This window comes from Streptomyces sp. NPDC000941 (assembly GCF_053599555.1).
Genome location: NZ_JBSFMM010000018.1, coordinates 1 through 81,497 on the forward strand (window position 1 = coordinate 1; position 81,497 = coordinate 81,497).

At 71.5% G+C, this 81,497-nt stretch carries 32 protein-coding genes and 2 pseudogenes; 27 read left to right on the top strand and 7 right to left on the bottom strand.

Annotation, left to right across the window (positions count from 1 at the left end):
- The 8 genes and pseudogenes from ACWDSL_RS08995 to ACWDSL_RS09030 all read left to right on the top strand — a co-directional run.
- A partial coding sequence (locus ACWDSL_RS08995) for an SCO3242 family prenyltransferase (RefSeq protein WP_450483215.1) occupies positions 1-675 on the top strand: 675 nt, incomplete at its 5' end.
- Positions 672-1,061 (top strand): annotated as a pseudogene (locus ACWDSL_RS09000) (TIM barrel protein); the annotation flags it as partial. The gene ACWDSL_RS08995 and the pseudogene ACWDSL_RS09000, both read left to right, overlap by 4 nt.
- Positions 1,062-1,529: 468 nt before the next feature.
- Positions 1,530-2,006, top strand: a pseudogene (locus ACWDSL_RS09005) (sugar phosphate isomerase/epimerase family protein); the annotation flags it as partial.
- Positions 2,003-2,710 carry an EboA domain-containing protein gene (locus tag ACWDSL_RS09010; protein WP_450483217.1) on the top strand — a complete coding sequence of 236 codons (708 nt, stop codon included), beginning with the start codon at positions 2,003-2,005 and terminating at the stop codon, positions 2,708-2,710. The pseudogene ACWDSL_RS09005 and the gene ACWDSL_RS09010, both read left to right, overlap by 4 nt.
- Entirely contained in the window at positions 2,710-3,558 is an 849-nt protein-coding gene (locus ACWDSL_RS09015; protein WP_450483219.1) for a TatD family hydrolase, read from the top strand. The genes ACWDSL_RS09010 and ACWDSL_RS09015 overlap by 1 nt, the downstream gene beginning before the upstream one ends.
- Positions 3,559-3,561: 3 nt before the next feature.
- Positions 3,562-4,731 (top strand): metabolite traffic protein EboE, encoded by a 1,170-nt coding sequence (gene eboE, locus ACWDSL_RS09020; protein WP_450483221.1) that lies wholly within the window; start codon positions 3,562-3,564, stop codon positions 4,729-4,731.
- The gene (locus ACWDSL_RS09025) at positions 4,728-6,167 is read left to right on the top strand and encodes an alkaline phosphatase family protein (RefSeq protein ID WP_450483223.1); all 1,440 of its coding nucleotides are present in this window, start codon (positions 4,728-4,730) and stop codon (positions 6,165-6,167) included. The genes eboE and ACWDSL_RS09025 overlap by 4 nt, the downstream gene beginning before the upstream one ends.
- Positions 6,164-7,303 (top strand): sugar phosphate isomerase/epimerase family protein, encoded by a 1,140-nt coding sequence (locus tag ACWDSL_RS09030; RefSeq protein ID WP_450483225.1) that lies wholly within the window; start codon positions 6,164-6,166, stop codon positions 7,301-7,303. The genes ACWDSL_RS09025 and ACWDSL_RS09030 overlap by 4 nt, the downstream gene beginning before the upstream one ends.
- 141 nt (positions 7,304-7,444) lie before the next feature.
- Here ACWDSL_RS09030 and ACWDSL_RS09035 read toward each other — a convergent pair whose 3' ends face one another.
- The gene (locus ACWDSL_RS09035; RefSeq protein ID WP_450483227.1) at positions 7,445-10,759 is read right to left on the bottom strand and encodes a right-handed parallel beta-helix repeat-containing protein; all 3,315 of its coding nucleotides are present in this window, start codon (positions 10,757-10,759) and stop codon (positions 7,445-7,447) included.
- Positions 10,760-10,832: 73 nt separating this feature from the next.
- Between ACWDSL_RS09035 and ACWDSL_RS09040 the strand changes: the two genes are divergently transcribed.
- The gene (locus ACWDSL_RS09040) at positions 10,833-12,014 is read left to right on the top strand and encodes a S8 family serine peptidase (protein WP_450483229.1); all 1,182 of its coding nucleotides are present in this window, start codon (positions 10,833-10,835) and stop codon (positions 12,012-12,014) included.
- Between the two features lie 68 nt (positions 12,015-12,082).
- On the opposite strand, the gene eccCa is transcribed toward ACWDSL_RS09040, so the two are convergent.
- The gene (eccCa, locus tag ACWDSL_RS09045; protein ID WP_450483231.1) at positions 12,083-16,081 is read right to left on the bottom strand and encodes a type VII secretion protein EccCa; all 3,999 of its coding nucleotides are present in this window, start codon (positions 16,079-16,081) and stop codon (positions 12,083-12,085) included.
- Between the two features lie 337 nt (positions 16,082-16,418).
- Between eccCa and eccD the strand changes: the two genes are divergently transcribed.
- The 11 genes from eccD (at position 16,419) to ACWDSL_RS09100 (ending at position 64,267) form a co-directional block, all read left to right on the top strand.
- Positions 16,419-17,819 carry a type VII secretion integral membrane protein EccD gene (gene eccD / locus ACWDSL_RS09050; RefSeq protein ID WP_450483233.1) on the top strand — a complete coding sequence of 467 codons (1,401 nt, stop codon included), beginning with the start codon at positions 16,419-16,421 and terminating at the stop codon, positions 17,817-17,819.
- A gap of 20 nt (positions 17,820-17,839) precedes the next feature.
- Positions 17,840-19,318 carry a type VII secretion protein EccB gene (gene eccB, locus ACWDSL_RS09055; protein WP_450483235.1) on the top strand — a complete coding sequence of 493 codons (1,479 nt, stop codon included), beginning with the start codon at positions 17,840-17,842 and terminating at the stop codon, positions 19,316-19,318.
- A 90-nt stretch (positions 19,319-19,408) separates the two neighbouring features.
- A complete protein-coding gene (locus ACWDSL_RS09060; protein WP_450483237.1) occupies positions 19,409-19,750 on the top strand; it encodes a hypothetical protein in 342 nt (113 codons plus the stop codon).
- Positions 19,751-19,805: 55 nt separating this feature from the next.
- Positions 19,806-20,126 carry a WXG100 family type VII secretion target gene (locus ACWDSL_RS09065; protein WP_358632840.1) on the top strand — a complete coding sequence of 107 codons (321 nt, stop codon included), beginning with the start codon at positions 19,806-19,808 and terminating at the stop codon, positions 20,124-20,126.
- A 69-nt stretch (positions 20,127-20,195) separates the two neighbouring features.
- Complete coding sequence (locus ACWDSL_RS09070; RefSeq protein WP_450483239.1) at positions 20,196-20,699, top strand: type VII secretion system-associated protein; 504 nt, start codon at positions 20,196-20,198, stop codon at positions 20,697-20,699.
- Positions 20,700-20,760: 61 nt separating this feature from the next.
- Positions 20,761-24,036, top strand: a complete 3,276-nt coding sequence (locus tag ACWDSL_RS09075) for an AAWKG family protein (protein WP_450483241.1) — start codon at positions 20,761-20,763, stop codon at positions 24,034-24,036.
- Between the two features lie 41 nt (positions 24,037-24,077).
- Positions 24,078-24,533: a YbaB/EbfC family nucleoid-associated protein gene (locus ACWDSL_RS09080; protein ID WP_450483243.1), complete on the top strand. Its 456-nt coding sequence runs from the start codon at positions 24,078-24,080 to the stop codon at positions 24,531-24,533.
- A 63-nt stretch (positions 24,534-24,596) separates the two neighbouring features.
- Positions 24,597-24,926, top strand: coding sequence for a hypothetical protein (locus ACWDSL_RS09085; RefSeq protein ID WP_450483245.1), 330 nt, complete (start codon positions 24,597-24,599; stop codon positions 24,924-24,926).
- Positions 24,927-24,928: 2 nt separating this feature from the next.
- Positions 24,929-62,452, top strand: coding sequence for a lonely Cys domain-containing protein (locus ACWDSL_RS09090; protein ID WP_450483247.1), 37,524 nt, complete (start codon positions 24,929-24,931; stop codon positions 62,450-62,452).
- 18 nt (positions 62,453-62,470) lie between these two features.
- Entirely contained in the window at positions 62,471-63,271 is an 801-nt protein-coding gene (locus ACWDSL_RS09095) for a type VII secretion system-associated protein (RefSeq protein ID WP_450483249.1), read from the top strand.
- A 63-nt stretch (positions 63,272-63,334) separates the two neighbouring features.
- Positions 63,335-64,267, top strand: a complete 933-nt coding sequence (locus ACWDSL_RS09100; protein WP_450483250.1) for a type VII secretion system-associated protein — start codon at positions 63,335-63,337, stop codon at positions 64,265-64,267.
- 54 nt (positions 64,268-64,321) lie between these two features.
- Here the strand turns inward: ACWDSL_RS09100 and ACWDSL_RS09105 are convergent, their stop codons facing one another.
- Both ACWDSL_RS09105 and ACWDSL_RS09110 read right to left on the bottom strand, forming a co-directional pair.
- A complete protein-coding gene (locus ACWDSL_RS09105) occupies positions 64,322-65,776 on the bottom strand; it encodes a ricin-type beta-trefoil lectin domain protein (protein WP_450483252.1) in 1,455 nt (484 codons plus the stop codon).
- Between the two features lie 73 nt (positions 65,777-65,849).
- Entirely contained in the window at positions 65,850-67,817 is a 1,968-nt protein-coding gene (locus ACWDSL_RS09110) for a BTAD domain-containing putative transcriptional regulator (RefSeq protein WP_450483254.1), read from the bottom strand.
- Positions 67,818-68,165: 348 nt separating this feature from the next.
- Between ACWDSL_RS09110 and ACWDSL_RS09115 the strand changes: the two genes are divergently transcribed.
- The 3 genes from ACWDSL_RS09115 to ACWDSL_RS09125 all read left to right on the top strand — a co-directional run bounded on the left by ACWDSL_RS09115 (position 68,166) and on the right by ACWDSL_RS09125 (position 71,614).
- Entirely contained in the window at positions 68,166-68,639 is a 474-nt protein-coding gene (locus tag ACWDSL_RS09115) for a MarR family winged helix-turn-helix transcriptional regulator (RefSeq protein ID WP_450483255.1), read from the top strand.
- Positions 68,640-68,873: 234 nt separating this feature from the next.
- Positions 68,874-69,971, top strand: a complete 1,098-nt coding sequence (gene rsgA / locus ACWDSL_RS09120; protein WP_450483257.1) for a ribosome small subunit-dependent GTPase A — start codon at positions 68,874-68,876, stop codon at positions 69,969-69,971.
- A 176-nt stretch (positions 69,972-70,147) separates the two neighbouring features.
- The gene (locus ACWDSL_RS09125; protein ID WP_450483259.1) at positions 70,148-71,614 is read left to right on the top strand and encodes a dihydrolipoyl dehydrogenase family protein; all 1,467 of its coding nucleotides are present in this window, start codon (positions 70,148-70,150) and stop codon (positions 71,612-71,614) included.
- Between the two features lie 777 nt (positions 71,615-72,391).
- On the opposite strand, the gene ACWDSL_RS09130 is transcribed toward ACWDSL_RS09125, so the two are convergent.
- Positions 72,392-72,559 (bottom strand): hypothetical protein, encoded by a 168-nt coding sequence (locus ACWDSL_RS09130; protein WP_450483261.1) that lies wholly within the window; start codon positions 72,557-72,559, stop codon positions 72,392-72,394.
- 3 nt (positions 72,560-72,562) lie between these two features.
- On the opposite strand from ACWDSL_RS09130, the gene ACWDSL_RS09135 reads away from it, so the two are divergent.
- Together ACWDSL_RS09135 and ACWDSL_RS09140 are read left to right on the top strand one after the other, a co-directional pair.
- Positions 72,563-73,489: a protein phosphatase 2C domain-containing protein gene (locus tag ACWDSL_RS09135; RefSeq protein ID WP_450483263.1), complete on the top strand. Its 927-nt coding sequence runs from the start codon at positions 72,563-72,565 to the stop codon at positions 73,487-73,489.
- Positions 73,490-73,587: 98 nt separating this feature from the next.
- Positions 73,588-75,330 (top strand): pyruvate dehydrogenase, encoded by a 1,743-nt coding sequence (locus tag ACWDSL_RS09140; RefSeq protein WP_450483265.1) that lies wholly within the window; start codon positions 73,588-73,590, stop codon positions 75,328-75,330.
- Between the two features lie 23 nt (positions 75,331-75,353).
- Here ACWDSL_RS09140 and ACWDSL_RS09145 read toward each other — a convergent pair whose 3' ends face one another.
- Positions 75,354-78,542 carry an alpha-mannosidase gene (locus ACWDSL_RS09145; RefSeq protein WP_450483267.1) on the bottom strand — a complete coding sequence of 1,063 codons (3,189 nt, stop codon included), beginning with the start codon at positions 78,540-78,542 and terminating at the stop codon, positions 75,354-75,356.
- Between the two features lie 211 nt (positions 78,543-78,753).
- Here ACWDSL_RS09145 and ACWDSL_RS09150 point away from each other — a divergent pair, with 211 nt between their 5' ends.
- Positions 78,754-79,215, top strand: a complete 462-nt coding sequence (locus tag ACWDSL_RS09150) for an ATP-binding protein (RefSeq protein ID WP_450483269.1) — start codon at positions 78,754-78,756, stop codon at positions 79,213-79,215.
- 71 nt (positions 79,216-79,286) lie between these two features.
- Here ACWDSL_RS09150 and ACWDSL_RS09155 read toward each other — a convergent pair whose 3' ends face one another.
- Positions 79,287-80,384: a DUF2637 domain-containing protein gene (locus ACWDSL_RS09155; RefSeq protein ID WP_450483271.1), complete on the bottom strand. Its 1,098-nt coding sequence runs from the start codon at positions 80,382-80,384 to the stop codon at positions 79,287-79,289.
- A gap of 356 nt (positions 80,385-80,740) precedes the next feature.
- On the opposite strand from ACWDSL_RS09155, the gene ACWDSL_RS09160 reads away from it, so the two are divergent.
- The gene (locus ACWDSL_RS09160) at positions 80,741-81,445 is read left to right on the top strand and encodes a GntR family transcriptional regulator (RefSeq protein ID WP_450483273.1); all 705 of its coding nucleotides are present in this window, start codon (positions 80,741-80,743) and stop codon (positions 81,443-81,445) included.
- Positions 81,446-81,497: the final 52 nt, after the last annotated feature.

Sequence of the window (81,497 nt, forward strand, 5' to 3'; positions counted from 1 at the left end):
CTCGCCCTGGCCGCCCGCGCGGGGCGCCCGGCGCTGGCGGTCGCGGTGCCCCTGGCGGCCACCGTCTGGTCGTACGACCTGGTCCTGAAGCGCACACCCGCCGGGCCCGGCGCCATGGCCGCCGCCCGCGGCCTCGACCTGCTCCTCGGCGCCGCGGCCACCGCCGGCACCGTCCGCCCGGCCCTGCACTCGGCGGCCCTGCTCTCCACCCATACGCTCGCCGTCACCGCCGTCTCCCGCCAGGAGACCCGCGACGGCACCCCGCTCGCCCCACTCGCGGCGCTGGCCGCCACGGCCACCCTGACCCGGCTGCTGCCGGGCGACCTGGGGCGCGAGAGAGACCGGCCGCGCCGACATCCCCTCGTAGCCGCGATGCGAAGGGATGCCGGCGCCTCGCCTACTCCCTCGCGCAGCACAGGTCGTCATCGGCCGGCCGGCTTCCTCACCACCGCCCTCGCCCTCAGCTACGCCGCCGCCACGGCCCGCCCGTACCTGAACGCCGCCCTCAACCCCTCGCCGCCGCTCACCCAGCGCGCCGTGGGCGCCGGGATCCGCGCCACCATCCCGCTCCAGGCGGCCCTCGCCGCCCGCGCCGGAGCCGGGGCCACCGCGCTGGGCACGGTCGCTCTCACCGCACTGGCACGGCGCTTCTCGAAGCGGGTGAGTGTCACATGACCTCCCAGGGGACAGCCCTCCGGTTCGGCTACGGCACCAACGGCCTCGCCGACCTCCGCCTGGACGACGCACTCGCCCTCCTGGCCGACCTCGGCTACGACGGTGTCGGCCTGACCCTCGACCATATGCACCTCGACCCGCTCGCCCCCGACCTCGCCGCCCGCACCCGGCGGGTCGGCCGGCGCCTGGCCGCGCTTGGACTCGACGTCGCCGTGGAGACCGGCGCCCGCTATGTCCTCGACCCCCGCCGCAAACACGGCCCCTCGCTCCTCGACCCGGACCCGGAGGCCCGCGCCCGCCGCGTGGACCTCCTGCTACGCGCGGTCCGGGTGGCCGCCGACCTCGGCGCGCACGCGGTGCACTGCTTCAGCGGAGTCGTTCCGCCGACGGATGGTGCGGGTAGGGGTGGCGCGGCTGCCGGTGGTGCGGCTGCCGGTGGTGCGGCTGCTGGTGGCGCGGCGGCTGGTGGTGTGCCTGCCGGTGGCGCGCTCGCTGGTGATGCGCTCACCGGTGGTGTGCCTGGCAGTGTTGCGGCGGCTGGTGGTGTGCCTGCCAGGGGTGCGGCGGCTGGTGGCGCGACCGCTGGTGGCGCGACCGCTGGTGGTGTGCCTGTCGGTGGCGCGCTCGCTGGTGTTGCGCTCACCGGTGGTGTGCCTGCCGGTGATGCGCCCGCTGGTGTTGCGCCTGCCGGTGGCGCGCTCGCTGGTGTTGCGCTCACCGGTGGTGCGCCTGCTGGTGGTGTGCCTGCCGGTGTTGCGCCCGCTGGTGGCGCGACCGCTGGTGTTGCGCCTGCCGTTGGCGCGGTCACCGGTGACCCGGCCACCAGTGACGCCGTCACCGACGACGCCGCCGCCACCGCCTGGCAGCGGCTCGCCGCCGCCCTCACCCCCGTCCTGGAAGCCGCCGACGCGGCCGGGGTGCCGCTCGCCATCGAGCCCGAACCCGGCCATCTCCTCGCCACCCTCGCCGACTTCCACCACCTACGCCGCCTCCTCGGCGATCCGCCCGCGCTGGGCCTCACCCTGGACCTCGGCCACTGCCAGTGCCTGGAACCCCTGCCGCCCGCCGACTGCGTACGCGCCGCCGCGCCCTGGCTGCGGCACGTCCAGATCGAGGACATGCGGCGCGGTGTCCATGACCACCTCCCGTTCGGGGAGGGGGAGATGGACTTCCCGCCCGTCCTCGCGGCGCTCGCCGCGACCGGCTACCAGGGCCTGACCGTCGTCGAGCTGCCCCGCCACTCCCACGCCGGCCCCCACTACGCCGAGACCTCCCTGCCGTTCCTGCGGCGCGCGGCTGCCACCGCCGTGCCGGAAGGGAGCACGCCATGACCCACTCGCCCGCCACGGGCACCGGCCCGGACCCCGCCCCCGACGCACTCCCCGACGCACTCCGCGACCACCTCGACGCACACCTCCACCCGGCCGCCCGTGCCTGGCTCCGGCAGGCCTTGGACGAGGCCGCCGCCAACTCCGTCGGGCCCAGGCCCGCGTGGGAGCTGCGCGTGGCCGAGGCCGGGCGCCGCTGTGGCAGCCGGCACGCCGACGCCGCCCGCGTCCTGATCCTGTACGCGGCCCACGCCGACCCCGCCACCCTGGCCCGCCTCTACCACCAGGGCTCGGCCGCCGAACGCCGCGCCGTGCTGTGCGCCCTGCCGCACCTCGTGCCCGGCCCCGACGCGGTCCCCCTGGTCGAGGACGCCCTGCGCACCAACGACACCCGTCTCCTCGCCGCCGCGCTCGGCCCCTACGCGGCCCGCCACCTCGACGCCCACAGCTGGCGGCACGCCGTACTGAAGTGTCTGTTCACCGGCGTCCCGGTGGACGCGGTGGCCGGCCTCGCGGCGCGCGGGCGCGGGGACGCCGAACTGGCGCGCATGCTCGCCGACTACGCGGCCGAGCGCACCGCCGCCGACCGGCCCGTGCCCGCCGACCTGTACCGCGTTCTGGACCTGGCCGCCGAAGACCTGGCCGCCGAAGACCTGGCTGCCGACGACCCCGAGGCGGACCACCCCCACGGCAAGGAGGAGTCCTGATGCGCCTGTTCGACCCGCACATCCATATGACCTCCCGCACCACCGACGACTACGAGGCGATGCGCGCCGCCGGGATCCGCGCCGTGGTCGAGCCCTCGTTCTGGCTCGGCCAGCCCCGTACCTCGCCCGCCTCCTTCCTCGACTACTTCGACTCACTCCTCGGCTGGGAGCCCTTCCGCGCCGCCCAGCACGGCATCGCCCACCACTGCACGCTCGCCCTCAACCCCAAGGAGGCGAACGACCCCCGCTGCGTGCCCGTCCTCGACGAGTTGCCCCGCTATCTCGTCAAGGACCAGGTCGTGGCCGTGGGGGAGATCGGCTACGACTCGATGACCCCCGCCGAGGACACCGCCCTCGCCGCACAGCTCCAGCTCGCCGCCGACCACGGCCTGCCCGCGCTCGTGCACACCCCGCACCGCGACAAGCTCGCCGGGCTGCGCCGCACCCTCGACGCCGTCCGCGAGTCCGCGCTGCCCGTGGACCGGGTACTGGTGGACCACCTCAACGAGACGACGGTCAAGGAGGCCAAGGACAGCGGCTGCTGGCTGGGATTCTCCGTCTACCCCGTCACCAAGATGGACGAGCGGCGGATGGTGGCGATCCTGCGCGCGTACGGGCCCGAGAAGGTGCTGGTGAACTCCGCCGCCGACTGGGGCAGAAGCGATCCGCTGAAGACCCGCCGGGTGGCCGACCTGATGCTGGCCGAAGGGTTCACCGAGGACGACGTCGACCGGGTGCTGTGGCGCAACCCCGTCGCCTTCTACGGGCTCAGCGGCCGGCTGGAACTCGAGGTCACCCCGCCGAAGGCCACCCACGAGGGCAACTCCCTGCTGCGCGGAGGGGAGTGAGCGATGCGCTTCCGCCACCCGGACGGCACCACCGTCCACCTCGCCTACTGCACCAATGTGCACCCCGCCGAAACCCTCGACGGCGTCATGGCCCAGCTACGCGACCACTGCGCGCCCGTCCGCCGCCGCCTCGGCCGCGACCGCCTCGGCATCGGCCTGTGGCTGGCCCGCGACGCCGCCCGTACCCTCGACACCGACCCGGCCGCGCTGCGCGCCCTGCGCCGCGAACTCGACCGCGGCGGCCTGGAGGTCGTCACCCTCAACGGCTTCCCGTACGAGGGCTTCGGCGCCGCCGAGGTGAAGTACCGCGTGTACAAGCCGGACTGGGCCGACCCCGAGCGTCTGGAGTACACCACCGCACTGGCCCGGATCCTCACCGGTCTGCTGCCCGACGATGTCACCGAGGGCAGCGTCTCCACCCTGCCGCTCGGCTGGCGCACCACCTGGAGCGCCGACCGCGCCCGCGCCGGGCAGCGGGCGCTGTCGACCCTCGCCGAGCGCCTGGACGCCTTGGCGGAGCTGACCGGCCGGAGCGTCCGGGTGGGCCTGGAGCCGGAGCCCGGCTGCACCGTGGAGACCACCGGCGACGCCATCGCCCCGCTCACCGCCGTCGGCCACCCCCGTATCGGCGTCTGCGTCGACACCTGCCATCTCGCCACGTCCTTCGAGGATCCGACGGCGGCCCTGGACGCGCTCGCCGCCGCCCGCGTCCCCGTCGTCAAGTCCCAGCTGTCGGCCGCCCTGCACGCCGAACACCCCGACCGGCCGGAGGTCCGCGCGGCCCTCGCCGCCTTCGCCGAACCCCGCTTCCTGCACCAGACCCGCACGGTCACCACGACCGGCCTGTCCGGCACCGACGACCTCGACGAGGCCGTCGGCGGTTCGGCCCTGCCCGCCACCGCCCCCTGGCGGTCCCACTTCCACGTCCCGCTGCACGCCGCCCCCGCCGCGCCCCTGACCTCCACACTCCCGGTCCTGCGGACGGCCCTGAACCGCCTCGTCGGCGGCCCGCAGCCGCTGACCCGCCATCTGGAGGTCGAGACGTACACCTGGCAGGCGCTCCCGCCCGAGCTGCGGCCCCGCAGCCGGGACCGGCTCGCCGACGGCATCGCCGCCGAACTCGCCCTCGCCCGCGACGAGCTGACCGGCCTCGGGCTGAAGGAGCTGCCATGACCACTGCCATGACCGGGCCCGCACCCCGCCCCACCCCGCTCCTCGTCCTCGACGTGGTCGGCCTCACCCCCCGGCTCCTCGCCCATATGCCCCGTCTCAAGGCCCTCGCCGCCGCCGGCTCCCGGGCCCATCTCGGCACCGTACTGCCCGCCGTCACCTGCGCCGCCCAGTCCACCTTCCTCACCGGCACGATGCCCTCCGAACACGGCATCGTCGCCAACGGCTGGTACTTCCGCGAGCTCGGCGACGTCCTGCTGTGGCGCCAGCACAACGGCCTGGTCGCCGGGGACAAGGTGTGGGACGCGGCCCGCCGCGCCCACCCCGGCTATACGGTCGCCAACATCTGCTGGTGGTACGCCATGGGCGCCGACACCGACCTCACCGTCACCCCGCGCCCCGTCTACTACGCCGACGGCCGCAAGGAGCCGGACTGCTACACCCGGCCGCCCGCCCTGCACGACGAACTCACCGAGAAGCTGGGCACGTTCCCGCTGTTCCACTTCTGGGGACCCGGAGCCGATCTGCTCTCCAGCCAGTGGATCATCGACGCCACCCGCCATATCCTCCGCACCCGCCACCCCGACCTGGCGCTCTGCTACCTCCCGCACCTCGACTACGACCTCCAGCGCTACGGCCCCGACGACCCCCGCTCCCACAAGGCGGCCGCCGACCTGGACGCGGCCATGGCCCCGCTGCTGGACGACGCCCGCGCCGAGGGCCGTACGGTCGTCGCACTGTCCGAGTACGGCATCACCCGCGTCAGCCGGCCCGTCGACATCAACCGCGCCCTGCGCCGCGCCGGGCTGCTGGAGGTGCACACCCAGGACGGTATGGAATACCTCGACCCGATGGCCTCCCGCGCCTTCGCCGTCGCCGACCACCAGATCGCCCATGTGTACGTCCGCCGCCCCGAGGACATGGCCGCCACCCGCGCCGCCCTCGACGGGCTGCCCGGAATCGAGCAACTACTCGACGACGAGGGCAAGAAAGCCCACCACCTCGACCACGCACGCTCCGGCGAACTGGTCGCCATCGCCGAACCGGACGCCTGGTTCACGTACTACTACTGGCTCGACGACGCCCGCGCGCCCGACTTCGCGCAACTCGTCGAGATCCACCGCAAGCCCGGCTACGACCCGGTCGAGCTGTTCATGGACCCGCTCGACCCCTATGTGAAGGTCAAGGCCGCCACCGCGCTCGCCCGCAAGAAGCTCGGGATGCGCTACCGGATGGCGGTCGTCCCCCTCGACCCCACCCCGATCCGCGGCAGCCACGGCCGCCTGCCCACGAGCGACGACGACGGTCCGCTCCTCCTGTGCTCCACCCCCCGCGCCGTCGGCGACCGCATCGCGGCCACCGACGTGAAGTCCCTGCTGCTCCACCTCGCCGGTCTCGATACCGACGCCCCAGAGGAAACGAAGGAAGGCACCCCGTGAACAACACGCCTGACACCGACGACCAGCTGCGCCGCAGCCTCGGCATCGGCCGCCGCCGCTTCCTGAGCACCTGCACCGCCGTCGCGGCCGGGGCGATCGCAGCCCCCGTCCTCGGCGCGAGCCCCGTACAGGCCGCACCCCGGTCGGCCGGCACCGGCAGAGGGCACGCACTCGTCCCCGCGGACAAGCGCGGCATCATCCTCTACACGGTCCGCGACGCCATCGGCCGCGACCCGCTCACCACCTCCCTCCCGTCCGGCTTCCGCGCCGTCTTCGAACAGCTCGCCCGCTTCGGCTACCGCCAGGTCGAGTTCGCCGGCTACGGCCAGCACGCCAACGCCCCCGGCGGCGCGAGCCTGGAGTCCGTCGAGGGCGCCAAGCTGCTGCGCCGCTGGCTGGACGACAACGGGCTGCGCGCCCAGGGCAACCACGGCTTCATCCCTGGCTCCTGGCCCCTGACCAGCGCCGACCTGGACACCTTCAAGAAGCACCTGGAGATCGCGAACATCCTCGGCCTGCCCCACATGGGCACCGGTGGCGACCCCACCGGAAGTGCCTACAAGGCCGACTGGGACGTGGCCGCCGACAAGTGGAACGCCCTCGGCGCGATCGCCCGCCGCGCGGGCCTCAAGCTCTACACCCACAACCACGACGCGGCCTACGGCTTCCTCCTCGACGGCGGTCCGCTGGACGCCCAGGGGAAGCCCACCCGCAGCTCCGGCATCCGCAAGCTGGAGTACTTCCTGTCCATCACCGACCCCAAGGTGGTCTGGCTGGAGATGGACGTCTTCTGGGCACACGTCGCCCAGTACAAGTTCCGCACCTACACCGCCCACGACGGCTCCACGCAGACGAACGTCTTCGACCCGGCCGGCCTCGTCACCCGTAACAACAAGCGCTACCCGCTGTTCCACGCCAAGGACGGCGTCGTCAACGCCACCAACGGGATGGGCTACGACATGGTCCCGTTCGGCACCGGAGTCATCGACTACACCACGTTCTTCTCCCGCGTGGGAGACCGCAACTACCACAACCCGATGGTCGAGCAGGACAACGCGCCCAGCACCACCAACCCGGGCCAGTCCCTGGAACACGCGGCGATCGGCTACCGCAACCTGGCCGCGCTGCGCCGCTAGAAACAGGCACGGGCGGAGGGCCTCCCGGGCAACCCGGCCGCCCTCTGCCCGTGCCGAGCGAAATTCCGTGGCGCCCGCGGGCATTCTGACCATGGATCGGCGCCACGGCGGTCGGACCGCGCCCCTGACACCCCCACCCGCTCACCCGAATACACCGAGTCCTGCGGCCGGCAGATCCTCCGGTAGCAGCGTCCGCAGATCGTCCACGCTGGGTGCGCGCACTGCGGTGAGCCGCCGGGCCTGGTGGGTGATCATCGTTTCCAGGAGCTGCCGTGCCAGGCGCCCGTTACCGAAGGAGCGGTCGCGGGGGATGGCGTCGATATGGGTGTGCAGCGCGTCGAGGGTGTCCGCCGTGCAGGTGTAGCCGGACTCCTCGGCGTGCCGCTCCAGGATGGTGAGGAGCTCGTCGGTGGAGTAGTTCTCGAACTCCACGAACCGCGAGAAGCGGGAGGCCAGGCCTGGGTTGGAGGCCAGGAAGCGCCGCATCTCCGCGGTGTAGCCGGCGACGATGACCACGACCTGGTCCCGGTGGTCCTCCATCAGCTTCAGCAGCGTGTCCACGGCCTCGCGGCCGAAGTCGGAACCGCTCCCTTCGGGGGTGAGGGTGTAGGCCTCGTCGATGAACAGCACCCCGCCCATGGCGCTTTCGAAGACCTCCTTGGTGAGCTGCGCGGTGTGGCCCACATAGCGGCCCACCAGATCGGCGCGGGCGACCTCGACGAGCTGGCCGCGGGGCAGGACGCCCAGGGAGTGCAGCAGCCCGGCGTAGAGGCGGGCGACGGTGGTCTTGCCGGTGCCGGGCGGGCCGGAGAAGACCAGATGCTGGCTGATGCGCGGGGCCGGCAGCCCGGCGGCCTCGCGCTGCTTGGCCGTGGTGAGCAGCGAGACCAAGTCGGTGACCTCGCGTTTGACCGCGCTGAGGCCGACCATGGCCTCGAGCCTGGCGAGCATCGCCTCCCGGTCCTCTTCGGTCTGCTGGTGTGCGCCGCTCTCGTCGCTGACGTCCTCGGGGAGCAGCAGGGTGAGGTCCCGTTCGGCGGGTTCGGCCATGGTGGCGAGGCGGAAGGCCTGGCGGTCGACCATCTCCTCGAAGACCCGGCGGGCCGCGCGGCCGTTGCCGAAGCTGGCGCCCCGGTCCATCCCCTCGAAGTGCGCCGCGAGCGTCTCCGTGGTCCCCGGGCCCAGTTCGTACTGGTGGGAGGCGCACATGCTCTCCGTGATGGTCACCAGGTCCGTCACGGAGTAGTTGGCGAACTCGATGGTGCGGGTGAAGCGGGAGGCCAGGCCGGGGTTGGACTCCAGGAAGGACGTCATCTCGGCGGAGTAGCCCGCCGCGATGACCACCACGTCCTCGCGGTGGTCCTCCATCAGTTTCAGCAGGGTGTCCACGGCCTCGCGGCCGAAGTCGTTGGAGCTGCCGCCGTCGGGGGTGAGGGTGTAGGCCTCGTCGATGAACAGCACCCCGCCGATCGCCTGGTTGAACGCCTCGGTGGTCTTGATGGCCGTACCGCCGATGACCTGGGCGACGAGGTCGGCGCGGGAGACTTCGACCAGGTGGCCTTCGGGGAGGACGCCGAGCTGGGCGAGGATGGAGCCGTAGAGCCGGGCGACGGTGGTCTTACCCGTACCCGGGGGGCCGGCGAAGACCAGATGGCGGCTCATGGAGGGCACCGGCATGCCCAGCCGCTGCCGCCGCTGGGCGAGCTGGTTGAGGTTGACCAGGGTCCGTACCTGGTGCTTGACCCCCTCCAGACCGATCAGGGCGTCCAGTTCCTCCAGCGGATCCGCCGGCTCACCGCGGCCGGAGTCCTTGCCGGAAGCGGCGCGCCCACCGGCACCAGCGGCCACCGCGTCACCCCACACGTCGGGCGTCCCGTTGTCCGCGCTGGTCAGCTCCGTGATGTCCAGGCGCTCGCTGGGCCGGGTCTGGGCAAGTCCGGCGCCGCGGTTGTCGCGGACGGTGCAGCCGGTGACGGTGACCGGCTCGGCGGTGTCGATGCGGATGCCGTCGCCGACGCTGCCGCTGATCTGGCAGGTACGCAGTTCGGCGCGCGAGCCCGCCGTGAGCAGGACGCCATGCGCCTGGGCACCGGTGATCCGCGCCCGGGTGAGGGTGAGTTCGGCGCCGTCGTCGACGGCTATGCCGGAGGCGCCGCTGCCGTCGATCTCGATGTCGCGGACGGTGGCGATGCCCTCGCGGCCGATGGAGACGGCGGCTTCGCCGGAGGCGCGCAGTACGCAGTCGTCCAGTTGGGTGTTGCCGCCGTCGGCGATGCGTATCCCGGCGTCGGTGGCGCGCTCGATGGTGCAGAACTCCAGTCGGCCGCGGCCCTCTTCGCCCACCTCGACGCCGAACCGGCCGGGTGCGGTGATGAGGGCATGGCGGACGAGCGGGTTGGCGTGGGTGCGGATGGAGATGGCGCTGCCCTGGGCGTCCGACACCTCCAGCCGGTCGAACTCCGCGGTCGACTCATCGACGAGCTGCACCGCGGCCGCGGGGTCGGCGCAGTCACGCACCACCGCGCGGAAGAACGACGGCGAACTGGAGTCGGCCACCCGGATCGCCGAACCGCCTGCCGAGGTGAACTCACAGTCCTCGAAGGTGCCGCGCGAACGCTCCGAGACCACCAGCCCAGGACCCTTCGTCCGGGTCGTGGTACACCGCCGCAACAGGGGGTCGGCGCCGGCTGACAATGCGATCCCCGGCCCGGTCGTACCGGACACCGACACCTGCTCCAGTGTGGGACGCGAGGAGCTGGTCAGGTAGACGCCGACGGAGGTGTCGCGCACGGTGGTGTGCATGACTCGCGTCGTGCTGTTGCCCTCCAGCGCGATCGCGGGCTTGTCCGTCGCGGTGATGTCACACGACTCGATCGAACCCTGGGCTTCGCCGTTGGCGAGGACGCCGTTGCCGCGTGCGTCGCGCATGCGGCAGTTGCGAATCGTGGACCGGGCGTTCTCGCTGAGCACGATGGCCGAGGTGCCGAGGTTCTCCAGTACACAGTCCTCGATGACGCTGCCGGTCTCGGATGTGTCGACGATTCCGGCGCCCTCGCGGTTGGTGACCCGGCAGCCGCGCATGGCCAGCGAACCCGTCTGCCGCGCCAGCACCGCCGTCCACCCTGACCCGACGATGGTGCAACTGTCCATGGCCACCTGACCGCGCGGCGCGTCCACCACGGCCACATCCTCAGCTCCGCCGCGCAGCACCAGATCGGTCAGCATCACCGCATCCGCCACCAGCGTCAACGCCGTACCCCGCCGCGGACAGATCTCCACACTCCCCGGCTCACCCTCGGCCACGATCGTCACCCGGGTCCGGACCGTGAGGTTTTCGGCGTACCGGCCGGGACGGACGTGGATGACCGCGCCCGTGCGTGCCGTGGCCAGCGCCTCACCAATCGTCCGGAAACCCTCCGGCTGCTCCGGACCGACCGTAAGTACCTGCCGTGACACGCTACGACCTCCTGGTTTCGTGGGGGGCCGGGCCCGGCCCGGTCCCCATATCCAATCCCATACCATGTGCCGTATGCCATCCGACCGTTACCGTCGGGCTGCGGCCCTCGCGGCGGCAGCCGCACTTCCCGTTCTGGTGATGTCCCCGCCCGCCCATGCCGATGACGGCGATCCGGTGAGGCTGCCCCCGCTGCGGCTGCGGATGGCTGCCGACGATTCGTGTGCCACCGCCTCGGTCAAGACGGCCGAAGCCCGGCCCTGGACGCACCAGGCGCTCCAACTGTCCCGCTCCTGGCAGCTGTCGCAGGGCGTCGGCGTGACCGTGGCCGTGGTGGACACCGGGGTCGGACAGCAGAGCCCCGCGCTGTCCGGCCGCGTCACGGCCGAGGGCACGGCGGGTCAGGACTGCGTGGGCCACGGCAGTTTCGCCGCGGGGCTGATCGCGGCCGCCCCCACCGGGAAGGGCGCCGTCACGGGTGTCGCGCCCGCCGCGCGCATCCTCGCCGTACGAGGTACGGACACCCGGGGCAATCCCTCCGCCCAGCTGGTGGCGGACGGCATCAGGTCCGCCGTGGACAACGGGGCGGACGTGGTGTACGTCGGCCAGGCCCTGGCCACCGGCGGCAAGGAGCTGACCGAATCCGTCGCCTACGCCGGCAGCAAGGACGTGCTGATCGTCGCCCCCGTGGCCCCCGACGTCGCTCCCGAGGGCGCCGACGGGAAGCCCGACACCCGGGCCAGGGCGTACTGGCCGGCGCGTATCCCCCAGGTGCTGTCGGTCGTCGACTACGGCCCGGCCGGAACCCGCCCCAAGGGAGCGCCCCCGGCGCTCGACCCCGACCTGGCCGCGCCCGGTGACGCCGTGGTGGGCATCGGGCCCAAGGGCGGTGGCCACTACATCGGTTCGGGCTCGTCGCTGGCGGCCGCACACGTGGCGGGAGCGGCGGCGCTGATCCGTTCCTACCAGCCCGACCTCTCCGCGGCCCAGGTCTCGCGCAGGCTGCTGGAGGCCGCCTACCCCGACGTCGTACCCAAACTGGATGCCTACGCCGGGCTGACGGCCGTTCTCCCGACCGACGGGCCCGCCGCCGAGGCCGAGGCCGCCCCGGCGCAGATCCCCCCGGCCGCCTCGGACACGCCCCGTGTGCGGGCGCTGATGATCGGCGGCGGTGCCCTGGTGGTGGTGCTGCTGGTGGGCGCCGCGATGGTGATCGTGCCGCTGGGCAAGGCCCGCGGCTGGCGCCCGGCGCCCTAGGGCGCTTCTCTCGCGCCGGGTGCGGGGGACTCGTTCCCCCGCACCCGTGGCGTATCCGGTCCCCGGCATCAGGACCCCGGCCGTACCGGCTCCGGGCCTGCGGAGTCCGGGGCGAGGAGGGCGGTTTGGACCTCCACCTTCTTGCGGCGGGTGATGTGGGTGCCGCGTCCTGGTATGAGGTTGCGGCCCTTGACGTTGCTGAAGAGATAGCCCTCGGTGGGCGGGCAGGAGAGCAGGATGCCGGGGGCGTTGACTTCCTGCAGGCGTCGCATGAGGGGGTCGTTGAGTCCGCGTCCGGCTCCGGCGGCGGCGCGGGCGACGATGAGGTGCATGCCGACTTCGTAGCCGAGGGCGAGGTGGTCCATGAGGGGTGAGAAGGGCTGGTTGAGGGGTCCGCCGCCGCCGACCATGTCGTAGTCGTCGACCAGGACGAACAGCCGCGGTCCGGTCCACCAGTCGCACAGCCGCATCCGCGCGGGTGCGATCTCGGGGCCGGGGAGTCGGGTGCGTACGGCCCGGGCCGCTCCGTCGACCAGCTCCTTGAGGGCGTCGATGGAGACGGCGTGGCCGAGGCGGTAGTCGTCGGGGATGGCCTCGACGAGTTCGCGGCGGTAGTCGACGACCATGATGCGGGCTTCGGCGGGGGTGTAGCGGTCGGTGATGGCTTTGGCCATCAGACGCAGGAGGTTCGTTTTGCCGCTTTCGGTGTCGCCGACGACGATCAGGTGGGGGTTGGTGGTGAAGTCGTGCCAGAGGGTGTCCATCCGCTCTTCCCCCATGCCCAGCGGTACCCGCAAGTCGCCCTCGGGTGCGGGCAGTTCTGCGGCCGGGAGCAGAGTGGGCAGCATCCTCACGGGCGGGGCCGACGGGCCGGTCCAGTGTTCGCGCACCCTCGCCACGAGGTCGGCGACGCCGTCGGAGAGGTCGTCGGCGTCCGGCTTCCCGTCCACGCGCGGCAGCGCGGCGAGGTAATCCAGCTTGGAGTCGTGGGTGAGGCCGCGGCCGGGGATGCGGGGGACTTTGGCGGCTTTGCGGATGTCGATGCCGGAGTCCATGGGGTCGCCCATGCGCAGTTCGAGGCGGGTGCCGGACTGGTCGCGGATGGCGGAGGACAGTTCGACCCAGCGGGCGGTGGTGGTGATGAGGTGGATTCCGTAGTTGAGGCCGCGGCTGGCGATGGCGTTGAAGGTCTGGATGTGCTGGTCGTAGTCCTGGCGGACGGTGGACCAGCCGTCGATGACCAGGAAGGCGTCGCCGTGCGCCTCGTTGGGGAACTCGCCCGCTGCCCGGCGGCGGCGGAGGGTGGGCATGGAGTCGATGCCGTGGTCGAGGAAGAACTTCTCCCGGTGCGCGAGGAGCGAGGTGATTTCGGAGATGACCCGCCCGACCCGCTCCTTGTCCATGCGGGCGGCCACACCGCCGACGTGGGGGAGCCGAGCGAGTCCGGCCAGGGTGCCGCCGCCGAAGTCGAGGCAGTAGAACTGCACTTCGCGGGGGGTGTGGGTGAGGGCGAGTGAGGTGATGAGGGTGCGGAGCAGGGTGGATTTGCCGCTCTGCGGGCCGCCGGCGATGGCGACGTGGCCACCGGCGCCGGACACGTCCACCAGCAGCTCGTCCCGGCGCTGGTCGAAGGGACGGTCGATGATGCCCACCGGTGCGGTGAGCCGTCCCCGCCGCGCGCGGTCGCAGGTCAGGCCGTACTCGGTGTCGGGCGCCAGCGGCGCCAGCAGCTCATCCAGGGGGGACGGTTTGTTGAGCGGGGGCAGCCAGACCTGGTGGGCGGGCGGGCCGGCGTGGCGCATGCGGTCCACGGCGACCGACAGCAGCGAGTCACCGTCCTCTTCCTCGTCGGGCTTCTCGGGCTCGTTCTCGGGCAGGTCGGGCAGCTGCCGGGGCACCACCCAGCCCGCCGTCCACGGCACCACCTGACTGGCCACCCGGGCCTGATGCGCGCTGCCGCTCCGGCGGCGGTAAGGACCGGAGACATAGGCGGCGCGGAACCGGGTCAGCGCTTCCACACCGGTCTTGATGAAACCACTACCCGGACGCGACGGCAGTTCGTAGGCGTCGGGTACGCCGAGGACGCCGCGGCTCTCCATCGCGGAGAAGGTACGCAGACCGATGCGGTAGGACAAGTGGGATTCCAATTGGTGCATGCGGCCTTCGTCCAGCCGCTGCGAGGCGAGCAGCAGATGGACGCCGAGGCTGCGCCCGAGGCGTCCGATCATGACGAAGAGTTCCATGAACTCCCGGTGCGCAGCGAGGAGTTCGCTGAACTCGTCGACGACGACGAACAGGCTCGGCAACGGGTTCAGCGGTGTTCCGTCGGCCCGGGCTTTTTCGTATTCCAGTGCCGAGGTGTAGTTACCGGCCGCCCGCAGGAGTTCCTGGCGGCGGATGAGTTCACCGTGCAGGGCGTCCTGCATACGGGAAACCAGCGCCACCTCATCGGCGAGGTTGGTGATGACCGCTGAGGTGTGCGGCAATTCGTCCAGGCCCAGGAATGTCGCGCCACCCTTGAAGTCCACCAGGATGAAATTGAGGGTCTCGGACGAGTTGGTGAGCGCGAGCGAGAGTACCAGGGTGCGCAGCAGCTCACTTTTACCCGAGCCGGTCGCGCCGATCAGCATTCCGTGCGGGCCCGTACCGCCCTGCGCGGACTCCTTGATGTCCAGCTCCACCGGCGCTCCGTCCGGGCCCACCGCGATCGGCACCCGCAGCCGCTCCGACCCCGTACGCCGCTCCCACAGCGAGGGCGGCTCATGACGGTGCAGGTCGGGGATGCCCAGCAGCGAGGTCAGCTCGACGTCGGCGGCCAGGGGTTCGGAGGAATCCTGGGCTATGCCCATCCGGTAGGGGGCGAGCCGCTTGGCCAGTGAGGTCGCGGTGGCCATGCTCATCCGGTCCGGCCGCCCCAGCGGAGTGTGCTGCTCCTTGCGCTCACGGTCGGTGCGCACCAGGCGCATGATCTCTTCGGCCAGGTCGAGCCGGAGCGTGGACCGGCCGGGCCGCCAGGTGAGCGAGGTGTCCAGGTCGAGGACGACCGCGTTGCGGAAGCCGGGACCCTCCATCCGATGTCCGCCCGGGACCGTGACCCCGTCCAGGACGACTACGGTGTAGGGCTCCTCACGCCCGGCCATGGCGTCGGGCTCGAACGGGGGACGCTCGGTGAACTCGGCGCCGAGGAGATCGTCGAGCTCGTTGACGGAGGAGACGACCATCCGTACCGAACCGGCGCCGTCGGACTCCTGCTGGTGGAGGTTGTGGGGAAGCCACTTCACCCACTCCCACTCGCCGCGCCGCTCATCGGCCGCGCAGACCGCGATCCACAAGTCCTCGGGGGAGTGGACCACGGCCAGCTGCGCCACCATCGCCCGCGCCAGCGCGTGGATGCGCTCCTCGTCGCCGCGGAACAGCACCCGGGCCCAGGTGCGCAGATAGACCGCGATGGGCTGCTCGGGCACGGTGGAGTACGCGCGGATGAAGCTGCGCAGGGCGTGTGCGCTGAGCGGTTCCAGGTCCTCGACCGGCTTGGTGGACAGCGGGGCGAGCCGCAGCCCCAGTTTCTGATCGCCGACCGCGACCCGTACTTCGCCGAAGTCGTCATCGGCCGGACGGCGTTCCCACAGCCGGCTGGTGCCGACCAGCGACCACAGGGCATCGGGTGCGGGGTGGCGCCAGGCCAGGGCGCGCTGCTGGTCGGCCACGGCGCCGCGGACCTTGCGCCGGGTCTGGCGCAGATAGCGCAGGTAGTCCCGCCGTTCGCCCTTGAGTTTCTGTTTGCGTTCGCTGCTGCGGCGGACGAGCTGGCCCAGGATCATGGCGCCCGCGGAGACGACCATCATGCCCAGGGCGAGGTAGATGAAGGCGCCGCTCCTGGAGCCGCCGGGCCTCATGTACATGAGCATCATGGACACCGACATCAGTGCCATGGGGAGGTAGTTCCAGATGGCGGAGGAGTCGGGGGTGACCTCGGGGAGAGTGGGCGGCTCCTGGAGGCTCAGTTCCCCTTCGGGCATGTCCGGTCCGCGCCGACGCGCGGGCCTGCGGAACAGGACGGTACTCAAGCGGGTGGTCTCCTTCGGAGGGTGCTGTCCTTCCGGCCGTACCCGACAGCAACTCGGGGACGGGACGGAGGTATGGACGCTGACCTGGGCAACAGGACAGCCGGGACGGGGGAGACAAGCGTGCAGGTGCGAGAGACGGCACGTGCCATCGCGGCCGGTCCGGGGGCAGGAACCCCGACCGGACGGGAAGAGTCTACGATCCGTTTCTACGGTTCACTCAGACGGACGCACACGACCAGGCGTTCAGCAAAGTAGTGTGCAGCTCAACCGCGCACACGTCCAACGAACGGCCCTCCCCGGAGACTCGAAAGTCTCCCGACGAAGCGTGAGTTTTCCCATGCCTGAGAGCGCAACGGCAGGTCTGTGCCGTGTCACGGTGCACGCGCCGGCCAAATCCATCGATCTGGCGGTTCCCGCCGACGTACCCGTGGCTGATCTGCTGCCCACCCTGGTGAGTTACGCCGGTGACGATCTCGCCGAAAAGGGGCTGGAACACGGCGGCTGGATCCTCCAGCGGCTGGGCGGGCAGCCGCTGGAAGAGGACCGCAGCCTGGAGTCCATCGGGCTGCGCGACGGTGAGACCCTCTACCTGCGGCCGCGCACCGACTCCCTCCCCGAGGTCGTGCTGGACGACCTGGTGGACGGCATCGCCACCACCATGCAGGACCGCCCCTTCGGGTGGGCGCCGAAAATCAGCCGCAGAACGCTCCTGAGCATGCTGATGCTCACCCTCGCCGCCGGTCTGGCCGCGCTCGCCGTGCCGGGGTCCTCCGGTGAGCTGCGTGCGCTGGCCGCGGCCGCCGCGGGGATGCTGCTGCTCGGGGGCGCCGGTTCGGCCAGCCGTGCCGTCGGCGACGCGGAGGCCGGTGCCGCGCTGGGCTTCGCGGCCGTGCCGTACTTCGGCCTGGCCGGCTGGCTGCTGCCCGGCGGGGCTCTGAGCGGGCCGAACTACTACGAGATGCTGGGCTCCCGGATCCTGGCCGCCGGTGCCGCGGCGGCGGGCGGCGCGATGCTCGCGGTCGCCGTCGCGGCCGCCTTCGCCTCGCTGTTCCTGGCCCTGGTCGCGGTCGCGGTGGCCGCTGTGCTGGCGGGGGCGCTGATGATGACCGCTGATCTCGGCCCAGGTCACACGGCCGGAGTGCTCGCCCTCGTCGCGGTCATCTTCGGGGCGTTCGTGCCCTCGATGTCCTTCCGGCTCTCCGGGATGCGCATGCCACCACTGCCCACCAACGCCCATCAGTTGCAGGAGGGGATCGAGCCGCACTCACCCTCCGCCGTGGCCGCCCGCACCGTGGTCGCCGACGGCTGGATGACCGGTCTGTACGGCGCCACCGCCGCCATCTGCGCGGCCTGCCAGTACGGCCTGGCCCACCGCCTCACCCTCCCCACCACCCTCACCATCGTGGCCCTCTCCCTGCTCCTGCTGCTGCACAGCCGCGGCCTGGGCAACACCCTCCAGCGCCTGTCACTGGTCGCCGCAGGCGTATGGGGCGCCGGACTCCTGGCCTACGACGCCGCCGTCTCCACCACCCCGGGTGGGCGGTTGCTGCTGGCGGCGGGGCTGCTGGCGGTCGCCGCCGCCATCGCCATCGCATCGTGGACCGTGCCCGGCCGCCGGCTGGTCCCGTACTGGGGCCGGGCGGCCGAAATCCTGCACTCCGCCATGGCCATCAGCCTGCTGCCCCTGTCGCTGTGGGTGCTCGGCGTCTACGGCTGGCTCCGCGCCCTCAACGGATAGCTGCGAAAGGCCCTTTACCGATGCAGAACAAACGCGACCAGGTCCAGGCCCACATGTTCCTCATGGGCCGTCTGACCTCCAGCATGCTGCGCTCCGACCCCGACGCGCCCGAAAGCCCGCAGGGACGGACGAACCGCGGCGTGGCCATCGGGATCATCATCGCCATCCTGCTGGCGGCCGGAGCCTTCGTCATCGGCCTGATCAGCCCAGGCAAAACGGATTCCTGGCGTTCCTCGGGCGATCTCATCGTGGACAAGAACAGCGGGGCCCGCTATCTCTTCCTGGGCGGCCGGCTCCGCCCGGTGCGCAATTACGCGTCGGCGAAACTCCTTGGCGGAGGGGACCTGGCCACCACCACCGTGGGCGCGGGTTCCCTCAAGGGCACTCCGCACGGGGCCCCGGTCGGCATCGAGGGGGCGCCGGACGAGATTCCCGGGGCCGGTGATCTGTCCGGTGATCCCTGGCAGGTGTGCGCCACCCCCGAGAAGGACGCCACGGGCAAGGTCGATGCCATCACCACCCTGGCGGTGGGCAACGGCGCCGGCGGCGACTCCCTCGGCAAGGACCAAGGGGTACTGGTGGCGGCTCCGGGCGGTACCGACTACCTGCTGTGGCAGGGAAGCCGGCTGCGTCTTGACCGCGCCTCCGCCGCACCGGAGGCGCTCGGATACGCCTCCACCAACCCCGTACCGGTCTCGGCCGCCTTCCTGAACGCGCTGCCCGCCGGGCCCGACCTCGCCCCGCCGGACAACCCCGGACTCGGAACCCCCGGGCCCGAGCTGGGGGGCCAGGCGACCAGGGTCGGGCAGGTCTTCAAGCTGACCGTCCCGGGCGCCGGCGCGCGCTACTACCTGCTGCGCGGGGACGGCCTGGCACCGCTCACCGCAACCGAGGTGGCCTTGGTGCTCGGCGATCCGCAGACCCGCCAGAAGGCGTACGGCGGTGCTTCCCCGGCCCCCGTCACGCTGACCTCCCAGGCACTCAAGAGCCATCTGGCGCCCGGCGCCGGGGAGGAGAAGGGCCCTGGAGCGTCGCCGGAGAACCCGCCGAAGCCGGTGGCGGTTCCGCAGGATCAGACGCTGTGCGCGCGGGTCACGCCGCAGGGCAAGGGCACCCGGGTGGGCGTGGCGCTGGTGGCCGCACCCGACCTCGGCCCGGTCGCCCAGCACTCCTCCGGAGCGGCCGCGGCGGCGTGTCTGCCCGTGGACCGGATCACCGTGCCACCGGGCCGCGGCGCTTTGGTCCGCGCCGTGGGCGCGGGCGGCGGCAAGGTCGGCGGCACGCTCTATCTGGTCACCGAAACCGGTGTGAAGTACCGCCTGGCCACCGCGGACGCCGTTGAAGCGCTGGGCTACCAGGACGCGACACCGAAGGAGATGCCGTTGCTGATGCTGGCGATGCTGCCCTCCGGCCCCGACCTGTCCCCGAAGGCCGCCCAGACGGGCCGCGCCGATGTCACGGCACCGCGTTGTGCCTGGCAGAGCAAGCGCGACAACTGAAAAGCAATCTGACGACAAGTCAGATTACTCGAAAGGCAACCACCCGCTCGTAGCATCGCCATCCCGGATCGAGCGACGAGAGGGCTACGCATGGCCGTCAACGGAATGCAGCAGTCTGAGGAGAATGCGACACGGAACGGTGTCCAGGCGCTGGAGATGGCGTTCAGCGGCGTCATGAAGTGCCGCCAGGACGTCGAGAACACCAAGAACAACCTCATGGCCCACTACAAGGGCAGTGACGGTGGGGCGTTCAAGGACCTGGTCACCGCCTGGGAGGAGAAGGCCGACGTCATCCTCACCAACGTCCAGGACATGATCGAAACGCTCAACCAGACCCTCACCGAGCACGGCAAACAGCAGGGGTCCTCCAACGAGGCCATCAACCAGGCGTACGCCCAGTCGGACGCCGTCTTCGACGCCCTGGCCGGCTGAGCCCGAGCGGTCCCGGAACCCCCTTCGCATCCGACGCGAGACTGAGGACAGGTATATGAGCGACTTCACCGACGGCTACATCTACGTCGACTACTCGCAGATGGGCAACGCCGCGGACGACATGATCAGCCAGACCAAGGCGATCGCGACCACCCTCTCCAATCTGGAGATGGAGCTGAACGAGCTGAAGAACAGCTGGATCGGTGACGACAAGGACGTCTACGCCCAGAAGCAGCAGTCCTGGGACAACGCGGTCAAGGCCATGGAGGAGCTGCTGACCAAGCACTCCACCCTGCTCACCTCGGTGTCCGAGAACTACCAGTACAGCGAGCAGTCGCTGACCCAGATGTGGGACTCGGTGAAGATCGGCCGCTGACCCTCCGGCTCGGGCGGCCGTCGCCCTGCGGCCGCCGCGTCCCGCCCTCTCGACCAAAGGAGACTCGCCATGGCAGAAGACCCGAATTCGAAGACCGGCAAACTGTCCATGGACAAGGCCGGACTCGAGGCGTTCCGGGACAACCGTTTGGTGCCGTTCCAGGATGAGCTGCGCAAGATCGCATTGGATGACCCGACCCTCGGGCCGACGATGGGTTCGCTGCTCGGGGACACCGACTACACCACCCCCGAGCAGTTCGATTCATACGGGCTCAGTAAACCGCTGCGACTCGGACTCATGCTCAAGCAGGAGAATCTGCACGGCAAGGGCGATGCGCTCAACAAGGCCATCGCCAAGACCGCTACCGACCTGACGACGATTTATGAAGAGCAGGGCAAGCTCTTCAAGGACATCGCGGACAACCTGAAGACCTCGCTCGAGACCCTCTTCTCGACGCAGGCGGGCAGTCTGTTGGACATCGAGGGTCAGGAATTCCTCGACATCTTCGAGGATGTGGACTCCGACATGAGCGGCAAAAAGGGCGGCGGTGGCAAGGGTGACGACGAAGACTGACTGAATCCCCTCACCCGTTCGCCTCATCTTGCCCTGACCCGCGCATCGGAGGACCCCCACCGTGGCCGACAAAGTCGTTTACCCAGCGGATTCCGTGGATGACTACTGGCACACCGCGATCCAGGTGCTGACCGGGATGGTGCTGCCCAAGCGCGAGATGCTCTTCGGGGCGCTGCTGGGGAACGATGACATCCCGATGATGAGGGTCGAGTTCTCCGACTACGACGGTGAGCCGTCCAATGCCATTGTCGAGGCGTCCGACGACCTGAACTGGTTGTACAAAAGCTCCGGTTGGCGCATCGAGAACACCGACGTCGTGATCCCGTTCTACTCCGGCAAGCACGGCAAGGTCGGAGACGCGGACGTGAACACCAAGGTCGTCATGAAGAAGGCCCGGATCACGATGCTGGGCACCACCGGCTCGGGCAAGGGCGACGCCCCGGCCGGTGGAGTGTTCTACGGCGGAGATTTCAAGAGCGGTCTCGGGAAGGACTTCGAGGGCCAGTCCAAGGACACGGTCTGGAGCAACAAGGCCCTTTCGCAGTACGCCTTCGGCGGTGGTATGGCGCTGCAACAACTGCTGGACCACGACACCACGTCCGGCTACTCATGGAACGACCTCCCCATCAGTGAGGGGAACGCGGTAGACCTGAAGTCGTTTGAGGACAATGCCAAGGCGTTCGACCGGGTCGCGCAGTTCTTCCAGCAGCGCTACCGGGATCTCCAGGACTGGGAGTTCGACCTCGGTAAGCAGGAGGCGGCCTGGAAGGGGCAGGCCGCCGGCGTCTTCAAGGACCTGATCCATGGGCTCGTCCGCAACTACAAGTCCTACAACGAGCAGTTCCCGGTATCCGGAGCAACCGGTTCGAAGTACGGCGACGACCTTCGGGCATACCGCGTGGAGGTGCGGAACAGCGCACAGCGCCTGCACGACAAGTGGGACACGTGGGCCACCTTGACCGGAAACCCGCTCCGTTGGCTGCTTGACATCCTGAGCGAGGTGGCGAAGGAGGTGTGGCACAACAACATTACCAAGGTCCGCTACAAGCCGGTTTACAGTCCTCATGGCTATAGCAGCGGCTACCACTATGTGAAGTTCGGCGGCTTCTACGGCGGTGACAGGAAGTACGGCCCGCTGGAGGACAAGGACACCTGGAAGAAGATCGGTGAGGAGGCCATCAGGCGGTGGCAGCAATCGGTCAAGGACGTCCTCCAAGTGGCCGGCAAGAAGGCTCTCATCGACATCGAAAACGCCATCAACGATCAGAAGTTCCCGAAGAAGATCGAGACGGAGACCGTCAGCCTGACGGAGAAGTTCAACATCGACCAGGCCGCGAAGGAGAAGGCCGACGCGAAGAAGGAGAAGGAGGAGGCGGAGAAGAAGGCCGAGGAGAAGGAGAAGGAGGCCGAGCGGAAGGCCGAGGAGAAGGAGAAGGAGGCCGAGCGGAAGGCCGAGGAAGCCGAGAAACGGGCCGAGGAGAGGCAGAGGGCAGCCGAAGAGCGGGCCGACAAGAAGCAGAAGGAAGCCGAGCAGCGGGCCGAGGAGAAGGAGAAGGAGCAGGAGCGCAAGCAGGAGGAGAAGGAGAAGGAACAGGAGGCCAAGCAGGCCGAGCAGGAGCGCAAGCAGGAGGAGAAGGAGAAGGAGCAGGAGGCCAAGCAGGAGGAGAAGGAGAAGGAACAGGAGGCCAAGCAGGCCGAGCAGGAGCGCAAGCAGGAGGAGAAGGAGAAGGAACAGGAGGCCAAGCAGGCCGAGCAGGAGCAGAAGCAGGAGGAGAAGGAGAAGGAGCAGGAGGCCAAGCAGGAGGAGAAGGAGAAGGAACAGGAGGCCAAGCAGGCCGAGCAGGAGCAGAAGCAGGAGCAGAAGGAGAAGGAAGCCGAAGAACGGCAGATCGTTGCCACTAATCAGGCCCGTGCGGAACGCGACCAGGAGAAGAAGGAGCAGGAGCGCAAGCAGGCCGAGCAGGAGCAGAAGCAGGCCCAGAAGGAGGCTGAGCAGGAGCAGAAGCAGGCGGAGCAGGAGCGCAAGCAGGAGGAGAAGGAGAAGGAGGCCGAGCAGAAGCAGGCGGAGAAAGAGAAGGAGCAGGAGCAGAAGCAGGCCGAGCAGGAGGCCAAGCAGGAGCAGAAGGAGAAGGAGCAGGAGCAGAAGCAGATCCAGACCGAATCCGAGTACCAGGCCAAGCAGGAGGAGCAGGAGGCCAAGCAGGAGCAGAAGGAGAAGGAGCAGGAGCAGAAGCAGCAGGAGGCCGAGCAGAAGGCCGAGCAGAAGCAGGCCGAGCAGGAGGCCAAGCAGGAGCAGCTCCAGCAGGAGCAGGAACAGAAGCAGGCGGAGCAGGAGGCCAAGCAGGAGCAGAAGGAGAAGGAGGCCGAGCAGAAGCAGGCCGCGGCCGAGCAGAAGGCCGAGCAGCAGCAGAAGGAGGCCGAGGAGCGCTATGCGCGCGGCCTCGGCGGCGGCGATCTGCCGGGCGTCGGCGATCTGCTCGGGCAGGACTCCGCCACCACCACGCTCAACCCCGACGGCTCGGTCACGATGGACTACCCCGACGGGACGTCCCGGACCATCGATCTGCCCAGCGGCGATGTCACCACGACGCTGCCCGACGGCTCGACCGACATCGACAGCCTGCGCCCCGGGGACTCGATCACCAACAGCGACGGCAGCACCACCACCCTCAACCCGGATGGCACCGTCACCACCGATTTCCCTGACGGCGGCTCCAGCGTTCTGGACCCGGACCGGGGGACGATCACCAGTCACCAGCCCGACGGCACGACGATCACCACCCCCATCGACCCGGGCCAGACCCTGCCCAGCGAACTCGGCGGACCCTCCGGCCTCGGCGGCGGCCCGTCAGGACTGGGTAACTCGGGCGACTCGGTGTACTCGCCCTCGTACGACGGCTCGGGTTACGAGGAGGAGCTGTTCGACGACACCCCCGGCTCCATGGACCCGTCCGAGTACGGCATGGGCACCGGCAACGGCGCGGGTGGCATGCCGATGATGCCCGGCCGCATGGGCGGCATGGGTGGCGGCGGATCGTCGAGCGACGGCGAACGCGTCCGCGCCGTGATGGACGACGGGCAGACCATGACCGCCCGGCGGAGCACACCGCAGACCAGCAGGGGCGGCTACCAGGACGAGGAGACGATCCCCGTCGCGGGCCGCGGCACGGCCACCACGTCGGGCGGAATGCCCTTCATGCCGCCGATGGGCGGTGCCGGCGGTCCGGGCCAGCAGCAGACCCAGTCGGGTGACCGTGAACGGTCCTCCTGGGCGGAGGAGGGCGACGATGTCTGGGGTACCGATGAGGGCGGCGCGCCGGCCGTGATCGGACGCTGAACGAGCCCGTACGAGGGCCGAGTTCCACTGGAGGAAATGAGTTGAAAGAATCGATCAAGGACCGGCTGGCCAAGGCCGTGGCCAACCTGGAAGAAACCCAGAAGGCCGTGGCTCGCGCGCGAGAGCAGCTGAGCGTGGCTTCGGCCACGGTGCGCTCCCGGGACCGCAGCGTGGAGGTCACCGTCAATTCCCAGGGCCAGGTCAGCGAGGTGAAGTTCCTGGACGGCAAGTACCGCGCCATGGGCGCCGCTCAGCTGTCGGCGTCGGTGATCGAGGCGGCCCAGCAGGCTCAGGCGGAGATGGCCCAGATGGTGCTGAACACCTTTCAGCCGCTGTCCGAGACGCCGGGAGCCAGGCCCCACGTCGAGGGATCGGGTGTCGACTGGGACCAGATCTTCGGCCCGCTCACGGAGACCGTTGAGCGGGGCGCGGCCGCACGCCGCGGAGCGAGCGACAAGCTGCGGGATGAGATCACCGAGGACGGGGAGAAGAGGTAGCGGCCAATGGTCTACGGATACGGAGACAGTTTCCAGCTCGATCCCGGTCGTCTCGAGGCCTTCATGGCCGAGAGCCGCGCGCTCGGCAAGGACATACGGGCCGCCGCGGCCAAATTCGAGTCGGACCTGGAGCGTACGTCCATCTGGGCTGGATACGATGACGACTTCCACGACGAGGTGGACCCGGGGGACCGTCGTGAAGTCGCATCCTTGGTCCAGTCGTACTACGCCATCGCCGACGCCTTCGACGGCATCACCGAGGGCCGCTTCCTGGAGCTGCGAAAGGCCAGGAAGACCGTGGGCGAAAACATCGACAGCGTGGACGCGTTGAAGTCGCAAATGAACAACATCGGTGAGGGACCCGGCGGCGAGAGCACCGGCGGAAAGCGCTGACCTTGGTACCCGACAGCATCGAATTCCCCGAAGAGGTCCGCTGGATACTCTTTGTCCTGCTGGGCGAGTTGCCGCTGCAGGCGTCCTCGGACATGGCGTTCGACAGGAACACGCCGTACGAGGACAACGGGGATCGTGTGCTGGAACTCCGTGATCGCATCACGGATTTGGTGTACAAGGTCGACGGCGCCCTGCCGCCGGAGGTGGCCGACCGCTTCAAGGAGGCGATGGCCACTCTGATCGACGTCGGGGGCTCGGACACGATGTCCGGGTTCTCCGATCAGTTCCGCCAGAAGTCGCGCAATCAGATCGACCACTCCAGAAACATCATGGAGTCCAAGTTCGAGATCATCGCCGAGGCGTTGATCCTGCTTGCGGAGCTGGCCATCATCGCGGCCCTGTCCTTCTTCACCGGAGGGTTGTCCTTCGGTGACACCGCCGCGGCGAAGGCCCGGACGACGGTGGCGGTCCTGACGACCCTCAACCGCCTGCTGCGCCAGACGCATCTGCTGCCCTCGATCACCGAGGCGATCGAGGAGGCGCTCACCACCTTCGCGGTGCGGCTGGCGATGCTGGCGCTGAACGACGGCAAGCGCCGCCCGGACGGCATCGACGGGATGAACATCCTCAAGTCCTTCGCGGTCGGCGCGTTCGCGGGGCTCTTCACCTCCGTCATCTCCAAGTACATCGGCAACTTCTACAAGAACCAGTTCAACAACTTCAACAACAACAAGTGGGGGCAGTTCGGGGGCGAGGCCTTCCGCGGCTTCTCGAGCGAAGGCCCCAGTGAGGCCCTCGCCGAGTTCCTGGTCAACGGCCTCTTCGACGGCAAGTGGAAGTTCGACCCCATGTCGCTGGTCGGCGGTGGCCTCAGCGCCATCTCCGAACTCGTCATGAGTACAGTCCTGGAGAGCATCGGCAAGAGTCTGAACACCAAGGTCTTCGGCGGCCGCAACATCTTCGCCACGTACAACCCCCTGCCCGGCCCGAACTCCGTCCTGGGGGGCGGCGGCCGCGGCCCGATCGTCAAGCCGGTCACCAACAACACAACGACCCTCGATACGCCGGACCCGACGCCGCCCCCCACGCCCGTACCCACGGCGGTCACTCCTCCGACCGTCTACAACGACCCTGTCGAGACGCCGACGAGCGAGATCCTGGACCTCGACCGGGACGACGACTTCTCGGACACGGACACCGACTACACCCTGGACTCGGACACCGACTCGATCGCGGATTCCGACGGGTACTCCGACATCACCGACTGGGACGCGTACGAGGAGACCGACACCTCGTCCCCGGACACCGACCCCGGCGCCGTGCCGCTGACCACGCCCAAAGCCGGTGCCCCCGACCCCACGCCACTGCCGTCGACGTCCCGGCGGGCCGACACCACCCCGCTCCCGGACTCCGTGCTGGACGGCGATCTCTCGCTACCGCCCACGTCCACGCCATCCATCACTCCCTCCACGACCCCCTCGACCCCCTCGACCACGCCGTTCGCACCGCCGCGCGGTCGCGACAGCACGCTGGACACCGGATTCGACGGAACCCTCGACGAGACGCCGGATCCGACACTCGACCCGGAGCCGCTCCCGGACCCGATCGTGGACGAGACGAGCGGGACGCTCGACACGAGCGGCCTGCCGCACAGCACGGGGGTGCCGGGGGACGGGTCCACCGGCCACGCCACCAACCCCGCGCCCGCGAGCGCCACACCGAGGCCGCGTACGGAGTCGGAGGCCATCGCCGACCAGGAAACCGGGATGCTCCCGGACGAGCGGTCGCCGCAGGACATCCCGGCGGCGTCCCCCTCCGCGACCCCGGACGCCACTACGGGCCGGACCCCGACGGCCACCGGCCAGGGCAACACCCCCACCACCGGCCACAACTCGGCCACCCGGCCGACCACCACGCCGGCCGGCCACAATGAGGACGACACCCTCACCACCGACGAGACCACCACCCCGGACCCGGTTTCCGACGAGGTGGCACAGCCCACCCCGCACCAGCCGGCGACCGCGGAACCGGTCCGGGACCCGGTACGCCCCGAGCAGTGGCGGCCACGGCAGCAGCAGGCGCCCGCGACCCCCGTGCGCACCGACATCCAGGCCCCGGTCGCCGAGGACCAGGCGGTGGACCAGGACCTCGACCCGGCGGCCGAGTCCGGGCAGAACACGGTCGTGCGCACCGTGGTCCAGCGCGTCCAGGCCGACGACGGCCGCTTCGTACGCAACCTGACGCTGGACCTCCCGGTGCGGTTCGGCGACGGGTTCCCCGCCGACCGGCTCCAGCAGTTCCAGGAGCGGATGCGCGCACTGCTGGAGACCCAGGTCAACCACGGGCTGCCGCTGCCGGGCTCCGGCGATCAGCTCCACATCGACCTGAACCTCGTGCACGACTCCGGCAACCCCGAGGCCATCGAGCTGTCCGCGACGGCGACGGACACCCCCGCCCCGTCCGACCAGTTCCACATCCGGCTCGCCTCCGACGACCCGTCGCTCGCCGCGCCCGAACGTGACCGCCGCCAGGCCCGCAACGACACCACGGCCCTGCGCCAGATGCTGCGCTACGCCGGTGTCGCCCCGGCCCCGGACGCCCTGCCGGGCCCGGCCGTACGGCTGGACCAGCTCCAGACCGTCGAGGACCTGACCGACACCCGCCCGGCCGTCTCCACCGAGGGCCCGGCAGTCTCCACCGACGATCCGGTCGCCGCGCCGCACCGGCCCGTCAGCACGACGTCGAGTGCGTTCCCCGAGGCCCCCGCGGCGCCCCCCGCGAGCGCGCGCGAGGGGCGTTCGCGGCTGCGGCCGGGGCCGGAGCGGCATGTCGAAATCAGGCAGGCGCCTCAGGTGGAGGAACACTCCGCCGACGTGCCCGAGGAGTCGGCCACCTCGGGCTGGGGGATGTCCCGCGACAACCACCTTCGGTTCCAGGCATTCGCCGACCAGGGCGAGCTGGTCATCGACGTGCGGCCGCGCAACGTGGACTCCGTGAAGTGGCTGACGCTGGGCGCGCTTCCGAAGCCCGAGGAGATCAAGGCGAAGACGGTCAACGCCTTGGACGTGCGTCTCGGTGCGCCGCAGGACAAGCGCGGGCTGGTCGGCTTCTTCGAGCCGCGGCTGCCCGAGGGCGTGTCCGCCGACGACCCGGTCCTGGCCCGTTACCAGCAGCGCCTGAAGGAGTACCAGTCGCTGCGGAACCAGATGGACGAGCTGGCGGCGGAGGGCCGGTACCGGACGGTCGGCGGCGTGGTCCACGCGGTCCTCGACGACGGCACACTGAGGCCGCTCACCGGGGATCTCGACATCTTCAGGATCACCAGGGTCGATGGCACCCCGTTGTCGGCGGAGCAGTACGAGTCGCTCATCGAGCGGATGAAGAACTCCGACATGGACGTCATGCACGGGGCGCATCTGCGCTGGAATCCGCAGAGCGATTTCGGCCGGGCGCTCCACCGCACCATCAACGAGGCGCACCGGCTGGGGGGCGGCGGGGAGCCGTTGCTCAGGTTCGTGGCCCGTCGGAGGTCCTCGACCATCGCCTACACGGATTCATGGTCGTCCGGCACCGGGTTCCAGGACGTGCTGACGAGCTCCACCGACAGCCTGGCCTCCGGCACGGCGGCCTACCCGGCGCCTCCCGGGCAGGCACCGGGCGAGGCCGGCCTCCAGACGTCCCCCGGCGACCCGTCCACCGCGCTGCGGCCGGTGCCGCAGGCCGCCGGGACCCCCGGGGCGTCGCCCGTTCCACCGCTCCCGGACGACGTGAAGCTGGACGTCGGCCGTCGGTTCAACGCCCTCATGCGGGACATCGGCCACCCCGTCGTCCTCGCTGGCGGGGCCCGGGGCAGGGTGCAGTTCGAGAACCCGCGCCCCCTCGGCACCCTGGAGTTCCACCTCCCCACAGATGTCGGCCAGTTCGCCGATGTCGTCAACCGGGCCATCGCCCAGTGGTTCCCCGGGGTGTCGCCGAACGCCCTGCGCGCGGGCGCGGACGGACGCACGCTGACCGGTACGGTCCAGGGGGTGGAGATCACCGTCGGCACGGCCACCCACGTTCCCACCGACACCACCGAGATCGACGGCTTCACCGTTCCCTCCGCCACTGAGTCGCTGGCGGACACCGCGTACACGCTGGCCCTGGCCACCGACGAGCAGCGGCGCGAGGGGGGCCTGCTCGACCTGCTGTGGGGCCTGTCGTACGCCCCGGACGACGACGCGCTCCCGGCCGCCCGGCTGGAGGCGCTACGCGGCGACGCCTACCGTGCCGCACGCCCCTCCGGGGCCGCCCCCACGCTGACCGTCCGGTTCAGCGAGTTGCTGGACGGGGTGGCGCGGAACCCCGACGCCCGGTCGGTGTACGAGGCGAAGTGGTCGGCCCTCGGCGCGGTACAGGCCGACCTGAGGTGGCTGAACGACGAACTCACCACCCTTGCCGACGCCCTGCGTGCCACCGAGGCGGTGGCCTCCGACCCGATCCGGCAACTGGCGTCGCGTCTACCGGACATGCCAGAGGCGGACCGGACGCGGGAGCTGGAGTTGCTGTCGCCGGGCGACCGTGAGCGGCTGGCGTCCGACCCGGCGCTGGTGGACGCGCTCCGGACCACGCTGCCCGGCGAGGAGTTCGCCACGACGGCGGCCCAGTTGATGGTGCAGATACCGGCCGGGGTGGATCAGCCGGTGTCGGCACGGCACGAGGTGCAGACGCAGATCGCGCGCATGCTGCGAGACCCGGACGTCACGGCGAAGCTGCTGAAGGACGGCGCTCGCGTGATCGTGGTGCCCAGGAGCGAGGCGATCACCACGCTGGACCCGTTCCGCGACCTGGCGGGGCGGATCAGGTCGGACGGCCGGTCGTGGGACGAGGTGCGGGGTATCGGCCGGCGGACGGCGGGAGTGACGGAGGAGAACCTCCTCGGCGAGTTCACCTCCGTCCCGGGGACCCAGCCCGCCTATCCGGACGGGTACTCCACGACCCTCCACGAGTTCGCGCACACGATCCACCAGTACGGGCTGAGCGAGGCGGAGCAGCGGCTCATCCACGACGTGTACCAGGAGACCCTGGACGAGGACGGCGCGTTGTGGCCCGACGGCCCGCGGTACGGCTACGACGGCGAGGGGCTCCGTACGGGGGCCAATTACTCGAGCCGGGATGAGCTGGAGTTCTTCGCCCAGCTCACCAACGTCTACTTCCGGGCGAACCGGGGGAAGGACCCGTACACCGGGGAGTCGCGGCACAACGGCGGACCGGACTGGGTCCGCAGGCACTACCCGACGTTGTTCCCGCTGACGCAGCGGCTGTACGGCGCCGACCCGGAGGCCGTGTACGAGGGCACGGTCAACCCGGTCGACGCCACCCAGGCGGAGAACGAGATCTGGGAGGGCTTCCGGGCGCTGTGGGACGAGGCGGAGGGCACCCATGTGCCCCGGCCCCACACCCCCGCCCCGGTGCCCGCGCCCCCCGAGCGCCCGGCCGGCGGGATCACGGACACTCCTGCCGCGCCGCCGAACACGGGTGGCACGACGTCCGCGAAGGGGAACGAGCCGGCCGCCGCACCGCAGACCCAGCAGACCTCGCCGCCCGCTTCCGGTGAGCTGTCGGAGTACATCCAGAGCCAGGGCACCCAGTACGACGGGCACCTCGGCCTCGTCCTGCACGAGCCGACCCCCGACGGCGTCCTCGACGGGCTGTACCGGCAGATCACCGAGGCGCTCGGCGTCGAGCCGGACAGTGCCGACGGCCGTGCCCTGCGCACCCGGCTGAGCGAGGTGCTGAGCGCGGAGGAGATCGAGCGGAACCGGCCGTATCTGCGCAGCACGCAGGGCCACCGGATCACCGTCCAGGTCGGTGACCGGGAGCGGACGGTCGACGTACGGCTCGCCCACGCGGACATCCGGAAGTCGACGAAGTACGGGCAGACCCCGGCGTCGCTGCCCGACGTCCAGGTGGAGCGCCGCGCCGAGGGGAGCCAGTCGTCCTCGGACGCGGAGGGGTCGGGGAACGTACGCAGCGGCTCGTTGCCGTGGACCGCGGTCTACCCGCACGACGGTGGCGGCGCGCTGCGCTGGTGGGACGGCACGGTCACGCTGTCCGCGACGCACAACCAGCTGGCCCAGTCCATCACCGTCGGCGAGACGTTCCTGGTCACGAGCAAGCAGCATGCCAAGGATCCCGCGCATCCGGTGGACTTCGACGGGCGATGGCAGGTCCGGGTGGACACCCCGCGCGAGGATCTGACCGCCAACTGGCAGCCGGAGCAGTCGCACGGGACCCTCACCGCGTGGTACCCCGAGCATCTGGCCTTCGATGGCCCCGACGCCGCCGACCTGCCCGAGCCCGGGGGCGTCGACGACCTCCCGCTGTGGGGCGTCGACAGCGTCGCCGAACCGCGCAGGCTGCTGACCGAACTCCTCCAGGACGAGCGCTTCGCCGATCTGACCGACCAGGAGCGGGCACTGGAGGACTTCCTGTCCGAGCAGATGCTGAAGGGCACGGCGCATCTGCAGCGCGACGGCGGGGTGTATTCGGCGACGCTGCTGGACGAGGACGGCAACGCGGTCGGGATGGTCAAGCTCGCCGCGCGGATCGAACCGGGACAGCCGACGAGGAAGAGCGCCGACGGCAAGTTCTCGCTGGAGACATGGCTCACGCACGCGTCCAGCGTGGACCGCTCGGCGAGGTTCACCAGCGGCATCGGGGTCGAGGGCTCGGGCGGGCCGACGTTCACCACCGACCACGCCGCGGGACACCCCCGTGGTCCGGCGTCGTTCGGCGGCAACCTCATGGGCAAGGCGGGCGTCAACTGGCAGGTGAACGAGGGGCTGAACACCGCCAGCAGCGCGATGCTGATGCACGGCGTCCACACCGGCAGCAGCCATCTGCTCACGCCCAGCCGGGTCACCTACGACGTGACGTTCTACCGGGCCGGGGGCGGGGAGGTCACCGGTTCGTTCGGGCCGTGGGAGGACGGCCTGCGGCTGCGGATCGCCCAGCGGGCGACGATGGCGGGCCACCGGCCCGGCCCGGACGAGGTGCGGGAGCTGCCCGAGCACCTGGAGAACCTGGAGAGCATCGGGTACTCCGAGACGCCCTTCAAGGTCGAGGGGGCCGATCCGCTGTTCACGCGGGCGGAGGCGTGGCTGCGGCAGGAGGGGTTCCTGCCGCCGGCCGAGCCCCGGCGGCGGTCCTTCCCGCTGCGCCTCGACGAGCCGCTGGTCCTGGCGCAGCTGGAGAACCTGCGGCGGCTGGGACGGATGCGGTCGCAGTTCTCACTGGCCACCTCGGCGCCGGACGAGGTGGACGGCGGGCACCCGGAGTGGTTCGAGCGGCCCAACGCCGTCACCGGCACCCGGCGGGTGCAGCTGCGGTTCTCCATCACGCGGGACACCGGGCGGCACTCCGAGCACACCCGCAGGCTGCCCGATGTCCACCAGACCGGGTTCAGTTCGTACGAGTCCAGTGGCGGGCGGCAGCGGGGTACGGCGCTGGGCGGCGCCGTGGGTGGCGGCGGGGGCTTCAACATCCCGCTCGCGGACGGCGACTGGACGCTGAACACGGGCCCGGACTACACCGGCACCGGGCAGCTCTCGGACTCCGTGAGCACCGGTGACGCGGTCGGCCTCGACCAGGTCGTCGTCGCGACGGAGAACGGCAGCGAGGTCTTCCGGGTGCCGGCCAGGCTCGCCCTGGACCTGTACGAGGGCGAGGGCGACGCCCCACGCATCCGCTTCGCCGATGACGACACGGCACCGGCGGACGCCGACGGCCGTACGGACACTGCGGGTCCCGCGGACGCGGTGGAGCTGCGGGACCGGGGTGCCACCCCGCACACCGTCCCGGGCAGTGTCTGGTTGCTCGTGCCGCACTACCGCACCCACCAGCCGAGCCGGAGCCTCGTACCCGCCGCGCCCCGGCCGGGACATGTGATCCGGGAACCGGTCACCGACGGCGGGCCGACGGACGATTACCGGCGCCTGGACATGGTCGACGGGCGGGGCCGCCCGCTGCCGGGCCTGACCCGGCTGCCGGACGGCGCGGTCGTGGACACCTTCCGTGCCACCGCCGCCCTGATGGAGGCCCTGGGCCAGATCGTCGCGGGGACCTATCCGGGCCACCCGGAGCAGGGGCCGCTGGGCCGGGCGGTGCGGCGTGCCTCCGAGACGCTGACCGACCTGGCCACGAGCGCCTCCAGGCGGGGTTCAGCGGTGAAGGAGGCGCTGCCCGCGAGCCTGACCGGCGCCGTCAACCGGGTCGGCACGGCCGTCAGCTGGGCGGCGACGCCCGTGACCTGGGCGGCCCAGGCCTCCGCGACCGGGGCGGTGGCGACCTACAAGTGGACATCGGTGGCCGTGGCGGGCGCGGCGCTGAACGATCAGGGCACCCTCGCGGCCGAGACCCGGCATGACGGGATCCGCCCGGCCCAGCTCCTGTCCCGGGCTCCGCAGGTCCTGGGCGGCGTGCATGTGGTCGAGGGCCTGACGCTGCCGGGCATGGCGGCGGACCAGGTCATGATGGTGGAGATCAGGGGCTATCTGACCAATCCCCGGCAGCTGGGCTCCGAGTCGCTGTACTCCGAACAGGACGTCATCGCCGCGGACACGGCGGGCCGGCAGCGCGGCGTCGGCGGTGCACACCAGGGCAACTTCCAGCTCACCGCGCTCCAGACGGCCCCGACCGTGCCCGACCGGCTGGTCCACCAGTTCAACCCGAGTGGCCGGTACACCCACTCCCGCCGCACCGACGACACCGACGCGCTGAGCTCCGGCACGAAGATCACAAGTATCCCGTCCGAGAAGGGCGACCAGCTCTGGATCGGAAACGACCTGACGCTGGTGGTGACGGTCAAGTGGGGTATGCGCAACGTGGCCGGGAACACCGTCGGCCTGGGCAGCTACGCCCCGGTGACGGTCGCGATCGACCTGCCCCGCGCCGTGACGTACCTGGCTCCCGCTCAGGCCCTGGCCCGCCTGGCGGCGTGGTTCCAGGGCATCCCGGGCATCCCGAGCCTGACGCTGCCGGGGCCGGGCGTCCCGCTTCCCGACCGGTTCGCCCGGACCCGCCAGCTGGGTGTGGCAGTCGTTCTGTCGGTCACTCAGCTCGACGACACGACGAACCGCCGGGAGCGCCGGGACCGGCTGGGCCGGGAGCTGACGGCCCTGGTGGAGAACGAGGCGCCGGGCGTCATGCGGCCCGGCCACGCCTCCTACCTGTCCGGTGTGGAGACCGAGATCGCCCGCCACACCGAGCCCTCGGCGCTGCGCGCCCTGCCCGGACGCGGCCCCGCAGGTTATGTGCGATTCCATTTCCTCCACGTCGCCTACGGCGCTGCGCGGCTGGTCGAGGTGACCCTGCGTGCCGAGCCCTACCTCCAGACGCCCGCCCTGCGCGGGGTACGCGGCCGCCCGGCCGGTGAGGGCTCTGGCCTGGAACAGACCGATTCGCACACCCCTGAAAACAAGGCGAAATCCTCCACCGTCACCACGACGCGTCAGACGGCGGTCAACCCCGTCTCCCGCTATCCGCGCCCCGGTTACACCGGGCGTACGGACCGTGAGGGCCCGTCCATCGCGCTGACCGACACCCGGTCACGCACCAGGCGGTCCGAGGTGACCGGGGACGACCGCTTCCAGATACGTTCGGGGAGCGCCGCCGACTTCGACATCGACTACCGCTTCACCGCGTCCGTCCGCTCCCAGCTGATATGGGAGTGGCCGGCCAACATCCCCGGCGGGATCTTCCAGGGCGGGCTGCTGAACCTGTCCGGCCTCGAAGGCGATGTGGCCGAGAGGGTGCGCACCTGGGTCCGGCGTCTGCTGCGGGGCCGGCCGGAGGGCGTGGCCACCGTGCCGGTCGCGACAGTACTGCGGTTCGTCGGCTCCGAGGCCGTACAGCCGCGGCAGCACGCCGGGCCCCGGCCTCCGGCGCTGCTCACCCAGGACCCGCTGGAGATGTCGCCCCAGCAGGCGCGGGCCCAGGGCGCACTGCCGTTCCCGGGCGGTTCGCGTCTGGTGCCGACCGGGACGACGCCGGTGTACGACTACAACGCCGTCCCGCAGCTGAGGCAGGCGCTGCACGACGTCGCCCCGCGAACGACCGCCTCCTGGGGGCTGCCCGCGAACGCCTCCGCGGAAGCGACGGCCACCCGTCTGGGCGAGCTGATCCAGGCCGGTGACATCAGCCTCGACCCGCCACGCACGGCGGCCGGCCTGACCACCACGATGCCCGGCAGCTGGCCGCTTCAGGGCCCCGGTTCCGCGCCGTCCCTGCAGATCACGCTGCACAACCCGCGGCCCGTGACGGATGCGGGCGATGTGGCCGTGGACCGGGTCCGCAAGCAGGGCCGCACCTCCTCGACGACGTCCTCGGCGGGCAGTTCCTTCGCCCTGAACCAGCAGGGCACCTACAGCCTCAAGAGCGGCAACGTCCAACTGCTGAGTCTGGGATTCCCGCTGGCGGCACAGCAGCCGCACACCACCTCCTCCGGAGGCGGCGCGTCCGCCGCCGGCCTCAACCGCATGCGGATCGGCAACACCACCGAGCCCGACGACCGGCACGGCACGCGCAGCTACGAGACCCTGGTGGACACCGTCACCACGGTGAGTGGCCCCGAGGGCACCCGGTATGTCACCGGAAGTTCCACCGTGCGGCTGTGGGAACGCGACGTGCTCGGCTTCGGCATCACTCCGCCGCGCCCCGGCCCCGGGATCTACGACCTGCCCGCGATGCTCGCCGACCAGGACGCGGACGACCTGCGGGACTGGGCCCGGCATCCGGTCACCGACCTGCCGCAGACGCTGACGGACGGTATCGACGAGGCGGACGAGGCGGCGCAGTTGTGGCTCGCGCTCGACACCGACCCGGACGGGACACGGCTGGCCCGCGCCTTGTTCGTCGCCTCCCGTACGGCCGCGCTGTCCGGGAAGCCGGTCGAACTGGTGGTGCGCGCCGAGGAGGGGCTGCGTCACTGGCCGTTCGCCGCCGACGGCTCTCTCGCCGATATGACCGAGGCCACCCGCGACACCTGGGAGCGGATACAGGGCGCCATCGACACCTACCTCGACGCGGTGCGGGCCGAGGCGACGGCGCGCCACAGGGAGGACGGGCTGGTGCGGCGGCAGCCCGGCGCGGCGCGGGCCCTGGAGACCACCGGCCGTGCCGTGGACACCGCCACCACCGCACATCAGGGCGCCGATCGAACCCACGGCGATGCCGTCCGGAGCGCACTGGCCATCCGGACCGTACTCGGCAGGGTGCGGACCGAGATCCGGGAGGCGGAGAAGGAACTCGCGAGCCTGGAGAAGGCCGCGCGTGACGCGCAGGCGCTCTACGACGCCGCTCCGGAGGCGGAGCGGCGGATGCGCGAGGAGTGGCAGCAGGCGCAGGCCGAGGTGGAGCGCATCGAGCAGCTCATCGCCACCTCACCGGCAGCAGGCCCGGCCGTCGCCGCCGAACCACAGAGCACCCTGGCCGAGGCCCAGGAGCGTGCCACCACCGCCCATGAACGGGTGCTGGCCGCCCCGCGGCAGCGTCAGCAGTACTACACGGCGATGACCACCGCGCGAGAGTCGGCCGACGAGCTCGGGACCAACCTCGAAGAGACACGCGAGCGGGAGAGCACCCTCACCCAGGACCTCGAACGCGCCGAGGGCGCCGTGGACCGGGCGGAGCAGAGGCTGGAGCAGGCGGTCAGGGAGCTGACCCGCAGGACCAGGGCCCGCGACGCGGTCCAGGTCCAGGTCCGCGGCATCGAGCGGGATCTGAACGACGTCCGGCAGGAACTGGAAAGGCAGGCGCGCCGCCATACGGAGGCGTGGGGCGGGCTGCCCGGTCTCGCGGGCAGGCTGGACACCGGCCGTCGTGCGGAGGGCACCGGCGAGGGACCGTCCCTGCTCGGCTCCCTGTCCTCGGCACCCGCCCGTTCGCTCCGTTCCGGCCCGGCCGGGACGGACGAGCCTTCCCTGTTCTCGCCGCCCCCCGGCCCGTCCGTTCCCCCGTCCACGGTGCCCGCTCCCACTCCCCAGGCCACGTCGGGGACTTTCGCCGGTGCGTCCGATCCGTTGTTGTCCGCGCGGACTCGGCTGGCGGGTCCGTCGGGTGCGGGGCAGGGGCGGAACTGGACGGGCAAGCCGGTGAGCCGGGTGCTGCCCGGTCGGGTGCCGCTGTATGAGACGCGTCCGGGTAAGACGCCGCTGATCGTCTCGGATGAGCCCGCGCCGTGGCCGGATTCGGCGTATGTGGTGGCGGGCCAGGGTGAGAACGGGGGTGTGCGGGTCCCTGACGGCCGGGTGCTGGATGCGGCGGCGTTGGCCGATGTGCTGGGCGCGGACCCCGAGTTGGCGGGGTTGCCGAAGGACGTGCCGGTGGTGCTGGCTGTGCCGAATATGGGCATTGAGCATCTGGATGAGGTGGCCCGTCGGCTCGGCCGGAGGGTGTGGGCGCCCAGTGGTGAGGGGCGCCTGATTCCCGACGGCTCGGGTAACGCCCATGTTCTGGGGCTGGTCGACCGTGATGCGGATCTGCCGTACGGCGCTTGGGTGCCGTTCGATCCGACGCCCAGGACGGGGGCGCCGTTCGAGGACCGTGAGTGGACGGCGCTGGACGGCAGCAAGTTCCGTGACAGCGATGTGTATACGCGGCCATTGGTCTCGAAGGACCATGAGCGGTACGGGCGGATTTCGATCCTGGACCGCGACAATCTGCGGCGGCGCGAACAGCGGTTCCGGACGTTCCGGGAGATGCGGCGGCTTGTGCATTTGGTGCCGTCCGGTGGCAGCCGGCACGTCGGGACGTCCGAGGAGGTAACTCCGGATCCCGCGATCTATGTGTTCGCCGGTCATGGGCAGCCCGGTGTGCTGGCGCTTGCGCTCCGCGACGGCCGGATCGTGCGGCTGGGCAAGCATGATGCGGCGCGTTATGTCGCGGGTTTGCGCGAGGTACGTGAACTGCCGGCAGGGCATCGGCTGCATTCCGAGGTGTGCTGGAGTGCCTCGGACGGTGACCCGAGGCTGGCGCATCCCGAAACTGCTCCCGCGCCGCATATTGATGATCCGCTCGAGGACATTCCGTTCGGTCATCTTCTGGCGAATGAGAGTGGGCGGGAGGCGTCGGCGGTCACGCGGTCGACGGGCCTGAACGACAACGACCGTGTGGTGCTGGACGGGGCCGATGGTGAGCGGGGGCGTCGGGTCACCTACCGTCCGGACCCGTCGAATCCCCGGTTGGACAAGCTGGCCCGCGACATGGATCTGCACAAGGGGCCGGGTGATGTGTCGCCGGAGACTCGTGCGACCACTTTGCGGCTGGTGCGGGCGCTGCGGACCGCGTTGGGCAATAGGTTTGAGGACAATCCGTTCCGGTATCGGCAGGCGCTCAAGGGCATCGGCGCGCTGGAAACAATGCGCGCGAATGACCCGGAACTGAAGAACCTCACCCCGTTCCGCCTGGACATGCTGGATTTCCTGACCCAGGCGCATACCGGGAAGGCTCCGGACGAGGCGGGCTATCTGGCATTGCTCACCTTCGCCCGGGAACAGATCGCGGCAAATCCGCATGCCCAGCTGAGCAAGGGGATCAATTCACCTGCCCTGCGACTGACGCTCGGCCAGTTCTCCACCAGCGGTGAAGCTGTGGTGCGTTCCGTGAAGGCACTGCCCAGCACGGTGGCATTGACCCAGAAGCATGTGGCGTCCGCATTGTGGGCGACAGCTCGTGCCGCTCAGCGGATGGGCCAGGTGCCGGGGCCGGACCGGGAGGCGTTCGGCCGCAAGGTGCTCCATCTGCCCGACACCGAGACATGGGACCGGGCGAAGCAGGAAACGCTCTGGGCGCTGGCGGCGAAGGCCATCGCTGAAGGCATCGACGTCACCGACGGCAATGTCATGGCCGCCTACCACTTGAGGGAGAGCGGCGCGTTCGGCCCCGGCGCTCTGCTGATGCGGGGGCAGAACGTCCAGGGCGTCAACTGGAGCGGCACACCCGCACCCGTGGGCGTCAACTGGGGCAGCATGCGCCAGATGACGAACGGGCCCAGCGGGACCGCCACCCAGCCCGCACAGCCCGCCTGGGTGGGCCAGGGGCAGCCCATGCCGCTGCTGAACCTGATCCATGTGGACCAGGCCGGGAACATCGTGCTGCACCTCCCCGGCCGCCCCCCGCTCTTGGTATCGGAAGACGAGTTCCTGGCACTGCTGGACCTCGATCAGGGGCTGCGCAGTACGCCACTCGCCAATCCGGTGCTGTTCCTGACATCCGGTCCCGGCGCCCTGAGGCCGGAACTGGTGCAGCGGTTCTCCGACCGCACCGGCCGTCCCGCCTTCGGCTACAGCGCGCCGCTGATGCTGACCTCCGGGAATCCGTTCGTCCCGCTCAACATCCTCGCTCTCCTGGATCCGGCCACCCAGACCCCGGGCACCTGGCACGCCGCCTCCCGGCAACCGAACCCGGCCACGCAGCCCTCGGCCTCATCCGAACCCGACAGCATCTTCGCCCCCACGGACCCGACGACAGCACAACCTCCCGCCGCGACAGATCCGTTGCTGTCCGCGCAGACTCGGATGGCGGGTCCGTCGGGTGCGGGGCAGGGGCGGAACTGGACGGGCAAGCCGGTGAGCCGGGTGCGGCCCGGCCGGGTGCGTGTGATCGAGACGCGGCCGGGTGTGCTGGCAAAGATCGCGTCGGAGAAAGACGCGCCGTGGCCGGATTCGGCGTATGTGGTCGCTGCGGACGGCGACCCCGGCGGGGTGAGTGTCCCCGGCGGCCGGGTGCTGGACACGGAGGCGCTGGCCGATTTGCTGGCCGCCGACCCCGAGCTGGCGCGGTTGCCGAAGGACGTGCCGGTGCTCCTGGCTGTGCCGTTCGCGCAGCGGTCCCTGGATCTTCAGTTGCTGGCGGACCGGCTGGGCCGGCGGGTGGTGGGTCCCAGCGGTGACGGGCGGCTGGTCGGTGACGGGTCGGGGAACGCGCACCTTCCGGTGCTGGTCGACCGCGCGGCCGACAAGCCGGTCGGTGTCTGGGCACCCTACGATCCCCAGGCCACGACGCCGCCGTTCGAGGACCGGGAGTGGACGGCGCTGGACGGCACCACCTTCCGGGACAGCGACGTGGACACCCGGCCCCTGGTCTCCAGCGGGCACACGCAGCGGATCGGCCAGATCTCGGTGGAGGACCGCAAGGAGCTGCGGGAGTTCGAGCAGCGGTTCAAGTCGTACCTCGACATGCGGCGGATCGTGCACCAGGTTTCGGCTGGTTCCGGCACTCAGGAGGCTGAGACCGAGAAGATAACCCCTGATCCGGCGGTCTATGTCTACGCTGGTCACGGGCATCCGGGCCGGATGACGCTCGCCCTCCGCGACGGCCGGATCGTGCGGTTGGGCAAGCGGGACGCCGCGCGTTACATCGCCGGGCTGCGCGAGGTGCGCCAGCTGCCCCAGGGGCACCGGCTGGGCCTGGAGGTCTGCTGGAGCGCGGCGGACGGCGACCCGCATCAGCAGCACCCTCATCACGCTCCGCGGCCCCACGTCGACGACCCCTGGGACGACGTCCCGTTCGGTCAGTACGTCGCCAACGAGAGCAGGCGTGAGACCACTTCGGCGACCAGGCAGACCGGGCTGACCTATACCTATCGTGTGCTGATCGCCGCGGCCAATGGTGAGAGGGGGCGTCGTGTCACGTTCCGGCCTGAGCCGCTTGATCATGAGCTGGACGGGCTGGCGCGTGACGCGGGTCTGCACAAGGGCCCGGATTCGGTGCCGGCGGAGACTCGTGCGACCGCGTTGCGGCTGGTGCGGGGGCTGCGGGGCGTCTTCGGCAACGACGTCGAGAACGACCGTGGCACGCCGGGCGGCCGGTACGAGCGGCTGCTCAAGGGCATCGGCGCGCTGGAGACGATGCGCGCGAACGACCCGGCGCTCAGCGGAGTCACCCCGCTGCGGGAGGACATGCTGGCCTTCTACGCCCAGCAGCACAGCGGGAGGACCGGGGACGCCGGGGCCCATGAGTCTCTTCTGGACTTCGCCCGGGACCGTGTCGCGGCGGATCCTGATGCGCGGCTCAGCACGGAGGTGCCGGCGCCTGCTCTGACGACGACGCTCAATGCGCTCGCCACGTCGGGCGAGGCCATATTGCGTTCCGTTCAGTCGCTGCCCGCGGGGGCGACGGCGAGTCCGGGGCAGGTGGCGTCCACTACCTGGGCGATGGTCCGGGCCGGGAAGATGCTGTTCAACGAGATACCGTCGGCGGACCGGGAAGCACACGGCCGCAGTGTGCTCCACCTGACCGACTCGGACCCGTGGGACCTGGCGAAGCAGAAAGGAATCTGGTCCCTGACCGCCAAGGCTCTCGCCGAGGGTCTGGACGTCACCGACCGCAGCCTGCTGGCCGCCTACCACCTGAAGCAGACCGGCGCCTTCGGCCCGGCCGGTCTGCTGTGGCAAGGGCAGAACGTCCAAGGCGTCTACTGGAGCGACACGCCCGCGCCCGAGGGAGTGAACTGGCGCAGCGTGCGTCAGATGACGCAGGGGACGGGCGGGACCACCACTCAAGAGGTCGTGCCGGAATGGGTCGGACCAGAGCTGCCCGACCCCCTTCTGAACCTGATCAATGTGGACCGGGCCGGGAACATCGTGCTGCACCTGCCCGGCCGCCCCCCGCTCCCGGTGTCCGAGGACGACTTCCTGGCGCTGCTGGACCTCGACCCGGCGCTGCGCACAACGCCCCTGGGCACTCCGGTGGTGTTCCTGACCTCCGGTCCCGGGGCCCTGAGGCCGGAGCTGGTGCAGCGGTTCGCCCAGCGCACCGGCCGTCCCGCCTTCGGCTACAGCGCGCCTCTCAGGCTGACCGCCGCCGATCCGTCGGCGCCGCTCGACATCGTCGCTCTCCTGGACCCGGCCACCCAGGCCCCGGGCCACTGGATCAAGGCCACCCGGCAGTCGCCGCCCGTGGAGTCCTCGGGCCCCACCAGCATCGTGAACGCGCCCGACCGGGCAGACCCGGCAGACCCGGCCGCCGCACAGCAAGTGGGTTCGGACGGAACCGATCCGTTGCTGTCCGCGCAGACCCTGATGGCGGGTCCGTCGGGTGCGGGGCAGGGGCGGAACTGGACGGGCAAGCCGGTGAACCGGGTGCGGCCCGGGCGGGTGGGTCTGATGGAGACCCGGCTGGGTGCGCCGGCGAGGGTCGTCGCGGAGGAGGACGCGCCGTGGCCGGATTCGACGTATGTCGTCGCTGCGGACGGCGACCCCGGCGGGGTGCGTGTCTCCGGCGGCCGGGTGCTGGACACAAAGGCGCTGGCCGATGTGCTGGCCGCCGACCCCGAGCTGGCGCGGTTGCCGAAGAACGTGCCGGTGCTCTTGGCTGTGCCGTTCGCGCAGCGGTCCCTGGATCTTCAGTTGCTGGCGGACCTGCTGGGCCGGCGGGTGGTGGGTCCCAGCGGTGAGGGGCGGCTGGTCGGTGACGGGTCGGGGGACGCGCATCTTCCGGTGCTGGTCGACCGTGACGCGAAGAAGGCGTTCGGTCTCTGGGCACCCTACGATCCCCTGGCCACGACGCTGCCGTTCGAGGACCGGGAGTGGACGGCGCTGGACGGGACGAAGTTCCGGGACAGCGACGTGGACACCCGGCCCCTGGTCTCCGAGGATCACGAGCGGTTCGGCCGGATCTCGGCGCGGGACGGCGAGAGCTTGCGGAGGTCGGAGCAAGCGTTCAAGTCGTACCTCGACATGCGGCGGCTCGTGCACGAGATTCCGGCTGGTTCCGGCCGCCAGGACGTTGAGATCGAGGAGATAACCCCTGATCCGGCGGTCTACCTCTTCACCGCACACGGAAGTCCGGGCCTGATGGCGCTCGCGCTCCGCGACGGCCGGACCGTGCGGTTGGGCAAGCAGGACGCCGCGCGTTACATCGCCGGGCTGCGAGAGGTGCGCCAGCTGCCCAAGGGGCACCGGCTGGGCCTGGAGGTCTGCTACAGCGCCTCGGACGCCGACCCGCGTCAGTCGCATGGCGTGAACCAGCCCGTGCCCCACGTCGACGATCCTTGGGCTGACGTCCCGCTCGGTCAGCATGTCGCCAACGAGAGCAGGCTGGAAACCAAGGCGACCACCAGATCGACCGGTATAGGGAGTACCAGTCGTGTGATGACCGCCGCGGTCAATGGGGAGAGGGGGCGGCGTGTCACGTTCCGGCCTGAGCCGCTTGATCATGAGCTGGACGGGCTGGCGCGTGACGCGGGTCTGCACAAGGGTCCGGGTTCGGTGCCGGCGGAGACTCGTGCGACCGCGTTGCGGCTGGTGCGAGGGCTGCGAGGCGTCTTCGGCAACGACGTCGAGAACGACCGTGGCACGCCGGGCGGCCGGTACGAGCGGCTGCTCAGCGGCATCGGCGCGCTGGAGACGATGCGCGCGAACGACCCGGCGCTCAGCGGAGTCACCCCGCTGCGGGAGGACATGCTGGCGTTCTACGCCCAGCAGCACAGCGGGAGGATCGCGGATGCCGCCGCCTACGAGTCTCTCCTGGACCTCGCCCGGGGCCGTGTCGCCGCGGATCCCAATGCGCGGCTCAGCACGGAGGTGCCGGCGCCGGCTCTGACGGTGACGCTCAATGAGCTCGCCACGTCGGGCGAGGCCATATTGAGTTCCGTTCAGGGGCTGCCCGCCGGGGCGACGGCGAGCCCGGGGCAGGTGGCGTCCACTCTCTGGGCGATGGTCCGGGCCGCGAAGATGCTGTTCAACGAGATACCGCCGGCGGACCGGGAAGCACACGGCCGCAGTGTGCTCCACCTGACCGACGCGGACCCGTGGGACCTGCCGAAGCAGAAAAAAATCTGGACACTGACCGCCAAGGCTCTCGCCCAGGGCGTAGACGTCACCGACCGCAACGTGCTGGCGGCCTTCCACCTGAAGGGATTTGCCTTCGTCAAGTCCAAGCTGCTGAGGCAGGGGCAGGTGGTACAGGGCGCCAACTGGAGCGACACGCCAGCGCCTGCGGGGGTCAACTGGCGCAGCGTGGAGCAGATGACGCAGGGGCCGGGCGGGACCACCACCCAACAGGTCCAGCCGGAATGGGTCGGACCGGGACTGCCCGACCCCATCCTCAACCTGGTTCACGTGAATCAGGCCGGGAACGTGGTCCTGTACCTGCCCGGCGGGCCTCCGATCGAAGTGTCCGACGACGAGTTCCTGGCACTGCTGAGTGTGGAACCGAGTATGCGCAGAGCCAACCTTGTACAACCGGTTCTGTTCCTGACCTCAGGTCCCGGCGCCCTGAGGCCGGAGGTGGCGCAGCGGTTCTCCCAGCGCACCGGCCGTCCCGCCTTCAGCTACAGCGCGCCCCTCGCGCTGACCGCCGCCGATCCGTCGGCACCGCTCAACATCGTCGCTCTCCTGGACCCGGCCACCCAGGCCCCGGGCCACTGGACCGAGACCACCCGGAAGCCGCCGAAGTCGCTCACCCAGCCATCGGCCTCGTCGGGCCCTCGCACCATCTTCGACGCCACAACCCCCACCACCACACAGTCCCCGGCTCGTACGTCCTGGCCGCAGCCGCAGGCCCGGCGCGACACCATCGGGACGTTCCACTTCACGCCCGGCACGGCCGACGACGGCTCCGGGGAACGGGACGAGCGATCCGGCATCGCCTACCCGGCCCCCGTCCAGATCAATGCCACCCCCGTGTCCGCGGCCGACCAGGAGGCCCCCGACGCCGATGCCGAGACCGCCCCCGACGACGGTCCGGGCTGGTCGGTGTCGTCCTGGCGCCCGGCCGGATCACCGGGCATGGTGCGGTTCGCGAGCCTGTACCGGGACCGTGAGTGGCGTCGGCGCAGCGTGGCCCTGGAGTTCGCGCTCGCCGGGGTGGTGAGCGGGGTCGGCGCGATCACCGAGTCCGCCCGCGACGCCACGTTCCGCATGTACGAGCAACTCGCCGCGCGCCACGGCGAGGCCGCGGCGGCGCGTGCCTTCTTCCCCCATGACGCCGTTCCGGCCGACCCCGCGGCCGCGCTGGAGCGGCTGCGTACCCTGTCCCCGGGGCCGCTCACGCTCGATGAGCTGATGACCGCGCTCACCCACGCGGCGTACGCCGGTCCGGGACTGCCGTCCGAACTCGCCGAGGTGCTGTCCCGGCCGGTCGGCCGCCGTGCGCGCTACGCGCCGGGGAGCGCCTACCGTGCCGTGCACGACAGCCGCGGTTTCCGCCGGGTGGGCGGTGAGCGTGGCCCCGCGCTGCGGCTGCTGGGCGCCTACGCCGCGCTCGGCGCGTCTCGCGCGGAGCTGCTCGCGTTCCGCAGCGTGCTCATGGCCTGGATGATTCCGGCCGATCTGCAGTCGCTGCACGAGATCTTCCGCGCCTCCCACCTGATCGGCATGGGTGACGCGGGAGAACGGAGCGTCACCATGCGTGATGCCGCGGGGCTCCACAACTGGGCGGCGGAGGCAGCCAAGGGGGCCGGTCTTCGGCGCCTCGGCCCCGACGATGCTCTCTTCGACCAGCTGACCCCGCCTCATCGCGCGCTGTACGGCGAGCGGATGAGGTACGACCGGCGGTCCACTCCGAGCGCGCTGAACGTTCCGGACGATCTCGAGTCCATGGTCGACTCCGCGCTCGCCGGTCTCCCGCCGTCCGTCACCCGCAGGAGCGCCGTGCTCCAGGGCTGGCTGCGCCACTACGGCCCCAGGGGCAGGCAAGCTCTGGACCGGCTCGCCCCCGCCCACATGACGGCCCTGCACCTCTACAGCGGCCCCGATTACCGGCTGATGAAGGCGTTCCTCAACGGTGAGCGACTCGGCTCGGGGATGGGCCGTCGCATGGTGCGCCTCAGCGTCTGGTCCGTGACCCGGAGGGCGGCGGCGGTCGACCAAGCCGATTTCCTTCCGATGATGCTGCGCAAGCAGCCCAATCTTGAGGACTTGTTCGACGAGATGAGGGCCGTGCCGGACCTCGGGGCGTCGAGCCCCCACGTGTCCCGGCTGCGGATGCGGCTCAACGCGATGGCCGACCGGCTGTACGCCGAGATGCCGCTGCACATCGACATGGCGATCGAGGCGCTGGAGATACTGCCTCCGGTGAACGACGATGTCTGGTGGGGCGACCGCGGCGTGCCGGGTTCGCTGGACGAGCCGCCGGTGGACGGCCCGGTGTACGGCCGGGACACGATCACGATGCCGTTCTTCCGCAGCACATCGCTGCTCCATGGTCAGGCACATGGGTTCATGACCCGGAGCAAGAGGGCGCCCGAGGGCTCGCACCCTGGTCTGGTGCACGTTCCGGGGTCGACGGCTCGGGAGATCAGCCCGTTCGTGGTCTTCCTGTCGGAGACGGAGGCCGTGTATCCGCCGGGTGCGACCTTCGGCATCACCCGCCGGAGCGTCACCGGAACGCCCGCCGACAGGCAGCGGTACGAGGCCATGGTCGCCGAGGAGGCCACTGCGCCCATGGGCGACGCCTCCGACCGCTCCATTCCATCGGTCCGTGAACTCGGCGCGCTGATGGACCTGTTCCACATCGGCCGGGCGGCCGACACCGCCGAGGAGGCGGAGCGGCCCGCGCCGGTGCTGCGGGAGATTCGCGCGGAGGACGGCCGGGTCATCGGTGTGGCGTCGTTCGATGACGCGGATTGGGCGGTGCGGCGGAATCGCTATGCGCGATTGGACAGGGCGACGGACTATGTGTCGTGGGAGCGTGACGCTGACGGGCGTCCGGTGGCGACGCACCGGGCGTTGCCGGGTGGCGGGGCTGCCGGGGGGACGTTCTTCTTCGCTTCGCATGGTGGGGCCGAGGGGCTGGCACTCGCCGAGGAAGGTGGCGGCGTCCGGCGGGATGACGGGTCGTATACGGGGCGGCTGCTCGAATGGGTACGGGGCCGTGGCTTCCGTAGCGTGACGGTGGTGGCGTGTGGTCCTGGCGATGTGCCCGGGAGCGTGGAGGAGGCCAGGGCGCGGGCGCAGCGGTTGGCGGACGCGGCGGGCCTGCCGGTTCATCTGGAGGTGGGCCGTTCCGCGGTGTCCGGTGGTGGGCAGGTGCATCTGCTGGAGGATGCCGAAAAGCGGGCCACGGGGTGGGTGACGGCGTATCCGGCCGGTTGGCCGGTTCCGGCAGCGGCCCCGGCCCCGGACACCGGCACTCCCGGGACCACCGCCACGTACCCGGCTCCCGCCCAGGTCAACGCCACACCCGTGGCCGCGGCCGACCCGCAGAGCGCTGCCTCCGACGACGGTCCGGGCTGGTCGGTGTCGTCCTGGAGGCCGGCCGGATCGCCGGGCAGGGTGCGGTTCGCGCGGCTGTACCGGGACCGTGAGTGGCGTCGTCGCAGCGTGGCCATGGAGTTCGTGTTCGCGGGGTACATGGGCCAGGTCGGCGCGTTCACCGAGACCGCTCGTGATGCCGTGCTCCGCATGTACCAGGAGCTCGCCGCGCGCCACGGCGAGGCCGCGGCGCAGCGCGCCTTCTTCCCGCCGACCGCGGTTCCGGCGAACCCCGCGGCGGCGCTGGAGCGGCTGCGCACGCTGCCGCCGGGGCCGCTCGCGCTGGATGAGCTGATGGCCGCGCTCACCCGCGCGTCGTACGCCGGTCCGGGGCTGCCGCGCGAGCTCGCCGAGGCGTTGTCCCGTCCGGTGGGCCGCCGGGCGCGGTACGCCCCGGGCAGTGCGTACCGTGAGGTGCACGACAGCCGTGGTTTGCGCCGGGTGGGCGGTGAGGATGGCCCCGCGCTGCGGCTGTTGCAGACCTTTGCCGCGCTCGGTGCGTCGCCTGCCCAACTGTTCGCGTTCCGCGGCGCGCTCATCGGCTGGATGATCCCGGCCGATGTGCAGTCGCTGCACGAGATCCTGCGCGCCTCCCACCTGCTCGGCCTGGGGAACGCCCAAGAACGCGGCGCCGTGCTGCGCGACGGAGCCGGGCTCCACAACTGGGTGGCGGACTCCGCACGGAGCGCAGGCTTCCACAGGTTCGATCCTCACGGTCATCTGATCCCGCCGCATCGCCGGTTGTACGGCGAGCGGATGACGTACAGCGCGGACATCACCCCCAGCGAGCTGGATCTCCCGGGCGATCTCGTGAGGCTGACCGGCGCCGCGCTCACCGGGAATCTGCCGTCCGGCACCCGAAGGGAGCGGGCACTCCACGACTGGCTCCGCGAGTACGGTGACGCGGGTATGCAGGCTCTGGCGCGCCTGGCACCGGCCCACCTGACGGCCATACACCTGTACAGCGGGCCTGACTACCGGCTGGTGAAGGCGTACCTCAACGGTGAGCGTCTCGGCTCGGGGATGGGCCGTCGTCTGCTGCGCTCCAGCGTCTGGTCGTTGACCCGGCACGCGGTGGAGATGGACGCGCCCGCTTTTCTGCCGATGATGCTCCGCAACCATCCCGACCTCGATGAGCTCTTCGACGACATGCGGGCCGAATCGGACCTGGGTGAGCCGGGCCCCGAGGTGGCCGAGCTGAGGGAGCGCTCGGATGCGATGGCCGACTGGCTGTACGACCAGCTGCCGCTGCACGTCGACATGATGATCGAGGGGCTGGAGATCCTTCCGCCCGTGGGGCGTGACGTCTGGTGGGGCGACCGCGGGGTGCCGGGTCCGCTGGGCGGGCCGCCGGTGGACGGGCCGGTGTACGGCCGGGACACGATCACGATGCCGTTCCCCCGCAGCACATCGCTCGTGCGCGCCCGGGCACATGAGTTCATGACGTGGAGCAAGCGCCCGCCCCAGGGCTCGCACCCCGCTCTGGTGCATGTTCCGAACTCGACGGCGCGGGTGATCACTCCCTTCGTGGCCTCCCTGTCGGAGGCGGAGGCGACGTATCCGCCGGGTGCGTTCTTCCACCTCACCCACCGGGGCGTCGTTCCCGGTGACCAGCGGACGGTCCCGCACGAGTCCATGACCGTCCAGGAGGCCACGCCGCCCGGAGACCAACCCTCCGACGGCGCCGCTCCGCCGCTCCGCCAACTCTGGCTGTCCCATGACCTGTTCAGCATCGGTCCGCAACCCGCGCCGGTGTTGCGCCCGATTCACGGGGAGGACGGCGAGCTCATCGGTGTGGCGTCGTTCGACGACGCGGACTGGGCGGTGCGCCGCGAGCAGTACTCCCGGTTGGGCCGTGCGACGGGGTTCGTGTCGTGGGAGCGTGACGGCCAGGGCCGACCGGTGGCGACCCACCAGACGTTGCCGGGTGGCGGCAGGGCCGGCGGTACGTTCTTCTTCGCGTCGCACGGTGGGCCCGAGGGGCTGGCGCTGGTCACCCAGGACGGCGGCGTCCGGCGTGATGACGGTTCGTACGCGGGGCGGTTGCTGCGGTCGGCGCGGGGTCGTGGGTTCCGCAGCGTGACGGTGCTCGCGTGTGGTCCCGGCGATGTGGCGGGGAGCGAGGCGGAGGCCAGGGCACGGGCCAAGCGGATGGCGAACCAGGCGGGGCTGCCGGTTCATCTGGGCGGGGGCCGTGCCGCGGTGTCCGAAGGGCTGCCGCATCTGCTGGAGGACGCCGAGGGGCGGGCCACGGGGTGGGTGACGGAGTATCCGGACGGCTGGTCGGGCCCCGAGGTACCGGCCCCGGGCACGGGAACCGGGAATCGCGTCGCGGTCGGCTATCCGGCCCGCGAACAGTTCAACGTCACGGGCAGCGTGCGGGACGCCACCCCGGAGGAAATCGAGCGCATCGACGCCGCTGGGGGAGCGGCCTGGGCGGTGTCGGCCTGGCAGCCGGCCGACGCCGCGGGCACGGCGCGGTTCACGGGCTTCTACCGGGACCGTGAGTGGCGGCAGCGCAGCGTCGACTGGGAGGACACCCTCGCCGAGGCGCTGAGCGACATCCCCGAACTCGCCGAGGTGGTCGGGCTGGCGGTGCGCGGCGTGTTCGAGAAGCTCGCCGAGAGCAACGGAGAAGAGCGGGCGCTGCGCGCCTTCTTCGCCCCGGACACGATGCCGGAGAACCCGGCTGCCGAGTTGGAACGGCTGCTCGACGCGCCCCCGGGGCCGGAGGCGCTGGACGGGCTGATGAGGGCCCTCCTCCACGCCGCGTACGCCGGTCCGGGGATGCCCTCCCAGGTCGAGCGGGCGCTGTCCGCGCTCGGCCGCGGATCCCGGCTCCACCCGGCGGACAGCGCCTACCGCGCCGTGCACGACAGCCGTGGCTTCCGCCGGGTGGGCGGCGAACGCGGCCCCGCGCTGCGACTGCTGCGGATGTTCGCCGCGCTCGGCCTGCCGCCGTCCACGCTGCCGGTGTTCCGCACCGCTTTGACCGCCTGGATGATCCCGACCGATCTGCAATCCCTGCACGAGATCCTGCGCGCCTCCCACCTGATCGGCATGGGCGACCCGGACGAGCGGGCCGCCACGGGCCGCGACGCCGCCGGGCTGCACAGCTGGGCGCGGGACCACATCGCGGAGGGCGGACTGCTCCGGCTCGACCCCGCCGACCGCCGGCTCTCCGCCCTGATCCCGCCGCACCAGGCCGTGTACGACGACCGTATGACGTTCCCGGCCGTGCTCACCAATACGGTGGATGTGCCTGATGCCCTGGTCACCATGGTCGATGCCGCGCTCGCCGGCACACTGCCGCCCGCGACCACCGACAGGCTCGAGGCCATGTCCAAGTGGCTGGACCGTTACGGAAGCCGCGGCATCGAGGCGCTCAAGCGGCTCGCCCCCGCCCACATCACGGCCCTGTACCTCTACAGCGGTCCCGACTACCGGCTGATGAAGGCGCTGCTCAACGGTGAGCGGTTCGGCCCGGGCATGGGCCGACACCTGGTGCGCTTCACCACATGGAGGCTGGTGCGCGACGCGGTACTGATGGAAGATCCCGACGAGCTTCCGCTCGTACTGCTCAGTCATCCTTCTTTGCTGGAGGCGTTCGACGAGCTGAGTGAGCTGGCGGACCTGGAGACACCGAGCCCGGAGCTGTCCCGTCCCCGGCGCCGGCTGGACGCCATCGCCGCCCGGCTCTACGACGAGCTCAAGCTGCACGTGGACATGGCGATCGAGGCGCTGGAGATCCTGCCGCCGGTCGGGCGGAACGTCTGGTGGGGCGACCGGGGGGCGCCGGGGCCGTTGGACCGGCCCTCGGTGAACGGCCCGGTCTACGGCGCCGAGACGATCGAGTTGCCGTACTTCCGCAGCACCTCGCTTCGGGTCGAGGCGGCACGGGACTTCGCACTGGACAACAGGTCGGTTCCCCAGCATTCGCACCGCAAGATGGTCGAGGTCAGGAACTCGACGGCTCGGGAAGGCGCCCCTTTCTTCGCGTATCCGATGGAGCACGAGGCGCTGTATCCGCCGGGCATGAGGTTCGACATCATCAGCCGACGGCGGGTCGACGGGGACAGGACGGGCCGCTCGTACGAGAGCCAGACGGTCGAGGAGGCCACTCCGCTGCCGGACGGCCGCTCCGCGGCCTCACGGGTCCACCCCTTTCCCGAGGTGCTGAGCGAAGGTGGTGCCGTCGCGGACGACCTCTTCGACCTCGGTTCCTCCGACGCCGAGATGTCCGACGCCGAGATGTCCGACATCGACATCGACATGGACTCCGACGCGGACGGTGACACGGACACCGGCACGCCTGTGCTGCGGGAGATTCGTGGAGCGGACGGCAGGGTCATCGGTGTGGCGTCGTTCGATGACGCGGACTGGGCGGTGCGGCGGGACGCGTACGCGCGGTTGGACGGTGCGACGGGTTTTGTGTCGTGGGAGCGTGACGCTGAGGGCCGGCCGGTGGCGACGCACCGGGCGTTGCCGGGTGGCGGGGCTGCCGGGGGGACGTTCTTCTTCGCTTCGCATGGTGGGGCCGAGGGGCTGGCACTCGCCGAGGAGGGTGGCGGCGTCCGGCGGGATGACGGGTCGTACGCGGGGCGGTTGCTGGAGAGTGTGCGGGGTCGTGGTTTCCGTAGCGTGACGGTGCTGGCGTGTGGTCCTGGCGATGTGCCCGGGAGCGTGGAGGAGGCCAGGGCGCGGGCGCAGCGGTTGGCGGACGCGGTGGGCCTGCCGGTTCATCTGGAGGTGGGCCGTGCCGCGGTGACCAGCGGGCGCGATGGTGGTCCGGCGCTGATCCACGCGCTGGAGGATGCCGAGGGGCGGGCCACGGGGTGGGTGACGGCGTATCCCGCCGGCCGGCCGGCCACCGACGCACCGGCCTCGGACACCGGACGTCCGATCGCGGCCGACTACCCGGCCTCCGGACTGATCAACGCCGACAGCGACATGGACCTCGATTCCCACTCCGGCGAGGCATCCGAGTCCGACGAGGCATCCGAGTCCGGCAACGAGTTCGACGGCGACCTCGACTCGCTCATGCAGATCCCGTCCTGGCGGGTCACCGGCGCGCCTGACACTCCTCGCTTCACCGGGTACTACGGGAACGCCAACTGGCGCCAAAAGAGCCTCGACTTCGAGTTCGCGCTGGCCCAGCTCCTGGCCGGGCACCCGGATATGGTCACCACGGTGCGCCAGATACTCGGCCGCGCATACCAGTTCCTCGCCCAGCGGTACGGGGAGGCGGCGGCCACCCAGGCGCTCTTCCCACCGCAGGACCCGATGTGGGCGGCACCGGGCGGCCCCCTCGCGCAGCTGCTGGGACCGGGCGCCACGGCCACCCTGCCCCAGCTGATGTCGGCGTACGCCAACGCGGTCTTCGCCAACGCCGACAGCCCCGCGACCATCAGCCGCGCCCTGCCCGGCAGGATTCGTTACGTCGGACAGCCCGTGCCGAGGCTGAACCCCGCGGACCATGCGAGTTGGCAGCGGCACGACGCCCGAGGCTTCCGACAGGTGGGAGGTGTGAACGGGCCGGCGCTGTGGCTGCTTCAGAGCACCCATGAGCTCGGAGCCACCCCCGCCGAGCTGAGCACCTTCCGCGCGGCACTGATCGCCTGGACGGTCCCGGCGGGTCTGCAGTCCCTCCACGAGGTCCTGCGGTCCTCGCACCTGATCGGTCTGGGCGGGGCGGAGGAGCGCCTCGCGACGGCCCGGGACGCCGCCCGTATGCACGGTTGGGTCAGGGACCACCTCGTCCCCTGGCAGCACATCCCGCAGAACCCCCAGGGCATCGCTCTCATCAACCGTCTGCGCGCACCCCACGTGGCGCTGTACAGCGAAGGCGTGCACTATCCCCGCGAGGCGATCGGTGAACTCGCCGTCCCGGATGACCTGCTGGCGATGGTCGACGCCCTTCTCTCCCCCGGCCCTTCGACGTTCCCCGACGAGGAACGCATGAACGTGGCACGAGAGTGGCTGGCACGGTACGGCGCGGAGGGCCGGGCCGCGCTGCGGAGGATGGCCCCGGGCCACATCACCGCCCTGTACATCTACAGCATGTCCGACTACCGGCTCATGAAAGCGCTCCTGAACGGTGAGCGGTTCGGACGGCACGCGAGCCGGTGGCTGCTGCGCTCCGTCGCCTGGAGGCTGGTCAGGCGCGGTGTCTACAACGCGGCGGAATGGGAGAACTTCGTTCCCTTGACGCTGCGGACTCAGCGGGGTTTCGGGGAGGTGTTCCAGGCGTTGCTGGACCTGTCCGACGTGGACCCCGACCTGGACCCCAGCCCCGAACTGTCGCGGCTGCGCCGTAGGCTCGACAGGATCGTCGACGGGCTCCACGCCCAGCTGAAGCTGCACATCGAGATGGCCGTCGAAGCTCTGGAACTGCTCCCCCCGGTGCGGCGTACCGTCTGGTGGGGCGACCGGGGCGTGCCCGGGTCACTGGCCCGACCGGCGACCAACTCTCCCTTGTACAACGGCGCTCTGATCTCGGTGCCGTTCTTCCGCAGCACCTCCATGGATGAAAGCGAAGCCATGGACTTTGCACTGTCCAAGAGGCTCGCGCCGTCGAACACCCACCGTGGGGTGTTCGAGGTTCCCGACTCGACGGGCAAAGAGATCGCCATGTTCTCCGCCTACTCCGTCGAGTCGGAGGCCCTCTATCCGCCCGGTACCTTCTTCCTCACCCAAAACCGGACCATTCGCACATACGTCAATAGGTCGAAGCGCCAGAAGTACGCGTACTCCGTGGTCAAGGAGAGCAGCGGCCACTGGCCGGCGCCGCCGAGGCCCGCGGCCGACCCGGTCGACGGCGACGAGCAGATCCTCCGCTCCTTCTACGCGGATCCGCGCTGGTGGAAGCTGAGTGGGGAGTACGAAAGGGCCCTGGGCGAGGTGCTTGCCCACGACCCCGCCGTGCTGGACGCGGCGCGCGCGGCTGTCCGCATCCTGTACACCTATCTGTCGCACCACCTCGGCGCCCGCGCGGCGGCGTCCGCCTTCTTCCCGGAGATGTCCGAGGCGGACGACCCGCAGGCGCAGATCGACCTCCTGCTCGACGAGGACGCGACGACGAACGTGCGCACGCTCGTGCTCGCGCTCGTCGACGCCGGGTACGCGCCCTCGGGCGACGGGGTGTACTCGCTCAACCGGCTGTGGAGGACCCGCCCCGAGCTGAACGTCCAAAACCAGCTCACCATGGTCAAGGACGCGCACCCGCACAAGCGCTCGGACCACTGGTACAAGGACCGGCACGACCGGCTGGGCCACGGAGTCGGCGACGGCTACGCGGAAGGGACGCAATGGCTGCTCCACGCGTTCCGGAACCTGCCGGGCACCGACCCCGCCCTGCTGCTGGGGCTGCGCAACGCCCTGCTGGCGGCCCGTCTGATGTTCGGCGAGCACTCGCTGGCCGAGGTGCTGGAGGCCGCCCAGTCGGCCGGGGTGCGCGACGATGCCGAGCCCGAGCCGGGGGACGTCGAGGCGGCCCGGCTGTACGCCTGGGCCGACGCCGTCTTCGCGCCCCAAAAGCGCCTCGACTCCGAGCCCGAACTGCGCCGGGAGTTCGCCGACGACGGCACCCTGCGCGAGCGGCTGCGCCTGCCCCACCAGCGGATGTACCAGCAGCGCACCGCCTGGCTCGCGCCCTGGATCACCGGCAACGCGGCCGAGCCCGCCGCCATCACCGAGCTCGCCGGTCTGGAGGGGAGCACCTGGAGTGCCGAGGACCTGCGGACGCTGCCGTGGCCCACGGGCGAGGCGGCCCGGGAGCGGCGCCAGGCGCTGCGCGCCTGGCTGCTGCGGCATGAGAGCCAGGCGCTGCTGCGCAATGTCACCGCGGCGCACGTCCCCGCGCTCTATCTGATCAGCGGCCCCGACGGCGCGCTGACCGACCCACGGTTCACCACGGGCCCCGAGTCACTGGACCGGCTGCGCCAGGCCGTGGGCACGATGGTCCATCAGCGCGTCGCCCACGGTGCTCCGGAGCAGGCGTTCCCGCTGACGCTGCTGCGCGACCCGCGCTTGCGGGCCCTGGTGCGGCAGGCCAGGAGTGTGCCGCCGCTGGTCCCGAACCGGGCTGCCGCACTGGCCCAGATCGGTCAGCGGGCCGTGGCGCGCGCCGTCGAGCTGGCGGCCGGGATGCGCGGGGAGCTGGCCGTCCTGCGGCGCATGGCGCGCGAAGCCCTGCACCTGCTACCGGCGGTGGACGCGCCGGTGTACTGGTCCGCCTGGGAACCCGGGACCCTGGAGGAGGCCCAGGGGACGGGCATGGCGGGAGTCGCCCTCACCAAGCCCGCCTTCCACCTCGCCTCGGCCTCGCGGAGCGTCGGGCTGCGCATGGTGTCGGGCCGCCCGCCACAGGGGGAGAGCCACCCGGTCCTGTACGAGGTGCGCCGGACCTCCGCGCGGGACATCGCGCCGTTCAGCCGGACGCCTGAGGCGCGGCAGGCGATGTTCCCGGAGGAGACCCGGTTCGAGGAGGTGTCCCGCGAGGTCCGCTACGACGCCTCGCTGGGCCGTAGCCACGTGCACGTGATCCTGCGTGAGATGCCGGCCCGGCCCGCGCCCGAGCCGTGGGACCGGGAGATCCTCACCCGTCCCGTCATCGCTCTCGACGGCACCTGGTCCGGCGTCACCAGCTACACGGCGCAGGAGTGGTCGGAGCGCCACCACGCGCTCGCCAACCTGCCCGTCCTCACCTACTTCAAGTACTACGACACCGAGGCCGAGGAGTGGGAGGACGACCGCGTCCCCGTGCCCTGGAGCCGAGGCTCCCTGTTCTTCGCCGCGCCCAGCGACGGGCGGCTGGTCCAGGTGGGCTCCCGCTACGGATCCAAGCTCGCCACCGCCGGACAGGTCGGCAGCTTCCTGCGCGAGCTGCTGCGCGACTCCGCCGCCGGGGAGAACGCCGCGCTCGTCGTCTTCGGCTCGCCCGCCGGGGCCGGGCCGCTGGCCCAGCGGATGGCCGACCGCTCGGGGCACGATGTCGTCGGCTCCACGGCTCCCAGCGATACCTACGACCGGGGCGAGCGCGCGAACCCGCGCCACGGGCTGGAACTCGAACACGATCCGGGGCAGCCCGCCCCCCGGTGGCTGATCCGCACCCCGCGCGCCGAGGACGGCACCGAGGACGAGGCGCCGCGCGATCCGTCACGGCACGCCGACCGTTTCGCCGCGGTGTACGCCGACCCGCTCTGGGCGGAGGCCGCCCGCGACTGGGAGCGGGCGCTGGGCCGCGCCCTGGCCGGGGATCCGCGGGTCATCGCCGCTGCCCGCGCGGCGGTGCGGGCCGCCCACCGGTTTGTCATCGGCCGGTTCGGCGAGGCGGAAGCCGCGTCGATGTTCTTCCCCACCTCCGACGAAGACGCAGGCGTGGACCTCGACGCCGCCCTGCGGCGGCTGCTGGACCCCGACGGCGGCGCCGGGCTGCCGGAGCTGATGGACGCCTACGCGAGGGGTACGGGGCTCTCCGTCTGGTTCAGGCCCCCGGCGCCGCTGGACCGCGAGGGCAACTGGTACCGGGAGTTCCACCGCGACCGGGGCTTCCCCGTGGGCCATGGCCCCGCCGACGTCGCCCGCGACGCGCTGTCGCGCTACTCGCGGCTGTCCGGCGTGCGACGGGCCGATGTCATGGCCTTCCGGGAGGCCGTCATCGGCTGGCAGCTGTCCATGGGCCGCCACTCCCTGATCGAGGTCCTTCTCGCCTCCCACACTCTCGGCCTCGGGGACACCACCGAGCGTGCCGCGGCCCTCGGTGACGCGGTCCACCTCCACCAATGGGCCGACGATGCCCTGACCCCTCGTACCCGCCCCGGCGCCGAAGAGCTCGCCGGCGACCTGCGGTTGCCGCACCGGCGCCTGTACGGCACGGGAGCCGGCACGGCGCCCGACGGTCTCATCGACGCCATACGACGCGGTGAGCGGCTGCTCTCCGGGGAATTCGACCCCGAAGGGCTGCTGGGACGCGAGGAGGCGCTGCTCGACTGGCAGCGGCGCCACGGCGGTTCGCCCCTCGGCGGCCTGGACCGCGCCCACATCACCGCCCTCCACCTCCTGGGCGGTCCGGACGCCGCACTTCTGGGCAGGCCCAACCCGGTGGCGTCGGCCCAGTCCGTCGCCGCCGGCGAACTCCGCGGCGGCCGCCTCGCCTTCCCCGTCGTGCTGATGAACGACCCCGGCTTCCGCGGCCTCGCCGCACAGGCCAAGGCGATTCCCGAGTCCGCTCCCGACCGCTCCGAGCGGCTGGCCGCGCTGGTCCCCGCCATGGGGCAGCGGATCGGCGAACTGGCCGCCCGTATCCAGGCGGACGTGCCCCTGCACACCGCCTTCGGCTCCGAGGCACTCGACCGGCTGCCTCCGGTGAATGCCCCCGCGTGGTGGACGGCCTGGCTGCCCGGCGACCTCCCCTCCGGCCCCGACGGCACCGAACTGCCCAGGTCGCTGGACGGGGTCTCCACCTCCCCGTTCCACGTGGCGCGGCGCACGGAGGAGACCGCGCTGGACAAACTGTGGTCCGACGGCGATCCGCCGGCGGGCGGGCACCCGGTGGTCTTCGAGGTGGAACGCTCCTCGGGCCGCGATGTCTCGGTCTTCGCCGCGGACCCGGAGGACGAGCCGGTGGTCTATCCCGACCCGGCCGACTTCACGGTGCTCCGCCGCTCGATCCGTACGGATCCGGAGACGGGCCGCCGCTACGAACACGTCCTGCTCGCCGAGACCGCCGCCACCAGCCGGGCGCTCGCCGCCCCGCCGACGCCCTCCGAAGCCCCGGCCCCGGCCTACCCGGAGCCCGACTTCTGGAACACGCCCTGGGAGGGGCACGAGACCGCCCGGTCCCTGGACGGGATCGTGGTCCAGGAGATCCGGGCGGACGGGCGGACGGTCGGCAAGACGTCGTTCTCACGGCGCGACTGGGCGCTGCGCGAGCGTCCCTACGGCCATCTGCCCGAGGCCGCGCACTACACCGAGTGGAGCCGAGGCCCCGGCGGCGAACGGGTCGCCCGGCGCCGCCCGCTGCCCGCCACGGGCCGTACCGGCACGTTCTTCTGGTCGTCCCATGGCAAGGACGGCGGCTACGCCCTCGTCCGCCGGGACGACATGCCCGTCGGCGCCGACGACGAGATGGTGGGGCGTCTCCTCGGCGGGGATCTGGCCGCGGCCGGCTTCACCAGCGTCACGGTGCTCGCGTGTGACCCCGGTGCCGTACCCGAAGCCGACACCCTGGCGCGGGCCGTCGACCGGGCGCAGGGCATCGCGGACGCCACCGGCCTGGATGTGTACATCAACACCGGCGGGATGGCGGTCACCCCCGGCCGGGACGAGGGCGGCGGCGCCACGGCCGACATCCACCTCCTGGAGTCCGCTGACGGCAGTCCGACGACATGGCTGCGCATCCCCCCGCGAGGCCGTGCCGGAGCCGGCTCGCTCCCGGGCCTCCCGGAGCCCCCACCGTCCGCCGGCACGGAACCCGGCCCGCCCGCGGGCGTGGACAATCCCTGGTCCGTGCCCGGATGGCGGGTCGCCGGGCTGCCCGAAACGGTGCGATTCGCGTCATACTATGGGCAGCGCGAATGGCGCAACCTCAGCGCGCGGTTCGAGTACACCCTCGCCGAGAGGTTGGCCACCCACCTCGGGACCGTTCAAGCCGTCGCGACGGCCGTCGTCCGGCTGCACCAGTTCCTGGCACAGCGGCACGGCCCGGCCGCCGCGGACCGGGCGTTCCTCCACGGGCCGGGGGCCGAGCCCTGGCTCCGGGAGCCCGGCGCGGTACGCCGGTTCCTGGACAGTCGGCCGCCCCTGGTCAGCCTGATGTCCGTGTTCGCCAACGCGGCGTACGCCGTCGAAGGGTCCACCTCCCTGCTCCACACCCTGCCCGGGTGGCTCCAGTCGCCGCGGGCGCCGCGGCCCCGGGGCCCCCGGCAGGGCGCGTACCGTACGGCGCACGACCCGCGCGGGTTCCGGTACGTCGGAGGGACTGCGGGCCCGGCTCTGTGGCTGCTCCAGGCCTACCAGGCGATCGGAGCGAGCGAAACAGAGCTGCTGGCCTTCCGTACCGGGCTGGTGGCCTGGTCCATCCTGAGCGACAGTCACTCCCTGCACGAGGTGTTGCGCGCCTCGCACCGGCTCGGCATGGGCGACGAAGCGGAGCGCACCGTGGTCGACCGGGACGGAGTACGTCTCCACCGGTGGGCCCAGCGTGCCTTCCCCCTCGGCATACCGCTGCCGCACCACCAGATGTACAACAGCCGGGCGCGCTTCGTTTCCCCGTACGGCGTCTCCGTGCCCGAGGACATCCGTAAGGCGCTGGACGCCGCGATGGCCGGGCAGCAGATGGACACCGAGGACAACCGGGTCGAGGCCGCCACGGAGTGGCTGGAGCGGTTCGGCGAGGCGGGCCGGGCGGCCGTCCGGGCCCTGGCCCCCGGGCACCTGACCGCGCTGTACCTCTACACCGGCGACGATCACACGCTGTTCAAGACCTATGTCGCGGGAAGCCGCTTCGGTGCGGCGGTCGGCCGCTGGATGATCAGGAGGCTGGTGTGGAAGTACGCACGGGAGATCGCCGTCGGTGAGAACTCGGACCTGCCGCAGCTGCTGAAGGACGACCTCGACTTGAGCGAGGCGATCGCTGACCTGGTCGACCTGGGGCCGGACGCGGACGGGCCGGCCGTCGCCGAGGTGCGGCGCCGGGTGAACCACGCCGCCGACGGGCTGTACGCCGATCTGGCCGCGCACGTCGACATGGCGGTGGAGGCGCTGGAGATCCTGCCACCCCTGAACGGACCGGTGTGGTGGGGCGGCTGGGCCTCGGGCCGCCTGGCGGAGACCCCGGGCGATTCGCCGCTCATCACGGCGGACACCATGTTCATCCCGCGATTCCGCAGCACCACCGAATACCAGTTCACGGCCATGGAGTACATGCGGGACGACGAGGAGGACGTGGAGGACCGGCACCCGATGCTGGCGCACGTCCCCCATTCGACGGGCCGGTTGGTCACCCCCTTCTCGCCGTGGATCGACGAGGACGAGGTGCTCTACGCACCGGGCTCCGCCGTGCACATCGAGGTGCGCGACATCGCCACCGACCCCGAGACCGGGTGGGAATACGCCGACTACACCCTGCGGGAGATGCCCCCCTACCCGCCCACGGCCTACCACAACGCCGACGACGAACCGTCGCCGCGGATCGTGGAGCTTGGCGACGACGAGGACACGGACGAGGCGGAGACAGCCGGGGAGGACACCGCCCTCAGCACCCGCGAGCCGGCGCCGCGCGGCGCCTACCGGCGCACCGGGCCGTACGCCGCCGAACTCGACGGCACGGTCTTCGCGCTGCACGAGTCGCCCGGGGAGGGCGACCGGCTGGCCGACACCCTCCTGTTCGCCCTCCGGTACGCGGCACCCGACGCGCTTCAGGACGCGGGAATCGACACGCCCGGCACCTTCCGCGACTGGATGGGGCGGAACGTCACCGACGACGACCTGCCTCAGGAGACGCCGCTTCCGCTGGACGGGGGCCGGATGATCCCGTTGAAACTGCTGGACGAGATCGGTGCGGAGATCGACGCCTCCCAGCGCACGGAGGGAGCCCTCCTCGGCGATGTGCTTCCGGCCTCGGGCGTCGGCCTGAGCCCGGCCAAGCGGTTCCGGCTGCTGCTGCGGGACCCCTCGTACGGAGGTGAGAACGGCCCGGGGGCGCTGGCGGACGTGGTTCCGGCGATGGCCACCCGCGCGCTCGGCGTCGAGCTGGCCATGGTGGGCCCGGACGGGCAGGTGACGTTCCACGGCGGCACCTCGGACGACGACACCGCCGCGGACGCACCGCCCGCCCTCCTCGTCCGCGACGGCGACCGCTACCTCGCCGGACTTCCGGACGGGCCGGGCGACGTGGGGAACACCGCCGACCAGGACCAGGACCAGGACCAGGACCAGGGCCCGGACCAGGACCAGGACACGGCGCGGCTGCGCCGGGTGGCGCAGGCCGTGTCCGCCGCGCCCGACTCCGTGCGCCATCGGTTGCGGGACATGACCTCGACCCAGGCCCGGGACGGCTCGCGGCGGGCACCGGACTGGATCCGGGCCCGCATCCGTTACCTCGAGGAGGCCGAGCGCTTCGAGCGGAGGCTCGGCCTGTACCTCGGCGACCACGAGGCGGCCAACGCGCAGCTCGGCGTGATGGTCCGCGAGCTGTGGGACCGGGCCGTGGCGGCAGGCCGCTGGCGCGAACTCGGCTCGGACGACCCCACGATCGACGGCGTGGTGGGTACCGACCGGGACCGGCTCGAGGCGGTGGTCGAGTCCGGCAACCTGCGGGAACGGCTGGGCCTGCTGTATGTCGCCCAGGAGACGACCTCCGACCTGCTCGGCATCTCCCTGCCCCCCGCGTCGCAGATCGCGGACGAATACGTCCACCGGCTGCCCTCGGCGGCGATGACGGCATTCAAGAAGCTGGAGGAGCGGTCGGACGTCCTGACGCCCGAACAACGCGCCCGGCTGGCCGAGATGGAGCGGACGCTTCGGGCACCGGTGCGTCGGGATGAGGTCCGGCCCCCGCTCAGCGACGCCGAGCGCGCGATGATGCCGGACGAGGGCATTGCGTGGATCCCCGGCATGAGCCGCTGGGACATCGCCATGGGCAGCCCTCCCCAGAGCACCGCCGAGGAGAAGGGCGGCTTGGTGCGGGCGAGCATATCCGGCACGACCTACCGTCAGATGCGGCAGGCCGTGGCGATGCGGGACCGATGGGGTCTGGACATCGACCTGGGGCTGCTACGGCTCACGCTGATGGCCGAGATGCTGCCGGTCGGCCACCACTCCCTGCACGAGATCATGCGGGGGTCGCAGCTTGTCCTCGACCAGCTGCGGGAGGACGGCACCCCGGAGTCGCCGGACCTCGACTACATCGACAACTGGGGCCGCTACTGGCGCATTGCCCCGCTGACCGAGGCGGAGCTGCGCACATACGTGGCCACGGACGGCAAGTTCCCGGACGAGCACGCCCTGGAGGCCACGGCCTGGCCGACCGGCATCGGACCGGACGGTGCCTCGGACGAGCAGACCGACCCGGAGGTGGCGGCGTGGCTCGCGGCTCACCGTGACACCCTGGAGGACGTCCAGGACCTCCTGGTGGCGCTGGGGCCCGACGCCGTACTCGACGCCGACGGCGGCTCCCCCACCCCCGAACTGCTGGAGCGCCTGATCGACGACTGGTTCCGCGCCCGGGGTCTGGAGCCGTCCGGCTCTCTGGACGAGAAGCTCCGTCAGATCCTGAATGCCCGCACCTAACATCCCCATGAGGAGCTCATGAACGACAACACCGCCGCCGGGACCTCCACCGCCGAGGCCGGGGCCGCCGCCGACGCCGCGCCGCCGGTCCCCGAGGAGATCAAGGAGGCAGCCCGGCTGGCTCCCGACCACTGGCTGGGCATGGTCGACCCCGCGTGGTCAGGGGAGGGCGAGCCGCCGAACTGGGCGGTGGTGGGCCAGTGGCGGTCCGGCCTGGACGGGGAGATCGAGGAGTGGCGAGCCAACGAGGAGTACCGCCCCTCGCCCCAGGCGCTCGGCTGGCCCGCGCCGACCGACCCGGTGGACGAGGCGGTCCAGCTCGCGGCCACCGGTTACGGCCCGGGTGAGGCCGTACCGCGGTTGCTGGTCGGCGCGGAGGTGGCGGTGCTGCTCGGGCCCGGTGGCGGCCCGTTGTCGGCCACCTCGCCCGACGGTGCGTCGGTGGTCCCCGTCTTCACCTCCCCCACGTATCTGCACGCGGCCGGTCGCTTCGGATACGAGCTGATGCCGGTGATCCAGGTCGCGGACCGGATACCGGAAGGACATGTGCTCTACCTCAACCCCTCGGGACCGGTGAGCATGACCGTGGAAACCGGCGCACTGCGGCAGGCGGTCGAGGAGACGACGCGGGCGGAGAACGGGGCCTGGGAGGGGGAGGAGCCCGAGCCCCCGGCCCCCGTGCGCCCCTCGACGGTCGGCGGTGCGAATGCGCCCGCCACGCCCGCCGCCACGGCTCCCGCCGAGGACGAGGCCGCCGACGGGAAGGCCGCCGAGAGGGAGACCGGGGGAACGGCCCCCGGCCTGGACTCCACCAGCTGATCCGCGGAATTCCGCGCCCCCCGCACGTAACGCACACCCCGCACATCGACGGAGTTTCCTCCCATGACGACTTCTTCCGGAACACCAGACGACGAGCGCGAGAACACCGCGGAGGCGGACCCCGCGGGCGGTCCCGCCGGCGCGGACTCGGGCGCGTCCGCGCCCCAGGGCGGTCCTGGCGCGGTGCTCAAGGGCCAGGAGGGCTTCCGGGAGCCGCCCGAGGACTACGTCAAGGCCGCCAAGGTGGCCCCCAACCACTGGCTGTCCATCATCGACCGGCACTGGAACGGTGACGAGGACGAAGCCCCGCCCTCCTGGGCGAGCCTCGGGCGCTGGCGCAGCGACGAGAACGGCGAGATCGTCGAGTGGGAGAAGAACACCGAGTACCGCCCCTCGCCCGACGCGTACGGCTGGGCCCCGCCGGTCAGCCCCGTGGACGCAGCCGTGCGGCTGGTCGCCACCGGATACGCCTCGGAGGAGCTGTTCGCCCTGATGCTCGCCGACGCCGAGGTGGCCGTGTGCGTCGATGAGAACGGCGGCCTGGCGGTGACCGACGCACCGGACGGTACAGAGGCCGTGCCCGTCTTCTCGACATCACCGGAGCTGGAGGAGGACAGACTGCCCCCGCATGAGGTGATGTTGGTGCCGGATCTGCTGGAGAGGCTGCCGGAGGGGAAAGAGGTGCTGTTCCTCAGCTCCTCCGCCCCGGTGGGGCAACTCGTCACGGTGAGCGCGCTGCGGGAGAGCAAGGCCGACCTGGAACGATACGAGGCGGAGGGCGGAAACGAGTGGCCCGAGCCCGGCAGGGCCGACGATCGGCCGGACGCCATCACGGATCTGCCGGACATCGCGGCGCTCGAGGACTGGCCCGATTTCCTGACGGGTGATCAGCGGACGGCGACTCGGACGGCGGACGACGGCCCGGAGCCGGAGACGGAGCCGGGGACCGGGACGGAACGGAAGCCGGCCGAGCCCGGAGAGGCGGGCGAGATCTGACACGTGTGGCCCCGGCGGAGACCGCCGGGGCCACACGTGGACGAGCCGGACGGCTCAGTGGCGGGTGAAGTACCACTCGTGGTTGTTGAGATTCTCCGGTGCGCACGGCCAGATGATCAGGTCGAGCGACTCATCCATCGTGTACGAGTCGAGGCACTGGTTGTTGCTGGCGAAGTTGCGGATCCAGAAGCGGCCGTCCGCCTGCTTGTCCAGCCACCACAGCTGGTTGTCGTCGGTCGTGCCGTTGCACGGGAACTCGGTGACCTTCTGGGCGCTCCCGGCGGCCCCGTAACCGGGCAGGTCCAGGCACATGCTGTCCATGACATTGCGGATCTGGAACAGGGGTGCTCCCCCGGGACCGGCGCTGTTGTACTTCTTCTCCACGTTCCACAGCTGATTGTCGTCCGCACTGCTGTTGCACCACGCCTGGCCGGCCGGGCCGTCGGGAGAGCCGCTGGTGTTGCCGGGGATGTCGACGCAGGTGCCGTTCGCGTTGTTCTTGATCAGCACCCGCGTCAGGACGGCCGGCAGATTGCCGGCCGGCTTCTTGCCCACGGCCGGGCGTGCCTTCTCCTTGGCCTTCGCGGACGCCGAGGGGCTGGGTGGCGGCGGCGGGGCCGCGGCCTGCTCCTTCTCCTGCTCCGGAGACGGGGAGGACTTCGACTTCTTGTCCTTCTTCGCCTTCGACTTCTTGGGGGACGGCGACTCGGCCACGAAGGCTCCCGACTTCGACCCGTCGTCGTCCAGAACGGTGTCGGCGGAGCTGGACGAGGCCACCTTCTTGCTGTCGTCATCGTCCTTGCCGGTCGCCATGATGAGCAGCGGCACGGCGATGAGGATGGCCCCCGCCATGGCGGCGCCGGCAAGCAGGGGCTTCTTGGGACGGCCGGGGAAGCCGGCATCCGCGTCGGGGGAGTCCCCGCCGGAGCCCGCGGCGGCGGCCGTCGCCGTCGCGGCCCCGCCGGACCGTCCGTCGCCGGACGCGGTGGCGATCGCGCCCTTGCCGCGGCCGGACGTCCCGGCACGGGTACCGCTCTCGGACGGGGTACCGGTCGCCGACTCCCCAACGGGGGCGGCTGCCTCGTCGTGTCCGCCGCGCGCCTTCGATGCCTTCGGCTTCCCGCTGGTGCCGGCGGTTTCGGGCACGGCGGTGTCCGGCGCTTCGGACTCCGGCTCGGCGGTGGGCCCGGTGGCCGGGCCGCCGCGGGTGGCCGTCTGCTTACCGGTGGCCGGCTTCTCACCGGCCGCGGAACCGCTTGTGGACTCCTCTCCGTCGTCCTTGACCGTCGTCGCCCGGGTGGGCGTCGACGCACTGGAGCTGGTGGCGGATGTCTTCTTGCCGGTGAGGTGTTCCTCGATGCTCGCCGCGTCGGGCGAGGTGGAGGACCCCTCGTCGGAGGCGGGCGAGGAACCGCGCGCTGGGGTCGATTCCGGCGCGCGCGATGCGAATCCCGCGGCCGACCGGCCGTTCGGCGTCTCGGCGCCACCGGCCCGGTGCTGATCGGTCATGGACTTCTCCTCCTGGCCGAAGGACCTCGAGCCCAACGGCGGTGGGGGTGTTGACGGGGTGGGGGACAGGTCGTCAGAGCCCTTGCTCGGGTGCGGGATGACCTACGGGGTCGAACGCCTCCGGCGCCATCGGGCCCGCCGCGCGCAGCTGCCCGGCGATCCGTTCCGGATCGGCGCCCGGACGGTCGGCCAGAGCGCGGGCGAGGGACGCGTGCAGCAGCTGTCTGGAGGACGGGGTGAGGGTGCCCAGTACGATCTCGCGCGGCAGCTCGGGGAAGCGGTAGCGCCCCGAACCGTGCTCGTCGGGGTCCGCGTCCCAGACCAGAACGCGGGCGGTGACGGCGGCGTCGATGAGCGGCAGCAGCCGCTCCCGTGGCATGCCTTGGACATCGGCGAGCAAACCGATGTCCAGCCGCGTCCCGTCGGCGGCGGCGTAGGTGAGCATCGTCCTGGCCGGCGCGGTCAGCTCGGCCAGCCGTGCGTGGACGACGCTGCTCACCGCGGCCGGGACCCGCGCCGCGGGCCCCACGCGCCGGTCCGGCGGCAGCTTCAACAGCTCGCCGAGGGTGAAGGGATTGCCCTCGCTCCGCCGGTGCAGCGCCGCCGCCTCCTGCGGCGAGGCGCTCTCGCCGCGGGCGGTGAGCAACTCGGCCACATCGGCGATGGACAGCGGATCCAGCTGCAGCCGGGTGGCGCCGTAGCGGGCCAGATCGGCGAGCAGCCCGCCGGCCGCGGGATCGTCGGCGTTCCGCAGAGCGCAGACCACGGCCACGGGTGCCTCCCGCACAAGGGCGGCGAGTTGGCGCAGCAGACTGTGAAAGTCCGGCGAGGCCCAGTCGAGGTCGTCGATGACGCACAGAGTGGGTCCGCGATGCAGTTCCCGTGCGAGCGCGGCGAGCCGCTCCTTGTCCCCGGTACCGTCCGGGCGGGTGTCGGCCCCCTCCGGGCGCAGCGCGTCGAGCAGTTGGGTCGCGGGGCAGACCAGGGAGATGCCGTGGCTTTCGCTGAGCGCCTGGCCGCCACTGGCCCGTGCGACGGTGAAGTCCGCGGCCGTGGCCCGGGAGGCCACCTCGTCCAGCAGCCGGCTCTTGCCGGACCCCGGCTCTCCGGAGACCACGGCCCACTGGGTGCGGCCCGCGGCCGCGGCGCGCAGCAGCGCGGTGAGCCGCCCGGTCTCCTCGCCCCGGCCCACCAAGGGCACGGTGGCGGGATCCGGTCCGTCGGACAGGACCACCGCGGAGCGGGACGGGCGGGGATCGCCGAGAACCTCGGTGTCATGCCGCAGGATGGCGGTGTGCAGATCGCGTATCCCGGGGCCGGGGTGGAGGCCGAGTTCCGTGGCCAGCATCGTGCGGAACCGCTCGTACTGCCGCACCGCCTCGACCGACCTTCCCGCCCCGTACAGCGCGCGCATCAGCAGCGCCCATGACGCCTCGCGGAGCGGGGCGCTGAGGGTGAGGCCCTCGGCGGCGCCGATCGCGCGCTCCAGGTCGCCCTGTTTGATGAGGATGGTGGCCCACAGCTCCTCGGCGTCCTGGCGGGCGGCGTTGAGCCGGGCCTTCTCGCGTATCGCGAAGGCATGGTCGGCGGCGTCGCCGAGGGCCTCGCCGCGCCACAGTTGGAGCGCGCCGCGCAACGCCTCGCGGGCGGCCTCCAGTTGACCGCGCCTCATGGAGTCCCGGGCCTGGGCCACGGATTCCTCGAAGCGGGTGGTGTCCCGTGCCTCGCGGGGCACCCTCAGGGCGTAGCCCCCCGGCCCGTTGACCAGCAGCCTGGACCGGCCGTGCCGTACGGGGTCGAGCACCGAGCGCAGCCTGCTGACGTGCGCGCGTACGGAGGCGACTGCCCCGGCCGGCTGGGAGCCCTGCCACAGGTCCCGGCAGAGCTCCCCCGTGGAGACCGGCCGACCGTCCTCGATCAGCAGGCGGGTGAGCAACACCCTGCGCTGCCGGGGTCCCAAGTCCAGTGCGGTATCGCCGCGCAGCACCTCGACCGGGCCCAGAAGGCCGTACCAGGTGGCATGGCTGTGACGTGGATCCAATGCGGTCGCTCACCTCCTGGCGACCCTACCCAAGCCGCCGAGAGCATCCCTGACACAGGGGAGTACGGGCATGAAACACATGTTCAGACCCGCGTCGTGGGAGTGAAGCCTATGCCATCGACGTTTCATCGGATCGCCTGATCGAGGTGCAGGTCCCTACGGGCCTGTTCGGGATACGAAAGTCTGGGGAAACACCTGGATTCTGCGTCACACCGACAACCGTCGAAGGCGGACCGGCTGGTTCCGTCACGGCTGTGTGGTTCCACGAGCACCCGCGCGATGAGAGAGCCGGCCGGCCACCGCCCTTTCCGGCTGCCGGCCAGGTGTGCTCGGGCCCGGGAGCCGACGATGAATCAGCTCGGCCGGCACCTCGGCCTCGACAAGTCCTCGATCACGGGCCTGGTCGACCGTGCGCAGCGCCGCGGTCTGGTCACCCGCGCTGTCAGCGCCGTCGACCGCCGCTCGTACCAGGTGTCGATCACCGACGCCGGCCGTCAGCTTGCCGAACAGGTCGCCGCACAGTTCGCCGAGCGGATCGAGAGGTCTGTCGCGCCGCTACCCGAATCCGACCGGAAGCGGCTGTCGCAGTTGGCGACCCGGATCGTGACCGCCGACGCCCATGGCCGCGGCGTCGACTTGCGTACCACCCGCTGTGCCCCGGCCGGACCCGGAGCCGGGGCCCGAACCCGTGGCGGCCCGGGCCGACCTGTCGGTCGACCTCGATGGCCTGGTGGCGTGGGCTCAGGACGCCGGGGTCGGCGTGAGGACGTGAACGCGTTGCGCCATGGGTGCGCCGTAATTCGGTGGTGCCGGGGCAGGTGAGCCTCTAGGGTTGGTTGTGTTCGATCGGTAACTCAAGGTTGCCGTGGGTGACTTGGCTTGTTTGGGAGGTGTGACCGATGGCTGTCGTCGAGATGGGCGCTGCCCGCATCCAGGAGTTCATCAAGTCCACCTCCGTGGCCTCCGGCTGACCGACTCTGTCCCTTGTACGCCTGGTCAAGGCGTCAGGCCGGGGCCGCCCCTGCGAAGGGTCCCCCTTTGTCTTTCTCTTCCCTCTTGGGCTCGTCTTCGTCGCATCCCCTCGCCGCATATGGCTGGGACGACGGCTGGGAGGCCGAGTTCGCCCCGCACGCCGAGCAGGGCCTCCTGCCCGGCCGTGTGGTACGTGTCGACCGCGGCCAATGCGACGTCGTCACGCCTGCCGGTGTCGTCCGTGCCGACACCGAGTTCGTCGTTCCCCGCGACCCGATGAAGGTCGTGTGCACCGGGGACTGGGCCGCAGTCGATCCCGAAGGGAGCGATCCGCGGTACGTCCGCACGCTCCTGCCCCGCCGCACCGCCTTCGTGCGTTCGACGTCATCGAAGCGTTCCGAGGGCCAGGTACTGGCCGCGAACGTCGACCACGCCGTCGTGGCCGTCTCCCTCGCCGTCGAGTTGGACCTCGGCCGCCTGGAGCGGTTCCTGGCCCTGGCCTGGGAGAGCGGCGCCCAGCCGATGGCCGTCCTGACCAAGGCGGACCTGGTGCCCGACCCCGAGACGCTGGGCCACCTCCTGGCGGATGTCGAGACCGCCGCGCCCGGCGTCCAGGTGCTGGCCGTCAGCTCCGCGACCGGCGAGGGCCTGGACGTGCTCGGCGCCGTACTCTCCTCGGGCACCTCGGTGCTGCTCGGGCAGTCCGGCGCGGGCAAGTCGACGCTCGCCAACGCGCTGCTGGGCGAGACCGCGCAGCAGGTGCACGAGGTCCGGGACGCCGACGGCAAGGGTCGGCACACCACGACCACCCGTGATCTGCTGCGGCTGCCGTGGGGCGGGGTCCTCATCGACACGCCCGGCGTACGCGGGGTCGGGCTGTGGGACGCCGAAGAAGGCGTCGCACAGGCGTTCTCCGAGATCGAGGCGCTGGCCGGGGAGTGCCGCTTCCACGACTGCGCCCACCAGGCCGAACCGGGCTGCGCGGTGCTCGCCGCGATCGAGGACGGCACGCTGCCGGAACGCCGCCTCGACAGCTACCGCAAGCTGCTGCGCGAGAACGAACGCCTCGCCGCCCGCACCGACGACCGGCTGCGGGCCGAACTGCGGCGGACCTTCAAACAGCGGCAGGCGCTCGGCCGGCACATGATGGAGCGCAAGCGGGGCCCGATGCGCAAGCCGTGACCCATGCGCAAGCCGTGACCCTGCTCACGACGCAGCTCACGACAGAGCTCGTGACGAGCAGTGACTCCGCTCCGGCGCCGTGACTCGTGTGGTCCACATCGGTTCCTTCGGGCGATGATGCCCGAAGGAACCGAAAGCCCGGCCACACGCCGGAGCCGGGCAGAGAGCGAGTTGCAATGATGGCCGCCACGGAGGAGTACGACGTCATCGTCCTGGGCGCGGGTCCCGTAGGAGAGAACGTCGCGGACCGGGTCCGCGCCGAAGGGCTCTCCGCGGTGATCGTGGAGAGCGAACTGGTCGGTGGCGACTGCTCATACTGGGCCTGCGTTCCCAGCAAGGCGCTGCTGCGCCCGGTGATCGCGCGCGCCGACGCGCAGCGCCTGCCCGGTCTGCGCCACGCGGCGAGCGGGCCGCTGGACGCCCCGGCCGTCTTCGCGCGCCGCGACGACTTCGTCGGCCGCTGGAAGGACGACGGGCAGGTCGCCTGGCTGGACTCGGCGGGCATCGACCTCGTCCGCGGGCACGGCCGGCTGGTGGGCGAGAAGCGGGTTTCGGTCACGGACGCGGACGGGCAGGAACGCTTCCTCACCGCCCGGCACGCGGTCGCCGTATGCACCGGCAGCGGCGCCGCGCTCCCCGACCTGCCCGGCCTGACCGACGTACGCCCCTGGACCAGCCGCGAGGCGACCAGCGCGTCCGCCGTCCCCCGGCGGCTCGCCGTGGTGGGCGGCGGCGTGGTCGCCACCGAGATGGCCACCGCCTGGCAGGCGCTCGGCTCGGAGGTGACCGTGCTGGTCCGCGGCTCCGGTCTGCTGCCCCGCATGGAGCCGTTCGTCGGCGAGCTCGTCGCCAAGTCGCTGGCCGAGGCCGGCGCACAGGTGCGCACCGGCACCTCCGTGACCGGCGTACGGCGGGCCCAGTCGGGCGGCCCGGCCGGCTACGGCTCCGGCGCCGGACCGGTCACGCTGACCCTGTCGGACGGGGAGCAGCTGGCGGCGGACGAGGTGCTGTTCGCCACCGGGCGCACCCCGCGCACCGATGACATCGGCCTGGAGACGGTCGGCCTCGAACCGGGCAGCTGGCTGCGGGTCGACGACAGCTGCCGGGTGGCGGACGTGGAGGGCGGCTGGCTGTACGCCGTCGGCGACGTCAACCACCGCGCGCTGCTGACCCACCAGGGCAAGTACCAGGCCCGCATCGCGGGCGCCGCGATCGGCGCACGGGCCCAGGGCGTACCGCTCCTGGAGACGGACCCGTGGGGCGCCCACGCGGCCACCGCCGACACCGCGGCGGTGCCGCAGGTGGTGTTCACCGACCCCGAGGTCGCCGCGGTCGGCCTCAGCGCGGCGGAGGCGGAGGCCCAGGGCCGCCGCATCCGTGTCGTCGACTACGACATCGGCCGGGTCACCGGCTCCGCGCTGTACGCCGACGGCTACCGCGGCCAGGCCCGCATGATCGTCGACCTGGACCGGGGCCATCTGATCGGCGTGACCTTCGCCGGCCCGGGGGTGGGCGAACTGCTGCACTCGGCCACGGTGGCGGTCGCGGGCGAGGTCCCCGTGGAACGGCTGTGGCACGCGGTCCCCTCGTTCCCGACGATCAGCGAGGTGTGGCTGCGGCTGCTGGAGGCCTACCGCGGCTAGGGCCTGCCGGCACAGGCGGTGTTCCGCGCCGGGCTCGCCGGGGAAACAATGAACGGCATGAGCGAGCAGGGGGACAGGCGCCGTCACGAGGACGACTGGTGGGGCGAGTTGTACAGCCGGGACACCGGCGACGCAGGCCCCGCCCCCGCGGCGGACTCCGTCGACGACCGATTCGACTCCGCCTCCCGCACGGTCGGCGGCCCGCCCGGCTCCGCACCGGCGGCCGGAGCCCCCTGGGGGCCGCGGCCGCCGGGGGAGGCGGGGGCGTCGGACGGGCCGGATGGGGCGGGGGTATCGGACGGACCCGGAGTGCCAGGTGGGCCTGGGGCATCGGGCGGGTCAGGGGCGCCAGACGGGTCGCGGGCACCGACCAGGCCGGGCAGGCCCGCCCGGTCGGGTGAGGCCTTCGGATGGTTCTCCGGCCGCAAGGAGCCCGGGCCCGGCCCGGACGGGGAAGCAGACGCGGAACCCGGCGTGGGCCCCAGCACGGGACTTGGCACGGGGCCCGGCACGGGACCTGGTCCGGGCCCCGGCACGGGCCCCGCTGGGGGCCCCAGCGCGGGACCCGGTGCGGAACCCAGCGCGGGACCCGACGCCGGATCCGCTGTGGGCCCCGGCGCGGCGGAGCAGCCATCCCAAGCGCGCCCGCCTCAGGCACGCCCGTCCGAGGCGCAGCCGTCCGGGGAGCAGCCGCACGAGCCACGGTCCCCCCAGGCGCAGCCGCCTCAGGCGCGGCCGTACGAGCTGCAGCCGTCCGGGGAGCAGCTACCCCAGGAACTACGGCCCGAGCCGCAGCGGCCGCAGCCGCCCGGCGCGCAGCCACCCCAGGCGCGTCCACCCCAACCGCAGCGACCCCAGCCCCAACCACCCCAGCCACGGCCCCCCGCCGCGTACGGCGATGAGCCGGTTGAGCTGCCGCTCGCCGAGCCGTACGAGTTGGCCCACCTCGTGCCCGACACCGTGTTGGACGGCGCCCGCTGCGGGAACGCAACGCTGCGGGCGGTCTCCTCCCGCGGCGAGTCGGCTCGCCGGAGCGGGGAGCCTCGGCGGGACGCGTTGCTGACGGCGCGGTTCGGGGCGGGGTCCGGGGCGTTGGTGATGGTGGTGCTCGCGAGCGGCGTGAGTGGCGCGAGTAGCGCGAGTAGCGTGGGGGGTGCCGAGGGGGCGCAGCGGGCGGCGCGTGAGCTGTGTGAGTGGATCGGCGGCGCGGTCGGCCGCAGCCATGCGCGATTAATAAACGACCTGCGCGCCGGAAACCGCGGTGCGCTCAAGTCCGGGCTGCAGCGGCTCACCGACCGCGGCCTGGGCCGGCTGCGGGCCCGCGCGGCCGAGCTGGGCGTGGACCCGGCCGAGTACACCGCCGCGCTGCGCTGTCTGCTGCTGCCCGCCGACCCCGCCTGCCGTACCCGGGTGTTCTTCGGCGCGGGCGACGGCGGCGTCTTCCGGCTGCGCGCGGGCGCCTGGCAGGACCTGGAGCCGCCCGGGCCGGAACAGGACACCGTGGGCGGCCCCGTGGTGGGCTTCGGCGGTACGAAGCCGTCCACGCCACAAACCGCCGAGGCGCCCGCGACGATGAGCTTCGGGATCGCCACACCGGGCACCGGCCCCGCCCCGGGCCCGCCCCCGGTCCCCGCCGCCGCCCCGTTCCGGTTCCGGGCCTCCGTAGCCCGGTCGGGCGATGTGCTGCTGATGTGCGGCGGCGGGCTCGCCGGCCCGCTGCGCGGCCGGCCCGAGCTCGCCGGTCACCTGGCGGAACGCTGGGCGCAGGGCGAGCCGCCGGGGCTCGCCGCGTTCCTCGCGGACACCCGGACGCGGGTGAACGGATACGCCGGATACGCCGACGACCGTACGGCGGCCGCCGTCTGGGAGGCGTGAGCGCGCGGTCCATGGGTTGATGGAGCCGTATGCCGATCCCGCCGGTCGCCGCCGGGTTACCGGCATACGCAGCCATGACCCGGACGGAAGGGCGCGCGATGGGCAAGCAAACCGTGGCCGAGCAGTTTGTGGACCTCCTGGCGCGCGCCGGGGTGCAGCGGCTGTACGGGGTCGTGGGGGACAGCCTCAACCCGGTCGTGGACGCGGTGCGCCGCAACGCGGCCATCGACTGGATCCAGGTCCGCCACGAGGAGTCCGCGGCCTTCGCCGCCGGGGCCGAGGCGCAGCTCACCGGCCGCCTGGCGGCCTGCGCCGGCTCCTGTGGCCCCGGCAATCTGCATCTGATCAACGGCCTGTACGACGCGCACCGCTCGATGGCCCCGGTGCTCGCCCTGGCCTCGCACATCCCCAGCAGCGAGATCGGCAGCGGCTACTTCCAGGAGACCCACCCCGAACGGCTGTTCAACGAGTGCAGCCACTACTGCGAGCTGATCTCCAACCCGCGGCAGATGCCGCGCGTGCCGCAGACCGCGATCCAGCACGCCATCGGCCGCAGCGGCGTCAGCGTGGTGGCGCTGCCCGGCGATATCGCGGCTCTCCCGGCGCCCGAGCGGGCCGAGGAGCACGCCCTGGTCACCGCCCGCCCCTCGGTGCGCCCCAGCGATGCCGAGATCGACGCGCTCGCCCGGATGGTGGACGCGGCCGACCGGGTGACGCTGTTCTGCGGCAGTGGCACGGCCGGGGCGCACGCCGAGGTGATGGCGTTCGCCGAGCGGGTGAAGGCCCCGGTGGGGCATGCGCTGCGGGGCAAGGAGTGGATCCAGTACGACAATCCGTACGACGTCGGCATGAGCGGACTGCTGGGCTACGGCGCGGCGTACGAGGCCACCCACGAATGCGATCTGCTGATCCTGCTGGGCACCGACTTCCCGTACAACGCCTTTCTGCCCGACGATGTGAAGACCGTGCAGATCGACGTCCGCCCCGAGCATCTGGGCCGCCGCTCCAAGCTCGACCTGGCCGTGTGGGGCGATGTGCGCGAGACGCTGGGCTGTCTGACGCCGAAGGTACGCGTCAAGGACGACCGCAGATTTCTGGACCGGATGCTGAAGAAGCACGCGGACGCGCTGGAGGGTGTGGTCAAGGCGTACACCCGCCGGGTGGACCGGCACATTCCGATCCATCCGGAATACGTGGCGGCGGTGCTGGACGACGAGGCGGCCCCGGACGCGGTGTTCACCGTCGACACCGGTATGTGCAATGTGTGGGCGGCCCGCTATCTGACCCCCAACGGCCGGCGCCGGGTGATCGGCTCGTTCACCCATGGCTCGATGGCCAACGCGGTGCCGCAGGCGATCGGCGCCCAGTTCCTCGACCGCCGCCGCCAGGTCGTCTCGATGTCGGGCGACGGCGGTTTCGCCATGCTGATGGGCGACTTCCTCACCCTCGTCCAGTACGACCTGCCGGTGAAGGTGGTGCTCTTCAACAACTCCGCGCTCGGCATGGTCGAGCTGGAGATGATGGTCTCGGGCCTGCCCGCGTACGGGACCACCAATCTGAACCCCGACTTCGCGGAGATCGCCCGCGCCGCAGGGGCGTACGGCGAGCGCGTGGAGAAGCCCAAGCATCTGCGGGCGGCGCTGCGGGCCGCGTTCCGCTACAAGGGGCCCGCGCTGGTGGATGTGGTCACCGACCCCAATGCGCTGTCCATCCCGCCGAAGATCCGGGCGGAGATGGTGACCGGCTTCGCGCTGTCCGCGAGCAAGATCGTGCTGGACGGCGGGGTGGGCCGGATGGTGCAACTGGCCCGCGCCAATCTGCGGAACCTGCCCCGGCCTTGACCCCGCCGCCTTCACCGCCCGCCCTACGCGGGCGTGAGCCTCAGGGTGAGGATTTCATGCGGGCGCAGGCTCAGAGCCAGCCCGCCCTCGCCGGTGGCCGCCTCGTGCAGCGGCCGCTCGAGCAGGTCCGTCACCTGGGCGCTGACCACCGGGAAACCGGTGGTCAGCGTGGCGGATGCGCGCCCGCCGTGCGACTCGTACAGCCGCACCACCACATCGCCGCCGCGGTCCTCCGCCAGCTTGACGGACTCGACGGTGATCGCGGGGTTGTCGACGCCGATCAGGGAGGGGAGCACCGGGCCCGAAGGCAGGGCACGCGGCGGCAGGTTGAGCGCCAGGCCCTCGGCGACCGCGTCGCCCACCTCGGCGCCGGGCAGCAGCGCATAGCTGAAGCGGTGGGCGCCGAGATCGGTCTCCGGGTCGGGGCTGTGCGGGGCGCGCAGCAGGGTCAGCCGTACCGTCGTGCCCAGCACCGGCCCGCCCTCGCCGCCGCCCGCAGCCTCGACCGGGTGCTCCGTACGGGTCACATCGTGGCCGTACGTCGAGTCGTTGAGCAGCGCCGCGCCATAGCCGGGCTCGGCGACCCGCAGCCAGCGGTGGGCACAGATCTCGAACCGGGCCGCGTCCCAGCTGGTGTTGGTGTGCGTGGCGCGGTCCACATGCCCGAACTGGATCTCGGAGGTGGACACCTTGGCGTGGATGTCCAGCGGGAACGCGGCCTTGAGGACCTTCTCCGACTCCTGCCAGTCCACCTCGGTGGCGATGTCAAGACGGCGGCTGCCCCGGCTGAGCCGGATCTCCTGGGTGACGCGGGAGGCCCCCGACGCGCCGAAGGCGCGCACCACCCGGACGGCGGCGCGCAGCGGCCCGGACTCGACCAGTTCGACGGACTCGGCGTCGGTGAGGTCGGTGTGGACCCGGCGGTAGTGCCGGTCGATGTCCCAGGCGTCCCATTGGTTCGGGTGGTCGGGGTGCAGCTGGAGGAGGTTGCCGCGGGCGCCGGGCGCGATCAGCTCCCGGTCGGCGGCCAGATCCCGTACGGAGGTGAGCAGCCCGTCGCCGTCGATGACCACCCGCAGCACATCGTTGTCCAGCACAATCGTGCGCCCGTCGCTCAGCGCGCTGACCGGCGCCTCGGCCACGGCCGCCGCCGGCGTGTCGGAGTGCACGGGCGCCGCGCCCAGCGCGGGCAGCCGCACCGCGACCGCGGCGCGCCCGTCCGCCAGGGGCTGGACCGATGCACCCTCCGACAAGGCTGCGACTGCCGCCGCCGTCGGCGCGTCGAGCGTGACGACCTCGGTGCGCTCGTACGGGGACGCGTTCAGCACCACCGGCCCGTCCACTGCCCCGCCCGGCGCGCCGCCCAGCGCGCCGGCCGCCGCCGAGATGACCCCCTCCAACTCGGTGCGGACTCGCTCATAGGTGTCGCGCGCCTCGCGGTGCACCCAGGCGATCGAGGAGCCCGGCAGGATGTCATGGAACTGGTGCAGCAGCACCGTCTTCCAGATCCGGTCGAGATCGTCGTACGGATAGGCGTACCCGGGGGCGCGCAGCGCCGCGGCCGTCGCCCACAGCTCGGCCTCCCGCAGCAGATGCTCGCTGCGTCGGTTGCCCTGCTTGGTCTTGGCCTGGGTGGTGTACGTCGCCCGGTGCAGCTCCAGATACAGCTCGCCCGACCACACCGGGGCCTTGGCCGCGTACTCCCGCTCCGCCTCCGCGAAGAACGTCGACGGCCGCTCGATCTCGACCCGCGGCGAGCCCTCCAGCGACTTGAGCCGGCGCGCCCTCTCCATCATCTCGCGGGTGGGGCCGCCCCCGCCGTCGCCGAAGCCGAAGGGGACGAGGGAGCGGGTGGCAAGGCCCTTGTCGGCGAAGTTCTTCTCGGCGTGGGCGAGTTCGTGAGCATGGAACTGGCTGTTGTAGGTGTCCACGGGCGGGAAATGGGTGAACACCCGGGTGCCGTCGATGCCCTCCCACCAGAAGGTGTGGTGGGGCATCTTGTTCCACTGGTTCCAGGACAGCTTCTGGGTGAGGAACCACCGCACCCCCGCGAGCTTCGCCAGCTGCGGGAACGCGGCCGTGTAGCCGAAGGAGTCCGGCAGCCAGATCTCCTCGGTGTCCACCCCCAACTCCTCCAGGAAGAACCGCTTCCCGTGCACGATCTGCCGGGCCAGCGCCTCGCCGCCGGGCATATTGGCGTCCGACTCGACCCACATCGAGCCGACGGGGGCCCAGTTGCCGTCCGCCACCGCCTTCTTGATCCGCTCCCAGATATGCGGCTGATGCTCCTTCACCCACGCGTACTGCTGCGCCTGCGAACAGGCGAAGACCAGCTCGGGGTACTCGCCCGCGAGCGCGGTGACATTGGCGAAGGTACGAGATGCCTTGCGCACCGTCTCGCGCAGCGGCCACAGCCACGCCGAGTCGATATGGGCGTGTCCGGTCGCCGACACGCGGTGTGCGCTGGCGTTGGCCGGGCTGGCGAGTACGTCGGTCAGCGCGGCGCGCCCGGCCGCGGCCGTGCCCGGCACATCGTGGAGGTCCAGCGCGTCCAGCATGTTCTCCAGCGCACGCAGTATTTCGTGGCGCCGCGGCCGGTCCGCGGGGAGCTCGCGCATCAGCTCCGACAGCACCTCGATGTCCAGCACCAGATGCCAGACGTCCTCGTTCAGCACGGCGACGTCGGCCGAGGCGAAGCGGTACAGCGGCCGGTCACCGGCGGTCAGCACATCGCCCAGCTGCGTCGGCTCGAAGCCGTCCCGCAGTACGGCCGGGTTGGCCGCCGCCTCCAGCAGCAGCCGTACCGGCTCGCCGCCGGCCGCCGGGGCGGCGACGGGGATATGGCGGTTGCGCGGATGGATGCCCTTGATCGGCACCCCCTCCGCGTCGTACACAAGACCCTCGGCCTGGAAACCGGGACCGTCCCCGGTGAAGCCCGGGTCGATGACGGCCTCGACCCGCCGCCCCGCCCACTCCGATGGCACCTCGCCCTCCAGCCGGAACCACCAGGTCGACCACGGCGAGCCCCACTCGGTGCCGGTCTCGAAGGGCTCATACGACCCCTTCAGCGCGTCGCCCACCGGCACCGGCTCGCCGGGGGTGCGCCACGCGGAAAGCGTCAGCGGGGCGCGCGCCGTGTACTGGGCGGGCCTGATGAACTGGCGCAGCGCCCGGTCGAGGCGCCCTTCCACCAGCGATCGGTCGTCGTGCATACGCGGCTCTCCTAGGAATCGGCGCTCGGCGGATCAACTCCCCGATCATTTCCCGCGGTGTGTGGGCACCCACACGCGGGAATGCATTCCGTGAGCGTGTTCGACGACATTTCGACACTGGTCGCGCCCTGTGCGGCCGGGGCGGGGGAGGATGAAGCGTCAGCCTTCACGGCGGGGCGGGACGGCCGGGCGGCGGCCGGAAGCGGGGGCGGTGGCCATCGAGAGCGCGCGGGGCCCGGCCCTCAGCAGGCGATTGCACGGCGGCGAGCTGTCCCGGGTGGCGGAGGTCCGCGCGGCCCTGCGGGAACTGCTGCGGGACTGGGGCGATCCGAACAGGAGGGACCTGGCCGAACTGCTCATCAGCGAGCTGGTCACCAACGCGTTGGTGCACACCGACCGTGGGGCGCACATCACGGCCACGCTCGGCGACGGGTCCGACGCGCCGGGCGGCGGCCGATTACGGGTGGAGGTGCGGGACTTCGTCTCCCGGCATCCGACGCTGCGTACGCATGCGGCCGAGGAGGGCACATCCGGGCGCGGACTGCTGCTGGTGCATACGCTCGCGGATGCGTGGGGGGTGCGGTCCCACGGTGTGGGGAAGGCGGTCTGGTTCGAGCTCGACGCACGGTTCGGACCGGACGCGGGGCGTGGATCGGACGCGGGGCGTGGATGAGACACGCCGTGCAAATGACGCGGGGGCGGGAGAGGAGCCCGGCTCCTCGTCCCGCCCACCCAGCAGTCAGCTCAGCCGAAGGCTCGCTCGATCTGTGCCAGCTTCTCCTCGAGGGAGTCGAGCCGCGGCATCGTCAGCGTGTCGTCCTCGGCGGTGAGGTCGATGGTGCGCGGGCGGTCGGCCTCGCGGTCGCCCAGTCCGGTGACGGCGCCGTCACTGTCCCTCGCGGACCGCAGGGCGGGCCGGGACGCGGGCGCGGACAGCTGCCCCTTTTCCAGCGAGGAAGAGTTTTCCGGCGATTTCTCCGATATAGCAGGCTCCGATGTGAGCGCCGGCTGCGGGGAGGACCCCGTGACCTCCACCTGGCGGCCGCCGCGCCGCCCCCACGTGCGGTGCTGCCGGTTCAGCGCCCGGATCCTGGCCCGGTCCAGCCTCTCCTGGTCCCGCCTGCGGTACCGGTTGCGCTCCTTCTCCTTGCGGTCCTCGCGCACCTCCTCGACGGCCTCGTCCAGGGTGCGGACGCCCTCGAGCAGCATCAGCGACCAGGCGGCGAAGGTCTCGCGGGGAGCGCGCAGCCAGCGCACGATGCGGATCTGCGGCAGCGGCCGCGGCACCAGGCCCTGCTCGCGCAGCGCCGCCCGGCGGGTCTGCTTGAGCGCGCGGTCGAAGAGGACCGCCGCCGACAGCGACATACCGGCGAAGAACTGCGGCGCACCGGCGTGGCCCATGCCACGGGGCGCGTGCACCCAGTTGAACCAGGCCGCGGCGCCGGCGAACAGCCACACCAGCAGTCGGGAGCCGAGCGCGGCGTCACCGTGGCTGGCCTCGCGCACCGCGAGCACCGAGCAGAACATCGCGGCGCCGTCGAGCCCGAACGGCACCAGGTACTCCCAGCCGTTCGTCAGGGCGAGGTTCTCCCGTCCGAAGCCCACCAGGCCCTGGAAGGAGAGTGCGGCCGCCACCCCGGCGCAGCAGAACAGCAGAACATAAGAGGCCATCCCATAGATGGCCTCCTTGCGCCGCCGCCGCTCCTCGCTGCGCTCCCAGGAGTCGGTGGACTTGTCGTCCTTGGCGTTGCGGCCACGCGCGAGCACTGTCACCGCTCCCACGACGCCGACGAGCACCACGACGACTGGGAGGCCCCAGCTCGATATGTCGGTAAGTCTCATCCGGTGTCCCTTGCCTCGCTTCCGTGAAGTTCTGGCCGTAGTACCCGGCCTACTCGCGCGACATCTTGGCGGAAACCCGGCTTGCCCCGAGCGGTTTCTGGACAAGAGGGCGCCAAATCGGCGGGGGGACACGCGGATAGGTGCGATACGGTTCGAACGCTCGCGCTATGCAAGCGGCTTGCATTCTATTCATGGAACCCGTTCGAGCGTAAACAGACTGCTGAGGTTGCGTCAGAGCGCTCGATCTGGTCCCGTGTGCGTCGTTCCGTTAGGGTTGCCTTAAATACGGCGTCCGAGGGGTTTGACCTCGCGCGGCCTCCGCATATCGTTTCAGGCGGACGTGAGGAGGAGCCGAGGTGGAGCAGGCCAGTGCCGAAACGGCGGCGGAGCCGCACCCGGGCCCCGGCATCCCCGGCCCCGGCGGGCCCGCCTCACGGAAGCCGCCCCAGCGCCACTCGGTGCGCGGGCAGATCCTGGACGCCCTGAGGGATGCGCTGGTCGGCGGCGAGCTCGCCCCCGGCGAGGTCTACTCCGCACCGGCCCTCGCCGAGCGCTTCGGCGTGTCGGCCACGCCCGTACGCGAGGCCATGCAGCAGCTCGCCGGCGAAGGCGCCGTCGAGGTGGTGCCGAACCGGGGATTCCGGGTGGCCCGGCGCAGCGCGCGCGAGCTGGCCGAGCTGGCCGAGGTCCGGGCCCTGCTGGAGGTCCCCGTGATGCTCAGCCTGGCCGAGGCGATCGCGCCCGAGCGGTGGGCGGGGCTGCGGCCGTTCGCCGAGGCCACGGCGGTGGCGGCGGTGAAGGGGAACCGCGCGGCGTATCTGGAATCCGACCGCACCTTCCACCAGGCGGTCCTCAGCCTGGCCGGAAATCAACAGTTGGTCGTCGTGGCCGACGAACTGCACCGGCGGGCGCAGTGGCCGCTTCCCGGCGGTCAGCTCGTGCGCACCGCCGACCTCGTCGCTGACGCGGCCGAGCATATGGCCCTGCTCGACGCCCTGGCCGCGCGGGATCTCGACACCGTCGAGTCTCTGGTACGCGACCACTTCAACGGCGGAGCGTAAGCGGCGAAGCGTGAGTTGCGGTGAGTATGGGACAGCGACACGCCGTCGTATC

Coding starts and splice junctions, on each gene's coding strand:
- ACWDSL_RS09105 (WP_450483252.1), bottom strand. CDS start 65,776: ATGACCGATCAGCACCGGGCCGGTGGCGCCGAGACGCCGAACGGCCGG.
- ACWDSL_RS09015 (WP_450483219.1), top strand. CDS start 2,710: ATGCGCCTGTTCGACCCGCACATCCATATGACCTCCCGCACCACCGAC.
- ACWDSL_RS09115 (WP_450483255.1), top strand. CDS start 68,166: ATGAATCAGCTCGGCCGGCACCTCGGCCTCGACAAGTCCTCGATCACG.
- eboE (WP_450483221.1), top strand. CDS start 3,562: ATGCGCTTCCGCCACCCGGACGGCACCACCGTCCACCTCGCCTACTGC.
- ACWDSL_RS09025 (WP_450483223.1), top strand. CDS start 4,728: ATGACCACTGCCATGACCGGGCCCGCACCCCGCCCCACCCCGCTCCTC.
- ACWDSL_RS09060 (WP_450483237.1), top strand. CDS start 19,409: ATGGCCGTCAACGGAATGCAGCAGTCTGAGGAGAATGCGACACGGAAC.
- ACWDSL_RS09070 (WP_450483239.1), top strand. CDS start 20,196: ATGGCAGAAGACCCGAATTCGAAGACCGGCAAACTGTCCATGGACAAG.
- ACWDSL_RS09085 (WP_450483245.1), top strand. CDS start 24,597: ATGGCCGAGAGCCGCGCGCTCGGCAAGGACATACGGGCCGCCGCGGCC.
- ACWDSL_RS09040 (WP_450483229.1), top strand. CDS start 10,833: ATGCCATCCGACCGTTACCGTCGGGCTGCGGCCCTCGCGGCGGCAGCC.
- ACWDSL_RS09125 (WP_450483259.1), top strand. CDS start 70,148: ATGATGGCCGCCACGGAGGAGTACGACGTCATCGTCCTGGGCGCGGGT.
- eccD (WP_450483233.1), top strand. CDS start 16,419: ATGCCTGAGAGCGCAACGGCAGGTCTGTGCCGTGTCACGGTGCACGCG.
- eccB (WP_450483235.1), top strand. CDS start 17,840: ATGCAGAACAAACGCGACCAGGTCCAGGCCCACATGTTCCTCATGGGC.
- ACWDSL_RS09065 (WP_358632840.1), top strand. CDS start 19,806: ATGAGCGACTTCACCGACGGCTACATCTACGTCGACTACTCGCAGATG.
- ACWDSL_RS09155 (WP_450483271.1), bottom strand. CDS start 80,384: ATGAGACTTACCGACATATCGAGCTGGGGCCTCCCAGTCGTCGTGGTG.
- ACWDSL_RS09095 (WP_450483249.1), top strand. CDS start 62,471: ATGAACGACAACACCGCCGCCGGGACCTCCACCGCCGAGGCCGGGGCC.
- ACWDSL_RS09140 (WP_450483265.1), top strand. CDS start 73,588: ATGGGCAAGCAAACCGTGGCCGAGCAGTTTGTGGACCTCCTGGCGCGC.
- ACWDSL_RS09145 (WP_450483267.1), bottom strand. CDS start 78,542: ATGCACGACGACCGATCGCTGGTGGAAGGGCGCCTCGACCGGGCGCTG.
- ACWDSL_RS09100 (WP_450483250.1), top strand. CDS start 63,335: ATGACGACTTCTTCCGGAACACCAGACGACGAGCGCGAGAACACCGCG.
- ACWDSL_RS09010 (WP_450483217.1), top strand. CDS start 2,003: ATGACCCACTCGCCCGCCACGGGCACCGGCCCGGACCCCGCCCCCGAC.